Origin of the sequence: Amycolatopsis speibonae (assembly GCF_042647925.1) — a bacterium.
Classification (GTDB): domain Bacteria; phylum Actinomycetota; class Actinomycetes; order Mycobacteriales; family Pseudonocardiaceae; genus Amycolatopsis; species Amycolatopsis speibonae.
In genome coordinates, this window is record NZ_JBHRWK010000014.1 from 449986 (window position 1) to 562845 (window position 112860).

The window sequence follows — 112860 nt, forward strand, 5'->3', positions numbered from 1 at the left end:
TCGTCGACATCGAGGTCGTGAAGGCCGCGTTCCGGATCCCCGGTGACAAGAAGATCGTGAAGCGCCAAGGGAAGATGGCACTGAAGGAAGCGGCGCTGTCGATCCTCCCGGCCGAGATCGTGCACCGGCCGAAGGGCCTGTTCAGCGCGCCGCTGCGGGCCTGGATGAGCCGCGACCTCGCGCCCCTGGTGCGCGAGGTGACGAACGAAGGCGAATTGGTGAAGGCCGGGTTCCTCCGTCGTGAGGCCCTGCAGAAGCTCGTCGACGAAGACGCGTCCGGGCAGCAGGACCGGTCCAAGCACCTCTGGCACATCTTGACCCTCGAGTACTGGTACCGCGGCGCCGTCGCGGCCCGGACCACCTGATCGCTGAGGAGCGACGTGAAGCAGGTAGTGCAGAACTACAAGAGCGGGGAGCTGGCGCTCCTCGACGTCGAAGTCCCCGCGTGCAAACCGGGCGGTGTGCTGGTCCGCACCGCCTATTCGCTGATCTCCACCGGCACCGAGATGATGAAGGTGTCCGAGGCGAGCCTTTCCCTGGTGGGCAAGGCGAAGGCGCGGCCGGACCAGGTCGCGAAGGTGATGCAGAGCGTCGCGACCAACGGGCTCGGCGCCACCTACCGCAAGGCCATGAACAAGCTCGACTCGTACACGCCGCTGGGGTATTCGCTGTGTGGCGTGGTCGAGGAGGTCGGCGCGGGTATCGGCGACGTCGCCGTCGGGGACTACGTGGCGTGCGCCGGGAACGAGCACGCGCTGCACGCGGAACTGAACTGGGTGCCCAAGAACCTGTACTCCAAGGTGCCCGACGGCGTCGACCCGCGGCACGCCGCGTTCGGCACGGTCGGCTCGATCGCGATGCAGGGCGTCCGCCAGGGTGAACCGCAGATCGGCGACATCGCGCTGGTCATCGGGCTCGGCCTGATCGGCCAGCTGGTCGTGCAGCTGCTGGTCGCCTCCGGCGTCCGCGTGGTCGGCGTCGACCCGGACCCGACACGCTGCGCGCTCGCCGAGCGGCTCGGCGCCCTGAAGTGCGGCGACCCGGCGTCCGGCGTCATCGACACCGCGGTCGCGGAGATCAGCTCCGGGCACGGCGTCGACCAGGTGTACCTCGCCGCGGGCGGCAGCACGAACGAGCCGGTGGAGCTGGCCGCGAAGCTGGCCCGCGACCGCGGCCGCGTGATCGACATCGGCAAGTGCTCGCTGAACCTGCCGTGGAACGCCTACTACGAAAAGGAACTCGACGTCCGGTTCTCCCGTTCGTACGGCCCCGGCCGCTACGACCCGGAGTACGAACTCGAAGGCCGCGACTACCCGATCGGCCAGGTCCGCTGGACCGAGCGCCGCAACCTCGAATGCGTCGTCGACCTGATGGGCAGCGGCCGTCTCGACGTCGAGCCGCTGATCTCGCACACGTCGGACTTCTCCGACGCCGTCGAGACGTACCGGAAGCTGAACGAGGGCGAGCTCAAGGCCGTCGCGGTGCTCTTCGAGTACGAGAAGCGCGCCGCCGCCACCACTGTCCCGGTCGCCGAGGTCTCGCTGCCGAAGACGGTGACCACGCGTGCGCTGCCGAAGCCCGGCGGCGTGCGGATCGGGTTCATCGGCGCCGGCAACTACGCGTCCTCGATGCTCCTGCCGCATCTGGCGGAGATGGAGGGCGTCGACCTCACCGAGGTCGTCACCACCTCCGCGCTCTCGGGCGCGAACGCCAAGCGCAAGTTCGGCTTCGCCCGCGCCACCACCGACCTCGACACGATGCTCGACGACTCCTCGATCGACGCCGTGTTCGTCGTGACCCGGCACAGCTCGCACGCCGAGCTGACCCGGCGTGCGCTGCTCGCGGGGAAGGCCGTCTTCGTCGAGAAGCCGCTCGCGCTGTCGGAGAAGGAACTCGAGGTCGTGCTCGGCGCGATCGAGGAGTCCGGCAACGACCGGCTGCAGGTCGGGTTCAACCGCCGGTTCGCGCCGCTGCTGAACGAGTCGGTGCTCCACTTCGGACCGCGGATCGGCCCGGCTTCCGTGCGGTACCTGGTCAACGCCGGTCAGCTCGACTCCGGCAGCTGGTACAACCAGGCCGACAGCGAGGGTTCTCGGTTCGCGGGCGAGGGCGGGCACTTCATCGACACCGTGAGCTGGCTGCTCGGCTCCGACCCGGTCTCGGTGTACGCCACCGCCACCCCCGGGCACCAGGACCTGCAGATCCTGCTGCGCTACCCGGACGGCTCGACCGCGTCGATCGCGTACACCACCAGCGGTTCGTCGGCGTTCCCCAAGGAGACGATCGACGTCACCGCCGACGGCAAGGTGCTGAAGTTCGACGACTTCGCGCGCGCGTCGGTGTTCGGCCGCAAGAAGTGGGCGAGCTCCCGCATCCCCAAGGGTCGGGACAAGGGCCAGGCCGCCGAGTTGGAGGCGTTCGTCAACGCGCTGAAGACCGGGGTCGCGATGCCGGTGTCCGTGGAGTCGCTCGTTTCGACGACGCTGGCCACGCTCGCGGTCAACCGCAGCCTGGAGACCGGTGCCGCGGTGCGGATCAACGCGGCTGAGCTTGATGGCGGAGCTGAGAGGACGGCGGGGAAGTGACCATACGCGTGAACCCGCCTGGCCGTAGGCCCCGCTATCGCGGTGGCAGGGCGCGTTTCGCGCTCAACGTGACGTTGTCGACCGACCAGCGCCCTGCCGACGTCGATCGCGGTCGCGGGTTCACCGAGGACAACACAGAGGGGCTTGCCTGATGGATCCGTCCTGGTACCTGCGAAGACTGTCGCGGATGGGGCCTGCCGAGGTCGCGGGCCGGGTCACCGACGTCGTGCGCAAACGCCAGTGGCGCGGGGTCGCCGGCGACAAGCCGACGTGGCTGCCGGACCGCCGGTTCGCGTCGGTGCCCGGTGAAGACGTCCTCGCCGCCGTCTCGGGTGACGCGGTGAAGGATCTGCTCGTCACCGCGGATCGCCTGATGGAGGGGCGCGCCGAGTACTTCGGCGTAGAGCGGGACGATCTCGTCGACCCGGACTGGTCCTACGACCCGAAGACCGGCCGCCGCGCACCGTCCGATGTGTACTCCTTCGACGTCCCGTACCGCAGCGAGGACCTCGTCGGCGACATCAAGCAGATCTGGGAGCCGTCACGGCATCAGCACCTCACCGTGCTGGCCGCCGCGTACGCCCTGACCGGCGAAGACCGGTACGCCGAGCGCGTCGCCGCGCATCTCGGGTCGTGGTGGGCGGCGAATCCGCCGATGCGCGGGGTGCACTGGGTCAGCGGGATCGAACTCGGCATCCGGCTGCTGTCGTGGGTGTGGGTCCGGCGGCTGCTCGATGGCTGGGCGCAGGCCCCGGCGCTGTTCGAGGACAACCCGGTGGCGCTCACCCAGATCTGGCACCACCAGCGCTGGCTGGCCGCGTTCCCGAGCCGGGGTTCGTCCGCGAACAACCACGTGATCGCCGAGGACGCCGGGCAGCTCGCCGCCGCCTGCGCGTTCGCCTGGTTCCCCGAGTCCGCCCAGTGGCGGGACGCGGCGCTGGCGTCGCTGGACAAGATGCTGTGCCACAACACCTTCGACTCCGGGATCAACCGCGAGCTCGCCACCGAGTACCACGGGCTCGTCCTGGAACTGGGGCTCGCCGGGGCGCTGGAGGCGAAGGCAGCCGGGGTCGCGGTGCCCGAGTCGATCTGGTTCGTGCTGCTCCGGATGACCGACGCGCTGGCGTCCATTGTAGACAATCGGCTGCGGCCGCCGCGGCAGGGTGACGCCGACGACGGCTTCGGGCTCATCGTGGACGGCACTGTCGGTGACGAGACCAGCCGCTGGGCGTCGCTGCTCAACACCGGATCCGTCCTTTTCGGACGGTTGGACTGGTGGCCGGAGACGACCGGCGGCGATGTCCGCACCCCGCTCTTCGCCGCACTGGCCAAGGACATCCAGGTCCGTGAGACGCGTCCGGTGCGGCGGCGGGACGACTTCGCCGACGCGGGGATGACCATCCTGCGCGATGGCGCGATCTGGGCTCGCTGCGACGGCGGGCCGCACGGCTTCCTGTCCATCGCCGCGCACGCGCACGCGGACGCGCTCTCGGTGGAGGTCCGGCACGACGGCGTCGACATCCTCGCCGACCCCGGGACCTACTGCTACCACGGCGAACCGAAGTGGCGGTCGTACTTCCGGTCCACGGCCGCGCACAACACGCTCGAACTCTCCCGGACCGACCAGTCCGTCTCCGGCGGACCGTTCCTGTGGACGAAACACGCCGTCACCACCGTGATCGCGGCGGGAACGCCGTCGCGCTGGAGCGCGGAACACGACGGCTACGGCCCGGCGATCCACCGGCGCTCGGTGGAACTGGAGGACTCGACGTTCCGGATCCTCGACGAGGTCCGCGGCGGCGACGCGCAGCACTGCCGTCTCGCGTTCCACTTCGGCCCGGCCGTCGAGGTCTCGCTCTCCGACGCGACGGCGACGTTGTCCTGGACGGTCGACGGCCGGGTCCGGACGGCTTCGCTGGCGTTGCCGCCGGAGCTGGACTGGTCGGCGCACCGCGGCGAGACCGGTTTGCCGATGGGCTGGTACTCGGCCGGATTCGGCCGCCGCGAGCCCGCTTGGACCTTGTTCGGCGGCGGGATCGCCACCGACGGCGCGGCGTTCACCACCGCGCTCACCTTCGATTCAGGCAACGAGGATCCCCCATTGTGATCGCACGACCGCACCGTCTCCGCCGGGCAGCGCTTCTGGTGCTGCTCGGCCCGCTGACGCTCACCGCCTGCACCACCCCGGCCGACGAAACCGGACCGAACCCGGCGCAGGCGCCGTCCGGTTCGATCGCGCAGGTGTGCGACAAGGTGAAGGCGGGGCCGGCCGAAGCGCCGGCGGGGGCGGTGAAGATCGACCCGGCGGTGTCGGGCGACCTCGCCGCGAAGACGCGGTCGAGCCCGGCAGGGACGACGTTCTGGCTGGCACCGGGGACCCACCGGCTCGGCGACGACCGCTACGACCAGATCAACCCGAAGGCGGGCAACGTCTACCTCGGCGGCCCGAACGCGGTCTTCGACGGCCGGAAGATCAACCAGTACGCCTTCTCCGGCCACGCCGCCGACGTCAAGATCCAGTACCTGACCGTGCAGGGCTTCGCCGCCCCGCACGACGAGGGCGTGGTCAACCACGATTCGGCCGACGGCTGGGTCATCGAGCACAACACCGTCCAGGACAACGACGGCGCGGCGCTGATGGCGGGTGCGCGGCAGCAGGTCCGCGCGAACTGCCTGCGGCGCAACGGGCAGTACGGCATGAACGCCTACGCGCAGGACAACGCGATCAAGGGGCTCGTCGTCGAGGGCAACGAGATCTCCGGGAACAACACCGGTGACTGGGAACGCAAGATCGACGGCTGCGGCTGCTCCGGCGGGATCAAGTTCTGGTCGGTCGACGGCGCCGACATCCGGGGCAACTGGGTGCACGACAACCGCGGTGTCGGGCTGTGGGCCGACACGAACAACAACGACTTCCTCATCGAGGGCAACGTCATCGAGAACAACGACGGTTCCGCCCTGATGTACGAGACGAGCTACAACGCCGTCATCCGCGGCAACACCTTCCGCCGGAACAACTGGGTGGACGGCAAGGGCTACATCGACCGCGGCGACAGCTTCCCGGTGGCCTCGATCTACATTTCCGAATCCGGTGGCGAGCCGAGGGTGAAGGCGCGCACGGACAAACTGGAGATCTCCGGCAACTCGTTCGAGAACAACTGGAACGGCGTCACCCTGTGGGAGAACTCCGACCGGTTCTGCAACAGCCCGGCCAACACCTCGTCCGGCTCCTGCACGCGGCTGGTGCCCGAGCAGGCGAAATGCGCGCAGCCCGCGATCGCGGCGGGCGCGCTGAACGAGGACTGCCGGTGGAAGACCCAGCGCGTCGAGATCCACCACAACCGGTTCATGCTCGACCCGGTCGTCACCAACTGCGAGGAGAGTTGCGCGCGGATGGCGATGCTCGCGAACTTCGGGACCTTCCCGGAGTGGTCGCCGTACAAGGGTGAGGTCGTCCAGCAGGCGATCACCTTCGACCAGGGCAACAAGCTCCACGACAACACCTACTCCGGGCCGTGGAACTTCGTGGCTTTCGAGCCGAGCCGGGTACTCGGCTTCGGTGAGTGGCAGGGCGCGCCCTACCGTCAGGACCAGGGCAGCAAACTCACCCGCGCGGGAGGTGGCTGACGTGCTCGATCCCGCCGTCCGGCCCGCTCCGACGATCCGCGGCTTCCCCAAGGCGGCAGGTATCGCCTGGACGCTGCTGATCATCAACACCCTGGGCTCGACGGGCGCGAAGACGGTCATCCCGCTGCCGAGGTCGGTCAGCCAGCTGATCACCATGGGCGCGCTGGGCACCGCCTTCGTGATCGCGCTCGCGTTGAACCCCAGGCTGCGGATCCGGCCGAGCGCCTACCTCTCCCTGCTCACGCTGCTGCTGGTGCTGAGCGTGGTCGCGAGCCTGGACCTGGAAGGCGGGTTCGGCGCGCTCTTCCGCTGCTTCCGGTTCAGCCTCTTCCTCGGCACCCTGTGGTTGCTGACCCGCTGGTGGGACGGCGGCCTCGACCTCGTCCGCCAGCACATCCGCACCTACGGCGCGATGCTGGTGACGGTGGTGATCGGGCTCGCGCTGAGCCCGGGCAACGCGATGCCGTTCGAGTACGGCGGACGGCTCACCGGCACGGTCTGGCCGCTGACCCCGCCGCAGGTCGGCCAGTACGCGGCCATCGCCATCGGCCTCACGATCCTGTTGTGGCTCGGGGGGAAGCTGGAGCGGCGGCACGCGCTGATCGTCATCATCCCGTCTTTCGGGATACTGCTGCTGACCCACACCCGCACCGCGATGCTCGGCCTGGTGGTCGGGACCATCGTGGCGCTGATGTCGCAGTGGATGTCCAGCGCCCGCGCCCGCAAGGTGTTCACCGGGCTGGTGTTCGGCGGGGTGTTCGTCGTGGTGGCGCTGGGCGGACTGCTGCAGGCGTGGTTCCTGCGGGGGCAGTCCGAGGAGAACTTCTCCAGCCTCACCGGCCGCGCGAAGGTGTGGGACTCGCTCCTGGGCGCGCCGAGGACGACGCTGGAGTACCTGTTCGGCGTCGGCCTGACCGACAAGTCCTACGACGGGCTCCCGATCGACAGCAGCTGGCTCGCGGTCTACCACGAGCAGGGGTACGTCGGGATCGTGATCGTGGGGGCGTTCCTGCTCGTGCTGGTGGTGGTCGCGGTGCTGCGGCCGCCGTCGCCGGCCAGGGCGTGCGCGATCTTCCTGATCACCTATTGTCTTTCCGCCTCTTACACCGAGGCCGGTCTCGGCGACGCGTCGCCGTACCTGCTGCACCTGGCCCTGGCCGCGTCGCTGCTCGTGCGTGTGCCCGCCGAAGAACCCGATTTCGTCAAGGAGCCGACGTGAAGGTCCTCGTGATCCACAACCGGTACAGATCCGAGCAGCCCAGCGGTGAGAACAACGTCGTGGACCAGGAGACCGCGTTACTGGCCGAGGCCGGGCACGAGGTCGGCCTGTTCGAACGGCGCAGCGACGACATCGCGGGGATGTCCCTGCCGCGCAAGGCCGTCGTCCCGCTCCAGGTGCCGTGGAACCGGGCCGTGCGCGCGGACCTGGCCCGGCGCCTCGCCGACGACCGGCCGGACGTCGTCCACGTCCACAACACGTTCCCGCTGCTTTCGCCGTCGGTGCTGGCCGCGTGCGCCGAGGCCGGGGTCCCGACGGTCGCGACCGTGCACAACTACACCCTGATCTGCCCGCCCGGCACGCTGTACCGCGACGGCCAGGTGTGCACCGACTGCGTGGGGCGGACACCGCTGCCCGCCGTGCGGCACGGGTGCTATCGAGGCTCGGGGATCGCGACCGTGCCGATGGCGGCGAGCCTGATGCTGAACCGGAACCGCTGGTGGTCCGGGGTCTCACGGTTCTTCTGCATCTCGAAGGCGCAGCGCGAGGTGCTGATCGCCGCCGGGATGCCCGCCGAGCGGCTCGCGGTGAAGTACAACTACGTCGCCGATCCCGGCAAGACGCGCCAGGGGGCGGGGGAGCATCTGCTGTTCCTCGGCCGGATCACCGAGGAAAAGGGTATCGGCCTGCTGATGAAGGCCTGGGACCTGCTCGTCGCGGCGGGCGGTCCGCTGCCGCCGCTGGTGATCGCCGGCACCGGCCCGATGCAGGACGAGGTCGCGCGCTGGGCCCACGGCCGCGACGACGTCCGCTACCTCGGCCTTCAGTCCAAAGAGGAGTGTCGCGATCTGGTCGCCCGCTCGAACGCCGTCCTCGCCCCCTCGGAATGGCTGGAGACCTTCGGGCTGGTCGTGGTCGAGGCGATGGCCGCCGGTGTCCCGACGGTCGCCGCCGCCCACGGCGCCTTCCGCGAACTCGTCGAAGACGGGGTCACCGGCCTGCTGCACGAACCCGGGAACCCCGAGTCCCTCGCGGCATGCCTGCGGGAGGTCGTCGGCGACGCCGAACGGAACCAGGAGATGGGCTGGGCGGCGCGGCTGGTCTACGAGCAGGAGTTCACCCCGAAGATCGGGCTGGAACGGCTCGTCGGCGGCTACCGGGCCGCGATCGACGCGGTGTCTTTCGCGTGATCACCGGTCCGCCCGCGCTGCCGCCGCGGGCGCGAGTCCCGCTGTGGTCTTTGGCCGCCTTCGGCTTCGTCATCGCCCTCGTGCTCGGTGTTCGCTACGCCGGGACCTCCCACCTCGCCGGACTGGACGCCCTCGTGCTTCCCGTCATCGACCGGGTCGAGGGCCCGCTCTGGTACGTGGCGACCGCCATCGACTTCGCGGGCGAACCGATCGGCGCGGTCGTGGTCATCGCGCTGTTCTGCTGGCTGTGCCTGCGGCACCGGCGGCCGCGGATCGCGATCCTGCTCGTGGCCGCCAGCGGGGTGACGGTGGCGCTGACCACCGGCCTGAAACCCCTGGTCGGCAGGCTGATCCACGACGAGTTCCTCTCCTACCCCAGCGGGCACACGGCCTTCGCGGTGACCGTGGCGACCGTCGTCGCGCTGCTGGTGATCGACGTGCGGGGGCTCGGACCTGCCGGCGGGACCGGGGTGCTGGTGGGGCTGGTCGCTTTCGCGGGGCTCGCGATGGGGTGGGCCGAGGTGGCGCTGGGGGCGCATTACCCGACGGACACCTTCGGGGGTTTCGGGGTCGCTGTCGTGGTGGTGCCGGTGGTGGGCTGGACGGTGGACCGGCTCACGCGGCCCGTTTGACGTTCGGCCTCGGCCGGTCTCGCGCCGTGCGGAACGCAGCTCTGAGCTCGCCGAGTACCAGCTCCGGTTCGGTGCGCAGACGGGACGGCAGCGTCTGGAGCACGACGATCCCCGCGGCCACGTACCTGGCGTTCCGGGCGACGGTGGCGCGGTGGTCTTCGAGGCTCGCGTGATGGCGGTAAGAGTCGATCTCCCAGGCGAAGGCGATCTCGTCGCACCAGAAGTCCGGGGTGGCGATGTAGATCCCGTTCGCGTCGAAGATCGGGACGTTCCAGTGGCCCGGCGGGAGGCCGGATCTTCGCCAGAGGTGCCAGGCGTCGGCCTCGGCGACGGATCTCGCTCCGGCCAGCAGCGGGACCAGGGCTTTCCTCGGTAGAGCGGTTCCGGTTCGGCCTGCTTGGTCGAGTTCGCGGGCGAGCAGGTCGGTGGTGCAGAAGCGGCGTTGGACGGCCTCGGCCATCATCGTCTGGATCTCGTCTTCGTCGGTGCGCCTTCGGGCGGCGTCGATGACTGCTCGGGGGACGGGAGCCACCGGGAGATCCCCACGGAGGTGGGGGCGAGGTAAGTGCCTTGTCCGCTCGACATGCACGAAGCCTGTCGAAGTGACGCGACGCTCGGCGGGCACCAGGATGTGCACGTCCTGCGGTGGCGGTAGCCGCTCCAACCCGTGACGGCGGAGTGCCCAGAGCCCGGTCAGGGTCGCGTTCTCGCGACCATGGAGCAGCGCCGCCCCGAGTCGCTGCTCGTCGGTGGCTTCTCCGCTGTGGAGTAAAACGATTCCGGGCATGAGGCGTTGCCAGGGGCCGCCGGGGGCACAGCGGCGTGAAATGGTCCGGCCCGGCACGCCGGCGGCTATGAGCGCGGCCGCGCGGACGACCATCGGGCCATGGATGAGCTGGGGGTCGGTCGACCAGGTTCCTCGTTGCACCCGATCACCATGACCTCCACTACCGACAAGTTCGCTCGATATGAGCCATGAGCGGACCTGTCACGCCCGAAATCTTTTGAGCGTGGAGGATTTGGGACGTTCAATGTCCCAAATCCTCCACGCTCGACCCCGCGTCCTGCGAGTAAGGAGCCCCCTGCCAAGCCGAAGCCCCCAAAGTCCGCGAAGTGTCATGAGCGACAAACCGCCAAGACCCCGAATAAGCGTTGTCATACCACCGATTCCCCTGCCCAAAGGTCACAGCCTCTGAAACGGAAGAACCCCGATAGGGCGACCACTCCGGATAAGTCCCGAAGTTCGCCAAGAGCGCCATCCGCCCGCACAACCCCGAGCAATCGGACCCGTGAGAGAACTTGTTGCCGTGAATGGAAACCCGCTGCGTCTTCCATCGGCAGTCGTCGTACAAAGGACGAGAAGCGATCCCCGGAGAGGAACACGAAGAGACCGAAGGAACGAGAAGTGTGCACGAGCCGGAAGAGGTATTCGCCGGGCTGTTGCAGAAGCGGTCCGAGTTCTCCCAAGCGGTGATCCCGCCCCAGTTGTCCTCGAAGACGTTGTCCACGATCTCCGCCGAAGAGGTCCGGGCCGGAATACGCGGCTCACCGCCGGATTCGGAAAGGTAGATCGTCCCGACCGGGAAGTCGTCCCCGCGAGCGGCGAACGCGCGGCCCTGCACCAGGGTGTTCCGCCGGAAGGTGTTGTCGCGGACCACGAGGTTGTAGGAGATCTCGTAGAACAACGCCTCCGCCTCGTTGTCCTCGATCAGGTTGTCCTCGATGAGGAAGTCGTTGTTGTTCGTGTCCGCCCACAGGCCCGCGCCGTGGTTGTGGTGGACCCAGTTCCCGCGGATGTCGGCGCCGTTCACGGCCCAGAACTTCGCGCCGCCGCTGCAGCCGCAGCCGGGGACCTGCTTCTCCCAGTCGTCGGTGTTGTTGCCGGTGATCTCGTTGCCCTCGACGAGCAGCCCGGTGATCCCGTCGCCCGCCCGGTAGGCGTTGATGCCGTACTGGCCGTTGTCCCGCAGGCAGTTCCGCAGGATCTCCTGACGCGGCCCCGCCATCATCGCGGCGCCGTGGTTGTGCTCGATGGTGTTGCCTTCGATGGTCCAGTGTGCACCGGAGTCGTGATTCACCACTCCCTGATCCCGCGGGGCCGTGAACCCGCGGATCGTGAGGCCGCGGATGACGACGTCGCGCGCCTGCTGGGTGAACGCGTAGCGGTTGACGCCGCCCCCGTCCAGGATGGCGCCGGGCGCGCCGAGGTAGGCGTTGCCGTCCTTCGGGATGATCTGACCGTACTCGTCCGGGCCCAGGGTGTGCGTGCCCCCGGTCAGCCAGAACGTCGTGCCGGCCGGGAGTTCGCGCGTCTTCTCGGAAAGGTCGGTCCCCGGCGGGACGAGCACGGCGCCGTCCGGTTTCGAAGGGCTCACCGGCCCCGCTTCACAAGCCGTGACAGGAGCCGCCGAAGCCGGAGGGGCTGTGACGACTCCTGTCGCGAGCAGCAGCAGGACGACCAGGAACGCGGGCATACCCGAAACGGTAAGCCACTGTGGACGGTCCCAGATGGACACTTACAGGTGAAACTTCAGCAGGTCACGCTCTCGCCGAACCCGCTGCAGACGTCCTGCCGATAGGGCTCGGCCTGCCACTGCGCGGGCGTCAGCCGTTTCGACGCGTCCTGGGCGACGAACGTCCAGGGCCCGTAGTACTGGTTGTCGTACCACCTGTTCTCCTGCCGGAAGGTGATCGCCTCCGAGATCACCGTGCCCCGGTACGGTGACCAGGCCGGGAAGGTCCCGTAGTTCGAGAGCACCGCCATCCGGCCGCAGCGGTCGAGGCAGCCTTCCAGCGCCGAGTCGACCTCGAACGTGTTCTCGTGCACCAGGACGCGCTGGGTCTTCCACCGGCAGTCGCTGTACAGCGGCTCGGTCGCGATGCCCGGGTCCGAGCAGGTGGACGTCGGTGAGACCAGAGCCGTGCAGCTGAGGGTCGAAGTGTTGGCCGGGCTGTTGCAGAACCGGTCCGCGTTCTCCCACAGGGTGATCCCCGACCAGTTGTCCGAGAACAGGTTCCCCCGGATGTCGATCTGGCTGGTCCGGGCAGGCAGCCTCGGTTCCCCGCCGGATTCGCTGAGATACACCGCGGCGACCGGGAAGGTGTCACCCTTGGCGGCCCGGGTGCGGCCCTGCACCAGCGCGTTGCGCCGGAACGTGTTCCCGATCAGCTCCAGGTTGTAGGAGATCTCGTAGAACAGCCCCTCGGACGCGTTGTCCTCGATCAGGTTGTCCTGGATGAGGAAGTCGTTGTTGTTCGTGTCGGCCCAGAGCCCGACACCGTGGTTGTGGTGGACCCAGTTGCCGACGATGTCGGCGCCGTTCACGGCCCAGAACTTCGCCCCGCCGGTGCAGCCGCAGCCAGGGAGCTTGGTTTCCCAGTCGCCGGTGTTGTTCCCGGTGATCTCGTTGCCTTCGATCACCAGGCCGGTCATCCCGCTGCCGAAACGGTAGGCGTTGATGCCGTACTGGCCGTTGTTCCGCAGGCAGTTGCCGATCACCCGCTGGCCGGTCCCGGTCATCATCGCGGCGCCGTCGTTGTCCTCGATGACGTTGCCTTCGATGGTCCAGCCGTCGCCGGAGTCGTGGTTGACCACGCCCTGATCCCGTTCCGCGACGAAACCGCGGATGGTCAGACCGCGGATGACCACGTCCTTGGCCGACGTGGTGAAGGCCGCGCGGTTGATCCTTCGCCCGTCCAGCACGGCGCCGGGCGCGCCGAGGTAGACGTTGCCGTCCTTGGGCATCACCTGGCCGAACTGGTCGGCTGTCAGCATGTGCGTGCCCGGGGCCAGCCAGAACGTGCTTCCCGGCGGGCTGAACCGGGTCCGGTCGGTCAGATCCGTACCCGGTTGGATCACCTGGGCGCCTTCCGGCGGGGAGGGGACGCCGACGGCTGTGCCACACACCCCTCCGGCCGGCTCTTCGGATGCCACCGCTGGGCTTTCAACGGCGACCTGGAGCAGTAATACCGACAGCGCGACGCAGAGCGTGCGTCTGCCGGCCGAGCGAGATGCGATCCCTGAACTCATACCCTTCTCCGAAAAACCGGCTTCACCGGACGGCCACCCAGCCACGGCGCCGGATCATCCGCGTCGAGCGCTTTGCGGTACACAAGGCAAGCCTGCGAGACCACTTCGACCGTCCGGTCGATGTCTTCTTCGGACAATGCGCTGCTGACCACGAACGACGGTCCGAGGACCCCGCCAGTGACCAGTTGCCGCAGGAACAACGTGCGGTAATCCTGCGACGGTTTCTTGTCGGCGTCGAGTGTGGCGAAGACGAGGTTGCTCGCCCGGCCGCGCACGACGACGTGTTCCCCGACCCCGGCGGAGGCCGCGACTTCGCGGACCCCGGCGGCGAGCCGGTCACCGAGCGCGTGCAGCCGCGCGGCGATGCCTTCTTCGGTGTAGGTCTCCATGACCGCGATGGCGGCCGCCAGCGAATGCGTCTCGGCGCCGTGCGTGGTGGACAGCAGGAAGACGCGGTCGCCGCCGGTCCGCAGGCCGCCGAGTTCCATCAGTTCGCGTTTTCCCGCGAGCGCGGCGACGGCGAACCCGTTGCCGAGGGCCTTGCCGAACGTCGAGAGGTCCGGCGTGACGCCGTAGAGCCCCTGTGCGCCCGCCTCGGACCAGCGGAAACCGGTGATCATCTCGTCGAAGATCAGGACGCAGCCGTACCGGTCGGCGAGTTCCCGCAGGCCGACGAGGTACCCGGCGGGCGGTTCGAGCTGGGTGGACGCCTCCAGGACCAGACAGGCGACCCGGCCCGCGTTCTCCCGCAGCAGCCGTTCCGTCGCCGGGAGGTCGCCGTACGGGAACGAAACGGTGAGTCCGGTGATCTCGTCCGGGATACCCGACGACATCGCCGTGGTGCCGATGAACCAGTCGTCGATGGAGAAGAACGCGTGGTCACCGCAGATCGCCACCAGCGGCCTGCCGGTGGCCGCCCTGGCGAGCTTGACCGCGGCCGTGGTGGCGTCCGAGCCGTTCTTGGCGAACTTGACCATCTCGGCGGTCGGGACGGTTTCGAGGAACTTCGCCGCCGCCCTTTCCTCCACAATGGACGGACGGGCGAAGTTGGCGCCCCGGTCGATCTCCCGGTGGGCGGCCTCGCTGACCCGCGGGTGTACGTGCCCGAGGCTGACCGCGCGCAGCCCCGAACCGTACTCGATGTAGGAGTTCCCGTCGACGTCCCAGACATGCGCGCCGCGCCCGTGGGAGATGACCGGCGCCAGATTCTCCGGGTACTGGTCGTCGCCCTTGGCGTAGGTGTGCGCCCCGCCGGGGATCATCGCGTGGAGGCGCTCGTTGGCCCGCATGGACTTGGGAAGCTGACGGGTCATGCTCTCACCTCGTGTTCTGTAAGACGGCGGAAAGAGGAAGGGCACGGCGGTCCCGTTCCGACAGCAGCGCCGCCGGGAGCGGCCAGGGGATCGCCAGTTCCGGGTCGTCGTGGGCGATCGCGACGTCCTCGCTCGCGTCGTGCACGCGGTCGATCCGGTAGGAGACGTCGGCGTACTCGGTGAGCGCCTGGAATCCGTGCGCGCAGCCCGCCGGGATGTACAGCGAGACCTGGGTCTCCCCGGAGAGGTCGAACGTCTCCTTGCCGAGGTAGGTCGGCGAATCCGGCCTCAGGTCGACGACGACGTCGAAGACGGCGCCCCACGAGCACCGGACCAGTTTCGCCTCGCCCTCGCCGGAGCGGAGGTGCATTCCGCGCACCACTCCCCGGCGGGACCGGGAAACGCTGTCCTGGAGGAACCCGTTCGGGTCGATCCCGGCCGACCGGACGACGTCGGCGTCGAAGGTGCGGCTGAAGAAGCCGCGTTCGTCGGCGTGCGGGGTCGGCTCGAACAGGTACGCGCCCGCGATGGCGGGCACCGGGATCACCTTCATCGGACTCCGATCGGCAGGAAGGCGGCGAGGAGTTCGGCGAACTGTTCGTCCAGTAGTCGCACTTGCTCCGCGCCTCGTTTCGCCACGATCCCGGCCAGTTCGCCCGCCCGGGACTCGAGTTCGGCGAACTGGCGTACCAGCGCGGCGGAATCGATCTCCTTGGCCGACTGGCAGAACTCCCCCAGCCCCAGGGTGGTCATGAGGACCTCGTTCTTGCTCGCGTACCCGAGGGACAACGTCGGTTTCGCCAGCTTCAGCGCGCACAGGACGTTGTGGTACCGGGTGGCGACGACGACCTCGACCGCCGACATCGCCCGCAGCAGTTCGTCCAAAGTGGACGTGTCGGCGGCGGCGATCAAGGGGGAGTCCAGTTCCCGCATGATCTCGTCGACGACCTGCTTGTCGGCCCGGTCGCCGATGAACAACCGCACCGGGCGGCCGTCGGCGACCAGTCCGGCGACGAACCCGGTGATCTTGTCCACATAGGACTCGTAGATCTCGCCGGCGCGGGCCCTGTCCTCGTTCCCGCCGTGGTAGGCCATCACCCCGACCCCGACGGAACGGGGCAGCACCGGTTCCGACGGCGCCGGGAGGGCGAAGGCGAGATCGGGGTAGACGCGGTCGTTCGTGACGTCGACCCCCATCGCGCGCATCGCGTCCCGTGACGGCTCGTCCCGATACGACCGGAACGCCGCCAGCCGCGCGGCCCAGCGGATCACCGACCGGGTGACCCGCTGCGAGCTCACGTTGGCGCCGACGCTCACCAGCGCCACCTTGGTACCGACCAGCCTTCCGGACGCCGAAAGCAGCAGCAAGGCGTACGGGAACCCCCACGGGCGCAGGGGAAGGGTGGATTCCAGGACACCCATCCCCGGCACGATCACCGCGTCCTGGCGCCGCACCCACGCCGCCGTGCGGACGGCGTCGACGAGTTTCCCGAAGGCCTTCAGTACGACTGACAGCGGTCCCGAGACCGTCCGGTATTCGCCCTCGTACCAGTTCAACGCGGTCGTCTCGAGTCCGTAGCGCGACGCGACTATTTCCGGGCCGCCGCACATCACACTGATGGCGGCGTCCGGATGTTCCGTGCGCAAGAACCCGAGTACCGCCTCGAAGGAACCGTCGTTGCCGAGGTTCCCCGATCCGAGGAGGCCGAACAGCCCGATCCTCGCGGGCGGGGTCAAGGGACTCGTCCCTCCTGGCCGGCGACGACCGAGGCGACGGAGACCTCACGCGGGCCGGTTTCGGCCTCGGCCTGCACCGGCATCCGGCCCATGGCAGGGTTCCCCGCCCGGTTCAGTGCCCATTGCCGCAGGTAGCGGAAGCATTCACGCTTCTCCGCGCCGGAGATCGGCGCGTTGCGGATCGCGTTGACGTACCCCAGGACGTACTCGCCGAGCAGCCGGACCATCGGGTGGCGCAGCTTGTCGGCCCGCTTCGGGTCGAGGTTGGTGGCCCGCCGGCGCACGGTCGGGTGCTCGTGTTCGGAGCGGCCGGGGTGGTCGCGCCGGAAGTACAGCCAGTCGGGCACCTGGTGGAACGGGCCGTGCAGGGCCAGTTCCGAGATGATCGTGCGGTCCGCGTGGTGGTAGCTGTCCAGCGGCGCGACGTGGCGCAGGACCTCGGTGCGGATGACAGCGCCGTCGTCGTCCCCGCCGGGCGCGAACAGTGTGCTGCGGAAGCGTTCCGCGGCGTGCGGCGAGACCGTGTTCAGCGGGTACTGCAGCGCCTGTGTGACGACGCCCTTCTCGTCGATCATCGCCGTCCACGAGTGCGAGAGAATGAACTCCGGATGCTCGTCGAGCGCTTCGATACAGCGTTCCAGCAGGTCGCGCGCGTAGAGGTCGTCGTCGGAGGCCCACTTGAACAGTTCGCCGCGGGCGACGTCGACGCAGTAGTTGTGGTTGGGCGCGCAGCCGATGTTCACCGGCTGGCGCACGTACCGGACGCGGGAATCCAGCTTCGCGTACTCACGGCTGATCTCTTCGGTGCGGTCGGTGGACGCGTTGTCCGAGATGATCAGTTCGAAGTTCCCGAAGCTTTGGCCGAGGAGTGCGTCCAGCGATTCGGCGAGGTAGTCCTCGCCGTTGTAGACCGGGAGCCCGATGCTCAGCCGAGGAGCGGTGCTCATGACGTCCTCATTTCTTCCTTCTCCGAAGTCAGGTGTTCCTTGAAGGCGATATGCAGCTGAAGCCACCACACCGCTGACCCGCTGGTGATCGCCAACGCGACCCCCCAAGCGGATCCGGACGCCCCGGCCAAGAAGGCGCCTATGAGCCCGAAGCCGACGTAGCCGGCCGAGTTGATCAGCTGGGCGCGAAGGCTCCGTTTCGCAGCGCCGAGCGCACGCAGTCCGGCGGCCGCCCCGGTGTTGAATCCCGCCGCGGCGATACCGATGGTCACCGGGAGGATCAGTTTCGAAGCGGGATCCCAGACGTCACCGAGCACGAACCGGCCGGCGTCGTGGGGTACCAGAAGCAAGGCGAGGCCCCAGAGCAGGGCCGCCGCCGCCTGGCCCGCGCCGAGGACGGCGCAGAATTTCCGGAAGCGGTGCGGGGCCCGTTGGAGCACCCGCGCGCTTTCGGCGACCGTGACCAGGGAAAGTCCCATCAAAAGAGCGAAGAACGGCCCGAGGAGCAGCTCGGCACCGCGCACCGCGCCGACGCTCGCGATCCCGGCGATCGCGCCGAGACCGTACATCCGCAGTTGCGACGAGCCGCTGTTGCTGACGTTTTCGATCACGTAGCGGGTACCGAGGTCGCGGTGTGCCTTGATCCATTCGAGCGTGCCGCGCGGATCGGGCCGGACCCCGGACTGCAAGCAGCCGAAGGCGGCCGCGACCGCCCCGGAAAGACCCCACGCCAGGATGAACGCGACGACCGTGTCGGACGTGTGGTGCGCGATGAACAGCGCCGGGATCAGCGCGATCCCCCAGACGACGTCGTTGAGGAACGCCTTCTTCCCGTGCCCCGCGGCGAAGAAGGTGAACCGCCAGGCGTCCTGCAGCAGCAGCGTGGGGATGACGAGGCCGAGCGCGATGAACGCCCCACCGGTGGAGTCGCCCACGACGAGGCCGGCGGCCACGCTGATCAGCCCGGAGACGACGCCCACGGTGAGCGCCGTCCCGGTCGCCCGCTTGGTCGCGGCGCGCCAGGATTCGGTGGACACCCCGGAGAACCGCACCATCAGCGGATCCGTCGTCAGCCCGCGCGAAAGGTTGAGCACCACGCCGTAGCTGACCCAGGCGAGGCTGAACATGCCGAACGCGAACGTGCCGAGCGAACGCGCGACGTAGAGGCCGACCACGAAGTTGGTGATACTGGAGACGGCCTGGTCGCCGAGGCCCCAGCTGAGCCGTCCGGCCATCGCCCGGACGGCTTGGGAACGCAGAAGTGATCGCATGGGCCTCTAATCCTTGAGCAATCCGGCGTCGTGGAGCGCCTGAGCGGCGGCGGCGACGGAATCGAACGGCAGCCCGGACCGCTCGGCGACGTCGAGCAGGCTGTGCTCGCCGTCCGAGAGGTTGAGCACCCAGAGCATGGCCATCTGGGCTTGTTTGGCGTCGCTTCGCCCGCCGAGTGAGCCGTACAGCCCGCGCTTGCCCAGTTGCGGCTCGCCGTAGGGGCTGAGGTTGACGTAGCTGCGGTTGCGGTCGAGGACGGCGTGCGTGTCCTTCAGCGTCTGGAGGGTTTCCTCCATGGCCGCCGTGGAGACGAAATCGAGGTTGTCGGCCGAGGTGTGATACTCGGGATAACCCGCGTACGGCGTCCTCGTCAGCGATCCGACACCCAGGTTGAAGCCGGGGGAGCAGAACTGGCGCTCGTCGTAGCCGTACGGCGAGAAGTCCACGATCTGGTGCACGCGATCGGCCAGGACGTACGCGAGCACCCGGTCGATCTCGGCGTCGCCCCGGCGGCTTCGCTTGTACGTCAACGATCCCGGGTCACCGGCACACGCCAGCACGAGCCCCGCCTTGATCCGGCCCGCGCGCTCGGTGTTGCGCGCGAGCCAGGTGATGGCGCCGATCGTGCCCGGCATGAACAGGAACCGGTACGTGTGGTGGGGCTTTTCGAGCGTCCGCGCGAACGCGGCGGCGATCGCGATCCCGGCGACGTTGTCGTTCGCCAGCGACGGATGGCAGGTGTGACAGGAGATGATCACCTCGTCGGTGACCTCTCCCGGCACGACGTGCTCGGCGTAGGTGAGGCTCCCGTCGGCCAGCGTGGAGTCGATGTGCACCTCGTACTCGCCGTCCGGCATCGCGTCGAGGGTTTCCTGCGCCAGGCAGAAACCCCACGTCGGCGAGTAGTAGCTGGTCCGGTACGGCACCCAGGACGGCCGGTCCGGCAGGGTGTGGAGGTGCTCGCGCAGCTCGGTGAGCGGCATCTTCCGCGACACCGGGACGCTGTAGCCGACCACATGCAGGTTCGACTCCTGAAAGTCGACCACGCGGCGGCCGGAGGCGTCCTTGATGTACGCGTCGCGGATGTTCCACTCCTGCGGCACCGTCCAGTCCAGCACTCCGGTGCCGGTGGGGACCTCGTGGATCTCCAGCGGGATGTGCTCGCCGACGATCTCCAGCGTGCGGCGGACGCCGTCGCCGGTGATGCTGCGGCACAGCGGATACAGGCGCTCGACCAGCTCACGCAGGTCGGCGCTCGTCTCCAGGCCCCCGTGTGTCATCAGCGACGTCGCAAGGTGTCGTCGAGTTCGCCGGCGGCGGTGCGGTCCTGCAGCCGCGCCAGCCGGGTGAACAGGCGCTGGAAGCCGTGTTCGGTGAGGCCGTGGGTCTTGTAGGCCTCGATCAGTTCGAGCGCGCCGTCCTTGACCGACCAGTCGCAGTCGAAGGCGGGGATCGCCGCGCGGAACCGGGAGAAGTCGACCCGGTAGGAACGCGGGTCCGCGCCCGCCTCGCCGGTGATCCGCAGCGTGGAGCCGGGAACGGCCTCGACGACCTCTTCGGCGATCTCGGCCACGGTCACGTTGTTGCGTTCGGTGCCGATGTTGAACGCCTTGCCGTGCACCGCTTCCTTGGGCGCCACCAGCGCCGCCGCGAAGGCCCGCGCGATGTCCTTGGCGTGCACCAGCGGCCGCCACGGCGTGCCGTCGGAGAGCACCAGCACCTCGCCGGAGAGGTGGGCGTGCGCGGTCAGGTTGTTGAGCACGATGTCGCCGCGCAGCCGCGGCGAGAAGCCGAACGCGGTCGCGTTGCGCATGTACACCGGGCTGAAGTCGCCGTCGGCGAGCTCCTGGACGTCGTCCTCCACCCGCACCTTCGACTCGGCGTACGGCGTCACCGGGCGCAGCGGCGCGTCCTCGTCGACCAGGCCGTCGCCGCCCGAGGCGCCGTAGACCGAGCACGTCGACGCGTAGAGGTACCGCTTGACCCCGGCGTCCTTCGCCAGCTTGGCGAGCTTGACCGAGGCGTGGTGGTTGATGTCGTAGGTCAGCTCCGGCGCCAGCGAACCGAGCGGGTCGTTGGACAGCGCGCCGAGGTGGATCACGGCGTCCACCCCGGCCACGTGCTCGGCCGTGACGTCACGAAGGTCGACCTCGAAGCCTTCGGGGTCTTCGGGCTTCGGGCCCAGCACGCAGGTGTCGTAGAGACCGGAGTCGAGGCCGATCACCTCGTGGCCTTCGGCGGCCAGCACCGGGGCCATCACCGTGCCCAGGTAGCCCTTGTGCCCGGTCAGCAGCACACGCATGACTTTCAGCCTTTCGCAGTGAGGTCGAGCGTCAGTTTCTTGAGGTCGAAGGCCTCGGCATAGCGCTGCCCGCATTCGATGCCGCGAATGCGGGCGAGGCCGAGGAAGGCTTCCCGGTCGTACCAAGGTCGATGCCGCTGCGAGGCGTAGTGCTCCTGCAGCAGGCGGACCTTCTCCTCGGCGCGCTCGGCCGACAGCGGGACGTAGGCGGCGGGTTTGCCGAGGTCGCCGTCCCATTTGGCGATTTCGTACTCCAGCTGGAGATGGGTGCGGAACACCGTCGGCACCAGCGTCGCCAGGCCGCGGTGGTCCTGATGCGCGTCGGCCGTGCGCGGGGAGAGGACGAGGTCCGGGTCCGTGCGGCGGCGCAGGTCTTCCAGCCCGTTCTTGGCCTCTTCCCAGTGCGACGGGAACCGGCCGTCGGGCAGTTTGAGCACGGTGACCTCGACGTCGGCGCCCGGACAGAAGGCCGCGAGCGCGGCGCGCTCCTCGGCCTCCCGTTCGGTGCCGCCGCCGGACAGGACGAGCGCGTCGACCCGGACACCCGGGTTGCCCGCGCAGAGCGTCAGCAGTGTGCCGCCCGCCCCGATGGCGATGTCGTCACAATGCGCGCCGAGCGCGACGATCCGCTCGATCCGGCCGGTGCCGAGTCCGATCACGCCGTGGCCACCGGCGCGGGTTCGCGTTCCCACCGCGCCCAGGGACGGTCGCCGTGCGCGTACGCGTCGTCCAGCTGGACGCGTTCCTTGACGGTGTCGGTCGGTTTCCAGAACCCGCGGTACGGATACGCGAGCAGCTTGCCGCGCTTGGCGAGTTCACCGCAGCCGTCGGCGACCAGGTCGCCGCCCTCGGGGATGTGGTCGAAGACCTCCTGGCGCAGCACGAAGTACCCGCCGTTCTCCCACAGCGGCATCTCGCTGACCGGGGTCAGCGCGCCGATCCGGCCGTCCTCGTTCATCTCGACGCAGTGGAACGACGACTGCGGCGGCACGACCATCATCGACGCGCCGGCGTCGGAGTTCTTGAAACGCTCGATCATTTCCGGCAACGGGGCGTCGGTGAGGACGTCGGCGTAGTTGGCGAGGAACATCTCGTCGCCGTCCAGATGCGGGCGCACCCGGCGCAGCCGCTCGCCGATGGCCGATTCGAGGCCGGTCTGCACGAAGGAGATCGACCAGTCCGCGATGTCGGTCGACAGCAGTTCCGCCTTGCCGCCGCGCAGCACGAAATCGTTGGAGACGGTCTCCTGGTAGTTGAGGAAGAATTCCTTGATGTGGTGCGCGCCGTAACCGAGGCAGAGCACGAACTCGGTGTGGCCGAAATGCGCGTAGTACCGCATCACGTGCCAGATCAGGGGTCTGGGGCCGACCATGGCCATCGGCTTGGGCACGTCGGACGCGTCACCGTTGCGCATCCGCATGCCGTAGCCGCCGCAGAAGAGGACTACCTTCACGACTTCACCTCGACGATTTCCAGGTGCGGGATGGGGAAGACCAGTTTCCCGCCCCACTCGTCCACAAAGGACAATTGGGCGGTCAGTTCCTTCCGGAGGTTCCACGGAAGGACGAGCACGTAATCCGGCCGGTCCGCTTCGATGCGCTCCGGCGGGAGGATCGGGATCCGGGTGCCGGGGGTGAACCGGCCGTGCTTGTACGGGTTGCGGTCGACGGTGTACCGCAGCACGTCCGGGCGGATGCCGCAGTGGTTCAGCAGCGTGTTGCCCTTGCCCGGGGCGCCGTAGCCGACGACGGTCTTGCCTTCGAGCGCCGCGTCGGTGAGGAACTTGTTCAGGTCGAGCCGGACCTTGGTGACCCGCTCGGAGAATTCGGTGTAGCCGGACATTTCGTGCAGTCCGGCCGCTTTTTCGGCGTCGAGGATCTCCAGCATCCGCTCGCTCGGCTCGCCGGCGACGGCGTCCGGGCGCGCCCACAGCCGGATGGAACCGCCGTGAGTGGGCAGGAGCTCGACGTCCACAACGGACAATCCGCCGCGCGAAAGGGCCCGGCGCGCGGATTCCACCGTGTAGTACTGGAAATGCTCGTGATAGATCGTGTCGTACTGGTTCTCCTGGATCAGCGTCAGCAGGTGCTGGACCTCGATGCTGACCCAGCCGTCATCGGCGACGAGGGCGCGGAGCCCGTGCGTGAAGCCGATGATGTCCGGAATGTGCGCGTAAACGTTGTTCGCCACGACGAGGTCGGCGGGACCGTGTTCCTCGCGGACGTCGCGCCCGCTTTCAGGGCTGAGGAAGGCGGTCTTCGTCGGCACCCCGGCGTCACGCGCGGCTTGGCCCACGTTCACCGAAGGTTCCACGCCGAGACAACGGATCTGCTGCGCCACAACATGTTTGAGCAGATAGCCGTCGTTGCTGGCGACCTCGACGACGAACGAGGACTCATCGAGCCCGAGTCGTCCGACGGCGCCGTCGACGAACGTTTTGGCGTGTTCGACCCAGGAGGCGGAATACGACGAGAAGTACGCGTATTCGGTGAAAGTCTCTTCCGGGGTGATCAGCGGCGGAATCTGGGCGAGCCAGCATTCGGTGCAGACCTGCAGGTGCAGGGGGTAGGTCGGCTCCGGTTCCGCGAGCTGTTCCGCGGTGAGGAATCGTTCGCACGGCGGCGTCGCCCCTAGGTCGACGACGCTGGCGAGATGGGCCGATCCGCAGAGTCGGCAGGTGGTCATCGAGAGGCTCCTTGGCTCGCGTCACGTATCCCAGACGTCGGCACCCCGGGTCGCCTCGTTACATGCCTTTCCGGGGTCTCACGCTTCCGTCTCACAACCGAAACCTGACGTCTCGGCCATCGGCGCAGACATCTCCGCCATCCGGGCGCGGGCAACTCCGGAACCTGATCGCAATCAGTCACCTGAACGCGATCCGTTCGCGCGCATTTACGAAAGGGCCGCCAGTGGCGCCCCTCACAGCGTCAAGAAACCACCAGGGCGTAGTCCGCGTCGGTCGCCGACGTCTCCGGGTGACCGTCGGCGTTCACCTGCGTCGCCACGACCTCCACCGCCCAGGTGCCGGCGGCGGGCTTCTCGAGGATGACGTTCTCCACCGTGTCGACGGTGTTCGGCGAACCGCCCGCGGTCGAGAAGTTGCCCGCCTTCAGCCCGTTGTTGCCGTAGTAGACGGTCCCGTCCGGCGCGGTGACCTTCAGCGTCAGGTCGTTGACCCGGGTGACCGACGCGCTCGGAGAGCCCGCCGGGTCGGTGTAGGCCAGCGTCGCCTTGAACTGCTTCGACCCGTTCACCGCGACCGTGTACTTCTTGGCCTGCCCGGTGCCCAGCAGATCCGTCTCGTTGACCAGCACCGGCAGCTTCCAGCCGTTCGCCTTGGCCTGTTCGTGCAGGTACCGCACATTCGCGGTGCCCCAGCCCTGGTGCGTGCGGGTCATGTCGTGCGAGGTGCCGCTGAACGCGAACTGGTCGGCCCCGTTGATCAGCAGCGCCTTCGCGGTCGCGGCGTGCGGGCGGCTGGTGAAGACGTCGCGGCCCTTGCCGGGGGCGCCGTCGAACACGCCGTCGGCCCACATCTGGAACAGCAGGCCGGCGTTTCCGCAGGTGATCGGGGTCGCGCCGCTCGTGCCGCCGAACGACGTCGTGTACGAGGTGTCACTGCCCGAAGACGTGGTGTCGATCTTGTCGTAGTAGTTCGACAGCTCCGGTTTGATCCGGCCGTCGGCGGCCGGGCCGATGCTGGCGCCGCCGCTCCACTTGTCGTCGGTGCGGCTGAGCGTGTTGTAGTGGTACTGCCCGCCGACCGAGAGCACGTTCTTCGACCAGGCCTGCGGCCGCGACTGCTGGCTCCCCGCGTTGCTCTGCGACTGACAGATCAGCAGGTCGTGGTCGAAGACGATCTTGTCGAGCTCGGCCGAGACAGAGTTGTACGCCGTCGTCAGCCCGCCGCCCCAGCTGTTGCTCTGGAACACCGCGCGGTACTTGCCGGCCGGGTCGACCAGTTCCTTGGTGTGGGCGTAGCGGTCCGGCTTGTTGTAGGTGGCGAAGATGCCCTGGCCCTCGGGCAGCAGGCCGCGCTGCGGCGCGCTCACCCCGGAGGCGAAGATCTGGCCGTACGTCGAGGTGCCGTGGCTCGTGTCGGTCGAATTCGAGCCGTGCAGCACGGTCGGCCGCGCCTTGAACTCCTGGTGGGTGGCGCGCAGGCCGCCGTCCATCACCTCGCCGCGCACACCCTGGCCGCGGTAGCCGCCGGCGCTCTCGAGGTAGTTCGCGCCCCCGCTTTCCCTGGCGTTGGCCATGTCGGTCTCGGGTGCGGTGATCGCGCCGACCGCGAGCACTTCGGCGCCCTGCGCCACGGTCGCGACCTGGTCGGAGCCGAGGGTGGCGACGAGGTGCTGCCCGCTCTGCGAAATCGCCTCTACGCTCCCGCCGAGCCGCAGGATCCGCTCGGCCACCGCCCGCTGGTCCCGCGCGTCCGATTCGACCAGCGTCACCAGATAACCGCCCGTCCCGGCCACCGAGATCTCCGTCTTGTCGGCAGGCCGGTATTCGCCGAGCCAGCGGACGAAACTCAATTTCGCGATCGATTCACGGTTCTCCTGCTTGAGGCGGACCACGTAGGCGAAATCGGGAATGTAGGTCCCGATTCGCACGCCGAGTGCGTGCAATTGCCCGCGCTGCGCGTCGGTCAGCGTGCTCCGGACCTGGAGCAGATATGAGCCCGTCCAGTTCTGGCTCGCGGCGGTCCGCTGGCTGAGCGGATCGAAGGTCCTGCTGGCCAGGCGGATGAACTGGGGGTCTTCACTGCCGCCGGCGGGGGCGGCAGTGGCGGCCACCCCGCCGGTCAAGAGCAGGGCGCCGACCAAGGGCGCGAGAAAGCGGACAGACTTCGGCCGTGGCATGAAATACCTCCGGGGAGCTCAGCAGGGGAAGAGAGCTCTTTCGAAGGTACCGGCCGAAAAGCTTGATGATCAGCCGCTGAATGGCCCAGCCGTTTTCCGGCGCTGCGGGAAATGGAGCATAAACGGTTAAAAACTCATTCAGGCGATCTCGTCGATCACGCCGCTGAACCGCGTCAGCCGCTCGCGTTCCTCTTCGCCGAGGCGCCGCGTGCCGCCTTCGGGCAGGGTGCACGCGACCCAGATGGTGCGGCAGCGCGCGTAGACGGCCTTCTCGTCGCGCAGCCTGCTGTTGACCACGATGTCGCAGGTCCCGATCCGCCCGACCACGGTCTCCACCTCGACGGGATGGTCGCGGAACGTCAGCCGCCGCACGTAGCTGACGTTGTGCTTCGCGATCAGATAGGTCGGTCCCTTCGTCTGGAAGACCCGCTCACGCCGGGGGTCGAGCATCGCGACCTGGGCTTCCTGGAAGTAGTCCAGCAGCCGCACGTTCCCGACGTGACCGAGGTAGTCCAGGTCGGTGACACGCAGGCGATGACGGTAGAGGTGGATCTCGGAAGCGGGACTCGCACCGATCGTCCCCAGCGGATGTGCGTGCACGAAGTGGATCTTCAACGATCGCGCGGTGTTCCGGCCGCACGGCGCAACGGACACCGGCCCGGTTCACTCCATCAGGGTTTCGGAGAGCTCGCGGATCGCGGCGGTCTCGGCGGTGTGGATGTCCCGGATCATCGTGCTCATCGCGGCGAAGAGGTCGCGGGCCTCGACGTCGGTGAACGGCGTCTCGTCGTTGTAGTGCGCGCGCAGCTTCCACATCTCCGTGCCCGCCTCCGCGGCCGCGTCCTGCCCAGCGTCGCCTTCTCGGACACCCGCCGACACCGCGCTGACCAGCCCCCGGACCCAGGCGAACTCCGCCGCCGGCGCCGGGACGGCGGCCTCGGCCAGTTCGGCCCAGCGTTCCCCGATCCCGCGCCAGGTCGACGCCTGTTCGGCCAGCGCCGGGAGTTCGAGCAGGCCGGAAGCCTCGGTGAGCGCGTCGGCGAACAGCCCGCGCAGATGCCCGCCCTCCATCCCGGCCGGGGTGACGCTTTCCCAGACGTTGAACAGCGCTCCGACGAGCCCGCGCCGTTCGCCGAACGCGCGCGGCCAGCCCTTCGGGTCACGTTCGTCGGTCATCGCCTTCGCCCAGCGTTCCCACGCGGGCAGCGAGAACGACTTCGACGGCGCCGAGAGGTTCCGCGCACAGTCCGTCAGCCCGCCGCGCACGGCCGCCCGCCAGTCCGGGACCTCGCCGGGCGCGATCGTCGCGAGCAGGTTCTTGTACGAGCCGACGCGGCCGCGCGCGGCGTCGAACGTCTTCCGGTCGACCGTCAGCGGGGCGAGGTTCCGGTCGTCGACGAGCACCCTGCCGTCCTCTTCGCCGTACGCGACGACGAAATGGCCGCCACCGCCGGACATCTCCGGCGGCAACTGCCAGTACCCGAGCGACTCGCGGTCAGGCAGGACGATCACCGGCCGCCCCGCCGCGAGGTCGGCGGTGAGCCGTTTCGCGGCGGCGCGTTTGCCGCCGGTGTGGATGTCGATGCCGAGCCCGAGACGGTCCACAGTGGACTTAAGCCACTCCTGCGGATACTGCCAGCGCGCGCGGAAACCGAACACGATCGTCGACATCGTCTCGTGCGCGAAGTCCCACAGGATGTAGCCGGCCCCGATCCCGCCGGACACGGCGAAGAGCAGCGCCTCACCGGGAGCCTTCCCGTCCGGCCCCTCGACACCATGGTGCGCCAGGACGGCGGCCACGGCTGAGGTGTCCGGTTGCAGTCCGCCACGCAATGCGTACTCGCTCACCACGCCATCATGCCCGCGGCGGGCGGGGTGGGCGAGCGCCGTCAGAGCTTTTCCGCGACCGGGATGACGTCCGCGCCGATCTTTTCGACGAGGTCGAGGTCGGGGAGCCCGGGAATGGACCCGATCGCGACGTCGACGCCGAGTTCGGCCAGCTTGCCGAGCGCGTCGTTCAGTTCGCCGGTCTTCTCGCCCTTCGGCCCGATGTCGAGGGTGTGATAGACGGTCTTGGTGATCTCGGCGTAGTCGCGGCCCTCGTTTTCGCAGTGCTGCTTGAGCACGCCGAGTTTGCGTTCGAGATCCGGGCCGTTGAAGAGATTGCACATGTCGCCGTATTTCGCGACGAACCGCAGCGTCTTCTTCTCCCCGCCGCCCCCGATCATGATCGGCGGATGCGGCTTCGACAGCGCCTGCGGCACGTTCATCAGCCTGTCGGCCTGATAATGCTTGCCCTGGAAGGGGCCGTCGTCGTCACTCCACATCTGCCGCACGTACCGAAGCGTCTCTTCCAGCCGCTCGAACCGCTCCGCGGTGGACGGGAACGGGAAGCCGAGCCCGCGGGATTCCTCTTCGTTCCAGCCCGCGCCGATCCCGAGAATGGCGCGGCCGCCGGAAAGGACGTCGAGCGTCGTGATCGCCTTCGCCAGCAGGCCGGGCTCGCGATAGTGCACACCGGTGACGACGGTGAGCAGCTTCGCGCGTTCGGTGTGCGCGGCGAGGAAACCGAGCGCGGTGTAGGCCTCGATCATGTCGTTCTCGGGCGGGCCGACCACCGAGATCTGGAAGAAGTGGTCCATCAGGGCGATGGAGTCGAAGCCTGCTTCGTCGGCCTTCCTGGCGACGGCCGCCAGATCGGCGCCCAGCGCGCTCGCACCGTTCGGCCACGTGAGGTCCGGGATCTGCAAACCGAGTTTCATGCTTCCGACGGTATACCCGGAGTTACTCCACGTGAGAACTCAGAAATCCCTGATCAAGGAAACCCTGCCGCGCAAGGGATCCGTCACGTACACCGTCCGGGTGCGCTGGTCGATCGCGACCGCGCCGGGGTTCACGCCGAGTGACAGGTCGCCGGTGAGCAGGCTCGTCACGCCGTCGATCCGGGCGACGCCGTTGGGACCTCCGTTGGCGTAGGCGGTGTTCGATCCTTCGTGGACCGCGACCGCCGACGACTCCGAACGCAGCAGCACGGTCGCCTTCTCCCTGCGTGCACCACCGTCCACAACGGACAGATGATGGATCGCCGAATTCGCGACGAACACCGTCCCGGAACCGCGGTGCACGGCGACCCCGGTCGGTGACTGTCCGACCGGGATCCCGCCGGTGAACTTCCCCGCGCCGATGTCGTAGACCTCCAGCGAGTCCGTGTCCGGGCTGGTGCAGTACGCGAGCTTGCGCCCGCTGTCGACCGCCGTCGACGCCAACGCCCGCGTAGGGCCGGGGACCAGGTTCAGCAGGCGGCAGCCGACGCCGTCGACGACGGCGAGTGTCCCGGTGAGATCGCTGACCGCGTAGACGCGGTTCGCCTGCTCGTCGACGTCGACATCGGACGCACCCGGACCGGCGGGCACCACGCTGACGACCTCGTTGGTCAGCCCGTCGAGCACGAGGACCGTCCCGCCGGGCGGGTTGGCGACGTAGACCCGGTTGGTGACGGTGTCCACGGCCAGCCCGGCGGGCTCGCCGCCGACCGGGATCACCTCGCCGACGGTGCCGCTGCGCGAGTCGAGGACGACGACCGTGCCGGTGGCCGGGTCCGAGACGTAGGCGAAGCCGGTGACGGAATTCACCGCGACCGCCTCCGGGGCGCCCCCGACCTCGATGACGAGCACTTTCTCGGCTCTGGCAGCCGGGGCGAACGCGACCGCGGAAGCACCGGCCGCGGCCAGCGTGAACAGGGCTCGGCGGCTCAGTTCGGGTCCTCGCACGGGCGCCTCCCCATGATCGTTCCGGGGTTCGACGATAACCCGCGATCCGGGCCCGCGAAGGAACTTCGCGTCCCCCGATCGCGTTGTTTCCGATGAGTAACCCCCAAACCCGGAGAAAGAAAGGAGCAGGACGCCGTGCACAAACACCAAAACGGGCTCAAGACCGTCGTCCTGCTCGGCGTGCTGTCCGCGATCATCGTCGGGATCAGCGGCCTCTTCGGGCGGGGCGCGCTGGTCATCGGCCTGATCGTGGCGCTCGGGGTCAACGCGTACGCCTACTTCAACTCCGACAAACTGGCCCTGCGGGCCATGCTCGCCCGGCCGGTTTCGGAGGCCGAGCAGCCCGCGATGTACCGGATCGTGCGCGAACTCGCGACCACCGCGCGGCAGCCGATGCCGAGGCTCTACATCAGCCCCACGCAGGCCCCGAACGCCTTCGCCACCGGCCGCAGCCCCCGGCACGCGGCGGTGTGCTGCACCACCGGCATCCTCGGCCTGCTCGACGAGCGCGAGCTGCGGGCCGTGCTAGGGCACGAACTGTCGCATGTCTACAACCGCGACATCCTCATTTCGTGTGTCGCGGGCGCGCTGGCGAGTGTGATCAGCGTGATCGCCAACATCGCGATGTTCGCGAGCGTCTTCGGCGGCAACGACCGCGAAGACGGCGACAGCCCGCTGGTCGCGCTGCTCCTGGTGCTGATCGGGCCGATCGCGGCCGCCGTCGTGAAGCTCGGCGTGAGCCGGTCGCGGGAGTATCAGGCCGACGCGTCGGGCGCGGAACTCACCGGCGACCCGCTCGGCCTGGCGTCGGCGCTGCGGAAACTCGACAGAGGGACGCGCGCGGCGCCGCTCGTGCCGGAGCCGAAGCTGGTGTCGCAGTCACACCTCATGATCGCGAACCCGTTCCGTCCGAGCGGCGGCCTCACCAAACTCTTCTCGACCCACCCGCCCATGGACGAACGCATCCGGCGCCTGGAAGAAATGGCCCGCCGCCCCTTCTGACCCCACCCCCTCCCGCCCCGCCCCCGCCCCGACCTGCGTTTAGCCCCCTAATCGCGATCCGCCCGCCCCGCTTCCCGCTCCCGCAGATCGCGTTTAGCCCGCTAAACGCAGGTCGCGGCCACCCTGACTCGGAACGTCAGGAAAGGGTCGTTCAGGACGAAAAACGTCATGAACGCCCCTTTCCTGACATCCACGACGCCACCCGCCGGGATCGCGTTTAGCCCGCTAACTGCGCCCCACCCCGCCCTGCTCTCCGCTCCCGCAGATCGCGATTAGCCCGCTAAACGCAGGTCGGGCCCGGCGCGCGTTTAGCGGGCTAATCGCGATGTCTCACCTCGTGGGAGGGGGAATCGAGGGGTGGGCCAGCGGGTTCCCCGGGCATGGGTTCCGCACAGTAGTTGCACCTCGGGGTCGCGCTCGACGGGGCAGGGCAGCATCCGGCCGCCTGGCGGGTGTCCGACGTCCGCCCGGCCGCCTTGTTCACCGCCGCCCACTACCTAGCCCACGCGAAGCTCGCCGAAGCGGCTTCGCTCGACTTCGTCACCCTCGACGACACTCTCGCGCTCCAGCCCGGCGGCGAGGAGGTCGCCCGAGGCCGGCTTGACGCCCTGTTGACCTTCGCCGCGTTAGCCCCCGTGACCAGCGGGATCGGCCTCGTCCCGACGGTCACCACCACCCATACCGAGCCGTTCCACCTCTCGACGGCCGTCGCTTCGCTCGACTTCGCGAGCCGCGGCCGCGCAGGCGTCCTCGCGGTCCCTTCGCGCACCGAAGCCGAGGTCGCGCACTTCGGCAGGCGCACGCTGCCGTCCGAGGTGGACGCCGAAGCGGAGAACGCCGAGGTCGTCGACGTCCTCGCGCGCCTCTGGGACAGCTGGGAGGATGACGCGATCATCCGCGACGAGCCGTCAGGCCGCTACATCGACCGCGAAAAGCTGCATTACGTCGACTTCGAAGGCCGCTTCTTCAGCATCAAGGGACCTTCGATCACGCCGCGCCCGCCGCAGGGCCACCCCGTCGTCGCGGTGTACGGCGACTCGCCGTACGCGCACGGCGCCGACGTCGTCCTGATCGACGAGATCCGGGGCGCCCGCGAGCGCTTCCCGGACGCCAAACTCCTGGCCGGCCTGTCGATCGTGCTCGCCGAGACCGAGCAAGCGGCCATCGATCGGCGTCGCGCGCTGGAGGCCTACGCGCCCTTCCCGCCGGGCCTGAGCTTCACCGGCACCCCCGCCGACCTCGCCACCGAGCTACCCCGCCTCGCCGCGTCGGGTGGCCTCGACGGCTTCCACGTCCGGCCCGCCGTCCTGCCCGACGACCTGGCGCTCTTCACCGCCGAGACCGTCCCCGCGCTCCAGGCCGCGGGCGCGTTCCGGCAGACCTACACCGGCACCACCCTGCGCGACCATCTCGGGCTCGGGATCGCCGCCAACCAGTACGCGGAGGCGTGACAGATGCCCAAACAGGTCAAACTCGCCGCACATTTCCCCGGCGTCAACAACACGACCGTGTGGAGCGACCCCCGTTCGGGTAGTCAAATCGACTTTTCGTCCTTCGAACACCTCGCGCGCACGGCCGAGCGGGGCAAGTTCGACTTCCTCTTCCTCGCCGAGGGCCTGCGCCTGCGCGAGCACGCGGGCAAGATCGTCGATTCCGACGTCGTCGGGCGACCGAACACCACCACCGTGCTGGCCGCGCTGTCCGCGGTCACCACCCGGCTCGGCCTCGCGGGCACGCTGTCGTCGACGTTCAACGAGCCGTACGAGGTCGCGCGGCAGGTCGCGAGCATCGACCACCTCTCCGGAGGTCGTGCCGCGTGGAACGTCGTCACCTCACCGGACGGGTGGACGGGGCAGAACTTCCGGCGGGGCGGCTTCCTGAAACGCGAGGACCGCTACCGCCGCGCCGAGGAGTTCCTCGCCACCGTGCGGGAACTCTGGGACAGCTGGGCGCCCGGCGCGGTGGTGGGGGACAAGGAGAACGGCGTCTTCGCGCGCGGCATCGACAGCTTCGTCCACAGTGGACCGCAATTCGACATCCGCGGCGAATTCACCGTCCCGAGGACACCGCAAGGACAGCCGATCGTCATCCAGGCCGGGGATTCCGACGAGGGCAGGGAATTCGCCGCCAAGACCGCCGACGTCATCTTCAGCCGCCACGGTTCGCTCGAAAGCGGCAAGGAGTTCTACGCCGACGTCAAACGACGGCTGCCCGCCCACGGCCGCGAGCCCGGCGAGCTGCTGATCATGCCCGCCGCGACGTTCGTCCTCGGCGACACCGAGGAGGACGCGCACGAGTACGCACGGGAGATCCGCTACCAGCAGGTCCGCCCGGCCACCGCGATCCAGTTCCTCGAACAGGTCTGGAGCCGCGACCTCTCCGCCTACGACGCCGACGGCCCGCTGCCCGAAATCAACCCGGACCCCGACGCCGAACCGCTGACCTGGGGCCGCGTCCGGCACGAGAAGGATCCCCTCGCCGTGGCCGCGAAATGGCGGGCGATCGCGGAGGAGAAGAAGCTTTCGATCCGCGAACTGGTCATCGAGGTGACCGCGCGCCAGCAGTTCGTCGGCACCGCCCGCCAGGTCGCGGAGTCGATCGACGAGTACGTCCAGAGCGACGCCGCCGACGGGTTCGTGCTGGTCCCGCACCTGACACCGGGAGGCCTGGACGCTTTCGTCGACGACGTCGTCCCGCACCTCCAGGACCGGGGCGTCTTCCGGACGGGCTACACCGGGGACACCCTGCGGGAGCACCTGTTCAGCCGGTAGCACCCTGCGTGCGCGCGACGTTCATCAGATATTCGCCGTAGCCGGACTTCGCCAGCTTCGCGCCGAGCGCGAAGCACTGGTCCGCGTCGATGAAGCCCATCCGCAGCGCGACCTCCTCGAGACAGGCGATCCGGACGCCTGTCCGGTGCTCGAGGACCTGCACGAACTGGCCCGCCTCCAGCAGCGAGTCGTGCGTGCCGGTGTCGAGCCAGGCGAACCCTCGGCCGAGGTCGACCAGGGTCGCGCGGTCCTGCCGCAGGTAGGTGAGGTTGACGTCGGTGATCTCCAGCTCGCCGCGCGGCGAGGGCTTGAGGTCACGGGCGATTTCGACGACCTGGTTGTCGTAGAAGTACAGGCCGGTGATGGCCTTGTTCGACTTCGGCTTCTCGGGCTTTTCCTCGATGGAGAGGAGTTTGCCGTCGGCGTCGATCTCGCCGACGCCGTAGCGCTGCGGATCCTTGACCGGGTAGCCGAACAGCACGCAGCCGTCGAGCGCGGCCGTGGCGGCCTGCAACCGGCTGGAGAACCCCTGGCCGTAGAAGATGTTGTCGCCGAGCACGAGCGCGACGTCGTCATCGCCGACGAAGTCCGCGCCGATGATGAACGCCTCGGCCAGCCCGTTGGGGGCGGCCTGTTCGGCGTAGCTGAAGCTGAGCCCGAACTGGCTGCCGTCGCCGAGCAGCCGCCGGAAGTGCGGCAGGTCGACGGGGGTCGAGATGATCAGGATCTCGCGGATCCCGGCGAACATCAGCACCGAGATCGGGTAGTAGATCATCGGTTTGTCGTAGACCGGCAACAGCTGTTTCGAGATCGCCTGGGTGATGGGATGCAACCGCGTCCCACTGCCCCCCGCCAGCACGATGCCCTTCATCCGCAGCCCCCGCTTCGTAGCCGTTCCCTCGACGACTCACACTACCGGGTGGATCAGAACGCCGGACCCTTCGCGAAGTACGCCTTGCAGCCCAGGTTGTACTCGGTGGAGATCTGCAGCACGTTCTTGCCGCCGTCCACCGGCAGCAGTGTCGAGCTGTAGTTGGGGCAGAAGTTGTTGTGGATGCCGGTGATGTGCACCGGCGCCGGCAGTTCGTACCAGTTCCCGGCGCCGAAGTTGTCGTTGGCGAGCAGGACCTGGCCGTTCCTGTCCTGCGGGACCCCGGCGGCGTCGGTGTAGATCTGCCCGACCATCACCAGCCGGACCCCGTTCGGGCCGCCGGGGAACAGCGCGATCGTCTGGGCGTGCTGGAAGTAGTTGCCGCTGGCGGTGTCGACCCGGGTGCCGGGGTCGAGCGGATCGCCCCAGTTGGCGCCGTCGGAGGAGATCTTGAAGTACGGGTCGCAGTAGCGGTTGCCGTAGTTGCAGATCTCGTAGGCCAGGTAGTACCGGCCGTCGGGGAGGCGGCGGATGATCGGCATCCCCGGCCGCACCCGATGCGGCGGGATGGCCATGGTGCGCTGTTTGGTGCCCCAGTTCACCCCGTCGGTGGAGGCGACCCGGTTCATCACCTGCGCGAACTGCGGCGCCTCGGTCTCGTCGGCGTAGTGCAGCCACAGCGTGCCGCCCGCGTCGACGACGAACTCCGGCTCCCAGATGCCGTCGTGGTTGTGCGAGCGGGCGGCTTCGGACAGGAACGACCAGGTGCGGCCGGCGTCGCGGCTGTACCAGATCTTGATGCCGATCCGCCGCTGCGGACCGGCGTCCTGACGGTAACTCGCGGCCCACAGCAGGGTGCCCGCGCGAAGCCTGCCGACACGCTGAGGCAGCTCGTACAGCGTCCCGCAGCACATGCCGTAGCGGCCGTCGCGGTCGCGGACCTCGCCGATCTTGTGAAAGGTCTGGCCCTCGTCGGTGCTCTCCATGATCGGCGTGAACTTGCCGCCCGCGTCTTCGCTGGTCAGCGACGCGAGGATGCGGCCTTTCCCGATCGCGGAATGCTCCAGGCGGATGAGCCGGGCGTACGAGCCGTAGCCGGGCACGAGCTGTTGTCGCTCCGCGGCCTGAGCGGAGGTGAACAGCGACGCGATCACGGTGAGTGACAGCGTGAGAGCGAGTGCGGAGCGGAAACGGCGCTTCATCGGGACCTTCCTCGAACGCGATCGCCGGATTACAACACGGACATTTGTCCATTTCGGACTCCAGCGAAGGCGTTGCGGCAGAAACCCACGCACGGGTGGCCTGAATCGCTCGGCCGGGTGGTCCGGTAACGCTGGGCTATCGGTCGGCGAAGATCCCATGACTGAACAACTAGGGGGAGTCCGTGATCAGGCGCTTGTGCGCGGCGTCGGCCGCCGTGCTGCTGACCGTCGGCCTGATGGCCTGCTCGCCGGCGAACACGGGCAGGGTCGTCCCGCGGGCCGCCGCCCCGGAAGGGCTGCGCTCACCGTCGGCGACCCCCGAGCCGCCGCCGACGTCCACCACCACCCCGCGCCCCGGCCCGCAGCCGGCGGAGAAGCACTCGGGCAAGGGGAACGCGTCGGTCCCCATGACCTGGCCGACGCGCCTCGGCTTCGTGACCTTCGACTGCCCGAAGTGCTCCGGGCACGTCGCGGTCAACACCGAGAACGAGCTGATCGTCAACGACATCGGCCCGTACAAGGGCACGCAGTGGATCAACGACATGCCCGGCTACCAGGCGAAGACGTTCACCATCAAGGCCAACGCCGCCTGGACGCTGACCATCACCGACGAAAGCGGCCTGCCCGTCCTCGAACCGGGCAAACCCCTCTCAGGCAAGAGCGAAGCGGTCTTCGCGGTGCCTGACGCCGTCTCGTCGGTCGCCGTCACCACCAAGAACAGCGGCCGCACCGCGGTGTGGGTGCACAGCGGCGACTACTCGGATCTCCCCGTGAACCAGCTCGGCGACTACAAGGGCACCGTGCCCGTGTCCGGCCCGGCTTACCTCTCGGTGGAAGGCGACGGGACCTGGACGGTCGCGGGGTCGTAGGTATGACGAAGGCCACCTTCGCGACTTTCCGAAGGTGGCCTTCCCCGCCACTGTTAGCGGTAGTTCGTGAACTGCAGCGCGATCTCGAAGTCCTTGCCCTTGAGCAAGGCGATCACGTCCTGCAGCTGGTCCTTCTTCTTGCCGGACACCCGCAGCTGGTCGCCCTGGATCTGCGCCTGGACACCCTTGGGGCCCTCGTCGCGGATGAACTTGGCGATCTGCTTCGCCTTGTCCGACGCGATCCCCTGCAGGATCTTGCCGCCCACCTTGTAGATCTTGCCGGACAACGCCGGCTCGTCCGCCTCGAACGCCTTCAAGGAGATGTTGCGCTTGATCAGCTTCTCCTTGAACACCTCGACCGCCGCCAGCGCGCGCTCTTCGGTCTCGGACTCGATCGCGATCGCCTCTTCACCGGACCAGTCGATCTTCGTCCCGGTACCCCGGAAGTCGAACCGTGTACCGAGTTCCTTGCTGGCCTGGTTCAGGGCGTTGTCCACCTCCTGGCGATCGACCTTGCTCACCACGTCGAAAGAGGGATCCGCCACGTGTTCTCACACCTCGTACTCGCTTGTCAGGAGCTTCCACCCTAGCCCTGCGGAACCCGGTTGACCGGCCCGCCATGGCATTGGGTATTCTTTCGTCTCGACCGGGCTTGCCCGGCCACGGCGAGTTGCCCGAGCGGCCAAAGGGATCTGACTGTAAATCAGACGGCTACGCCTTCGGGGGTTCGAATCCCTCACTCGCCACACCAGCAAGATCGGCCCCCTGACCTGCGAAAGCAGGACCTGGGGCCGATCTTGTTATGTGCAGTTGTGTGCAGCTCGGCGCGGCTGGTAGCGGGTGGCCGCGCCAAATACGCGCCAAAGTTTTCCGAGCTACTCGCCGCCAAGAGCCCTGGTCACGCGGTCTCGGGCGGCCTGCTCCCCGCCGTCGAGGCACTTGGCGTAGACCCTCAGCAGCACGGAGAGGCTGTGCCCGGCCCACTTGGCTACACGGGTGGGCTCCACGCCGCCGTTGAGCCACGTCGACACCGCAGCGTGGCGTAAGTCGTAGGGACGCTTCCCCAGAGGCCCAGCGGCCACCTCAGCCGTGAAAACCCGCTCACGAGCCGTCGCCCACACCCGGCCGTAGACCGAGCTGCCGACCCGGCCGCCGTCGCGGGCACCGCGGAACAGCCTGCCGTCTGGCGCGGTCCCGAACTGGCGCAGATGCTCGTGGAGCAGAGCGGTGAGCTGAGGTGGGCACGGCACCGTCCGCTCCTCCTCTTCGGCCCGGTGCTTGAGCGGCCCCTCTTCGGATGCCTCGCCGGAATCCGTCCACTCCTGCCCGATCTCCGGACGCGCCCTCCTGAGGAGAAGATCTCCCCACCCTTCCTTAGGCAGCGACAGGTCGGCCTTGTTCAGGTTCGCCACCTCCTCCGGCCGGAGAGCGGCGTAGTACATCAGCCCATAGAACGCGACCAGGGGCGGTCCCTGCTTGCCGATCGTGCCGACCGCTTCGAGCAGCATTCGCCCCTGGATCGGATTCACGACGGATTTCGGGTCCACCTCATGGACGACGAACTTTCGTTTCTTCATCTTCACGTCCTCAACCGGATTCGCCGTCAGAAGCTTCTGTTCGGGTGACATCGCGTACTCAATGGCGTTTCCGAGAGCAACGCGGCGGAGCCGTACGGTGTTGGTCGCTGCCTTCTTTCCGTCCAACTTGAGATCCAGGGCGCGTAGAACAGTGCGCAGCGTGTCCGCATTCGCCAACTCGCCGACATTGCGGCTCGCCTTCGCGGCGAACGAGAGAGCTTGTCGGACTTCGTCGGTTTGGGGAGCGTTCCGTGTGTTCACATTGAAGGCGGTCTTGAGGGCCTTTCGCAGGGTCTTGGGGTCGCACGGCGGTTTCCCCTTGAGCATGGGAACAGTGATGGTCATCAGGGACTCCGCGAGAGATGCGCGATACTTGGGTGATGACTCTGGCCACTTCATATCCGCGTACTCGCACGCGAACGCAAACCATGACTTGACCTCGGTCGCGCGTAGCATTGAGACCGGTAGCCCGCTCTCAGTGTCGAACGCTTCTCCCTCGCGTGCGGCGGTGAGCAGCTTGGAACGGAAACTGTCAGCGAGTGCGAACGTGTCGAAGCTTTCGCCAAACTTTTCACCGCCAACAACCCAGCGGGCTCGGTGCGTCGTCTTCCGCTTGCCTTCGTACTTGTACAGCGTCCAGATTCGGACGTCGTGTGTGGTTGCCATCAGGCAGCAGCCTCCTCGCACAGGTCCAGAAAGCGTTCGTACTCGGAACGGCGGATACGGAGATCACCGTTCGGCAGTTTCAGGCAGCTAGGTCCGCGCCCGGTGGCGCGCCATTGCTGGAAGGTCCGGCGTGAGATCTTCATTTCGGCGCAGAATTCGGCGACTGTGAGCCAGTTCGTGGTGGCCATGGTGGCGGGTTCTCCTCGCGCGGTGGTGCGTGCTGGTGGCGTGCGCGACGTGCATGGCGGGGTCTCCTTGGCGGCTTGAGCGGGTGTTGTCGGTAACTGCGGTAACCTCGGTAACTTCGCTGGTCAGACGGTTACCGAGGGATTTTCGGCTCGGTAACCTCGGTAACCGGGTTACCGGGGTTACCGCAGCGATTTCGGGTCGGTAACCGTCTGACCTGCACGGTTACCGGGGTTACCGCAGTTACCGGGAATCCCCGGTTTCGGGTGGTGGGAGGTAGCGGGTCCAGGCGTCGGCGAGGCCGGTTTCTCCGGTGGTGCGGTAGCCCTTGGTGGTGGTGCCGTTGTGCTTGAACGCGTGGACTTCCACCCCGTACCTGCCGAGTTCCTTGGACAGGTGGCGGGCGTCGAACGGCTTGCCGTAGTAGTCGGCCCAGGGGCCTTCGTCCATCGCGTGGAGCGCTTCGAGGATGACGGTGGTGGGCAGTCGTTCGGCTTGGTGTGCGGTGAAGACGTCGCGCAGGTCGGCGAGCAGGCGGGTGCCGATGCTCCCGGCGCGCGGGTTGTTGTTGGCCACGAAGTGTTTGCAGGCTTCGCGGGCCTTCTCGGGCCAGTCACCCCCGGCGGCGTCGGCGAGCGCGAGCAGGGGTTCCCAGATCTCGGCGGACCGGTCGGTGACACCCTCGGGCATCTCCGGTTCGGCCTCGCCGACCTGTTCGGCGACACTGCGGACCCAGTCGGCGAGCCGGTCCCGCAGCGGTTCGGCCTCGGCTTCGATGCGGCGGGTTTTGAAGGGCTCGACGGTTTCGCCGGGGGCACGACGTCGCATGTGGACGGTGATGGCGCGGGTGGTGATGGTGTCGGGCATGTGCCCGGCGATCCCGGCGAGCGCGGCGGGGGCATAGACCTTGAACCGCTGCACCGCCATCGCCTTCGCGTCGCCGACACAACGCGGGATCGTGGCCGACCGCTTGTATCCGGCGTTGAGCAGGGCGCGCAGGTCCTCGGTGTTGCCGCTGTTCTTCGGGTTGAAGATGGCGTCCACCTCATCGAACAAGATTGTGATCGGCGCGGCGGACACGAGCCGGAACAGCGCAGCAGGGGAAGCGGACAACGTCATCTCCGGCGACGCCACGAGGTACTGCGCGACCTCCAGGACGCGGGTCTTCCCGCTACCAGGTTCGGCGGAGGACAGGATCAGGCGCGGGGTGATGTAGAAGTGCTCGGCGGCGTGGGTGTGGGCGTACCAGAGCGCGAGCATCGGCGCGCAGTGCTCGGACGGGAAGACGTTGAAGCGGGACACGAACTCTCCGATCTGGTCCAGGACTTCGGCGCCGTCGGCGGACGTGGCGGTCGGCTCACGGGGAGGCGACACCACCCGCAGCGCGGGCACGGTCATCAGGCGGCCTTTCCTCGGGTGACAGGGTTTCGGGCACCGGCGGTCAGCCCCGCGTCCACCACGCGGACGACTTCGCGGGCGTTGGGTGGCCAGTGCGCGGAGCCGATGAGGGTTTCCCCGGCGGAGATGAGGTCGGCCCGCGCGGTGGCATGGTCGACCAGTTCGGCCCCGACCTTGCGACCGACGGTGTAGGCCGCGCTCGACAACGTCTCGTTGTAGCTGCCTGGTGCGGCCGCCCGGATGCGGTCGCACTCCCCGGCGAGAGCGGCCGCCCCGTAGCGGGTGGTGTCCGCAGAACGGATCTCAAGCGGCCCTGAGTTGGCCGTAGAGCGCCGTTCCGCGCACACCTGCACTAACCAGCCCGGCAGTTCCACGGGGTCGGTGTCGTCGGCGAGGTTGTAGGCGCCGGTAGGGAGCACCGACCCCGGCCCCACCACGTACCCGCCTCCTGCCCGTGTGTCCACACAGGAGGTGAGCTGTCCCTGACTGTTCCGCAGCGTGGTTCCGGCCGGGGCGAGGTAGTACAGGTGCCGCCCACCCGACGGAGTGACGACGCTGTAGGTGTCCGGCACCGGTGCCCCGCGTTCCGCGGCGAGCGCGGCGAACGCGGCCATACCGTCCGGCCCGGTGCCGTCCTTGGACATGTCCAGGTCCACCACCACGAGCCGGGACGGGCCGGTGGCCACGCCGATGTTGAAGCGATCAGCCGACCAGCACCGGCGGATACGGAGGGGGTCCGTGGTGGCGCGGTTCTCCCAGTCCTTCACAGCGGGCTGCCGCTTCGTTCCCGGTGCGAGCGGGAACACGGCCCACCCCATTCCCGCGAGGTACAGCGCCCAGTCCAAGAGCGGGTTTCCAGCGTGCGCGGTCATCGAACTACCTTCCACAGTGGACAGTCAGGGACAGTGGTTCAGCAGTGCTTGAGGACGGCGGCGACGGCGTCGTGCTCGACCTTGTCGACGCTCATGCGGTAGGTGGTCTTCACCCGAATCCAGTGCGCGACGTAGCCGCACCGGTCTTTCGCGGGCAGCCACTTGGAGGGGTCCTGGTCGCCCTTGGAGCGGTTGGACTTCGCGGTGACGGCGACCAGGACGGCCGGGTCGTTGGCGTAGCGGGTCCGTTGGGCCTCGGTCCAGTCGCGGGTGTGTGAGCGGGCGGCCTCGGCGAGCGGCACCATGTGGTCGATGTCGACGGTCTCGGGGTCGGTGACCTTCACGCCGTCGTAGCGGCTGGTCCACTCTCCACTCAGGACCTTGCAGCCCTTGCCGGTGGTGACGTTGCGGCCTTGGGTCTTGAGGGTGTCTTCGCGGCGGTTGCAGCCCTTGCCGACGCTGTCCCAGTGGGGCCAGTCGTCGCGGTTGTAGTGGGCTCCGGTGTCGGCGGGCTTTACGGCGAGTTTCGCGAGTTGCCGGGTGGCGGTGGTGGCGTCGAGGGTGCCGGGGGTTCCGGTGGCGGCCGGGACCTCGCAGCCGGTGACGAACAGCGTGACGAGGGCGAGTGGGATGGCGGCGATGAGGGCGCGGCCGGTGGTGTGCGTGGTCAAAGCGAGTCCAATCCTCGGTGACTGTGTGTGCCTGTTTTGGGCAGTGCTCGGCCAGGGCTAGGGCCGGTGAGGTGGGCGGCTAGCCGGGGTTTTCGCGGGTTTCCGCTGGTCGGCGCGGGGGTGGTCTAGGTCCCTAGAGTCCTGGTCAGAAAGCCAGGGGGTTCTAGAGTGGGGGTCTAGGTCTAGGGGCGCTCCGGTCTAGGACGCGGCGCGCCCCTAGCCCTAGTCTTCTGTCACGCTCGGTTACTCTTGGCCTTGGTGAGGGCGTCGCGGGTGTAGCCGTTGCGGTTGCTGCCCTTGCCGGTTTCGGGGTCGGTGGCCCACACCTGTCCGGGCTTCACCCCGTCCGGCTTGAGCGCGGTCGCGAGGGCAGCCGGGTTCCACTTCCCGTAGGTCGAGGGGCGCAGCTCGGCGAGCCGGGACACGATCACGTCCGACCAGAGCTTTTCCTCGCCCTTCTCGAACACCGACAGAACGTCGGCGAGGGTGTCCAGGCGGGCGGTGTCCAGGTCGACTTCTTCCCCGGCGGCGTAGCCGGTGATGTTGCCCAGGGCTTCACGCTGCTTGCGGGCACCGGCGGCGATCCGCTTGGCCATCGGCCCGTCCTGGTAGACGGACCTGGTGATCTGTGCGTCGCTGCCCTCACCGCGGAGATAGCCGATTCCCTTGTCGGACCAGGCAAACGTGGTCGCCCGGATGCCGTTCTTGTACTGCGAGGTTCCGAGGACCATGTCGTTTTCGGTCTGTCCCATGACTTTCAAGCAGTACCGGATGGACAGGTTCGCTGAGATGTCGGTCGGGATGGCCTTCGCGTCCGGCCGCTGCGTGGCCAGGAACAGCCCAATCCCCAACGCGGGACCACGTTTCACCAGGTCAGTGCAGATTTCCCGGAGTTCGTCACCGTGCTCGGAGTGCTCGAACCACACCTGGCACTCGTCGACACCGATGATGATCGGAGCCAACCCGAGGTCCTTGCGGGACGCCAGAGCGGGGGTGACCTTGTTGTCTGGGCAGACATCCTCCGGGAGGTTGCGGATCACCTTGGCGCGGCGGCGCAGCTCCTCCCGCAGCGCCCGCAGCTCGACGACGGCGGTTTCGATGTCCTCGGGGTCATCGCCGACCCCGTAGCCGTGACACACCGGGGACAGCGAGGACAGGTCACCAGTGCCCTTGAGGTCGTAGGCATACAGCACCGAACGCGGGTCGAGTGCGGCGATGAGCAGGATTTCGCGCAGGGAAACGGTTTTGCCCATCCGGGGGATGGCGCCGATGGCACCGGACGCGAACATGAGGGTGATGGGCACCCAGCGGCCGCGCTGGTCCGTGCCGAACGGCTGGGGCTTGAACAGGTCGACCGTCGCCCCGGCCTTGGCGAGTGGCCACGGGGCCTGTTTGGTGGTGGACATGTCCTTGTCCCCGACCCAGATGATGAGGCGTCCTTCGTGGATGGTCGGGTCACCCTCAGGCCACACACACCCAAGCTGACGACGCAGCCCCGAGGAGAGCCGTTCCCGGCGGTCGATGACGTCCCCCGCGGTGACGCCCGGCGGCAGGTCGATATCGGCGCGCCATCCGGGACCGTCCCGCACGATCGGCGAGGGGAACCCGATGCCCTTGCCCTTCGCGATGGCCTGATTGATCCCCGCGATCCCGAGAGCGCCCAGGGCGTCTTCGATCATCGACGACGTGAGCTTCGGCGCCTTCGCGGAATCGACGGCGCGCCCGGCCACCGGCTTGTCCTTCGGCGCCCCGAACCAGCCCACCAACGTCATGGCGGTGATGAGGATGGTCCAGTTCCAGAACGGCGTGACGTAGGTGATGGCCATGTACACGATGGCGATCAGGATCAGGACCCCGACCATCACCGGCGCGGACCGTCGGCGAACGGTGTCGTTGCGGGCCTCGCGCAGCCTCATGTACTCGTTCACGTCGGCCCGGTCCCGGGCGTCCATGCGTACCGGCTTCGACTCCGCGTCGTACACCCAGCGGTGTACACGAACGGTCCCCCGGCACAACGCGCCCGGCGCCTTCAGTAGGGCGCTCGGGACGTACACGGGCACCCGCAGCGCGTGGAACGCGGTCTGGTGTCCGGCGAGCTGCACGAGGAACTTCGCGCGGGACTTGAACTCCTCGGCCGAGAGCAGCCAGGACGCGACCAGCGGCCGGGCCTTCGTGTCGGCGACGGTCTCCCACCAGGACTTCTTCACATCCTTGGGGTCCACCTTGACGGTGGACGTGGCGGGCTCGGACTCGTCCACGATCTCCGCGTCGATGACGTCCGACGGGGCCACGGCGGCGGTGTCGCGCGGGGTCGGGATCTCCTCGGCGGTGCGGGCGGTGCCCGGCTTGAACTCCACCACGTTGCCGTTCACGACACGGCCGTCCGGGCGTTCGTCAGAGGTGGTGTCGGGGGTCGGGTTGGGGATGTTCACAGCGGGGTCCTTCGCGGGCTCGGGGGCGGGGGTGTGGTCGGCGGTGGTGGACATCAGGCGGCCTCCTCCGAGTCGATGCGGGCGGTGGTGGTGGTCGGGACGCTCACCGGCAGGACGGTGGGCGCGGTGGCGGTTTCGGCGATCAGGTCGTCGGCGACGTTTTTGGAGGTGCCGCGCGAGACGTCCGGGCAGACCTCGCGGACCCAGGCGGGGGTGATCTCGATTCCGGGCGCCCACGCGGCGCGGGCCTCGGCGAGGTAGTCACCGCGCAGTTTCCGGCCCGGCTTGGCGGGGGCCTTGGCCTTGCGGGTGGTGCGGCGCGGAGCCGGGGCCGGGGAGAGTGCCGGCGTGGGCACCGGCTGCTCCGAGTCCGGGGTCTCGGCGGCTACGGAGGGGGTGACCTCGGCGGCCGGGGTGGTCTCCTGCGTGTCCGTCTCGCCGGTGAAGGCGTGCCCGGCGGCCTTCATGACGGCTTCGGTGAGCTTGTCCCGCAGGACGGGGGCGGTTTCGGCGGCGAGGAACACCAGCACCGGCGGCACGGAGTGCAGCGCGACCCCGGCGACGTCGAGGTGGGTCCAGGACTTCCAGGTGTTCATGACGTAGGTGGCCAGGAACGCGAACCACTTCGTCCGGTGTGCCCACCGGCCGGTTTCGACCTGGTAGCGGGCGGTGATCTGCTCCGCTCGCAGGACGGCGACCAGGACGAGCGACACCATGGGGTCCAGCAGCCACGCGGACACCCAGCCCAGTGACCACACGGGCGCACCGGACGCGGCGAAGGCCTGGACGTTGACCATGGTGAAGGCGAGGCCGAGGAAGATCCCGACCCGCAACAGGACGTCGATTTGGGTGCGGACCTTCTCCACGCGTAGCGCGATGACGTCGGGGTGGTTTGCCAGACGGCGGACCTGCGCGGCGGACTCGGCGTCCTGGTGGAGCTTGTCGGCCTCGGTGAGCGGCTGGTGCCGCGCGTCCTGCGCGGTGGTGATGTCGGTGGTGGTCATCAGCTCTGCCCCCACTTCGTCTCGTGCGTCTGGTTCCACTGCGCGATCCGGCCATCCAGCTCGGATTCCAGGACCTCGCGGCGTTCGGCGGACGAGAGCTCACCCAGCACGGCACTGCGGTCCTTGGCCTTCATGCCGGACAGGATCGTGTGGACCACGCGGTCGCCGATCTGTTCGCCTTCGGTCTTCTTCTGGCGTCCCATCAGTGACGACCTCCCCGCGTGGTGGTGACGATCTCGGTGATGGCCATGAGCCGCACGATGGTGGCGGCGGCGAACAGGGCCGGGACGATGAGCGCGATCCAGGTGGCGGTGGTGTTGCCGATCTTCACGACCACGAGCCACTGCACGAACGCGATGACGGCGGTGGCCAGGATGAGCCGGATGGTGTTGCCGGTCATGCGGGTCACCTCCCGCACGCCCTTCTGTGCCTTGGTGGCGGACTTCCGCCCGGCACGCCACACGCTGAACACACCCACCAGCGCGAGCCCACCCAGGATCATCAGGGTCTGCGTGGACATTCAGGCCACCACCTTCGAGGTCTCGACACGGCCGGGCCGCGCGGAACAAATCGGGATCACCGGCGCCAACCCGGCAGGGACGAAGCCGCGGGAAGCCTCCGCGAGTTCGTGCGGCGCGAGGACAGGGGTTCCGGCGACGTAGTCGTGGAGGTAGGAATCGGGTTCGAGCCCGGCCCGGTACCGGCACGCCTCACAGGTGCGGTCGGCCTTGGGCAGCTCGGCCCAGCCGGTCTCCCCGCACTGGCGGCAGGTGCGGCGGGCGGCCATCGCCTTGTCCAGCGCGGCCTGACGGGCCGGGGTCATCGGCCGGACCGGCTTCGCACCATCGATCAGGAACAGGTCCGCGAAGACCTTCTTCCCGGCACGGGCGCACCGGAAGAACAGCACCGCCACCGGGTCTTGTCCACCCGGACGCAACCCCATCGCCCGCAACTGACGGCGGGTCGCGAGCTTGTCGGTCGGGGCGATGCCCCAGGACAGCAGCGGCAGACCGTCACACGTGCCACGGGTGAACTCCTGCAAGTCCGACCAGGGGACCTCCCGCAGGGTCCATGGGTACTGGCGGGCCATCAGCACACACCCCCACCGGCGACGGTGGTGACGGCGTCGCGGACCAGGTCCAGCGCGAGAGTGCGGGTGGTGTCGGCGTCGTCCTGCTCACCGACGGCGGCGAGGGCGTCGGCCATCTCGAACAGCCATCCGACACGGTCGGACAGCGGCGAGTTGGTCGGGTGCGGCCGGGTCCGCATCAGGTGGGCCACGACCTCATGAGGAATCGGGGCCGACACCGGAATCGCGGGCGAGAAGTCGGGGCCGTTGGTGCCTACCATGAGAGTCCTTCCCGAGTTACTACCTGCGTGGTGGTGGGGAGTCCCGGCCTGCGCGGAGCGTGCTTGGCGGTTCGAGCCGCGCGGGCCGGTGAGAATGCGGCGGGCGGTCATGTCAGCACCGCCAGGACCAGGGCGACGGCGAGGACACAGACGCCGACGAACAGCAGTCCGACCGCGCGGGAGATCCGCTGGTACTTCCGCACCGCGACCCCGCCGATGAGGACCACGTCCGTCGCGAGCACCTGCGCGGCCGCCGAACTCGTCGACTCCAGCAGCGCGGCCGGACCGTGGTAGACCGCGTGCAGCCAGGTCCCCGGAGTCGGGAACTGGGAGAGCCGGGGACGCAGGGCCGACAGCAGCACCAGCACCGCCCCGAACACCGGCACGGCGGCCGCCCAGAGCGCGACCATCGCCACCGGCGACACAGAGCGGGTGGTCAGCGCGACCACACCGGCCAGCACCGCAGCCACGATCGACAGCAGCGCCTGCGCCTTCGTATCCGCCTTCCGCAGGTCGTCCCGCACGTGCTCGTGAGCCCGCTGGACCTGCGGCAACGCCTGCTCGAAGGTGTGCATCACGCGGCCTCACCCTCGGACGCGGCGGCGGTGGTGTCCAGCAGCGACGGAAGCGCCCGCAGCACCGTCCGGCCGCTACGACGCTCCGACCGGGTCGCCCTGCGAACGTCGGTGAACGAGTGCGTCACCCGCACATCCGCCGCGACCGTCGCGGCCGCCAGCTCCGCGTCCACCGACGCAATCAGCGCGTCAACCTCGCGCTCCTCGTCGGTGTAGCCCAGGAAGTCCCACGCCCTCGGCGCGGCGGCCTGAACAGCAGAAACATCGAACTCCAACCCGTCAAACGACGCTTCGGCCTGACGGCGGGAGATGTGTGCCGACCTCATCGGGTCTCCTTCGTGGTGTGTGAACTCGAACACCACGAAACCTAACAACTGGTTTGGAAACCAGTCAACTGGTTGACTCGAATGGAGTAGTCGGTTGGTGATCTACCAGGGGAAATGCGTCCAGTCATCTGGTATGTTCTGGCCTGTAAGCCAGTCATCTGACTGGTCAGCGTCGCCTAGCAGGGAGTCCACATGTCCCGGCCACGTCCGAAGGCTCAACGGTCCGAGTCCCTGCATCGGCAGGTTGCGCGCAACATCAGGAACGACATTGAGGCTGGGCGTCTCAGGGATGGCCAGTCGTTGCCGTCCACAAGGGAGCTCGCCGCAGAGTGGCAGGTCAGTCCATTCACGATCACCGAGGCGATGGACGTGCTGATACGTGAGGGGTTGGTCGTGAGTAAGCCACGGGCGGGTCGCGTCGTGCATGCCCCGCATGTCACAGAGGCGCCGCGCCCCAAGGTGTCCGTAACCCAGGTTGTATTTGTGGGCGGTTTCGCCGGAAGTGGCAAGACTGAGCTTGGGCGAGTTCTGGCACGAGAAACCGGCTGGTCAATCCTGGATAAGGACACTACGACACGTTCTGTCGTAGAGGTAGCTTTGGAACTCCAGGGGCTTTCTCCTAATGACCGCGAGTCGGACGTCTATGTAAATAAGATTCGGCCGCGTGAGTATGAAGCGCTCATCGGAACCATGACGGAAAATGTGCAATGTGGAAACAGTGCGATCGTAACCGCGCCGTTTATTCGCGAGTTTTCAGATGCGGCTTGGGTGAGTAGAATCCAGGCAACTTGCAAGGATCTGGGTGCAACTCCCCATTTTGTCTGGGTGTACTGCGATGCGAGTACGATGCATACATACGTGAGGCATCGTGGTGCGGCTCGCGATGCTACTAAGCTTGCGAACTGGGAAACTTACATTTCGGGAATCGACTTGGAGCTACGTCCGCCGGTTCCGCACATCGTAATCGACAATTCCGCATCGAGTAAGCCACTGCAAGACCAGGCGCGAAACCTGCTCGCAACTATCTTAAATGAGGATGTAGACAAGTGACGGCAGCGAAAACAACGATCCTGGTCAGCACTGAAGCCGATGATCTGGTTGCTCATGAGCTTTTCGGGCAGCTCGATGACGTTGAGGTCTTGGGCTATGATCCCACGAGCAAAGAGCTTGACGACGTGCAGAAGGGGGCGGATATCTTCGTGCCGCCGTATCGAGGCACGAACCGCCCCATGGCGCTCATGGACCAGTTGGCCAACTTGAAGATGGTCCAGATTACAGCCGCAGGAACTGACGAGTGGGTCAATGAGGTTCCGGAAGGCGTTGTCCTGGCAGGTGCGCGTGGTGCTCACGCGGGACCCGTTTCGGAGTGGGTTCTGTCAGCTATTTTGGCTCAACTGCGCCATTGGCCCACGCTCGTCAGATATCAAGACAAGAGCACGTGGGCTCACCGAAAATTCGATGCGGACACGCTTCGGGGCAAGCGGGTACTGATTGTTGGTGCGGGCAGTATTGGGAAAGCGACTGCTCGGCTACTCGACGCCTTCGGTGCGAAGTCAACGTTGGTTGCAAGCACAGCGCGCAGTGGCGTTCACGGCGCGGCCGAACTGCCCGATCTTATCGGCGGACACCAAGTCGTTGTGATCACGGCGCCGCTCAACGACGCGACGCTCAACCTGGTCGATAAGGACTTCCTTGCTGCCATGGACGACGGGGCTCTCCTGGTAAACGCGGGACGCGGGCGGATAGTCGATACAGATGCGTTGGTGGGGGAGCTGCGTACGGGACGAATTCGGGCAGCGCTCGATGTGACCGAGCCTGAGCCGCTCCCCGAGGACCATCCACTTTGGAACTGCACTGGCGTCATCATCAGCCCGCACAGCGCCCGGACCGTGCCAGGCACCAACGCGTTGTGTTACGCCGTCGCGGTCGACCAGGTGCGGACGTTCTTGGCAGGGGAGACCCCCTCAAACGCTGCTGCGCGGCCGGTTTAGGTGGAGCTCCACGCCAAATACGCGCCAAAGCGCAGCGGCGAGAGTGCTAACGCGCAGGTCAGGGCACGTCTGCGCGCTTCTCTGTAAATCAGACGGCTACGCCTTCGGGGGTTCGAATCCCTCACTCGCCACACAGAGCGGCTCCGTGACCTGGTCACGGGGCCGCTCTTGTTCGTGCGGCCCCCGCGCTCACCGGCCTCGATCCCGCCGCTGCGGCCAGGCCGGATGGCTGTTCGGCTCGGCCAGGTCCTCCAGGTAGGTGTGCTCGCTGAAGTCGTCGTCCGTCGTCGGCGCTTTTCGCGCGCGCCGGGGTGCGGCCACCAGTGCGGGGGCCGCACCGGGGGCTGATTCGAGGCTTTCGGCGATCTCGGCGAGCTGTGGCCACAGCTTCTCCTGCGCCTTGGGCGCGAACAGCGCCTGCGCGAGCGGATGTTCGCACTTTCCGCCGGCGACGTCTTCCCAGCTGAACTTGCCGTCCCGGACGCAGCCCGCCGCCCTGGTCAGCCGCGGCGAGGCGCCGGGCCGTTCCGCCGCGAGACGGAACACCTCGGCGGTGAACTTCGACGCGTCGACCATGATCGCCACCTCCGTCGTTCTCCCGCCGCTACGCCGACCCTACCGAGCCCGGTAGCGCAGCAGCACGATCCCCGAAGAGAACGGCTGTTCCTCCACCAGCCGAAGCTTCGGAACGCCGGTGGCGCCCTCGAACAGCCGGCGGCCTTCCCCGGCCACGACGGGGTAGACGAACAGCCGGTACTCGTCGACGAGCCCCTCGGCGACGAGCGTCCGCACCAGCGAGATGCTGCCGGTGGTCACGATGTCCTTTCCCTCGGCGGCCTTCAGCCTCTCGATCTCCGAACGCAGTCCGCCGGAGAGAACCGTCGTGTTCTCCCACTTTGGCTCGGTCAGGGTGCTGGAGACCACGTACTTGCTCACTGAGTTCAGATAAGCCGAGATCCCTGTCGTGTCCTCGGTCTGCTTCGGCCAGTAGCCGCGCATGTCTTCGAAGGTGACGCGCCCCACCAGGAAGGCGTCGGCGTTTTCACGTTGTTCGCGGAGCGCGGCCAGGAGACCCCGATCGTCGCCGCCCGGGCTGAACCAGTCGCCCGTCAGTTCGATCACGCCGTCGATCGTGCTGTTCTCCGTGACGATCAGTTCACGCATGAGCCAGACCGTACCGCCGCCCTCCGACAAGAATGGGCCGATGACCGAGCCGCTGCCCTGGCCCGCGACGCCGCCGGCCCACGGATCCGTTGTCCTGCGGGAATTCGCCGACACCGACGGCCAGCTCGCCCTCGAACTCGGCGAAGACCCCTATGTGCCGCTCATCGGCAGCCTGCCCGCGCATCCGACAGGCAGGGAAGCCGAAGAATGGGTGCGGCGGCAGCAGACCCGGCACGCCGAGGGGCGGGGCTTCCCTTTCGTGATCACCGCCGACGAGACCGTGGTCGGCACGATCGGCCTCTGGCTGCGGAACCTGTCCGAAGGCGCCGGGATCGTGGGCTATTCGGTCTCGCCGCGGCACCGGCGGCGCGGGTTCGCGACCGACGCGCTCAAAGCGATGACCGGCTTCGCCCGGACCGTCCCCGGCGTCGAGCGGATCGAGCTGTACATCGAGCCGTGGAACCGTGGTTCCCTTCGGGCGGCGGAGAAAGCGGGCTACCGGCGCGAAGGACTGCTACCCGCCCATCAGGAGATCGGCGGGACAGCGCGGGACATGCTTCTCTACGTCAAGCCGTGAGAACCCGCGCGCGGTTGAGCACCAGCATGTCGGTCACGAAGCAGGCCAGGGTGCCGTCGGCGGCTCGGCCGATCCAGGTCGGATAGCTCCCGTCTCCCCAGCCGGTGGCGAACGCGATGATGTTGCCGCTCGCGCCGTCCGGGGTGATGTCGACGTGGGGATCCACCTCGGCGAACCGCTCCATGAGGTCGTCGTCCACCTCCTCGGGGAGCGCGGAGACGTCGGCGAAGCAGCCCGTGCCGCTGTCGACGCCGTAGCCGTAGAACTCCCCGTCTCCCAGGAAGAGCGCGTTCTGACCCGGCCAGACCGCGACCTCCCAGGTGGCCACCGGAACGTCGGCGACGACGAGTTTCGCGGCGGCGACCCGCTCGTGGGCGGGCTCGTCGACGAAGCGGATCATGGCGAGCTCGACCCGGTGCTCCCCGGGCGGGACCGTGACCGTGAAGTGGTCGGATTCCGCGTCCAGGAAGGCCGGATCCGAGGCGACGAGCCTGCCGCTGGGCATGCGGAGCTTCCCGGCGTCCCGAAGTTCGACTTCGACGAGGTCGCGGTCGTCGCGCAGCGAAAAGCGCGTGCCCGCGGTGAACATCTCCTTCATGCTGGTGGGCCGCAACGGAACGGACGGCCGCCAAGGACGCTTTTCGACGGGAAGCAGCGGATCGGTTTCGGGAGCAGTCGGGCTTTGAAGGGTCAGCGGCCCCGAGTTCGCGAGAGGCTCCCAGTCACCGAAGGCGGGCTTCGGCGTGGTCAGCTCGGACACCGGCTTGTGCGCGCGGCCGCTGCTGGAGCCGCCCCCGTAGCCATCGGGCGCTTGATGCAGCCAGCCCTCGCCTTCGGGGCCGAAGGACATCTCCACGCGCCCGGCGTTCTGTTTGTCGAATTCTTCCTGGTCGGGGGATTTGTAGGTCCATTGCTCGATCCGCACGAGGAACAAGGTGCCGTCTTCGAGCAAGCGGTACTCGAACGCGGCGCGCCGTCTGGCCTGCTCGTCGACGTGCCAGCAGCGGGCGAAATGGTGCTGCCACGCGATTTCGAGCAGTACCGACGGCGCCTCGGCGCCGGGACGCACCAAGGCGACGGCGTACTGCTCTCCGGCTGCATCGCGCTCCCGGGCGGCGTCGGACGTGAGCTTGCCGACCAGGGCGCGGGCGGCCGGATCCCAGCCCTCACAACAGATGACTTCGAACGAAGTCCCCTCAGACATGAGGCGGACCCTAGCGGTCGCCCCCGACAGAACACTAGGAGTTACACGCGGATCGCGTAGTCGCCGAAGGCCGGTTCCAGTAGCTCGAAAGCTCGCTGTGTCGCCTTCGTCAGCGCTTCGGCGATCTCGTTGTCGCTCTCGCCGGCGTGCGAGCGCCGCAGGACCTCGCGGAAGAGAACGCGGTCGATCGCGTTGAGTTCGGCGGCCGCCATGATCGGGGTGACGTCGTCCGCGGTGGCTCCGGTCTCGGTCGCGAGCAGGACGGCGAGCGCCTCCTCCCGCAGTTCGTGCAGTTCACGCAACCGCGCTGTCAGGGTCGGGCTCTCCAGCACCATTTTCGCGAAGGCCGTCCCGGTGAAGCCGATCACGGGAGAATGCTCCGCCACCGCGTCCAGGAAGGTGCGTCGTAGCGCGGCCAGCGCCGACTCACCCGCCTTCCTGTCCCGGACGGCGTTCGCCAGCCCGTTCGTGAACTCTTCGTGCTGGTCCAGTGCCAGGTCCTCTTTGCGTGCGAAGTAGTTGGTGACGGTCTTCTTCGCGACCCTCGCCGCCGCGGCGATCTCGGCGATCGTCGTCTCCTCGAAGCCCTTCTCGATGAAGAGGAGCGTCGCCTTGTCGGAGATCAGCTGCCGTGTCTCCTGCTTCTTGAGCTCTCGTAAGCCCACATCCGCGCTGGTCATGGGCGAAGTTTACCACTGTCGTAAAAATATCCTTGACTTATGGTAGTCCCGATGTAAACTTACGTCCGTACTACCGACCAGAGAGAAGAGGCTCCTTGACCGCTCGAATCCCCCAAGGCAACGAAGGCACCAACCGCGCCCAGGTCCGCCGGAACGACCGCCGCCATCAGCAGCCGTTCCCCGGCCGCTCGATGCCGGTGCGCCGCTCGACCGGCGTCCCGCGCCGCCGGTCGTACTGACCGATCAGCTCCATCGAAAACTCACCGCCGACCGAAGGGGATAGCCCATGAACGTCCTTGCCTCCACCGTCTCGCTGACCGTCGACGACGTCGCCGCCTCCAGTCGTTTCTTCGCCGAGCACTTCGGCTTCACCGAACAGATGGCCGCGGAGGGATTCGTCTCTCTCGGCCACGAAACCGCGAAGGTGGCCATCGTCCTGCTCCAGGCGGGGATCGAGGTCTTGCCGGAGAACCTGCGGCAGCGGCGCGCGTCCGGGGTGATCGTGGCCTTCACGGTCGAGAACCTCGAAGCCGAGGAGAAGCGCCTGCGCGACGAAGGTGTCGAGATCACGATGCCGCTGCGGGAGGAGCCTTGGGGAGAACGCCTCCTCATGGTCACCGACCCGAACGGCGTGCCCGTGGAACTCGTGGAATGGGTGCAGCAGTAAGGAAAAGCCAAAGCGGGGCTCGGTCCACAGTGGACCGAGCCCGCTTTCGGTTACTTCATCGTCGCGAGCTGGATCAGGTTGCCGCAGGTGTCGTCGAAGACGGCGGTGACCACCGGTCCCATGTCGACGGCGTCCTGGGTGAACTCGACGCCCAGCCCCTTGAGGCGCTCGACCTCGGCGTACACGTCCTCGACGGCGAACTGGGTGAACGGGATACCGTCATCGGCCAGTGCCTTCTTGAACGGCTTCGCCGCCGGGTGGCCGTCCGGTTCCAGCAGCAGCTCGACGCCGTCGAGGTCGGCGGGGGAGACCACGGTGAGCCAGCGGGCGTCGCCGGTGGGCACGTCGTGTTTCTTGGTGAACCCCAGCTTCTCGGTGTAGAAGGCCAGTGCCTTGGCCTGGTCGTCGACGAAGACGCTGGTGATGTTGATGCGGATCACGGGTTCGGTTCCTCTCGGTCGATGGGCCACCGCTCGACGATCGACCGCAGCGGACTCGTGTCGAGGTGGTGGAACTTGTAGCGGCCCTGCCGCCGGGTGTGCACCAAGCCTGCCTGTTCGAGCATCGCGAGATGCTGCGAGATGGCCTGCCGTGAAGAGGCCAGGCCGTGTTTCATGGTCAGCCTGCCGCAGATCTCGAACAGCGTCTGACCGTCCTTTTCGGTCAGCTCGTCCAGGATGGTGCGTCGCGTCGCGTCGCCGATCGCCTTGAACAGGTCGCCGTCCACGACTCAGTTATAGGCAAGCCGTCACTTGCCTGTCAACTCGCGGTCAGGAGCCGAGGTAGCGCAGGATCGCCAGGACGCGACGGCTGTAGCCGACGGTGTTGGTCAGGCCGAGCTTGTCGAAGAGGGCGTTCACGTGCTTCTCGACGGCGCTCTGCGACACGTACAGCGACTCGGCGATCCCGGCGTTCGTGTGGCCCTGAGCCATTTTCTCCAGCACTTCGCGCTCGCGGCCGGTCAGCTTCGCGAGTGGATCGGTGTGCGTGGTCCGCGCGAGCAGCCGCCGGACCACCTCCGGATCGAACGCCGCCCCGCCCGCGGCGACCCGGTCGAGCGCGTCCAGGAATTCGCCCACCTGGGCGACCCGGTCCTTCAGGAGATAGCCGACGCGTTCACCGTCGCCGGTGATCAGCTCGGCGGCGTAGCGCTTCTCGACGTACTGCGAGAGCACCAGGACCCCGATCCCCGGCCAGCGTTTCCGGATCTCAAGCGCCGCGCGAAGGCCCTCGTCGGTGTGGGTGGGCGGCATGCGGACGTCGGTGACGACCACATCCGGCTGATAGGCGGCCGTCGTCGAGAGGAGCGCTTCGCCGTCGCCGACCGACGCCACGACGTCGTGTCCCTCTTCGATCAGCAGCCGGACCAGCCCCTCGCGCAGCAGGGTCGAGTCCTCGGCGAGGATCACTCGCACGGCAGTACCGCCGTCACCACTGTCGGGCCGCCGGGCGGGCTGTCCACGGCGAACTCCCCGTCCGCCGCCGCGACGCGCCGCGCGAGGCCGGAGAGACCGCCGCCGGACTCCCTCGCGCCGCCCGTGCCGTCGTCGGTGATCCGCACCCGCACCCTGTCCCCGTCCCGTTCGGCCTCGATGTCGATCCGCGTCGCCGCGGCGTGCTTGATCGTATTGGTGACCGCCTCGGACGCGACGAAGTAGACGACCGTCTCGATGGCCGCCGGTGGCCGTTCCGGCAGGTCGACACGCAGGTGGACCGGCACGCCGGAGCGTTCCGCGAGCGCCTCCAGCGCGGGGTGCAGTCCGTCCGAGTCCAGCGCGATCGGATACACCCGCCACGAGACCTCGCGCAGGTCTTCGAGGGCGCGCTGGGACTCCTCGTGTGCCTGACGGAGCAGATCCGACGCGTGGTCCGGATCGCCCGCGCGCCGCGCCCGGCCGAGCAGCATCCCGAGCGCGACGAGCCGCTGCTGGACGCCGTCATGCAGGTCCCGTTCGATCCGGCGGCGCTCGTCGTTGACCGCCTCGACCACCTCCGCTCGGCTGGTCGCGAGCTCGGAGACCCGGCGGCGCAACGTTTCCTGTTTGCTGGGCCCGAAAAAGTGTCGGGCCAGCTTCTCGTCCAACGTCGCGGCCCCGAGAAGCCCTTGCAGGGCAAGGAAAACAAGCAACGCGCCGAAGAGTGCAGTGGTGACGGGGTCGTACCAGTCGGCAGGCGCGCCGCCTCCGGGAGACTGACCATTGAACAGCTGATAGGCGATGATCACTCCGGATCCGGCGCCCAGCAGGATCATCACGAAGATCCCGGCACAGACCAGCCCGATGACGCACCGCGGGACTAGATAGGCCATCGCGCGGCTGTCGGTGTAATCCATGGCGTTCCGATTGCCGAAGTACTTCTCCAGCCGTCGCCGTTCCACTTCGGACAGGACGTGGGCGCCGGCGAAGACAGGCTCCCGCAGCGCGGGGATCGCGAGCGCGGCGCCGCCGAAGAGGACATAGAAGAGCTCCGCGAACGCGGTCACGGAGCCGATCGCCAGGCCCAGCGTGCCGCGGAGCATCTTGCGCAGATAGTTGCGCACAGCGGCCGGAACAGGCATAACGCCAGGTTAGCGGGGCACCCGAAGATCGGTACTGCGGTTTTCCTCAGTGATCTGTGCCGCTTCACCGCAGGGTGTGGAACCCGGGCAATTCGTACGTTCGTTGATACCTGCAGACGACCACGAAAGGCCGCCATGAATCTCCTCCTCGCCCAAGCCGCCAGCGAACCGATGGGCGGCCTCGCCGGCTGGGCGGTCTCGCTGATGGACGCACTGGGCGGTCCGGGAGCCGCGATCATCGTCGGGCTGGACAACCTGTTCCCGCCGATCCCCAGCGAACTGGTCCTGCCGCTCGCCGGGTTCTCCGCCAGCCAGGGCACGTTCACCCTGGCGGAGGCACTGGTGTGGACGACCTTCGGATCGGTCGCCGGCGCGATCATCGTCTACTACCTCGGCCTGCTGCTGGGCCGCGACCGCACGCGCCGCTGGATGGCGAAGATCCCGCTGGTCAAGGCCTCCGACTTCGACAAGACCGAAGCCTGGTTCCAGAAGCACGGCACCAAGGCGGTGTTCTTCGGCCGGATGGTGCCGATCTTCCGCAGCCTCATCTCCCTGCCCGCCGGGATCGAGCGGATGCCGTTCTGGCGGTTCCTGGCCCTGACCACGCTGGGCAGCCTGATCTGGAACACCGTGTTCGTCATGGCCGGTTACGCCCTCGGGGAGAGCTGGCACCTGGTGGACGAGTACGCCGGGTTCTTCCAGTACTTCGTGATCGCCGCCGTCGCGATCGCCCTGACGCTCTTCGTGGTCAGCCGCGTTCGCGAGAAGAGCCGCACCGATGTGTGACGGTGGTGGGGCGCCTGGCCAGGCGCCCCACCTGGCTGCCTCAGGACCGGAAGGGGCCGGTGACCTCGTAGGTGATCCCGCCGGAGGACGAGCCGGAGGTGCCGCGCTGCGACGAGAAGTACAGCCGGTTCCCCGCCGGGGTGAACGCGGGACCGCAGATCTCCGACGAGCTCTGGCCGCTGATCCGCAGGAACGGCGCCACGATGTCGTTCGGCGTGATGACGCAGATCTCCATGTTGCCGCCGTCTTCGGCGACGTACAGGTCACCCGAAGAGGTCCCGGTGAGGTTGTCGACGCCGGTCAGTGGCGCCGAGCCCGGGCTGACCAGGGAGTCGTCGTAGGCCAGTTCGTAAGTGCTGTTCGCCAGGTTGAGCTGCCAGACGCGGTTGTCGCCCTTGGTGGTGAACCACGCGGTGTCGTTGGCGTAGTGCAGTCCTTCGCCCCCGGTGAACCGCTTCGCGCCGGACACCTGGTTGCGTGTGGGGGTGGGGGAGCCGTCGGGGTCGGGCACGTTCGCCCAGGTGAAGCTGCCCGACGTCGCCGTGCCCGCCTTCAGCACCTGCAGCGTCCCGGCGGAGAGATCGCCCCAGGTCGTCGGGACGAACCGGTAGAAGCAGCCGTCCGTGGTGTCCTCGGTCAGGTAGACGGCCTTGCGCACCGGGTCCGCCGCCGCGGCCTCGTGCTTGAACTTCCCCATCGCGGGCCGCTGGACCGCGGCCGAGGCCGGCCCGTTCGGCTGGCATTCGTAGACGAAGCCGAGGTCGATCTCCTCACAGGAAAGCCAAGTGTTCCAAGGAGTCTTGCCGCCCGCGCAGTTCTGGCGAGTGTTCGCCAGGACTCGGTGAGCGCCGGTGATGGTCCCGCTCGCGTCGAATTTGACCGCGCTGGCACCGCCACCCGGCGTGATCTCCGAGTTCGACACGTAGATCCAGCCGCTGCCGTCGGCGAACACGGCGCCGCCGTCCGGCGCGCTGTGCCAGGTGTAACCGGTGCTCGCGACCTTCTGGCCGGACCGCGCGATCACGCGGCTGGTGAATCCGGCGGGCAGCCGGATCCCGTTCGCGTCGGCCGCCTGGAGCGCGCCGTACGGGCTGGGTCCGTTCTGCGCGGGCGCCGCGAGGGCCGCCCCCGAGAGCCTGTTTCCGAACGCCGTGACGCCGGCGCCGACCACGGCCGCGCGCAGGAAATTCCGTCGCTTCACTCGTGCCTCCGCTGATGTGGTGGTGCGGGAAGGAGCGGAGGGGAGGTTACGGGCGGAACGGGACTTCCAGGTGAATTCGCGGCGTATTCGCCGGGGGGAGGGAACTTTCGTAGGGAAGCCTCGATCAACACTATTTCTTTCGCTTTGCGAAGGCCTGGGGCTTCGGCGCCGCCGCGTTGTTCGGCGATTTCCAAGGCGACGAGTATTCGGTCGAGCGGCGCGCGTCCGCCATTGCGGTGGTGACGGCGTCCGATCAGGTGACGCCAGTCGGCGAGGTACTCGTCGAGCCCGGGCTCTCCGGGAACGGCCCGGAGCAGGGCGCGTACCAGGACTCGCATCTGGTTTTCGTTGCCGGGCAAGGTGTTCCGGGCCAACGTGTCGGCCAGGGTGCTCCGGGACTGACCGGTCGCGGCGGCCAGCGCGCGGATGCTGAGGCCGCTTCGGTCACGGAGTTCACGCAGCCGCGCCATGAATTCCGATTCCTCGGTGAGGGTGGTGTTCATCGGCGTGCCCGTGCGGGCACGGGGCGGAGGACGGCGCCGAACAGGGTGATCGCGATCCCCGCCGCGATCGGCGCACTCGTACCGGCGAAGGTCAGCGCCGTGGTGAATACGGTGAGAATGCTCAGGCAAACGAGCTGACCGGCCGAAACGCAGCTTCGCCTAGGCCGCAGGGGCGGCAGGATTCCGTGACTCATGACCTTGCCCTCTCAAGGTTCAGGGGCGGCACCCGGCTGGGTGGCACGGAATCTACGTTATCAAACCGTGATATGAAATTTAAGGGCGATTAATGTCCGGGTTCGTCCGGATCCGGAACGCCGAAAGCCCCGGACCCTGGGCAGGATCCGGGGCTTCGGCCTCGCGCCGTTACGCCGCTTGGGCGACCGGAGCCGTCGCCGGGGCCAGCGCGATGTCCAGTACGTCGCGGACGTTCGCCACGGCGTGGACGTCCAGCTGCGCCAGGACTTCGGCCGGGACGTCGTCGAGGTCCGGCTCGTTGCGCTGCGGGATGATCACCGTCTTCATCCCGGCCCGGTGCGCGGCCAGCAGCTTCTGCTTGACCCCGCCGATCGGCAGCACCCGCCCGGTCAGCGACACCTCACCGGTCATCGCGACGTCCGATTTCACGACCCGGCCCGAAAGCAGGGACGCCAGCGCGGTCGTCATCGTGATGCCGGCACTCGGCCCGTCCTTGGGGACAGCGCCCGCGGGGACGTGCACGTGGATGCCGCGGTCCTTCAGGTCGCCGACCGGGAGTTCCAGCTCCGCGCCGTGCGAGCGCAGGTACGACAACGCGATCTGCACCGACTCCTTCATCACGTCGCCCAGCTGACCGGTCAGGGCCAGCCCGGTCGAGCCGGACTCCGGATCCGCCAGCGACGCCTCGATGTAGAGGACGTCGCCGCCGGCGCCGGTCACCGCCAGACCGGTCGCCACACCCGGCGTCGACGTGCGCTGGGTCGACGCGGGCAGCGAGGACTCCGGCAGGTGCCGTGGGCGCCCGAGGTAGGTCTCGAGCCCGTCGGCGTCGATCGTCAGCGGCAGCGCGACCTCGTCCAGCGCGACCTTGGTCGCCACCTTGCGCAGCACCTTCGCGATGGTCCGGTTCGCGTTGCGTACGCCGGCTTCCCGCGTGTACTCGGCCGCGATGCGGCTGAACGCGCCGTCGGTCAGCGTGACGTCTTCTTTGCCGAGTCCGGCGCGGTCCAACTCGCGGGGGAGCAGGTGGTCGCGGGCGATGATGACCTTCTCGTGCTCGGTGTAGCCGTCGAGGGTGACCAGCTCCATGCGGTCCAGCAGCGGGCCGGGGATGGTCTCGAGCGCGTTCGCCGTCGCGAGGAACACGACGTCGGACAGGTCCAGCTCGACCTCGAGGTAGTGGTCGCGGAACGTGTGGTTCTGCTCCGGGTCCAGCACCTCCAGCAGCGCGGCCGTCGGGTCGCCTCGGTAGTCGGCGCCGACCTTGTCGATCTCGTCGAGCAGCACGACCGGGTTCATCGAGCCCGCTTCCTTGATGGCGCGGACGATCCGGCCGGGCAGTGCGCCGACGTAGGTGCGGCGGTGCCCGCGGATCTCCGCCTCGTCGCGGATGCCGCCGAGCGCGACGCGGACGAACTTGCGCCCCATCGCCTTCGCCACGGACTCGCCGAGTGAGGTCTTGCCGACCCCGGGAGGGCCGGCGAGGGCCAGCACGGCGCCCGAACGGCGTCCGCCGACCGGACCCAGACCGGACTCCGCACGACGCTTGCGGACGGCCAGGTACTCGATGATGCGTTCCTTCACGTCGTCGAGACCGGCGTGATCGGCGTCGAGGATGTCGCGTGCGGCGGCGATGTCGTGGACGTCGGTGGTGCGCTCGTTCCACGGCAGTTCGAGGACGGTGTCCAGCCAGGTACGGATCCAGCCACCCTCGGGGGACTGGTCGGAGGTCCGCTCCAGTTTGTCCACTTCGGACAGTGCGGCCTTCTTGACCGCGTCCGGCAGTTCGGCTGCCTCGACGCGGGCGCGGTAGTCGTCGTCATTGGCGGTGCCGTCGAGTTCGCCCAGCTCCTTGCGGATCGCTTCGAGCTGGCGGCGCAGCAGGAACTCCTTTTGCTGCTTCTCCATGCCCTCCTGGACGTCCTTGCGGATCGTGTCGGTGACCTCGAGCTCGGCCAGTTGCTCGCGGCTCCATTCGAGAGCCTTTTCGAGCCGCGCCGAGACGTCGAGCGCGGAGAGCAGTTCGAGCTTCTGCTCGGTGTTCAGGTACGACGAGTTGCCCGCGAGGTCGGCGAGCGCGGACGGGTCCTCGACCTCCTGGACGGCGTCGATCATCTGCCAGCCGCCGCGCTGCTGGAGGATCGCGAGGACGACGCTCTTGTACTCGGACGCGAGCTTCGCGGAGTTGTCGTCGGTGGTCTCGGTGGCGACTTCGGCGTGGACCCAGCGGGCGGCGCCGGGACCGTCGGCGATGCGGCCGACGACGGCGCGGCGGGTGCCGCGCAGCAGGACCGCGGTCTTGCCGCCGGGCACGCGGCCGATGCGCTCGACCGTCGCGATGGTGCCGAGTTCGGCGTACTCGCCGTGGACGCGGGGGACGATCAGCACTTCGGCCTTGGCGCCGGCGCCGGACCGGATCCCCGGGAAGGAAGCCTGGGCAGGCGTGTTGGCCTGGGCGGACTCCACCGCGGCGCGCGTCTCCGTGTCGGCGAGGTCGAGCGGGACGATCATGCCCGGCAGCACGACGTCGTCATCGAGCGGGAGGACGGGCAGGAGGCGGTTGTCGGTCATCTGTGCACTCCTCGGTTAGTTGAGTCTGACTAGCTCAACTCTCCGATCGACCCGTTTGTTTCCTTTCCGCGTTCGCCGTCAGCGATCACCCACCCCTCCGACCTCTGCGCCCCAACGCGTCGCGTTTAGTGGGCTAAACGCGACGCGACGGCGGCAGAGGTCGGACGTCAGGGGTGGGTGGCGACCCCGCACCAGGCGAACGGCCGGGCACCTTCCTCGTCTCGCCGCAGCTCCCGGACTGGGCGCCACTCGGGCAGATGGACGACGCCGGGCTCCAGCAGCGGCCAGTCCCCGAAGAGCGGCTCGATCTCTTCGCGGTCCCGCATCCACACCGGGTTGCTCGTCTTCCGGTACTGCTCGACCATCCAGCGGAGCCCGTCGGCGTCCTCACCGGTCTTGCCGCCGAAGCTCATATGCGAAAGCCCCAGCCAACTGCCCGGCGCCAGCGCGTTCCGATAGGTCGCGACCAGCGCGGGCGGATCGTCGTGCGGTCCGGCGAAATGCAGCACGGCCATCATCATCAGGCAGACGGGCTGCGAGAAATCGATCAGCCGCCGCGTCTCCGGATGCCGCAGGACGTCCTTCGGTCGCCGCATGTCCGCGTGGACGATCCCGGCCCAGTCGGTCGCCTCGTGCCGTTCGAGGATCAACTCCGCGTGCGCCACCGCTACAGGCTCGTAGTCGACGTATACGACCTTCGCCTCATCGCCCGGCTCCAGCTCTTCCTGGACGATCTCGTGCACGTTCCCGGCTGTCGGGACACCGGACCCCAGATCGACGAACTGCCGGATCCCGGCGTTCAGCGCCGCGCGCACGACGCGATTCATGTACTCGCGGTTGTGCTGCGCGCCCGGCTTCACCCACCGCCACTGCCGTTCCAGCGCGCGGGCGAACTCGCGGTCGACAGCCCAGTTGTGGGTCCCGCCGAGAAACCAGTCGTAGATCCTCGCCGCGGACGGCTTTTCGGTGTCGACCCCGGTCGGCGCCACCGGGGCCGCGTCATCGTCCCTGGTCACAGAAAACCCCCTGATCTCCCAGGGAAGAGCCTATCGGGATCAGTACACCGCCGGCCGCCGCTGCCAGTACGTCCAGAGCGGCCGGTAGCCCTGCGCGTACCAGAACGGTGTCGAGCGCGGATTGGCCAGCGCGTGGTGCAGCAGCACGGCTTCGGTCCCGCATTCGTCGAAGACCTGGTGCGCGTGCGCGGCGAGCGCCGACCCCACCCCGCTCGACCGCGCCGGTTCGGCCACCGCCAGCGACGACAGGTAGCCGACCTTCTCGGCCGCGACCCGGCCGCCGATCCACGCCGTCTCGCCGGGGAACTGCACCCGCACCATGCCCAGCGGGCGCCCGTACAGCTCGGCGATCCACAACGTCGGGTTTTCCCGCCCCAGCTGTTTCGACAGGTCCGCGGTGATCGCTTCCTCCGCGCCCTCGCGCAACGTGACCGAACCGAACTGCGCGTCATAGCGCTGCAATTCAAGCTCCAGCCCGACGGCGGTTTCGAGATCATCCGCTTCGGCGGGCCGGATGTGCACTCCGGGAGTGGCGGGCGGTCCCGTCACGGCGAGCCGGTCGGCCGGGCGGACCGCGATCACCAGCACCGGAGCGAATCCGCGGCGCAGCAATTCGGCCGAGCCGGGCGAATCCCGGCTCGGCCGCACCACGGTCGCCGCCGTTTCGACATCCCCAGGTGGGGCGACCGCCTTCAGATGTTCATCCCATCGGGTGAGTAATGCGTCAAGGGCCGCTTCCGGACGAGGTCCGGTGAGCCGAGCTTCGAGGCGATGTTCGACGAGCGCCCGCCACGGAGAGTCAACAGAATCGGGGCCCGCTTCAGTCCGTACCGACAATCCGGCGGCGGCCGAGTCGCCTGCTGTCGCGGAGAGTGACACGGAGCCCTCGGCAGGCTCCAGTGCAGGCATTTCCGGGAGCAGGGCGTCCACGGTGGCGAGCCGCTCGGCATGCCCGGCGGCGATGGCGTGGCTATTCATAGGACTATTCAAGCCCCTGCCGGCCGACACTGACGGGTCCGCCGGGAACTTCACGAGATTGGCTCCGCCGTGGCGCCAGGTGACTTCCGGTAGTCGGAGGGAACGCGAATATCGCTCCCATTTCACCCCTTGGTCCACGCAGGTCAGCGCGACGCGCCCATTGTTAACCCTGGGGTGATCTCATACTGTCTCGAATGGGACTTGGGTACGCCCTCCGGGGTACTGTATTGCCCTCGTCCCCGAGGTCGCGGTAGGACAAGACCGGTTGGGCAGCCGGGAAGGAAGGTCGGATGCCGGACACGAACGGCAGGCCCGGGAGCGCCGCACAGGCGGCGCCGGGCAAGGGAGGCGCCGTTACGGAGGCTCGTACCGACGAGCGGCGGTTCCGCGTCTACACCTTCGCAGTACTCACCATGGGCATCGCCGCCGCGGCCGCGGTCAGCCTGTGGCTGGACTTCGAGGCCTCGGACGATCTGTTGTGGATCGGGCCGATCCTCGCGCTCGCGTTCCTGCTCGCCGAACAGCTCGGCATCAACGTCGACGTCCGCAGCGGCATCTCCTGGACGATCTCGTTCACCGAGATCCCGCTGGTCATCGGATTCTTCGTCGCCCCCTTCGAAGTCGTCCTCGCCGCGCATCTCGTGGCGGGCATCGGGACACTGCTGGCCCGCAAGGTCGCGGGCCGGGTCCTCTACAACGCCGGCGCCTTCCTGCTGGAGATCACCGGCGCGTTCGCCGTGGCAGGACTGGTGAAACAGGCCTCCGGCGCCCACACCATGACCTGGATCGCCGCGCTGGCAGGCACTTTGACCGCGCCGCTGGTCAGCACGCTGCTCGCGCTCGCCGCCGTCCGCGTGCTGCGCCGCCGCATGCGGGTCAGCACCGCGATCCGGCTGACCGGCCGCATCCTCGTCGTCGGATTCGTCAACGCCTCGGTCGGTCTTTCCGGCTATTTGGTCATTTCCGGTACGCCGAAGGCCTGGCCGCTCGTGCTGGCCGTCTTCCTCGGGCTCACCGCGTTGTACTGGGCGTACTCCGACCTGCTCCGCGAACAGCGGGACATGGAAGCGCTGTCCGACGTCAGCCTGATGGTCGCGCGATCCGGCCAGCAGGCCGCCGCGCGTCCCGCCGGGCGCGCCGACGAACTCGTCGGCGGCGTGGACGTCCGCGAGTGGGCGACCATCGCCGAACGCATCAAGGACCAGCTCGCCGCCGGACGGGTCGTGCTCAGGCTGCGGCTGGAACCCAAGGACACCATGCGCATGGTCGTCGCGGGTGACGAACTGCCGCCCGTCGACCCGGCCGCCGACGACCCGCTGCTGCGCCTGCCCGGCGCGCACGTCCGGCATTTCCGGATCACCGAAGCCAATCCCGACGTCCGCTCCGCGTTGCTCGACCGCGGCGCGCAGGAGGCGCTGGTCGTCCCGCTGCGGAGCGCGAACCAGCTCCTCGGCGTCGTCGAAGCGCACGACAGGCTGTCCCGCTGGCGTGGTTTCGGCAAGTACGACGTGCAGCTGCTCGGCACGATGGCCAGCCACCTCGCGACGTCACTGGACAATCGGCGCCTGCTCGCGACCCTGCGCCACGACGCCTACCACGATCCGCTGACCGGCCTGCTGAACCGGCCGGGCTTCCGTCAGGTCGCCAAGGAACCGTTGCGGGAACAGGTCGACGCGGTCGTGCTGCGGGTCGACCTGGACGTCTTCTCCACCGTCAGCGACGCCCTCGGTTACGTCTGGGCCGACAGGATGGTCATCGCCGCGGGCCGCCGGATCCGCGACGCGCTCGGCCCTGACGTCCCGCTCGCCAGGCTCGAAGGCGCGTCCTTCGCGGCGCTCCTCGTCGGCTGCGCGCCGGAACGCGCTCAGGCCGCCGCGGAGCTGCTCCGTGCGGAACTCGTCGCCCCGTACCCGGTGGACCGGCTCTCGGTCGAAGCCAACGCGATGATCGGCTACGCCACGTCGTCGGCGGAGGACGACGAGCAGATCGACGTCGACATGCTCCTGCAGCGCGCCGACGTCGCCGTCCGCGCGACCAAGGGCGGCGAAGAGGTCCGCGGCTACATGGCCAGCATGGGCCAGATCTTCATGCGCCGGTTCCAGATGGTCACGCAGTTCCGGCAGTCGCTCGAAGAAGGCCAGCTCAGCGTCCACTACCAGCCGAAGATCACCCTGCCGAACCGGCAGATCCAGGGCGTCGAGGCGCTCGTGCGCTGGGTGCATCCGGAGTTCGGCAGACTCGGCCCGGACGAGTTCGTGCCGGCGATCGAAGCGGCGGGCCTCATCGGCGTCCTGACGTCGTTCGTTCTCGAAGAGTCGTTGAAGCGCGTTCGGAAGTGGCTCGACGAAGGCCTGCGCATCTCCGCCGCGGTGAACCTCTCGGTGCGCAACCTCGCCGACGAGGACTTCCCGACGAAGGTCGCGCGTGAACTCGACCGCTTCGGCATCCCACCCGAGCTGCTCACCTTCGAGCTGACCGAATCCGGCGTGATGTCCGACCCGCAGAAGGCGCTGCCGATCCTGCGGGAACTGCACTCGCTGGGCATCGTGCTCGCCGTCGACGACTTCGGCACCGGCTACTCGTCGCTGGCGTACCTGCGGCAGCTCCCGGTCGACCAGGTCAAGATCGACAAGAGCTTCGTCCTCGGCATGGGCACCGACCTCGGCGACCTCGCCGTCGTGCGCTCCATCGTCGAACTGGGGCACTCGCTCGGCCTCACGGTCGTGGCGGAGGGAGTCGAAGAGGACGTCGCCCGGGATCAGCTCGAAGCGATGGGCTGTGACGTGGCACAGGGCTACCTGATCTCGCGGCCGCTGCCCGAGGACCGCCTGGAGGCGTGGCTGCAGGCCCGCACGGCGCGCTCGCCGGGACGGCACTCCGAGACCGTCTTGACCCTGCTGACCTGAGGTTTTCCGGTAAAGTGACCCCGCCTGCACGGGGCTCACGAAGGTGTTGCTAGTCTTTCCAAGTCCTCGCGAGAGGCAAGGCCCCTTTAGCTCAGTCGGTAGAGCGTTTCCATGGTAAGGAAAAGGTCTACGGTTCGATTCCGTAAAGGGGCTCGCAACCTCAGCCGCGTCACGCAAGCGTGTCGCGGCCAGGGTTATGTAAGGGCGGTGTAGCTCAGCTGGCAGAGCAAGCGGCTCATAATCGCTGTGTCGCCGGTTCAAGTCCGGCCACCGCTACGCGGTAATCCTGGGTTTCCCAGGCCTAGTAGAGAAGGAAATGCTGTGGCTGCCACTGACGTGCGACCGAAGATCACGCTCGCGTGTGAGGAGTGCAAGCACCGCAACTACATCACCAAGAAGAACCGGCGCAACAACCCGGATCGCCTGGAGATGAAGAAGTTCTGCCCGAACTGCGGTACGCACCGGACTCACAAAGAGACCCGCTGAGCGTTCAGCGTTCTCCAAGCGCGGTTCTACCAGTCTCACCCGAAGCCGCCCTGGTCACACCAGGGCGGCTTCGGGCATTTCCGGGTTCGGTAGCCTGCCGGGGTGGCCTTGGACCAGTCGTTCACCGGGCGGGTGTACCCGCCGACCAGTACCTATGAAGTGAGTCGCGAGAAGATCCGGGAGTTCGCCGACGCGCTCGGCGACACGAACCCGCTCTACCGCGACACCGAAGCGGCGAAGGCGGCCGGTCATCCCGACGTCATCGCACCGCCGACGTTCCTCACGATCATCAACCTCGCGTCGATCAACGCGATCGTTTCCGACCCCGAACTCGGGCTCGACTATTCGCGGATGGTCCACGGCGACCAGCGGTTCACCTACACGCGGCCGGTGCACGCGGGCGACGTCCTGTCGCTCACCACGTACATCGACAACATCATGACCCGCGCCGGGAACGACTTCATCAACCTGCGCGCCGAGATCTCCGGCGCCGACGGCGGCCCGATCGCCACCACGTACGCCCAGCTCGTGGTCCGAGGGGAGGGCGCGTGAGCACGTTCACCGCCGGGGAAGAACTGGCTCCGCTGACGATCGAGGTCACCAGGGAGCAGCTGGTGCGCTACGCCGGCGCTTCGCTGGACTTCAACCCCATCCACTGGAACGAGGCCTTCGCCAAAGAGGTCGGCCTGCCGGACGTCATCGCGCACGGGATGCTGACCATGGCGCTCGGGGCGCGACTCGTCACCGACTGGCTCGGCGACCCCGGCCGCCTCGTCGACTACTTCGCGCGCTTCACGCGCCCCGTGGTCGTGCCGAACGACGGCGCCGCGACGATCGAGTTCACCGGGAAGGTCGCCGTGGTCAACGACGACGGCACCGCGCGCGTCGACATCACCGCCAAGTTCGAGGGCAAAGCGGTCCTGGGCAAGGCTCAAGCGGTCGTCCGCGCCTGATCTCAAGCCTCGTGAGTGGGTAGCAACGGTTCTAACCGTCCTCACCACTCACGAGGCCTGGACCGCCTCGGACCCGGGGCCTGGGGTCAACCACACCCAGAAGCCAGTAGGCACCTTGGCCCTGACCGGTCCGTACCACTCACGAAGCCTGACCTGCTACGCGAGCTTCAGCAGCTTCCCGATGACCTCCGCCATGCCTTCCTCGCCCCGGGCGTTCGGGTGCAGCGGCGCCGCGGGCACCGAAGGCGCGGGGCCTTCCACCCACCGCCGGTTCGCGGCGCTGCACATGTCGTGCCCCTTGCTCGCGGTCGACATGTCGGCGAAGCCCGCTTCGTGCCTCTTGGCCGTCTCCTGCAGCTTGGTGTTCAGCCGCTTCAAGGAGTCGCGGAAGTAGGCCACGTCCCCTTCTCCGACCGGCAGGACCGGCCAGCAGCCCGCGTTGTCGTCCGGAAGCACCGTCGGGTACCCGACGACCACGATGCGCGCTTCGGGCGCCTTCGAACGAATCCGGTCCAGGATTCCGCCGAGCCGGTCCGCCGCCGCGGTGATCCGCTCGGCGAGCTGGTCGCGTCCGCCCGCGGTCAGCTGGGTCTTGCAGGGCGAAGCGGTCTGGAGCTGCGTCGCGCACTGACCCGCGAAGCCGACGAAGCCCACGTCGTTCCCGCCGATCCCGACGGTCACCAGCGTCGTGTCACTCTCGATCGCGTCGAGTTGCGGAGCGTTGATGCCGTCCCGGGTCTTCTGCTCGCCGGTGAGGTGCTCGGTCGTGGCGCCGCCACAGCTGACATCGGCGAACTCCGCCGGACGCAGCTTCGCGGCGAGCAGGCTCGGGTAGTTGTTGTCCGAGCGGTCGCAGCCCGGTGGCGCGCCCGCGGGCCGCCCAGTGCCCGGTGAAGCCGTATATGAATCACCCAGAGCCACATACCGGCCCGCGCCATCCGAAGTGGTGACACCCGCAGGTGTCACCGAAGTCCCTCGCTCCCACAGGTGGTAAGCGATCCCCAGGACGGACAGCACGATCACCAGGAAGAGGCAGCCGCCGCCCGTTCTCCGCTGCGTCACCCGTTCGTTGTACTCGACCAGGGTCGCCTTGTCATCGGTCCGGCCGTCGGTGAATTACGCGTGAACGGGTGATCACCGGTTGCCTGAGACGTGGATCACGTTCAGGGTGGGGCGCGTACCTGGCCCCGAGGAAAGGCGAAGGACGTGAGCCTGAACTTGACCAAGCTGGTCGACAAGGCGTGGGAAGACAAAGGCATCAACGAGCTGCTGGACGCCCCGCCGTCCGCGCTCGAAGGCCTGACCAAGAAGCACGACGAGCTCCTCGCGGAATTCAAGATCAAGACCATCCGGGACCTCGGCAACTGGAAGTACGCCGCGAAGGCCCAAGCGCTCGTCCAGCTCGCCGACGGCGAATCCTGACCTCTGAAGGCCCTTTCCCGCCGGGGGGAGGGCCTTCAGTCGTTCGGGACGAGATCGCGCAGCTCGGCGGCGAGATCGAGGGCATGAGCGACGTCCCGCGCGAGGTAATGCGGGTCGACGAAGGCTTCGGTGATCCCGGTTTCGGCCGCGGCCTCCAGTTGCGCCGCGACGTCCTTGAGGCCCGTGCCGGGCTTCGGGTTGATCCGCAGCACCCGCCGCAGCGTGCCGGGGTCGCGGCCCGCCTGCTCGGCCGCGCTCGCCACGGTGTCCCAGAGCTTCGCGAGGTAGGGCGCGGGCAATCCGGCGGGCAGCCAGCCATCCGCTCGGCGGCCGACGCGCTCCAGGGCTCCTGTCGAGACCCCGCCCAGCAAGACCGGCGGATGCGGGCTCTGCGCCGGTCGCAGTCCCACCTTCGACGCCGGGATCCGCCAGCGTTCGCCCTCGTGCTCGACGGGATCACCGGTCCAGAACTTCCGAAGGACGTCGAGAAGCTCCTCCAGTTGCCTGCCGCGCCCCTTCCAAGGCGTGCCCGTCGCGGTGTACTCGTCGCGAAGCCAGCCGGTGCCCAGCCCGACGTCCAGCCTGCCCCCGCTCACCTGATCCAGTGAAGTGAGCATCCGGGCGAGCACCACGGCCGGATACACCGTCCCGGTGAGCGTGCTGGTGCCGAGCCGGACCTTCTTCGTGACACTCGCGGCCACCGTCAGCAGGATCAGCGGATCGGCGAAGGTGACGAATTCGGGCGGGTACGGCCGTTCCGGTGTCCCGCCGGGATAGAGATCCGACGGCGAAACCGGGGCGAGCACCCGATCCCCGACCCACAAGGACTCGTACCCGAGCTCCTCGGCGGCCGTGGCGAAGCCGGTGACGGCGTCCATCGCCGCCAGTGGGCCGTACTGCGGAAGGGTGATCCCCAGGCGCATCGCGGTCAGCGCGCTTCCGCGAGCAGCCTGCCCATCCTGGTGATCCCTTCGGCGAGATCGTTTTCGTCCAGCGCGTAGGAAATCCGGAAGTACCCGGGCGTCCCGAACGCCTCACCGGGCACCACGGCGACTTCGGCCTCGCGCAGGATCAGATCGGCCAGCGCCACCGAATCGGCCGGTCGCTCGCCGCGGATATCCTTGCCCAGCAGGGCTTTCACCGACGGGTAGAGGTAGAAAGCGCCGAGTGGCACCGGAGTCTCCACTCCCGGGATCTCGGAAAGCAGGGAAAATGCCTTCTTACGGCGGGAATCGAACGCGTCGCGCATCGCGAAAACGGCGTCGAGCGGTCCGCTCACCGCCGCGAGCGCGGCCCGCTGTGCGACGTTCGAAACGTTGCCGCACAAGTGCGACTGGTACGCCGTCGCCGCCTTGACCACGTCCTGCGGGCCGAGCAGCCAGCCCACCCGCCAGCCGGTCATCGAGTACGTCTTCGCGACCCCGTTGAGGACGATCGTCCGGTCGGCGAGTTCCGGGACCAAGACGGGCATCGAAGGCGCTTCGGCGCCGTCGTAGACCAGGTGCTCGTAGATCTCGTCGGTGATGACCCAGAGGCCGTTCTCGTGCGCCCAGTGCCCGATCGCCTCGACCTGTTCGCGCGGGTACACCGCGCCCGTCGGGTTCGACGGCGAGACGAACAGCAGCACCTTCGTGCGCGGCGTCCTGGCGGCTTCGAGTTGCTCGACGGTGACCAGATAGCCCGTCGTCTCGTCCGCCGTGACCTGCACTCCGACTCCGCCGGCGAGGGCGATCGACTCCGGGTACGTCGTCCAGAACGGCGCGGGCAGCAGCACCTCGTCGCCCGGGTCGAGCAGCGTCGCGAACGCCGAATAGACCGCCTGCTTGCCGCCGTTGGTCACCAGGACGCGGCCCGGGTCGACCTCGAACCCGGAGTCGCGGACGGTCTTCGCCGCGATCGCCTCTCGCAGCTCCGGCAGCCCGCCCGCGGCGGTGTAGCCGTGGTTCACCTTGTCCCGGACGGCCGCTTCGGCGGCTTCGAGCACGTTGGCAGGGGTGGGAAAGTCCGGCTGCCCGGCGCCGAACCCGATCACCGGACGGCCCTGCGCCTTGAGCTCCCGGGCCTTCGCGTCGACGGCCAGCGTGGCCGACGGCGTGATGCCGCCGATGCGTGCCGAGACGCGGGAGGCGGCCGAAGACGAGGGTGCGGGAGCGCTCATGGCGACATCGTGGCACGATCATGGGGTCGGCCGTGGGGACTTTCCCCGCGGAAGGCTGCTCCGCGCCGCCTTTGAGGGGCGCGGTTGCGAAGCTGTTCGGGGGTTGCCGTAGACTTCTGGTCTCGGAACGCACTACGGTCATCCCCGCCACGGCGGTGGGGATGATGGAATGCGTCCTCGGGAGCTCCAGAGCATCGGGGCTCCAAAGGGGTGTAGCTCAATTGGCAGAGCAGCGGTCTCCAAAACCGCAGGTTGCAGGTTCAAGTCCTGTCACCCCTGCGTAAGCGAACTGGTGAAGGCGGAGGAGTGGTCGTGAGCGACAGCGACGCCAGCGGTGAGAAGGCGCAGGACGGCGACGGGCAGAAGCCCGACGAACAGTCCCGCCCGGTGACCGCCGCTGCCCGGCGTGAGCGCCGTGCGTCCGCGCGCCCGTCCGGTAAGGCCGACGCCAAGTCGGACGACAAGACCCGCCCCGCCGGCAAGGCGAAGGCCGGGGACAAGACCGAGAAAACCAAGGACGCCAAGGGAACGGCGACCCCGAAGCGCGACCGCAAGCCGAAGCAGGCGTCGATCTTCGCCCGGCTGATGCGCTTCATCCGCGAAGTCTGGGCCGAGCTGCGCAAGGTCATCTGGCCGAACCGCAAGCAGATGGTCACCTACACCGCGGTGGTGCTGGTCTTCGTGGTGTTCATGGTGGCGCTGGTGAGCGGCCTCGACCTGGCCTTCAAAGAGGTCGTCGGTGCCGTCTTCGGCAGCTGAGGCAGCCGGTCGCGGTGCTTGAGCGCACCGCACGGTGGCCTGCGCCACGGCAACCGATCAACTGAGAGGACGGAACGTGACCTCCGACAACGGCACAGCAGCCGGTCATGAGCTGACCGAGCTTTCCGACGAGCAGGTGCACGCGGCACTCGGCGACGAGCAGTCCGAGCACCTGGACTCCGTCGAGGTGCCCGCCGCAGGCGACGAGGTCGACGAAGCCGGAGATGTCGCGGAGGCCGATGAGGCGTCCGTCGAGACCGACGACAACGCAGCCGACGACACCGCCGCCGAGCCCGAAGCCGAAGCCGACGAGGACGTCGACCCGGTCGCGAAGCTGCGCGCGGAACTCAACGCCGCTCCCGGTGAGTGGTACGTCGTGCACTCGTACGCGGGTTACGAGAACAAGGTGAAGACCAACCTCGAGACCCGTACCCAGACGCTGGACGTCGAGGACTACATCTTCCAGATCGAGGTCCCGACCGAAGAGGTCACCGAGATCAAGAACGGCCAGCGCAAGCAGGTGCAGCGCAAGGTGCTGCCCGGCTACATCCTGGTCCGGATGGATCTGAACGACGCTTCGTGGAGCGCGGTGCGCAACACGCCGGGCGTCACAGGGTTCGTCGGTGCCACGTCGCGTCCGTCGCCCCTGACCGTGGAAGAGGTACTCAAGTTCCTCGCGCCCAAGGTCGAAGCAGCGGCACCCGCCAAGTCCGGCAAGGGCGACTCCTCCGTCGAGTCCCAGCTGGGCGGCCCCGCGGTCGAGGTCGACTTCGAGATCGGCGAGTCGGTCACCGTCATGGACGGCCCGTTCGCGACGCTGCCCGCGACGATCTCCGAGGTCAACGTGGACGGGCAGAAGCTGAAGGTCCTGGTGTCGATCTTCGGCCGGGAGACCCCGGTCGAGCTGTCGTTCACCCAGGTCTCCAAGATCTGACGGCCGCCAGACGGCCGGCAGTCCCCGCGTACTGGCAGGTGTGCGGGGGACTCAAGTCAGTAAGAAGGAACAAACGAAATGCCACCCAAGAAGAAGAAGCTTGCAGCGATCATCAAGCTGCAGATCAAGGCCGGTGCGGCCAACCCCGCGCCGCCGGTCGGCCCCGCGCTGGGTCAGCACGGCGTCAACATCATGGAGTTCTGCAAGGCCTACAACGCCGCGACCGAGTCGCAGCGCGGGGACGTCGTCCCGGTCGAGATCTCCGTGTACGAAGACCGTTCGTTCGACTTCAAGCTCAAGACGCCGCCGGCCGCGAAGCTGCTGCTGAAGGCCGCGGGCGTGGAGAAGGGCTCCGGCGAGCCGCACAAGACCAAGGTCGCCAAGGTCACCTGGGACCAGGTCCGCGACATCGCGAAGACCAAGGAATCCGACCTGAACGCGCACGACGTCGACCAGGCCGCGAAGATCATCGCCGGCACCGCCCGCTCGATGGGCATCACGGTCGTCGACTGAGTTCCACCCCGCACCACCGTGGGAGAGCCAGTGCTGGCTCCAACACCACACTGATCCGTTGAAGAGTTAAGGACAGAAGCAATGCCCAAGCACAGCAAGGCCTACCGTCAGGCCCTTGAGCTGGTGGACCGCGAGCGGCTCTACGCCCCGCTCGACGCCGCCAAGCTGGCCAAGGAGACCTCCTCCAAGAAGATGGACGCCACCGTCGAGGTCGCCATGCGCCTCGGTGTCGACCCTCGTAAGGCCGACCAGATGGTCCGCGGCACCGTGAACCTGCCGCACGGCACCGGTAAGACCGCCCGCGTCATCGTCTTCGCCGTTGGTGACAAGGCCGCCGAGGCCGAAGCCGCCGGCGCGGACGTGGTCGGCACCGACGAACTGATCGAGCGCATCCAGGGTGGCTGGCTCGACTTCGACGCCGCGATCGCGACGCCGGACCAGATGGCCAAGGTCGGCCGCATCGCCCGCATCCTCGGCCCGCGTGGCCTGATGCCGAACCCGAAGACCGGCACCGTGACCCCCGCGGTCGCGAAGGCCGTCTCGGACATCAAGGGCGGTAAGATCAACTTCCGCGTGGACAAGCAGGCCAACCTGCACTTCGTCATCGGCAAGGCCTCGTTCGACACCGAGAAGCTGGTGGAGAACTACGCGGCCGCGCTGGACGAGGTCCTCCGCGCCAAGCCGTCGTCGGCGAAGGGTCGCTACCTGAAGAAGGTCACGATCTCCACGACGATGGGCCCGGGTGTCCCGATCGACCCCGCCCGGACCCGCAACCTCCTTTCCGAGGACGCGTGAGTCTGAGTTAGACATCACTGACAAGGGGGCGGTCCCGCTACGGCGGGGCCGCCCCCTTTTCGTGTTTGCTGGAGGGCATGCCTACCTTCGCGACGTTCGACGGGCTTCAGCTGCACTACACCGTTTGGGAAGGTGAAGGGCGTCCCGTGCTGCTGCAGCACGGCTTCGCCGCGGACACGAACGCCAACTGGATCGCGCCCGGCGTCGTCGACACCCTCCAGGACGCGGGGCTGCCCGTGATCAGCCTGGACGCGCGCGGGCATGGACGGTCGGCGAAACCGCATGACGAGGCCAGCTACGGCGATGACGCGATGGTCCGCGACGTGTCGGCGCTGTTCGACACGCTGGACCTCGACGAGGTGTCGATGGTCGGCTACTCGATGGGCGCGATGATCGCGCTCGGCGCGGCGGCCGCCGACCCGCGGATCCGGTGCCTCGCGATCGGCGGGGTCGGCTCGGGGATCGTCGACTTCGGAGGTGTCGACACCCGCGTGGTCACGCCGGAGGCGATCAGCGAGGCTCTGCTCGCTTCGGACCCTTCGACGCTGCCGCCGTCTTCGGCGCCTTTCCGGGTGCTGGCCGACGCGTTGCGGGCGGACCGGATCGCGCTGGCGGCCGCCGCGCGCGGGACGGCGGACCCGAAACTGGACCTGACGGCGATCGCCGTCCCGACCCTGATCCTGGCCGGGGAAACCGACCCGCTGGCCGCGGAACCCGAACGGCTGGCCGCCGCCATCGCCGGCGCGCGCCTCGTCCGCGTCCCCGGGGATCACCTGACCGCCGTCACGCACCCCGCCTTCGGCTCCACGCTGACCGGCTTCCTCGCCTCCCATGACCTCTGACCCGACCTGCGTTTAGCCCCCTAATCGCGATCCGGCGGGCACCTGCGTTTAGCGGGCTAAACGCGATCCGGTGGCAGGAGGGCCAGGTCGGCGGGGGTCAGTTGCCGGTGGGGGGAGCGGGGCAGGGCTCGGGGGAGTTGGCGTGGCCGGTGATCAGCCACTGGCCCATCTCGACTTCCTGCAGGGTGAAGCTGCCCAGCAGGGGCCCGCCGCGGATGCTGTACCAGCACGAGTGGATCGTCAGATCCTGACGCGGGACCACGCTCGACATCGGGCGCACCGCGTAGATGTACGGCGTGATGTCGGTGACCTTGGCGTTCAGCGCCGGGACGGCGGTCGCGCAGTCCGGGTAGCCGAGGTCGCGGGCGAACTGGGCCTGCGCCTGTTCGCTCATCGACAGGCAGACCTTTTCGACCCGAGTGGCAGGCGGGTACGGCTTGCCGATCGTGTCGTAGATGGCCCGCACGGCTTCCCAGGGATTGGTCGAAAGCACCTGGTTGGTGTGGTGCTTGCCGCCGCCGCCCTGGACGAACGTCGCCGTGTCCTGCCCGGCGTCGCTGGGGAAGATCTGGCGGTAGACGATGGTGGCCCCGATGCAGATCAGCACGATCACGATCACCCAGGCGAGGAGTTTTCCGCCGAGACGACGCAGCCAGCGCGGTGTGCGCGGCCGGGCGGCGTGCACGAGTTCGCCGGGCGGCGGTCCCGGAGGCGCCGGCGGCTGTCCTCCGTAGTTCTGGGTCGTGGGCTGCGCGGACTGTGTCGGCACGAGGCCTTGGTTCTGCGCCTCGGTGAACTTCAAATAGTCCTGGAACTGCTGAAACTGCTGGAACTGGCGCAGCTGCTCTTCGTCCAGCGGAGGCGCGGGCTGCCCCCCCGCCTTGGGCTCGATGTCCGTGCCGGGCTCGTTGCCCGGCTTTCCGTCATCACGCTGCTCCGCCACGTCACCATGATGCCTCGCGAGCCCCACGATGCACTCCGCCGGTCGCGTTTAGCCCGCTAAACGCGATCTGGGAGGGGGTGCCGCAGGGGGCGGAAGGGGGTCGCGTATTCTTGTCAAGGTTCTACCGAAGACCGCTGGTCTTCTCCTGGTCATCTGGCCTGGAGAACGAAGGCCCCGCTAGGGCGGGCGACCCGCGCAGGAGGAACGAGGCTCGCACACGACGCACGTCGTCGTTTGCCCTGACGCCCCGCGCCTGTCTGCGCTGGGGCGTTTCGTCGTTTTCAGGGCTCTCAAGGCCAGTGGACCACTAGCCAAGAGAGGAGGCGACCATGGCGAAGCCCGACAAGGAGGCGGCCGTCGCCGAGATCGCGGAGAGCTTCCGCAGCAGCTCGGCCACAGTCGTTACCCAGTACACCGGCCTCTCCGTGTCCCAGCTGTCCCAGCTGCGCCGCGCTCTCGGCACCAGTGCCAAGTACCGGGTCGCGAAGAACACCCTCGTCAAGCGTGCCGCTACGGACGCGGGCATCGAGGGCCTTGAAGACCTGTTCGTCGGCCCGACCGCCATCGCCTTCGTCGAAGGTGAAGCTGTTGACGCCGCGAAGGCGCTTCGCGACTTCGCGAAGGACAACAACGCGCTTGTGATCAAGGGCGGCTTCATGGACGGCAAGACGCTGTCCGTGGACGAGATCAACAAGATCGCCGATCTCGACAGCCGTGAGGTCCTGCTCGCCAAGGCGGCGGGCGCGTTCAAGGCGAAGCTGTCCCAGGCCGCCGCGCTGTTCCAGGCGCCGGCGTCCCAGGTCGCTCGCCTGGCTGCCGCGCTGGAGGAGAAGCAGCGCAACGCCGGTACCGAAGCAGCCGAAGCACCCGCCGAGAGCTGAACACCCCCCACCCCGAACTTTTAGTTCGTTTCAGAGAGGAAAGCCACCATGGCGAAGCTGAGCACCACCGAGCTGATCGACGCCTTCAAGGAGCTCACCCTTCTTGAGCTGTCCGAGTTCGTCAAGGAATTCGAGACCACCTTCGACGTGACCGCGGCCGCCCCGGCTGCCGTCGTCGCCGCCGGCCCGGTCGGCGCCGCCCCGGCCGCCGCCGAGGAGCAGGACGAGTTCGACGTCGTCCTCGAGTCCGCTGGTGAGAAGAAGATCCAGGTCATCAAGGTCGTCCGTGAGGTCGTCTCGGGCCTGGGCCTGAAGGAGGCCAAGGAGCTGGTCGAGGCCGCTCCCAAGGCCCTCCTGGAGAAGGTCGACAAGGAGGCCGCCGAGGCCGCCAAGGAGAAGCTCGAGGCCGCGGGCGCCAAGATCGCCATCAAGTGATCTCGGGCGCGTAAGCGCCTACCGCAGCACCGTCGAAAGGGCGGGCATCCACACGGATGCCCGCCCTTTCGCTTTGATCACGACCGTTGCGTCCAGCGCGAGCCTGCCGACTACAGGGAAACTCATCCCGCTACGGAAGGCGAACAGTGACAACGGCGCGCGATCTTCATGTCCGATACTTCGCTGATGCTCCTCTTTCGCCTCTTGATGTCGAAAAACGGCTAAAGGAGGCGAAAGCGCAGATCGAGGACGGTGACGGCGCAGGCGAGCCCGGTCCGGACTGCACCGATCGGCTGCTCGTAGAGATTCTCGCCCAGCAGGTCGCCGCCAGGCGCCATCTGCTCATTCTCGCGGTCATCGCCGTGCTCGGCGTCGCGGCTTCGGTGATCTGTGCGATCGTCATCGCCGTCCAGGTCACGAAGGCCAACGCCCACTCCGGCAGCGGCTCGTCGTCTTCGTCCTACTGCGGCCTCTATCGCTGCTAGCCCACCGCCCGGACCTGCGTTTAGCCCCCTAATCGCGACGCGGGGCCACGCGGACCTGGGCGGGGGAGGGCTGTTGGTCTGCGGGTGAGGGTGACGTGCACTACGGTGCTGCAAGCGGTGCACGGGCAGGCGGCGGGCTGCGCGAAAAGTTACCCACGGGTCTGGCCAGAAAAGAAAACTGGTGAGTAACCTGTTCGCACTCAGCTCGTTGCACCTGGTTGACGCGGGTATCGCTGCGCGAACGCATGCGTCCTCTCGGGCCAGTGGCACGGGAAGGCAGTGCGCGACGACGCGGAACAGCTCCTGGAGGTGCGATGGGTGCCGAGGTGGTCATCGAAGGTCTTTCCAAGTCCTTCGGTAAGCAGGCCATCTGGCGGGACGTCACGCTGACCCTGCCTCCGGGCGAGGTTTCGGCGATGCTCGGTCCGTCCGGAACCGGTAAGTCCGTCTTTCTGAAGTCGATGATCGGTCTGCTCAAGCCGGACAAGGGCCGGTGCATGATCAACGGCGTCGACATCGTGACGTGCTCCGAACACCAGCTCTACGAGGTCCGCAAGCTCTTCGGCGTCCTTTTCCAGGACGGCGCCCTCTTCGGGTCGATGAACCTCTACGACAACGTGGCGTTCCCCCTGCGAGAGCACACGAAGAAGTCGGAGACCGAGGTCCGCCGGATCGTGCTCGAGAAGCTCGAGATGACCGGTCTCAACGGCGCCGACAAGAAGCTGCCCGGCGAGATCTCCGGCGGTATGCGCAAGCGCGCCGGCCTCGCCCGCGCCCTGGTGCTGGACCCGCAGATCATCCTGGTCGACGAGCCGGACTCCGGTCTCGACCCGGTCCGCACCACCTACATCTCCCAGCTCTTCCTGGACGTCAACGCGCAGATCGACGCGACGTTCCTGATCGTCACGCACAACATCAACCTCGCCCGCACCGTCCCGGACAACCTGGGCATGCTCTTCCGCAAGGAACTGGTCATGTTCGGCCCGCGCGAGGTGCTGCTGACCAGCGAAGAGCCGGTCGTCAAGCAGTTCCTCAACGGCAAGATGGACGGCCCCATCGGCATGAGCGAGGAGAAGGACTCGGCCCAGCTCGCCGCCGAACGCGCGATGTTCGAGGCCGGTCACCACTCGGGTGGTGTCGAGGACGTCAGCGGGGTGCCGCCGCAGATGCAGCCGACGCCCGGCGTGCCGACCCGGATGGGCGCGGTCCGCCGCAAGGACCGCGTCATGCAGATCCTGTCCGGTCTGCCGCACGAGGCCCAGCAGAGCATCATCGAGTCGCTTTCCCCGGAGGAGCAGCAGCACTACGGTGTCCGCCCGCAGCGCCTCGCCGCCGCGGGACACCGTTCGCAGCAGGGCGACGGCCCGATGCCGAACCACCACCAGGGGCAGCTGCCCGACGACCAGGTCGCCCACATCCCGCATCCGGGGAGACCGGGCAACCACCGCATGCGGCCACATGATCCGGGGTCAGGTGGCGCGTGAGCTCTCCCGCTTCATCGGCGAAGATTCCCGGGATCGGCATGTTGCGCGAGACCGGAAACCTGTTCGCCCTTGGCCTCGACATCGTTCGTGGCATTTTCCAGCGCCCGTTCCAGCTGCGGGAGTTCATCCAGCAGGCCTGGTTCATCGCGAGCGTCACGATCCTGCCGACGGCGCTCGTCGCGATCCCGTTCGGCGCGGTCATCTCGTTGCAGTTCGGATCGCTGGCCCGCCAGCTCGGCGCCCAGTCCTACACGGGCGCCGGGTCGGTGCTGGCCACCGTGCAGCAGGCCAGTCCGCTGGTCACGGCGCTGCTGGTCGCGGGCGCCGGCGGTAGCGCCGTCTGCGCCGACATCGGCGCGCGGACGATCCGTGAAGAGATCGACGCCATGGAGGTGCTCGGCGTCTCCGCGGTGCAGCGGCTGATCGTGCCGCGTGTGCTCGCGATGATGCTGGTGGCGCTCCTGCTCAACGGCATGGTCAGCGTCATCGGCGTGCTCGGTGGCTACTTCTTCAACGTCGTCCTCCAGGGCGGGACGCCGGGTGCGTACCTGGCGAGCTTCTCCGCGCTGGCCCAGCTGCCGGACCTCTGGGTCGGCGAGCTGAAGGCGCTGATCTTCGGCTTCATCGCCGCGGTCGTCGCCTCCTACCGGGGACTGAACCCGTCCGGCGGCCCGAAGGGCGTCGGCGACGCGGTCAACCAGTCGGTCGTCATCACGTTCCTCATGCTGTTCGTGGTGAACTTCGTGATCACGCTGATCTACCTGCAGATCGTGCCCGGAAAGCTGGACTGACGCATGACCTTCCTCCAGGGCGCCAAGCGGGTCGCCAACCGTCCATTGCAGACTCTGGACGCGCTGGGCGACCAGATGTCCTTCTACGGCCGCGCGTTGCTGTGGACGCCGCGGACGCTGCGCCGCTACACCAAAGAAGTCCTGCGGCTGCTCGCCGAGGTGAGCTTCGGTTCCGGCTCGCTCGCCGTCATCGGCGGCACGGTCGGCGTGATGGTCGGCCTGACGCTGTTCACCGGTGTCCTCGTCGGCCTGCAGGGCTACTCGGCGCTGAACTCGATCGGCACCTCGGCCTTCACCGGCTTCCTGACCGCGTTCTTCAACACCCGCGAGATCGCCCCGCTGGTCGCCGGCCTCGCGCTTTCGGCCACCGTCGGCGCCGGGTTCACCGCCCAGCTGGGCGCGATGCGGATCTCCGAGGAGATCGACGCGCTCGAGGTCATGGGCGTGCCGAGCCTGCCGTACCTGGTGACGACGCGGATCATCGCCGGTTTCGTCGCGGTCATCCCGCTGTACGTCATCGGCCTGCTCAGTTCGTATCTCGCGTCCCGGTTGGTCGTTATCTACATCTACAACCAGTCAGCGGGTACCTACGACCATTATTTCGACCTGTTCCTACCTCCACAGGATGTGCTCTATTCGTTCATCAAGGTGCTGTTGTTCAGCGTCTTGATCATCCTGTCCCATTGCTATTTCGGATACCGGGCCTCCGGTGGCCCCGCCGGTGTCGGCGTGGCGGTCGGCAAGGCGGTGCGGCTGAGCATCGTCACGGTGTCCATCATGAACTTCTTCATCGGTTTCGCGATCTGGGGAACCGACGTCACGGTGAGGATCGCAGGATGATCGCGACAGTCCGGCGCAGGCTATTGGGCTTGCTCTTGGTCGCCGTGCTCGTCGGCGGGGTGGCGCTGAGCATCGCGCTGTACCAACGGGCTTTCACACCCGTGGTGAGCGTGAAGCTCCAGTCCGGCAGCATCGGGAACCAGTTGCTGAAACAGTCCGACGTGAAGGTCCGCGGCCTCATCGTCGGCTCGGTGAAGGAAATCGCCGCGACCCCGGACGGCGCCGAACTCACGCTCGCGCTGAATCCGGAGTCGGCGAAACTGATCCCCCAGAACGTTTCCGCGCGATTCCTGCCGAAGACGTTGTTCGGCGAACGCTTCGTTTCCCTCGAAATCCCGGACGCCCCTTCGGTGAAGACGATCGCCGAGGGCGACGTGATCACCCAGGACCGCACGTCCGGTGCCGTCGAGCTGGAGCAGGCCTTCGCGCATCTGATGCCGGTGCTGCAGGCCGTCCAGCCGCAGAAGCTGTCGAGCACGCTTTCGGCGATCTCCACCGCGCTCAACGGCCGCGGCGGTCAGCTCGGCGACACCCTCTCGCAGCTCGGCACCTACGTCGGGGACCTGAACCCGCACGTACCCCAGCTCCAGCAGAACCTCAAGGAGCTCGCGGAGTTCTCGGACAACCTCAACGCCGTCGCCCCGGATCTGGTGCAGACCTTGGACAACCTGAGCACGACCACGCGCACCGTGGCGGATCAGAAGATGAACCTGCAGAACCTCTACGGCAGCGTCACCCAGGCGTCGGTCGATCTGCAGACCTTCCTGCAGAACAACGCCGACAACCTGATCCGGCTCGCCGACACCGCCCGCCCGACGGCGGAACTGCTGGCGAAGTACGCGCCGGAGTACCCGTGCGTGGTCGGGCAGATGGCGGCCAACCTGCCGAAGATCGACAAAGCCCTCGGCAAGGGGACCAACCGGCCCGGTCTGCACGCGACCATCGAGATCACGGTCAACCGCGGGCCGTACCTGCCGGGCAAGGACGAGCCGAAGTTCGAAGACAAGCGCGGTCCGCGCTGTTACGACCTGAAGCAGTTCCCGGACCCGTTCCCGCAGTACCCGCCGGACGGCCCGATCAAGGACGGCAGCACGGCCAAACCGCCGGCGCGCTCGGCCAACGACGGCCTTTCGCCCTCGAACGGTTTCGCGAACGTCGGCGGTTACAACGGCGGGGGAGCGCCCGGCGGTAGCCCGTCCTACAGCGCGTCCGAATCGGACTTCCTCGCACAGCTGGTCGCCCCGCAGGTCGGCATGTCCGCCTCGGACGTGCCCGGCTGGGGTTCGCTGCTCGTCGGTCCGCTCTACCGCGGGGCGGAGGTGCACGTCCAGTGAGGGGCCTGCTCGCACCGCTGATCAAGCTCTGCGTCTTCGTCGTGGTCACCGTGCTGTTCACGACGATCCTCGGGATCAGCATCGCCAACATCAACACCACCAGCACCAACGCCTACAAGGCGCGGTTCAGCGACGCGACCCTGCTGCTGCCCAACGACGACGTCCGCATCGCCGGCGTCCGGGTCGGGCAGGTCAAGGACGTCCGCATCGTCGACCGCCGCCAGGCCGAGGTCGAGTTCGAAGTGGACGCCGGCCGCAAGCTGCCCGCCGGGGTCACCGCGCAGATCAAGTTCCGGAACCTGGTCGGCCAGCGCTACGTCTCGCTCGGGCAGGGCACCGATTCCTCCGGGAAGAACCTGGCGCCGGGCGGGAACATCCCGCTGGAGCGGACCACGGCCGCACTCGACCTGACGCAGCTGTTCAACGGCTTCAAGCCCTTGTTCACCGCGCTCAACCCGGACGACATCAACAAGCTGTCCTACGAGGTCATCCAGGTCCTGCAGGGCGAGGGCGGCACGATCGAAAGCCTGCTGAAGCACACCGCGTCGCTGGCCACCACGATCTCCGACAAGGACCAGGTGATCGGTGAGGTCATCGACAACCTGAACTCGGTGCTCGACACGGTCAACGCGCACACGCCGCAGCTGAACGACCTGATCGTCAAGCTGCAGCAGCTGGTCTCCGGGCTGGCCGCGGACCGCGAGCCGATCGGCGACGCCATCGACTCGCTCGGCAACCTCGCCCAGACGACGTCCGGTCTGCTCGGTGAGGCCCGCGAGCCGCTCAAGCAGGACATCGCCGCGCTCGGCACGCTGACGAAGAACCTCAACGACAGCCAGCCGATCGTCGAGCACTTCATCCAGTTCCTGCCGCAGAAGGTGACGGCGCTGACCCGCACCGCCGACTACGGCTCCTGGTTCAACTTCTTCGCCTGTGAACTGACAGGAGCCGTCGCCCTGCCTCCGCTGATCAACGAACCGATCAATCTGCCGCTGCTGCCGGTGAACCGGGCGAGGTGCACGGCATGAAGTCGTTCCAGAAACGCAATCCGATCCCGATCGCGCTGGTCGGTATCTCGGTGCTGCTGCTCGGTTTCCTCGCCGCGCTCAACTCCGAGGACCTGCCGGTGATCGGCGGCGGCACGACCTACAGCGCGGACTTCAGCGAGGCTTCCGGGCTGCAGCAGGACAACGACGTGCGGGTCGCCGGGGTGAAGGTCGGCAAGATCTCCGACATCAAGCTCGACGGCGACAAGGTCCGGATCTCGTTCAAGGTCAAGGACGCCTGGCTGGGCGACAAGACCAGCGCGGCGATCAAGATCAAGACCGTGCTCGGCCAGAAGTACCTGGCGCTCGACCCGCAGGGCCAGCGCACGCTCGACCCGAGCGCGACCATCCCGCGTGAGCGCACGATGTCGCCGTTCGACGTCCTCGACGCCTTCCGCGGGCTTTCGCAGACCGTCGACGACATCGACACGACGCAGCTGGCGAAGAGCTTCGACGTCATAACGGAGACCTTCGCCGACACCCCGGCCGACGTGAAGGGCGCCCTGAGCGGCCTTTCCCGCCTCTCGGACACGATCGCTTCGCGGGACTCGAAGCTGGCGAGCCTGCTCGCGAACACGCGGCAGGTTTCGCAGACGCTGGTCGATCGCGACGCCGAGTTCCAGAAGCTCCTGGCCGACGGCAACAAGCTGCTCGGCGAGGTGTCCCGCCGCAAGGACGCGATCGCCGCCCTGCTGGATGGCTCGCGCAACCTCGCCACCCAGCTCAAGGGCTTGGTCGACGACAACGACGCCCAGCTCGACCCGGTGCTCACCCAGCTCGACCAGCTGACCTCGATGCTGCAGCGCAACCAGGACGCCCTCGGCCAGGGCATCGCGCGGTTCGCCCCGTTCATCCGGGTGTTCACGAACACGATCGGCAACGGCCGCTGGTTCGACAACTACATCTGCGGACTGGTCCTGCCGTCGTTCGGGCCGATCAACGACAAGGGGTGCTACGAGAAATGAGTACCCGTCTCGGAGCCGGCCTCGCCCGTGGCTTCACCATCGCGATCGTGCTCGCGCTGGTCGTTGCCGGCGCGCTGTGGTGGACGCTCAAGGACGCCGGCCGCAACCACGTGACCGCCTACTTCGCCGGTGCCGTCGGCCTCTACGAAGGCAACAGCGTCCGCATGCTCGGCGTCGACATGGGCACGGTCACCAAGATCCAGCCGATGGGCAACCAGGTCCGCGTCGAACTCGAATACGACCGCTCGGTGGCGGTGCCCGCCGACGCGAAGGCGATCATCGTGTCGCCGTCGCTCGTCAGCGACCGCTACGTGCAGCTGGCCCCGGCCTACAAGGGCGGCACGCGGATCGCCGACGGCGCCGTCATCGGCCTCGACCGCACCGAGGTCCCCTTGGAGGTCGACGAACTCGCCGCCAGCCTCTCCCGGGTCAGCAAGTCGCTCGGGCCCAACGGCGCCAACAAGAACGGTTCGCTGTCGAACCTGCTCGACACCGCCGCGAAGAACTTCGACGGCAACGGGCAGGCGCTGCACGACACGATCACGAAACTCGGCCAGGCAGCGGGCACGTTGTCCGGCAACAAGGACGACCTGTTCAAGACCGTCGAGAACCTCGGCTCCTTCTCCCAGACACTGGTGAACAGCGACTCGCAGGTCCGCGACTTCGAGCGGCAGCTCGCCGACGTCAGCGGATTCCTCGCGGGGGAGAAGGACAACCTCGCCGCGACGGTGAAGCAGCTGTCCGACACGCTCACCGCGGTGCAGGGGTTCATCGAGAAGAACCGCGACCGGCTCAAGTCCAATGTGGACAAATTGGCCAGTGTGACCAAGGTGCTCGTGGATCAGCGCGGCGCGCTCGCCGAGATCCTCGACGTCGCCCCGGTCGGCCTCGGGAACCTGGTGAACACCTACAACGCCTCGTCGGGCACGCTCGACGCGCGGGCGAACCTCAACGAGCTCACCCAGCCGCCGCTGGTGATGGTGTGCAACCTGCTCAAGCAGACCCCGGACGCGCTCGACGCGCTGGGCGACGCGTGCAAGGGGATCGCCGGACTGGTCGACGGGCTGGTGCCGCTGCCGTCGATCGCGCAGGTGATCCAGTCCTCGCAGGCGGGCCAGTTGCCGCCGCTGCCGCTGCCCATCGCGGGACAGCTCTACGGAACGGCGGCGAAGTGATGAAACGGTCTCTAGCCCTGGTGGCCGCCGGAACCGTCGCGGCGCTGACGTTGAGCGGCTGCGGGTTCAGCGGGATCTACGACGTCCCGCTGCCCGGTGGCGCCGAACTCGGCGACCACCCGTACACGGTCAAGGTGCAGTTCCGGGACGTCCTCGACCTCACCCCGCAGGCCGGGGTGAAGGTCAACGAGGTCTCCATCGGCCGCGTCGAAGCGATCGGGCTGACCCAGGACGGCTGGAACGCCGAAGTCACCCTCCGGGTGAACGGCGACGTGAAGCTGCCGGCGAACGCGCTGGCCAACGTCAAGCAGTCGAGCCTCCTCGGCGAGAAGTACGTCGAGCTGGCCGCGCCCGCCGAAAGCCAGGGCGAGCTCGCCGACAACGCGGTGATCCCGCTGGCCCGCACGAACCGCAGCGTCGAGGTCGAGGAACTGCTCGGCGCGCTTTCGCTGCTGCTCAACGGTGGCGGCGTCGACCAGCTCAACACCATCACCAAGGAACTCAACAACGCCACGAGCGGCCGCTCGCCGGAGCTCAAGGCGCTGCTGAACAACACCAACGAGCTGGTCTCGAACCTGGACAGGCAGTCCGCGAACATCACGCGGGCGCTCGACGGGCTGAACCGGCTCTCGCTCACGCTGAACGGCCAGAAGGACAAGCTGGTCGGCGCGGTCGACAACCTCGGCCCCGGCCTCGGCGTGCTTGAGCAGCAGCGCGGCCAGCTGGTGACCATGCTGAACGCGCTCAACAACCTTTCCGGTGTCGCCGTCGACACGGTGAACAAGAGCAAGGAAGACCTCGTCGCCGACCTCAAGGCGCTGCAGCCGACGCTGCAGAAGCTCGGCGAGGCGGGCGCGGATCTGCCCAAGGCGCTGGAGATCCTGTTGACCTTCCCGTTCAGTGACGCCGCTTTCGACGGGGTCAAGGGCGACTACTTCAACCTGTTCGCGAAGGTCGACCTGAACCTGAACGAGATCCTCAAGAACCTCGGCCGCAGCCGTGAGAACCCGCTGAAGGACCTCGTCCCGGTGCCGGGGCTGACCGGCGGGACCGAGGGGCCGGGCGTGAACCCGCCGCTGCCGATCCCCGACAGCGTCGGCGGAACCCAGGCAGGCGGCCAGGCGAACACGCCACAGGGCGGCGGACAGCCGCGACAGACCGGACCCGCCGGGATCTTCGGCCTGCTGTCGGGAGGTGCCGGCTGATGCTGGTCCGTAGGACGAAGATCCAGTTGGTCGCGTTCGTGATCATCTCCGTGGTCGCCATCGTGTACGCGCTGATCCGGTTCGCCGGGCTCGGCCAGGTCTTCGGCGACGAGGGCTACACGGTGAAGCTCCAGCTCAAGCAATCGGGCGGGATCTTCCAGAACGCCGAGGTCACCTACCGCGGCTTCAACATCGGCCGCGTCGGCGAGCTGCGCCTGACCAAGACCGGGCTGGAAGCCGACCTCAATATCTCGCCGGACGCCCCGCAGGTGCCCGCCGATCTGGACGCCGTGGTCGCGAACCGGTCGGCGGTCGGCGAGCAGTTCGTCGACCTGCGGCCCAAGAGCGAGAACGGGCCGTTCCTGAACGCGAGCTCGGTCATCCCGGCAGACAAGGTCAAGACACCGGTGCCCACCGAACAGCTCATCGGCGATCTCGACAGCCTCGCGGCGTCGGTGCCGGTCGACTCGCTGCGCAAGGTCGTCGACGAGTCCTACAACGCCTTCAACGGCACCGGCCCGGACCTGCAGCGGCTGCTCGACACCGCGCGGAGCTTCACCACGACCGCGCAGGAGTACCTGCCGCAGACCATCCAGCTGCTGGAAAAGGGCGGGCAGGTACTCGACACACAGAACGACATGGCGAGCTCGATGAAGTCGTTCAGCGCGGACCTCGACAAGCTGTCCGGCACGCTGAAGAACTCCGACGCCGACATCCGGAAGCTGATCGGGGTCACCCCGCAGGTGGCGAACCAGATCAGCTCGGTGCTCGCCGAATCCGGGCCGGGGCTGGGCGCGCTGACGGCGAACCTGCTCACGACGTCCAACCTGCTGGTGACCCGGCTCGACGGGATCGAGCAGGGCCTGGTGACGTACCCGATGCTGGCCGCGGGCGCGAACAGCGTCGCCAACGACGGCACCGCGCACCTGGGCCTCGCGCTCAACCTGTTCAACCCGCCTTCGTGCACCAAGGGCTACATCGGCCTCGACAAGTACCGCGAAGGCACCGATACGGCGCCTCGCCCGCCGAAGGACGACGCGTACTGCGCCGAGCCGAAGGGCAGCCCGATCAACGTGCGCGGTTCGCAGAACGTGCCGTACAACGGGGTCCCGCAGATCCCGTCGGAAGGCGACGTCGCGAAGAACGCCGGCCGGTCCGCGGAGGAACTGGCCAGCCTGCGCGCGGCCCAGGGCATGCCGAGCGTCCTGCAGAGCCCGGGGGTCAGCCTGGCCAGCCTGGGCGCGCTGCTGGGCCTGCCCGGCTGAGCCCGAGACCGTATACCTACCCTGGAGTGTCATGAGTTCTTCTCGATCGCGGACCCTGGTCCTCGGGGCGGCGGCGTTCGCCCTGGCCGCCTTCGTCGCCGCGGCGATCTTCGGCGTCCAGTGGGCCGTGGCCGCGTCGGACGACAACGCCGACCTGGCGCGCTCGCGGGACGAAGTGGTCGACGCGGGCGGCCGCGCGATCAAGGCGTACACCGAGGTCGACTTCGAGAACCTCGACGCGTTCTTCAACCAGCAGAAGGCCGTCTCCGACGACAAGATGAGCCAGCAGCTGGCGCAGCTGGAGCCGACCTACCGCAAGGCGCTCGGCGACGCGAAGACCAAGGTCGCGACCACGATCCAGGACATCGCTGTCGAGGAACTCGACGACCACGAGGGCAAGGCGAGCTTCCTCGCCGCCATCACCACCCAGGTCACCCAGGGCGACAAGGCGAGCTCCAAGGCGTTGCGCCTGGAGGTCTCGATGACCCGGGTCGGCGATGAGTGGAAGCTGTCCGGGATCGACAACGTGCCCCTCGTCGCGGCCGGTCAGTAAGAGCGTCACCTAGAACGGAGCCTCGTAGTGCCCCCCTCCCGTCGCCAGCCCCCTCGCAGCACTCCGCCGGTGCGCCGCCCCCGGGTGGCCGGTCTGCGACGGCCCGCTCCCGAGGCTTCCGCCTCGGAGGTCTCCACTGCGGATGTCTCGGAGGCCACTGAGGTCTCGGAGGCCGCCGAAGCGCCGGTGCGGCGTCCGTCGCCGAGGCCTGCTCCGCGTCCCGTTCCTGAAGCCGGGCCTGAGGTCGTCGAGGCTGCTGAGCCTGTCGAGGCCCCTGAGCCCGTTGAGGCCGTTGAGGACACCGCTGAGGCCGTTGAGACTGTCGAGACTCCTTCGGAGGTCTCAGAGGTCGAGGAGGCCCTGGAAGACGCTTCAGACTCTGAAGAGGCTGTCGTCGCGAAGCCGAGCCCGCGTGCGAAGGCCCGTGCGGCCGCCCAGGCGAAGCCGGACGACATCGAAGAGGCCGAAGCCGAGGTCGCTTCCGAAGCCGACGAGACGTCCGAGGCGTCCGAGAAGAAGCCGGGCTCCGGCAAGCTGATCCTGGCGGGCGCGCTGGTCGTCGTCGGGCTGCTGCTGGCCGCGACCGCGGTGCTGTTCCATCTCAAGGCTTCCGAGGTGTCGAGCTCGACGGACAACACCGCGCTGCTGGACGTCGCGAAGACCGCGCAGGTCAAGGACCAGGTCGCGAAGGCGACCGAGGCGCTGTTCTCGTACGACTTCAAGAACATCGCGAAGACCGAGACCGCGGCCGGCGATCTGCTGGTCAATGACGACGTGCGGGCGAAGTACAACCTGCTGATGGGCGAGGTCAAGCGGCTGGCCCCGCAGCAGAAGATGGTCGTGACCTGCAAGGTCACCCGCAGCGCCGTCATCCGGCTGGAAGGCGACCGGGCCGACGTGATGGTGTTCGTCGACCAGAGCTCGACGCGGGCCGACACGAACAAGACCACCGCCGGGAGCGCGCAGCTGCATTTGAACGCGGAGCTGCAGGGCGACAAGTGGAAGATCACGGCGATGAACACCTACGCCGCTCCGCCGAACCCGACGGCCTCCTCGGCCCCCGCTTCACCCCCCGCCTCCCCGCCCCCCTCCAAGTAGCGCCCGACCTGCGTTTAGCCCCCTAATCGCGATCCGGTGCTCCGCCCACCAGCGGATCCGCGTCCGGTCCGGGATCGCGTTTAGCGGGCTAAACGCGATCCCGGACCTTGACCGGAGGCTCAGCGGCCGCTCGACCGGAGCTTGAAGCTCGCCTTCCGCGCCTTCTTGGCCATCTTCGGGTCCGGATGGTCCGTGCCGACGACCTCCAGGAGTTCGAGCCTGTCCGGGTGACCGGACGACGTCAGCAGGTCGACGACGTCGAAGCCGTTGTCCATGTCGGCGAGTTGATGGACGAACGCCCCGAGCGCGTGCATCGCCGCGAAATGGTCGGTCATCCCGACGGTGACCTCGTCGCGGGTGACCGTTTCCGGCTCGATCGCCCCACGCTCGGACAGCCACATGGCCGCGACCGCGCCGACCAGTCCGCCCTCGGCCCGGACCTCCGCAGCGGTCCGGAGGCCGATCTCGCCGGTTTCCCCGAGCACGATCAAGGCGAACAGCCGTTCTTCGGGACAGGTCGTCGCATGGAGGAACTCGCCGGCTTCGGACGCCGCATCGGACGGTGACCGGTGCCGGACCCAGGCGTTCAGCTCCGCGTCGATGATCTCCGGAGCGGCGTCAACGAGACGGGGGCTCAGCTCGTCGAGACGCATTTCCGCAGCTTCACCGATGACCGGCGCGGACACTCCGGAGTCGCGGAGCGTCCGATTGATCGCCCAGACGGCGATCGGAGTGAGGCTGACGAGGGTGGGGGAAGGATCGGGCCGGCCGGTGATCTCGGAGATCCTCGCGAGTCCGGCCGGGTCCGCGGTACCCCGTTCGACCGCGCCCAGCCGTTCCAGGAGGTCCAGGGTGACGCCCGTCGCGTACCGCGTCGGCTCACTCGGCGCCGACTCGATGTCGAGTACCGAAGCCGAGACCTCCAACAGGAGCTCGACGGGGATCGGGACCGGACCCGACTGGTAGAGCGTGAGGAAGATCGACGAGGCCAGCTCGGGAAACAACATCCCGAAGGCCAGCGGCACGGCGTCGTCTTCGGAGGCGATGCCGAACCCGGCCTCGCCGATCGCCGAGTGCACCCGTTCCCAGAGCGCCAAAGCGTTGTCGAGGAGCTTCGCGTTCTTCTTGACGGGCACGTGCTTGCCCTTGAAGACCCGGACCAGTCCGGAAGCCTCCGCCAAGCGAGGTATCAGCGTGCCGTTCGGCTTGCTGCTCTCGTCCAACCCGGCGACGTATCCACGGAGCTCGGAGAGGAGCGGGCTCCGTTCCGCGGCGACCCGCAGCTCGGTCTCCGCCGGTAACTGGACTGGGGGCATCACCGGCAGCAGACCGCTCTCTGCCTCAAGTTCGCACATCTCACACACGCGGACAGTCTGGCAGCGTCGTGGGCGGAGCGCGATTAGCCCGCTAAACGCGATCTGAGGGGCCTCCCTGTGCGCCGCACCAACCAACCCACCGGCCACAGCCGCCACAGACCCAGCGGGCCCAGCGCGGCCCCGCCCCGACCCGGTGACTCTCCAGGGCGCCCCGCCGTCCGGATCGCGATTAGGGGGCTAAACGCAGGTCGGCGCCCCAGTGCCGCCACCTGCGGGTACCGGGCGGTAACCAGGATGATCGTCCTGGGAAGCGTCCCGCGCGGAACCTATTCCACGCTGCGCCAACCGGCGGGACCACCGCGCGGCATCTTGACTCAGAGCCCCTGTGGGGTCACGCTTACTGGCAACGGCGAGAACCGGCGATGCCCTTGCGGGAGGGACGGCCCGGGAAGCCAGGAGAGGCATACCTGAAGACGTTGCGATGCAGGCTGGGCCCCATCGGGAGCGCCCCCTGGACAGACCGCGACGTTCGGGCTAGACTGCTTCTTTGCGCTGCCCTCTTTCAGGCTGCCCGGAGCCGGTAGTTAGGATAGTGGGCACACGGCACCCTTGACAGTCCGCTTCAGCTGTTGCTGACGCGGCTGCTCACCGCTCATTGTCCCCGGAAGGACGCATCTTGGCAGTCTCTCCCGCGAACCAGGCCACTGCTGCGACCACCTCGGCTGTATCTCGCTCGGAGTCCACGGGAATCCCGGGAGCCCCCAAACGGGTCTCCTTCGCAAAGATTCGCGAGCCGCTCAGCACCCCGAACCTGCTCGACGTGCAGATCAGGTCCTTTGAATGGTTCACCGGCGACGAGGCGTGGTTCGAACGCCGCGTCGAAGAAGGTGAAGAAAACCCGGTCGGTGGCCTGGAAGAGGTCCTCAACGAGATCTCTCCGATCGAAGACTTCTCCGGATCCATGTCGCTGTCCTTCTCCGACCCGCGCTTCGACGAGGTCAAGGCCTCCGTCGAGGAGTGCAAGGACAAGGACATGACGTACGCGGCCCCGCTGTTCGTGACCGCCGAGTTCGTGAACAACAACACCGGCGAGATCAAGAGCCAGACGGTCTTCATGGGCGACTTCCCGGTGATGACCGACAAGGGCACCTTCGTCATCAACGGCACCGAGCGTGTCGTCGTGTCCCAGCTGGTCCGTTCGCCTGGTGTGTACTTCGACACCAGCGTCGACAAGACCACGGACAAGGACGTCTTCAACGTCCGTGTCATCCCGAGCCGGGGTGCCTGGCTCGAGTTCGACGTCGACAAGCGCGACACCGTCGGCGTCCGCATCGACCGCAAGCGCCGCCAGCCGGTCACCGTGCTGCTGAAGGCGCTCGGCTGGACCACCGAGGCGATCCGCGAGCGTTTCTCGTTCTCCGAGACGCTGCTCGCCACCCTCGAGAAGGACCACACCGCCGGCACCGACGAGGCGCTCCTCGACATCTACCGCAAGCTGCGTCCGGGCGAACCCCCCACCAAGGAGAGCGCGCAGACGCTGCTGGAGAACCTGTTCTTCAAGCCGAAGCGCTACGACCTGGCCAAGGTCGGCCGCTACAAGGTCAACAAGAAGCTCGCCCTCACCACGCCGTACGACACCGGGACGCTGACCGAAGAGGACATCGTCTCGACGATCGAGTACCTGGTCCGGCTGCACGCCGGCGAGGACAAGGTGACCGTCGGCGACCAGACCATCCCGGTCGAGACCGACGACATCGACCACTTCGGCAACCGTCGCCTGCGCACCGTCGGCGAGCTCATCCAGAACCAGATCCGCGTGGGTCTGTCCCGGATGGAGCGCGTCGTCCGCGAGCGGATGACCACGCAGGACGTCGAAGCGATCACGCCGCAGACCCTGATCAACATCCGCCCCGTCGTGGCGGCGATCAAGGAGTTCTTCGGTACTTCGCAGCTGTCGCAGTTCATGGACCAGAACAACCCGCTGTCGGGGCTGACGCACAAGCGTCGTCTGTCCGCCCTCGGCCCCGGTGGTCTGTCGCGTGAGCGCGCCGGCATGGAGGTCCGTGACGTCCACCCGTCGCACTACGGCCGCATGTGCCCGATCGAGACGCCGGAAGGCCCGAACATCGGCCTGATCGGTTCGCTCTGCTCGTACGCGCGGGTCAACCCGTTCGGTTTCATCGAGACCCCGTACCGCAAGGTCGTCGAGGGTCGCGTCACCGACCAGGTCGACTACCTCACCGCGGACGAGGAAGACCGTTTCGTGAAGGCGCAGGCCAACGCGCCGATCTCGGACGACGGCACCTTCGTCGAAGACCGCGTCCTGGTCCGTAAGAAGGGCGGCGAGGTCGAGCTGATCGACCCGCTCGACGTGGACTACATGGACGTCTCGCCGCGACAGATGGTCTCGGTCGCGACGGCGATGATCCCGTTCCTCGAGCACGACGACGCGAACCGCGCGCTGATGGGCGCGAACATGCAGCGTCAGGCCGTTCCGCTGCTGCGCAACCAGGCGCCGTACGTCGGCACCGGTGTGGAGCTGCGCGCCGCGGTCGACGCCGGTGACGTGCTCGTCGCCGAGCAGTCCGGTGTCGTCGAGGAGCTCTCGGCCGACCTGATCACGATCATGCACGACGACGGCACGCGGAAGAGCTACGGACTGTACAAGTTCCGTCGCTCCAACCACGGCACCTGCTTCAACCACCGCCCGATCGTCAACGAGGGCGACCGGGTCGAGCAGGGTCAGGTCATCGCCGACGGCCCGTCCACCGAGAACGGTGAGATGGCGCTCGGCAAGAACCTGCTCGTCGCGGTCATGCCGTGGGAAGGCCACAACTACGAGGACGCGATCATCCTCTCGGAGCGCCTGGTGCAGGACGACGTGCTCACGTCGATCCACATCGAGGAGCACGAGATCGACGCCCGCGACACCAAGCTGGGCGCCGAGGAGATCACCCGGGACATCCCGAACGTCTCCGAGGAGGTCCTGGCCGACCTCGACGAGCGCGGCATCATCCGCATCGGTGCCGAGGTCCGCGACGGCGACATCCTGGTCGGCAAGGTCACGCCCAAGGGCGAGACCGAGCTGACCCCGGAAGAGCGTCTGCTCCGCGCGATCTTCGGCGAGAAGGCCCGCGAAGTCCGCGACACCTCGCTGAAGGTGCCGCACGGCGAGACCGGCAAGGTCATCGGCATCCGCGTGTTCTCGCGCGAGGACGACGACGAGCTGCCCCCGGGCGTCAACGAACTGGTCCGCGTCTACGTGGCCCAGAAGCGGAAGATCCAGCCGGGCGACAAGCTCGCCGGCCGCCACGGGAACAAGGGTGTCATCGGCAAGATCCTCCCCGCCGAGGACATGCCGTTCATGGAGGACGGCACGCCCGTCGACATCATCCTGAACACCCACGGTGTCCCGCGTCGTATGAACATCGGCCAGGTCCTGGAGCTTCATCTGGGCTGGCTGGCGTCGCAGGGCTGGAAGATCGAGGGCAACCCCGACTGGGCGAAGAACCTCAACGAGGAGCTCTACGACGTCGACCCCGGCACGAACACCGCCACCCCGGTGTTCGACGGTGCCAAGGAAGACGAGCTGACCGGCCTGCTCGGTGCCACCAAGCCGAACCGCGACGGTGAGCGCATGGTGAAGCAGAACGGCAAGGCCACGCTGCTGGACGGCCGCTCCGGCGAGCCGTACCCGTACCCGGTCGCGGTCGGCTACATGTACATCCTGAAGCTGCACCACTTGGTCGACGACAAGATCCACGCCCGTTCCACCGGTCCGTACTCGATGATCACGCAGCAGCCGCTGGGTGGTAAGGCGCAGTTCGGTGGCCAGCGGTTCGGCGAGATGGAGTGCTGGGCGATGCAGGCGTACGGCGCCGCATACACCCTGCAGGAGCTCCTGACGATCAAGTCGGACGACGTGGTCGGCCGCGTGAAGGTGTACGAGGCCATCGTCAAGGGGGAGAACATCCCCGAGCCGGGCATCCCGGAGTCGTTCAAGGTGCTCCTGAAGGAGCTCCAGTCGCTCTGCCTCAACGTCGAGGTGCTGTCCAGCGACGGCGCCGCGATCGAGATGCGCGACTCCGACGACGAGGACCTCGAGCGTGCCGCGGCCAACCTCGGCATCAACCTGTCCCGCAACGAGTCGCCCTCGGTGGACGACGTCGTGCACTGACCGCGATGAGGTTGGGCCCGGGCGTGGGTGTCCCACAGGACACTGCGCCCAGGCTCCCGCCTCCACTCGCCAACTCCTCTAGTCGCATCAACCCCAAGGGGATGTAAAGACGTGCTGGACGTCAACTTCTTCGATGAGCTCCGCATCGGCCTCGCTACCGCCGACGACATTCGTCAGTGGTCCTTCGGCGAGGTCAAGAAGCCGGAGACCATCAACTACCGGACGCTCAAGCCCGAGAAGGACGGCCTCTTCTGCGAGAAGATCTTCGGCCCGACCCGGGACTGGGAGTGCTACTGCGGTAAGTACAAGCGGGTCCGCTTCAAGGGCATCATCTGCGAGCGCTGTGGCGTCGAGGTCACCCGCGCCAAGGTGCGCCGTGAGCGGATGGGCCACATCGAGCTGGCCGCCCCCGTCACCCACATCTGGTACTTCAAGGGTGTTCCTTCCCGCCTCGGCTACCTGCTCGACCTGGCGCCGAAGGACCTCGAAAAGATCATCTACTTCGCGGCCTACGTGATCACCGGTGTGAACACCGAGCTGCGGCACAACGACCTCCCGACCCTCGAGAACGAGATCGGCGTCGAGCGCAAGAACCTCGAGACCAAGCGTGACGCGGACATCGAGGCACGGGCGCAGAAGCTGGAAGCTGACCTCGCCGAGCTGGAGGCGGAGGGCGCCAAGTCCGACGTCCGCCGCAAGGTCAAGGAAGGCGGCGAGCGCGAGATGCGTCAGCTGCGTGACCGCGCCGGTCGCGAGCTGGACCGTCTCGAGGAGGTCTGGACGACCTTCACCAAGCTCGACGTGCGTCAGCTGATCGCCGACGAGCTGCTCTACCGCGAGCTCATCGACCGGTACGGCGAGTACTTCACCGGCGGCATGGGCGCGGAGGCCATCCAGAAGCTGGCCACCGAGTTCGACGTCGCGGCCGAGGCCGACCACCTGCGCGACACCATCCGCAACGGCAAGGGGCAGAAGAAGCTCCGCGCGCTGAAGCGGCTCAAGGTCGTCGCGGCCTTCCAGGCCACCGGCAACGACCCGCGCGGCATGGTGCTCGACGCCGTCCCGGTGATCCCGCCGGACCTGCGCCCGATGGTCCAGCTCGACGGTGGCCGGTTCGCCACCTCCGACCTGAACGACCTCTACCGCCGGGTCATCAACCGGAACAACCGGTTGAAGCGGCTGATCGACCTCGGCGCGCCCGAGATCATCGTCAACAACGAGAAGCGGATGCTGCAGGAGGCCGTCGACGCGCTGTTCGACAACGGCCGCCGCGGCCGCCCGGTCACCGGTCCCGGTAACCGTCCGCTGAAGTCGCTGTCCGACCTGCTCAAGGGCAAGCAGGGCCGGTTCCGTCAGAACCTGCTCGGCAAGCGTGTCGACTACTCCGGCCGTTCGGTCATCATCGTCGGACCGCAGCTGAAGCTGCACCAGTGCGGTCTGCCGAAGGACATGGCGCTCGAGCTGTTCAAGCCGTTCGTCATGAAGCGGCTGGTCGACCTGAACCACGCGCAGAACATCAAGTCCGCCAAGCGGATGGTGGAGCGCTCGCGGCCGCAGGTGTGGGACGTGCTCGAAGAGGTCATCACCGGTCACCCGGTGATGCTGAACCGTGCGCCGACCCTGCACCGCCTCGGCATCCAGGCCTTCGAGCCGCAGCTGGTCGAAGGCAAGGCCATCCAGCTGCACCCGCTGGTCTGTGAAGCGTTCAACGCGGACTTCGACGGTGACCAGATGGCCGTGCACCTCCCGCTGTCCGCGGAGGCGCAGGCCGAGGCCCGCATCCTGATGCTGTCGGCGAACAACATCCTTTCGCCGGCGTCGGGCCGCCCGCTCGCCATGCCGCGTCTGGACATGGTGACCGGTCTGTTCCACCTGACCCGTCTCGCCGAGAAGGCCGAGGGTGCCGGCAACGCGTACTCCTCGCCCGCCGAAGCGATCATGGCCTACGACCGCAAGGCGCTGAGCCTGCACGCCCCGATCAAGATCCGCATCACCGACCGTCAGCCCGCGAAGGCCGACGAGGCGACGCTCGCGGAAAAGGGTTGGGAGCCGGGCAAGGCATGGCTGGCCGAGACCACCCTGGGCCGCGTGCTGTTCAACGAGCTGCTGCCGGCGGACTACCCGTTCATCAACGAGCCGATGCCGAAGAAGCGTCAGGCCCTGATCGTGAACGACCTCGCCGAGCGGTACTCGATGACGCAGGTCGCGCAGACCCTGGACCGCCTGAAGGACGCCGGTTTCTACTGGGCGACCCGTTCGGGTGTCACGGTCGCGATCTCCGACGTGCTGGTCCCGAAGGGCAAGAAGGCCATTCTGGACGAGTACGAAGGCAAGGCCGACCAGGTCGAGAAGCGGTACCAGCGTGGTCAGCTGTCGCACACCGAGCGCAACAACGAGCTCGTCAAGGTGTGGACGCAGGCCACCGAAGAGGTCCACAAGATCATGGAGACGGCGCTGCCGGACGACAACCCGATCGCGATGATCGTGAAGTCGGGCGCGGCGGGCAACATGACGCAGGTCCGGTCGCTGGCCGGTATGCGTGGTCTGGTGTCGAACCCGAAGGGTGAGTACATCCCGCGTCCGATCAAGGCCAACTTCCGTGAAGGCCTGTCGGTGGCGGAGTACTTCATCGCGACGCACGGTGCCCGTAAGGGTCTGGCGGACACGGCGCTCCGTACCGCCGACTCGGGTTACCTGACCCGTCGTCTGGTGGACGTGTCGCAGGACGTCATCGTCCGCGAGGTCGACTGTGGCACCACCCGCGGCATCAACATGCCGATCGGCGAGGACATCGGCGACGGCAAGGTCCTGCGCGACCAGCACGTCGAGACCAGCGTGTACGCGCGGAACCTGGCGACCGACGCGGTCGACGCCAAGGGCAACGTCGTGCTCAACGCCGGTGACGACATCGGTGACCCGGCGATCGACAAGCTCATCGGCAGCGGGATCTCCAAGGTCAAGGTGCGTTCGGTCCTCACCTGTGAGTCGGCCGTCGGTATCTGCGCCACCTGCTACGGCCGCTCCATGGCGACCGGTCAGCTCGTCGACGTCGGCGAGGCCGTGGGTATCGTCGCGGCCCAGTCGATCGGTGAGCCGGGTACGCAGCTGACGATGCGTACGTTCCACCAGGGTGGTGTGGCCGGTGACGACATCACGACCGGTCTGCCCCGTGTCCAGGAGCTGTTCGAGGCCCGTGTCCCGAAGGGCAAGGCGCCGATCGCCGACGTCGATGGCCGTGTGCGCATCGAGGAGAGCGAGCGGTTCTGGAAGATCACGCTGATCCCGGACGACGGCAGCGAAGAGATCGTCTTCGACAAGCTGTCCAAGCGTCAGCGGCTCGCGAACACCCCGAACGGCCCGCTGGGCGACGGTGACCGCGTCAACGTCGGTCAGCAGCTGCTCGAGGGCACGCCGGACCCGCACGAGGTCCTGCGGGTCATGGGGCCGCGCGAGGCGCAGATGCACCTGGTGGACGAGGTCCAGAAGGTGTACCGGGCGCAGGGTGTGTCGATCCACGACAAGCACATCGAGGTCATCGTGCGGCAGATGCTGCGCCGCGTGACGATCATCGACTCCGGTGCCACGGACTTCCTCCCGGGCGAGCTGCCCGAGCGGACCAAGTTCGAGGCGAAGAACCGGGCGTCGGTCGCCGAGGGCGGCGAGCCCGCTTCGGGCCGCCCGGTGCTGATGGGGATCACGAAGGCCTCGCTGACCACGGACTCGTGGCTGTCGGCGGCCTCGTTCCAGGAGACCACGCGTGTCCTGACCGACGCGGCCATCAACGGCCGTTCGGACAGGCTCGTGGGCCTCAAGGAGAACGTGATCATCGGTAAGCTGATCCCGGCCGGTACCGGGATCAACAAGTACCGCAACATCCAGGTGCAGCCGACCGAGGAGGCGCGGGTCGCCGCTTACGCGATCCCGTCCTACGACGACGGCTACTACACCCCGGATGTCTTCGGCTCCACCCCGGGTGCTGCGGTTCCGCTGGACGACTACGACTTCGGCCGCGACTTCCGCTGATCCACCCCGCTCCACCCGAAGCGCCCCTGGCCCCAGGCCAGGGGCGCTTCGCTTTCCCCACCCCACCCCGCGCCCAGATCGCGATTAGGGGGCTAAACGCAGGTGGCGCTTCCCACCGCCGGGATCGCGATTAGGGGGCTAAACGCAGGTGGCGCTTCTGGCTGCCGGGATCGCGTTTCGCCCCCTAATCGCGATCCGGGGGCAGGGGGCGCAGGTCAGGGAGTGGCGGGTGACGGGGAAGTCGAAGTAGGTGTCCGGGAACGGCTCCCCGTTGAACGTGTAGTGCCACCACTCCTCGGCGAGGTTCCGGAATCCGGCGGCCGCGAGAGTGACCTTGAGCAGTTGCCGGTTCGCCCGTGCCTCGCCGGTGATCCGCGGGTCGTCGGTGTGCGAGAGCGTGTCGAAGCAGTCGTACCCGGTCCCCATGTCGACAGTGTTGTCCGGGAACCGGTCCGGCGCGAAGCAGGGCTTCAGCGCTTCGCCCGGCCGATAGGGGCGCTGCGGCCGGGGCGGCAGCTTCACGATCGTCAGGTCCACCGTGCTCCCGCGGCTGTGCCCGGACTTCTCCGCGATGTACCCGTCGTCGAACAGACGGTTCTTCGCCACGTTCGGATAGAACTCCGCCTTCATCTTCTCGTCGCTGAGGTCCTTGGCCCACCGGACGAAGTGGTCGACGGCGCGCTGCGGCCGATAGCAGTCGTACACCTTGATCGTGTAGCCATGCCGCAGCAGCCGACGCTGGGCCGTGCGCAGCCCCTCCGCGGCCTGCCGGGTCAGGAGGCACAGCGGCTGGACGTACCCGTCGACCTTCCGGCCGACGAAGTTGTGCTGCCCCCGGTACCGGATCTCGTGCAGGATCGTCGGCGCCACCTCGGCGAGCGCGACGAACTCCGGTGGCGCCTTCGGCTCCGAAGCCTCGGCCGGCGCGGGAATCGCGGTGAGTACGGCGAGCGCGGCGACGGCCAGCGCCCTTCTGAACGTCTTCGGCATGGCCCTGTCTTACCGCCTCCGAAGGCCCTGCGGACCCAGGTCAGGACCAGAGTTCCCGGCCCTTCATAACGAATCCGTAACGCCTCCGCGCGGGCCGGGTGCGGGTTACTGGTCCGTTGTGACCTGCAGTAGTGCCGCCAAGTGGTCTAATTCCCAGTACTCGGAAATCCGCCACCCGTTCGGCCCAATGGCGTATCCGCATCGTGGGAAATCCACCCTGTCGTGGCATGTCCCATTCTTTGATCACGAGATTGACACTCAGGCGGCTTCGCACGAGTATTTCGCCCATGCAATCCCCAGTCGCCTTGGTGTGGCGCCGGCACGTTGACTTGCGGCAGCAAGCAAGCGCGCTGTGTATGGATTCCTGAACTATTCCGGGCTTGTCGCGTTCCGCTGAATTCGCGTATCAGAAACGGATGCGCCAGTTCGTCGTGCGCTGACACTTTCCGCTGTGCCGCAACGGTTCCCTGCGCGAACCGGCGGTTGATTGCTTTCCCTTGATCCGTGCCGGTGACGCCTGCGCGAAATGGGGGAGAGGTGTGTCGATTGTCTGGCGCTTCGGTAGCGAAAACAGGGAGAAAGAATGCTATCCAACTCGTCTAAGCGGAGAAAAGAGTGGCGAAAAGTGGTGATAGGCGCCATGGCGGCGGCGCTCGCCGTGGGCACGGTGACCTTCACCGGTTCCGCGACGAATGCCTACGCCGACGTCCAGGTCGTCAAGGATGCGAAGAAGGCGGCCGACGGCAAAGAGTACTGGGTCCAGAACCACCTGGTGTCCAAGGACGTCGCGGCGTCCCGCGGCGCGGACGGCAAGCGCGGGAAGTGGCTGCTGGTCTGGGCCGGTGACGAGAACATCGCTGACACCCTGGTCAAGGACATCAAGAACCTGCCGGGTTCGCTCGGCGGCGGCCTGAACAAGATCAAGAACGCGTTGCCCGGTCCGGACTTCCTCGCCGTGATCGACGCGACGCAGGGATCGCCGACCTACGGCAAGGTCGTCAACACCGCCACCGTCGGACCGCTCGTCGAGAACGAGCCGCACCACATGCAGTACGTGTGGCACAAGGGCGACACGATCTACGCCGGCGCGCTGTTCGCCGCCGCGACGTACGCGTTCGATGTTTCCGCGTTGCCGCAACTGAAACTCAAGGGCGTCAGCCTGCCGACCCAGACCCTCGGCGGTTCCGTGCCGGACGCGTACTGGGTTCTCAAGGACGGCACCGCGTACGGCACGTACATGGGCGGCCCGGTCGTGCCCGGCCCGCACACCTACGCCAACGGTTCCACCGTGGTGGGCAACGGTTTCGCCGGCAGCCCCGGCGAGGTCGTCCGTTTCGACCAGAACGCGCAGGTGCTTTCCGAGTCCCCGGCGGCCACACCGCAGGGCGACAACAAGAAGCTGTGCGACAACCTCCCGCAACTGGACAAGCCGACTTGCGCCAACCCGCACGGCATCCAGGCACGCGAGGACCTCAACACCCTGGTCACCAGTGACTACGCCGAGCCGCGCAACATCATCCTCGACCCGGTGAAGCAGCCGTCGCCGTATCTGCGACGGCCGACCGTCCGTACCTGGGACATCTCCGACCGCAACAAGCCGAAGCTCAAGACGGTCTCGTACCTGCCGGACGGTCCACGAGCCGATCCGGCGGACCCGCTGCACGCCGAAAGCCGCGCGGTCATGGAGACCACGGTGACCAACCAGCCCGGCCACAAGGGCGCGTTCGCCCAGACCATGCAGGGCGGCGCGGTGTTCTACACGCCGGACATCACCGCCAAGGAGCCGCACTGGATCCAGGTGTTCGACGACGGCGCGGCGAACAAGGCGATCCACCCGAACAACGACTCCAACGGCGGCGGGTCGAACGGCGGCTGGATCCAGACCAGCCCCGACGACAAGTACCTGTACCGCGCGATCACCGGACGGTCCAAGGGCGCGCTCGGCCCGGACGACCCCGGCACCACCGGTGGCGTGTACATCCTCGACATCCAGAAGCTGCTCGCCGCGGGCGACAAGGTCGAGAACATCAACGGCCGGATCGACACGAAGGAGAAGTCCCAGCAGGGCGGTGGCGGCGACCTGCCGACCGTCGTCGGCGCGGCGCCGATCAACCCCGGCACCTCGGGCGGTGGCCCGCACTGGGGCGCGTACGACAACTTCGTGCTCGGTGGCGACGGCTACTACCGCGAAACCGACAAGCCGCAGCACCTCGCGGTGTCGAACTACTTCGTCGCTCGGTCCGGTTTGGACGGTGACCACAAGGTCAACCTGCTGAACCTGGGCGAGGACGGGAAGATCGCGGTCGACCAGAACTTCCGGGACGAGTTCACCGGACAGGTCGGGATCAACTTCAACCGGAAGACCTGGCCGCACGGGTCCTTCGGCAACGCCAAGCCGCACTCCGAACTGTTCGTCGTGGCTGACGCGGATCTCAAGTAACCCTGCTCGGCGCGGAAGGCCGTGGGCGGCGGGCACACTCCGCCGCCCACGGCCCCGCCGACCTACCCGGAGAAGGTCCCCATGGATCACCACGTCCTACCGGCGAGCTCGGGTTCGGCCGGCGTCGATATCGCTCTGGTCCTGCTTCGGCTGGGACTCCTGCTGGCGACGGCTTTCCTCGCCGGCACGGGAATCCTTCGCCCGCTGGTGGGCGAACTGCCGCGACGCCTGCACCTCACCATCGCCGCCCTCGGCGGGGTTTCCGCCGCTCTCGCCGCGGTTTCCGCCTTCGCGACCGACGTCAACGCCTTCGCGCTGATCGTGCATCTCGTGCTCGCACTGGCTATTCCCGTGCTGATCCGCCGGCCTTCCGCAGGCCGTTGGGCGTCCCTCGCGCTAGCCGCTCTCGTGGTGCTCGAAACCTCGCTGGGGCGGACAGGCGTCGAGTTCGCCATCGACACCGTCTACGTCGCCGCGGCGGCCTTGTGGTTCGGTGTCACCGTTCTTTCCTTCTGGGTGCCCGCCGAGCAGTGGCGCCAGACGAACTTCCGGCTCGCCCCGCTTTCCTTGACCCTGGGCGGACTTCTCGTCGTCGCGGGCGCTGTCCAGCTGTTCTCCTCGGGCCTCGGCCTGGACCGCCGGATCTACGGAACGCTCTTCGGTGTCACGCTGCTGGTGATCGCCGTTCTGCCGGTATTCGCCACCGTTGTCGCCGGGTTCTCCTTATCGGACAGGGATTCCACGCGTGCTTACCGGTTCGGCGCGGCCGCCGTGGCCGTCGGATTCGTCGCCTGGAGCGCCCTCGCCGCCATTCCCCGACCGCCCGAACCGCCGACTCCCGGTGTCGCGCTGCTCTCCGACGCTTCCTTCGGCGACCAGCGATTCCCAGTACTGGTGAGCCCGCAGCGGCCCGGCAAGAACCTCGTCCATTTTCCCGCGAGTGCGGGAGAAGAGCTGTCCGCGGGTATCGATGGCGGCCTGATCGGCAAGGCCATCGTGCGCCCCGGCGCCGAAGGAACCTGGGCCGAGGTCGACCTGCCGGCGGGCCGCAGCGACCTGATCATCAGCCGCGGCGGGGAGAAGACGACGATCGAGGTCGACGCGGGTGACGAGCAGGGACTCGCCATCGTGGACACGGACGCGCCCGAATGCGCTTCGGCCGCGCTGGGCGGCCTGATCGCCGACCGCCGCGAGGTCCTCACCTCATGCCCTGCGGACGCGCTTTCGGGTGAGGACAGCGGTTCTCTCGTCAAACTCGTCGAGTTCCTCGCCGGGCGAAAGCCTTCAGCGCTCATCCTCGCCGAAGACACCTCGCCGCGCAGTGTGGCGGCCGCGAAGCTGGTCCGCGAGACCGCGGCACGCTCCGGGCTCCCCGTGCAGGCCGAGGCGGGCCCGAACACCGCGCTGGTCGTGGTGTCCGGCTGGGCGGGCGGCTACACGGCGATGACCCGCGCGGCCGAGTCCCAGCGGCTCAAGCCGACCCACCAGTACGGCCTGTACCTGGCGCCCTGGCTGCTCAACGGGCCGATCGTCAACTCCGTCGCCAGTTCCTCGGTACCGCTGAGGTTCGACCCGCGCGAGCAGGTCGCGGTGAGTTTCGCCGTCGCCGCGGGCAACGCCTTCGGCGGCGAAAGCCCCACGCTCGGCGGCTTCCGGACCTGGCTGGGCGACCAGTGGCGAGCGATGAACGGCGACGTCCAGATCTTCGCCGCGGCGCAGGTCAACGCCATGCCGATGTATCCGGGCGAACCGCACGCCGTCGGGATGATCGCCGACCGGGACTACGCGGGGCAATGGATCCCCGACGGCACGATCGTGCCTGTCAGCTCGGTACTGCGGTGAAGGATTCCGCTCGATTCCAGCAGCGGTAAAGAAAAGGGAGAAGAGATGAAGCGAATCGCGGCCCGTGTGCTGCTGCCGCTCGCCGTCGCGGGCGCGCTGTCCGGACTCGCCGGAGGGGTCGCCTCGGCCGACCCGCTGCCGGGTCTGCCCACCGGTGGCGGCAACCCCGCGGTCTGGCTGATCCCCGGCCTCGACCTCGGTGGACTGCTCGGCTCGGCCGTCCCCGTGCCCACCGGCCTCCTCGCCCCGATCTACGGGATCATCACGCCGATTTCGTAAGAACCGTTACCAGTAAAGGAGAATCCCATGAAGAAGACGTTCGTCCGCGCGGTCACCGGCGCGGCGCTCGCCGGCCTCGTCGTACTCGGCTCGGCCGCCCCGGCGCTCGCCGCCGAGGCAGCCCCGAACGATGTCGTGGTCGTCGACGAACCCGACACGAGCGACCTGAACAACATCTGGACGTTCGCGCCGCTCGGCGTCCCGGTGCTCGGTCTCATCCAGTCCCTCAACGGCGTTCCCGGCAAGCTGCTGCCGTCCTGATTCCCGTGGCGGCGCGGCTCTCGGGCCGCGCCGCCGCCTTTCGGTGAGGAGAACCGATGGCCGACAGACAACTGATCGGGCGTATCGCCATCGCGGGGATCGTGGTGGCCGCGCTCGCGACCTGCGTGGTGCTGCTCAACGGCGGTGAGGAACCGCAGCCCGAGACCGTGGCCGTCGTCGGCGAGCCGACCGGGGCCGCGCCGTCGCGGGAGCCGGACCGCACGATCACGCGGACGCTGAGCCAGGCGCGGCCGCGGCCGGTGTCGAATGACTGGCAGATCGCCTACGAGCTCGCCGGGACGGGGACCGCGACCGTGGTCTACGACTCGAACGGGCTGGGGCTCGTGCACCAGGAGCTGCAGGTGACGCTGCCGTGGCGCAAGGAGCTCACGTGGAAGAACACCGGCACCCCGCCGACCGTCCAGGTGATGGGGCAGGGCGAGGGTGCCGTCGAATGCCGGGTGGCCGTGGGCGGTGCCGTCGTCACGTCGCAGAAGTCCACCCCCGGCGAGGTCGCGACCTGCGCCGGCCGCCTCGCCCCCTCCTGACCAGCCCGCCCCGCGTCGCGTTTAGCCCCCTAATCGCGATCTGGGCGGTCGGGGAAAACGGGTGGCACGGGTCGGCAGAATGAAGTCATGACCTGGAGCTTCGAAGTCACCCCCGTCGATCACCCGGACGCCGCCCGGCTGCTGCGCGAGTACCTGGACGAGATCGCGTCCCGCTTCTACGGACGCCAGATCAGCGACGAGGAGCTCGACGCCGCCCTTGAGGAGCACCACAGCCGGGATTTGACCCCGCCGACCGGCGCCTTCCTGCTCGCGTGGCGCGATGGGGAACTCGCCGGCTGCGCCGGGCTCCGGGTCGCCGCCCCTGACATCACCGAACTCACTCGCGTCTTCCTTCGGCGGGAAGAGCGCGGCAAGGGCGGCGCGGCGCTGCTCGTGGCGGCCGCCGAAGACGTCGCCCGCGGCCTCGGGGCCACGTTGATCCGCCTCGACACCCGTGACGACCTCGTCGAGGCCAGGGCCCTGTACACGCGCCTCGGCTACGAAACGGTCGAGCCCTTCAACGACGAGCCCTTCGCGCATCACTACTTCGCGAAGCCCCTGGCCCCGGCCCTGTCGGATCGCGTTTAGCCCGCTAAACGCGACGCGGGCGCGGGCGGTAGGTCGCCTTGGCGAGGAGGGCACCGGCGAGGACGGGGGCCAGGCCGATCAGCAGCAGGAAGACGCCCGTGTCCTTGCCCTCGATCAGCGGATGCCACCACAGCGGTGTCACGGCGATGTCGACGACGTCGCCTCGCGCCGGGAACGTCCCGAACGACATCCACCGCAGGTCCTTGACCTCGTGCGTCTCACCGTCGAGTTCGTAGATGCCGTCCACCAGGTTGCCGTTGCCGCAACCGGTGCAGTTCGACGTGCCCGCCTCCGCCAGCAGGGTCGCGGTCACGGTGAGCCGTGCCACGGGAGCGAGCCCGGTCAACGCGGTCAGCGAGTTCACCGCGAGCGCCAGCCCGGGCAGCACCAGCGCGAGCGCGACGACGGTCCGCGCCACCAGGGACAGCGAAGACAGCGGCTGACGGCCCGCCGCTTCCCGGCGCCGGTTGAGCGGGCCGCGGAGCCCGGCGAGCGGGCCCCGTCGTCCGCCGAGCCAGCCGGCGTCGCTGGTGTCGGAAGCCGCTGCGACAGCCCGGAAATCCGTGTCCTCCCAGTCCACTGTGGACGCCAGGACGGCCAGGCGGCGGGAGTCGGCGAACATCATCTCTTCGGTCAACGTCCCGGATTCGGCGGCCCACAGCGAGCCGCCGTGGAAAGCCACCTCACGGACCCGGAACCACGGGTCTCCCTCCAGCAGCCCGCGCACGCCGGGGGAGAGCAGCGCCGCGGCGAACTCCGGATCCGACGTCGTCACGGTGAACCGGCGGTCGAACTCCGTGCCGGTCTCGAACCGCTGGAGCAACGCGTCCGGCTTCGGCGCCCCGACGGTGTTCCGAGTGATGCGGGCGTCCTCCAGCGGCGTGAACCGCTCCGGTTCGAAAGCCCCGGTCGCGGGCGTGATGACGACCGACGGCACGACGGGCGTCCGCAGCTGGATCAGGGCGTACGTCCCATCCGTCAGGTCAGCTGTCCTGGCGAGCTCGGGGAAGCCCTCCGAACCGCCGCCGAGCCGATACTCGACCCCGAGCAGCCGATGCCCGTTGTGGTCGAACTCGACCGCCGTCTCGACGGAATCGGGAGACGCCTGGGTGACGGCGATCCCCCGCGCGGGGAGTACGCCGAAGGAAGGCTCACCAGACGCGTCGAGCCTGCCGATCCACGTCTTCTGCCGATACCCCCGCCACGCCGCCAAAGCCACGATGACCAGCGGGAACGCGAACCACAGCCAGCCGGGAACCGCGGACCCCGTCGAGAGCCAGTACAGCGACGTCTCCGAGACGAGAACCCCGCAGAGCGCGTAGCTGACCGCCGCCGCAGTGGGCCGCCGTCCGTCGAACCGCCCCCCGAGCAGCAACAGCGCCAGGGCCACGGTGTACCCACCGGCGATGAGCCACGGCCCGGCCAGCTGATCGTCCATCGGGCGACCCTACTGGTCCATGTCGAGGTTCTCGCGGGTCTCCTTCTCGCTGTGGTGCCCGCCGGTGTCGCCGTACTCCTGCCCGGTGATGGTGGTCTTCGAGTTGTCGATCGTCTTGTTCACGAAGTCGAAGCCCGCCTTGCCCTGATACGCCGAACCCTTCGACAGATCGCCGGGATTGACCCCGACCACCTGCTTGATCGCCTGGTTCGGCACACCCTTGAGGACGTCCTTCGCGGCGTCGCCGAACGTGCCCAGCTGCGTCCCGGAGCCCTTCGCGAACGCGCCGACGATCGACTTCTCCTGGCCGGGCGTCATCCCGATCTTGCCGGCCTTCGTCAGCTTCGAACCCTGTTTGACCAGGTCATCGGTCCACTTGAGCATGAAGCCCATGAACTTGTCGAGCAGCTTCCCGAGCTTCCCGAGGTGCTTGGTGATCTTGCTCATCGCGCTCGCGGCCTTGGCGATCGTCGCGGTCATCGCGCCTGCCACCGACGAGCCGAGGCTCACGACGGACGCGGCCAGCGCGGGAAGCCAGATGTAGATCGCCCAGGTGACCAGCTCGGAGATGATCGATTTGACGACCTCTTCGATGACGGTCATCACCATCGACCACATCTGCAGCGTCTCGGCCACCGTGCCGGCGCTGTTGCCGATGCCCTTGATGCCGACGGCGAAGTCGCCGAGCGCGTTCCGGGCGGCGTCGCCCGCGTCGCCAACCCAGTCCTTCAGCGACTCGTCGCCGGTCTTGACGAAGTCGTCGGCCAGCGTGACGAAGCCCTTGGCGATGTTGCCGAAGTTGCCCGCCGCGGTCTTGAGCGCCGGACCGTCACCCGTGACGAAATGCAGCGCGTCCTGCAGCGGCTGGATCAGCTCGATCAGGATGTTCAGGCCGTTGCTGACCAGCCAGCCGACCGGGTCGAGCACGAAGCTCGCGAGGTCGGCGCCCGCCCCCGCGATGAAGCCCGCCCCGTCCTGCACCAGCTGCCCGCCGGCGGCCACGAGGTCGCCGGGGCCCTGCGCGGTGCTGAACTTCTGGTAGGCGGTGGTGACGGTGGTGACGCCCTTGCCCGCGATCGGCACCTTCTTCGCCGCGTCGACCGCGTTCTTGCCGAAGCTGTCGTCACCCGTGATCGTGACGCCACCGGCGATACTCGCCTTCTCGTCGGTCATGCCGTCCCCCAGCTCACTTCGGTCCGTCGATCTTGGCTTCGTACTTCCCCAGGGTGATCGTCGCGTCGTTTTCGAAGCCGTCGTAGATCGACGCCGCCTGGGTCATCTTCCCGGAGAACGCGTCGACCCCGGTCTTCATCAGTTCGAGCAGTTCACGCAGGTCGGAGAGCTTGCCGGTGTAGGTCTGCTTCACCGCGAGCCCGATCAGGCCCCACGACTTGTCCGTGACGTCGGCCTGGTCGACGAGGCCGCCGAACTTGCCAGCCTCGTCCTTGTAGTAACCCAGTTTGTTCGCGTAGTCGGTCAGGTCCTGCGTCTTGACCGCGTGCCCTCCGGCGCCTGGTCCGGTCATCAGTGGTCCTCCTCGTCGAACAGGTTCTTGAGGAACTGGTCACCGGCCGAATCCCCACCCGCCGCCGGACGGCCGGTAGTCGGTTCGTCCGACCGCCGGAGCACCGTTTCCTCGCTGAAGTCGTCCTCGTTCCGAGGGCGGCGAGGGGTGCTCTGTGGTGGCTCCTCCGACATCTGAGACCGCAGATCGTCCGCCGTGGTTCCCAGCGCTTCGGCTTGGGCTTCGAGAACCTGTTCTTCGACGTTCAGATGGAACGTCCCGCCGAACTGCGCGTCGACGATCCCCGCCTGTTTCCGCGCCGCGTCGGCCACTGCGGTGTGCAAAGTGGACAGAATGGCGGCGGCGAGCTGTTGTGGTTGCTGCCTAAGGGCTTCCGGGGACAGGCGGATGTCTTTCACGGACCCTCCCGGCCCCGCGACGACGGTCACCGAGCGGTCCGGTGACGCCGCCACCGACTCCAGTTCCGCCAGTTCGCCCTGCATCTCGCCGACCTTCGCGAACTGCGTCTCGGCCTGTTTGATCTTGGATTGGAATTTCTCGAATTCCGCGACGAGCTGTTCGAACTCGGCCGACATGGAGCCTCCCCGTGCTTGCGGTGCGTCATCCGGCCAACACTGTGACCGGTGTCATCGTGACCCATTCACCGGTTTGACGCGATGGTGTGCTTTCCGGATCCATCCGGCTCACCCGTCGGGGGAATAGGTAGCGTAGTTCGCCGAGCAGGGCGGTATCAGTACGAACGAGGGGAGGGCGTCGTGGACGCCGAGCAGCAGGAAAGCACCGAAGAACCCAGGCGGGGGAGTCACGCGGCGCCGGAGGGGGCACCCGTTCACCCGTTGATCGACCTCAACCGGGACCCGCATCCCGGCCGGGCGGACCACGCCAAGCCCGACGAGGAATGAGCCCTCTGCCGGAGGGGCCATGCCAGGGCCGACGGGGAATGGAACGGCCCGAAACGCCGTTCCATCAGGGTGGCCGCGGCGTGACGCCCGGCACGATATAGTTATCGACCCCCCGATTTGGCCGGTCCGGAAGTGGCCGGGTATCTTTGGAGACCGTGCCCGGCAGGCGTCGGGCCGTCCCGTGTGCCGTGCGGCATGGACGGGGTGCTCAGGCATCCGGTCCGAAGGCTTCGCCCACACGGGATCCGACGGAAAATCCCTACGGGAAGTTACCGGTCGTAAGACCGTGACGCGGGCCGACACGCCCGACCGCGGGGGCCGGAGACAGACACGTAGTAGCAAGATCGCGAACAGAAAGCTGGTCCATTGCCCACGATCCAGCAGCTGGTCCGTAAGGGCCGCCAGGACAAGGCTGCCAAGCAGAAGACCGCGGCCCTCAAGGGGAGCCCGCAGCGGCGTGGCGTGTGCACTCGCGTGTACACCACAACCCCCAAGAAGCCGAACTCGGCGCTTCGCAAGGTCGCTCGTGTGAAGTTGACCAGCGGCATCGAGGTCACCGCCTACATTCCCGGTGAAGGCCACAACCTGCAGGAGCACTCGATGGTGCTCGTGCGTGGTGGTCGTGTGAAGGACCTTCCGGGTGTCCGTTACAAGATCATCCGCGGTTCGCTCGACACCCAGGGTGTCAAGAACCGTAAGCAGGCGCGCAGCCGGTACGGCGCGAAGAAGGAGAAGAGCTAATGCCCCGCAAGGGTCCGGCCCCTAAGCGGCCGCTGATCTCTGACCCCGTCTACGCATCCCCGCTGGTCACCCAGCTGGTGAACAAGGTGCTGAAGGACGGCAAGCGGTCCCTGGCCGAGCGCATCGTCTACGGCGCCCTCGAAGGCGCTCGCGAGAAGACCGGTACCGACCCGGTCGTCACGCTGAAGCGCGCCCTTGACAACGTGAAGCCCACCATCGAGGTGAAGAGCCGCCGCGTCGGTGGTGCCACCTACCAGGTGCCGATCGAGGTCAAGCCGGGCCGCTCCACCACTCTCGCGCTCCGCTGGCTGGTCTCCTTCTCCGCGGCTCGCCGCGAGAAGACCATGATCGAGCGCCTGCAGAACGAGCTCCTCGACGCGAGCAACGGCCTCGGCGCCAGCGTGAAGCGGCGCGAGGACACGCACAAGATGGCCGAGTCCAACAAGGCCTTCGCGCACTACCGCTGGTGATGACTGCCCGGCTGCCGATCAAAGCCTTGCCGGGCCCCAATTTTGAGACAGGGGAACACTCTCGTGGCACGTGAAGTGCTGACCGACCTGAACCAGGTCCGCAACATCGGCATCATGGCCCACATCGACGCCGGTAAGACCACCACCACCGAGCGGATCCTGTTCTACACCGGGGTCAACTACAAGATCGGTGAAGTGCACGACGGCGCCGCCACCATGGACTGGATGGAGGAGGAGCAGAAGCGGGGTATCACCATCACCTCGGCTGCCACCACCACCTTCTGGGCCGATCACCAGATCAACATCATCGACACCCCGGGCCACGTCGACTTCACCGTCGAGGTGGAGCGTTCGCTCCGCGTGCTCGACGGTGCCGTCGCCGTCTTCGACGGCAAGGAAGGCGTAGAGCCGCAGTCCGAGCAGGTCTGGCGTCAGGCGGACAAGTACGAGGTTCCTCGTGTCTGCTTCGTCAACAAGATGGACAAGCTCGGCGCGGACTTCTACTTCACCGTCCGCACCATCGAGGAGCGCCTCGGCGCCCGCCCGCTGGTCATCCAGCTGCCGATCGGCGCCGAGAACGAGTTCGAAGGCGTCATCGACCTGGTCCGCATGAAGGCGCTGACCTGGCGCGGCGAGGTCCAGAAGGGCGAGGACTACGCCGTCGAGGAGATCCCGGCCGAGCTCGCCGACAAGGCGGCCGAGTACCGGGAGAAGCTGGTCGAGGCCATCGCCGAGACCGAAGACTCCCTGATGGAGAAGTTCCTCGAGGGTGAAGAGCTGACCGAGGCCGAGCTGAAGGCCGGTATCCGCAAGCTCACCATCGCCCGCGAGGCGTACCCGGTGCTCACCGGTTCCGCGTTCAAGAACAAGGGCGTCCAGCCCATGCTCGACGCGGTCATCGACTACCTTCCGTCGCCGCTGGACGTCCCGGCCGTCGAGGGCACGCTGCCCGACGGTGAGACCCCGGTCACCCGGAAGCCGTCCGTCGACGAACCGTTCGCCGCTCTGGCGTTCAAGATCGCCGCGCACCCGTTCTTCGGCAAGCTGACCTACATCCGGGTGTACTCGGGCAAGGTCTCCTCCGGCGCGCAGCTGATCAACGCCACCAAGGAGCGCAAGGAGCGCATCGGGAAGCTCTTCCAGATGCACTCCAACAAGGAGAACCCGGTCGACGAGGCCCAGGCCGGCCACATCTACGCGGTCATCGGCCTGAAGGACACCACCACCGGTGACACCCTCGCCGACCCGCAGAACCCGGTCGTCCTCGAGTCGATGACGTTCCCGGCGCCGGTCATCCGCGTCGCGATCGAGCCGAAGACGAAGGCCGACCAGGAGAAGCTCTCCCTGGCGATCCAGAAGCTGGCCGAAGAGGACCCGACGTTCCAGGTCAACCTGGACGAGGACACCGGCCAGACGATCATCGCGGGTATGGGCGAGCTGCACCTCGAGGTGCTGGTCAACCGGATGAAGTCCGACTACAAGGTCGAGGCGAACATCGGTAAGCCGCAGGTCGCCTACCGCGAGACGGTGCGCAAGACGGTCGAGAAGCTCGACTACGTGCACAAGAAGCAGACCGGTGGTTCCGGTCAGTTCGCGAAGGTCATCGTCAAGCTCGAGCCGCTCGAGTCCACCGATGGTGCCCTTTACGAGTTCTCCAACAAGGTCACCGGTGGCCGCGTGCCGCGGGAGTACATCCCGTCGGTC

111 protein-coding genes and 4 tRNA genes (2 of these 115 cut by a window edge) are annotated in these 112860 nt (G+C 67.8%); 57 read left to right on the forward strand and 58 right to left on the reverse strand.

The features are described from left to right. The 7 genes from asnB to ACFOSH_RS10220 all read left to right on the forward strand — a co-directional run. Nucleotides 1-365 carry the 3' portion of an asparagine synthase (glutamine-hydrolyzing) gene (asnB, locus tag ACFOSH_RS10190; RefSeq protein ID WP_378238485.1) on the forward strand. Its footprint begins 1543 nt before the window's first position, so 365 of the gene's 1908 nt are visible here — the last part of the coding sequence; its start codon lies off the left edge, out of view; it ends in the stop codon at nt 363-365. Between the two features lie 15 nt (nt 366-380). Then, entirely contained in the window at nt 381-2585 is a 2205-nt protein-coding gene (locus ACFOSH_RS10195; protein ID WP_378238487.1) for a bi-domain-containing oxidoreductase, read from the forward strand. A gap of 151 nt (nt 2586-2736) precedes the next feature. Then, nucleotides 2737-4692 carry a heparinase II/III family protein gene (locus ACFOSH_RS10200; protein ID WP_378238488.1) on the forward strand — a complete coding sequence of 652 codons (1956 nt, stop codon included), beginning with the start codon at nt 2737-2739 and terminating at the stop codon, nt 4690-4692. Next, nucleotides 4689-6212, forward strand: coding sequence for a right-handed parallel beta-helix repeat-containing protein (locus tag ACFOSH_RS10205; protein WP_378238490.1), 1524 nt, complete (start codon nt 4689-4691; stop codon nt 6210-6212). Before ACFOSH_RS10200 ends, ACFOSH_RS10205 begins: the two co-directional genes overlap by 4 nt. 1 nt (nt 6213) lies before the next feature. Further along, nucleotides 6214-7431, forward strand: a complete 1218-nt coding sequence (locus ACFOSH_RS10210; RefSeq protein WP_378238491.1) for an O-antigen ligase domain-containing protein — start codon at nt 6214-6216, stop codon at nt 7429-7431. Continuing rightward, nucleotides 7428-8621 carry a glycosyltransferase family 4 protein gene (locus ACFOSH_RS10215; protein ID WP_378238492.1) on the forward strand — a complete coding sequence of 398 codons (1194 nt, stop codon included), beginning with the start codon at nt 7428-7430 and terminating at the stop codon, nt 8619-8621. Before ACFOSH_RS10210 ends, ACFOSH_RS10215 begins: the two co-directional genes overlap by 4 nt. Continuing rightward, the gene (locus tag ACFOSH_RS10220) at nt 8618-9253 is read left to right on the forward strand and encodes a phosphatase PAP2 family protein (RefSeq protein ID WP_378238493.1); all 636 of its coding nucleotides are present in this window, start codon (nt 8618-8620) and stop codon (nt 9251-9253) included. The genes ACFOSH_RS10215 and ACFOSH_RS10220 overlap by 4 nt, the downstream gene beginning before the upstream one ends. Here the strand turns inward: ACFOSH_RS10220 and ACFOSH_RS10225 are convergent. From ACFOSH_RS10225 to ACFOSH_RS10310, 18 genes are all read right to left on the reverse strand, one after another. After that, the gene (locus ACFOSH_RS10225; protein WP_378238494.1) at nt 9237-10181 is read right to left on the reverse strand and encodes a hypothetical protein; all 945 of its coding nucleotides are present in this window, start codon (nt 10179-10181) and stop codon (nt 9237-9239) included. The genes ACFOSH_RS10220 and ACFOSH_RS10225 overlap by 17 nt on opposite strands. A gap of 100 nt (nt 10182-10281) precedes the next feature. After that, entirely contained in the window at nt 10282-11727 is a 1446-nt protein-coding gene (locus ACFOSH_RS10230) for a right-handed parallel beta-helix repeat-containing protein (RefSeq protein WP_378238495.1), read from the reverse strand. 56 nt (nt 11728-11783) lie between these two features. Continuing rightward, nucleotides 11784-13283, reverse strand: a complete 1500-nt coding sequence (locus tag ACFOSH_RS10235) for a right-handed parallel beta-helix repeat-containing protein (protein ID WP_378238496.1) — start codon at nt 13281-13283, stop codon at nt 11784-11786. Continuing rightward, nucleotides 13280-14596: a glutamate-1-semialdehyde 2,1-aminomutase gene (locus tag ACFOSH_RS10240; protein ID WP_378238497.1), complete on the reverse strand. Its 1317-nt coding sequence runs from the start codon at nt 14594-14596 to the stop codon at nt 13280-13282. The genes ACFOSH_RS10235 and ACFOSH_RS10240 overlap by 4 nt, the downstream gene beginning before the upstream one ends. 4 nt (nt 14597-14600) lie before the next feature. Beyond that, on the reverse strand, nt 14601-15149 hold the full coding sequence (locus tag ACFOSH_RS10245) for a dTDP-4-dehydrorhamnose 3,5-epimerase family protein (RefSeq protein WP_378238498.1): 549 nt from the start codon (nt 15147-15149) through the stop codon (nt 14601-14603). After that, the gene (locus ACFOSH_RS10250; RefSeq protein ID WP_378238499.1) at nt 15146-16333 is read right to left on the reverse strand and encodes a polysaccharide pyruvyl transferase family protein; all 1188 of its coding nucleotides are present in this window, start codon (nt 16331-16333) and stop codon (nt 15146-15148) included. The genes ACFOSH_RS10245 and ACFOSH_RS10250 overlap by 4 nt, the downstream gene beginning before the upstream one ends. Next, nucleotides 16330-17280, reverse strand: coding sequence for a glycosyltransferase family 2 protein (locus ACFOSH_RS10255; protein WP_378238500.1), 951 nt, complete (start codon nt 17278-17280; stop codon nt 16330-16332). Before ACFOSH_RS10255 ends, ACFOSH_RS10250 begins: the two co-directional genes overlap by 4 nt. Then, nucleotides 17277-18551, reverse strand: coding sequence for a hypothetical protein (locus tag ACFOSH_RS10260; protein WP_378238501.1), 1275 nt, complete (start codon nt 18549-18551; stop codon nt 17277-17279). The genes ACFOSH_RS10255 and ACFOSH_RS10260 overlap by 4 nt, the downstream gene beginning before the upstream one ends. A gap of 6 nt (nt 18552-18557) precedes the next feature. Then, on the reverse strand, nt 18558-19832 hold the full coding sequence (locus tag ACFOSH_RS10265) for a DUF4910 domain-containing protein (protein WP_378238502.1): 1275 nt from the start codon (nt 19830-19832) through the stop codon (nt 18558-18560). After that, nucleotides 19832-20854, reverse strand: coding sequence for an NAD-dependent epimerase/dehydratase family protein (locus ACFOSH_RS10270; RefSeq protein ID WP_378238503.1), 1023 nt, complete (start codon nt 20852-20854; stop codon nt 19832-19834). Before ACFOSH_RS10270 ends, ACFOSH_RS10265 begins: the two co-directional genes overlap by 1 nt. Before the next feature lie 5 nt (nt 20855-20859). Then, nucleotides 20860-21513, reverse strand: coding sequence for a PIG-L deacetylase family protein (locus ACFOSH_RS10275; protein WP_378238822.1), 654 nt, complete (start codon nt 21511-21513; stop codon nt 20860-20862). After that, nucleotides 21510-22307, reverse strand: a complete 798-nt coding sequence (locus tag ACFOSH_RS10280; protein WP_378238504.1) for a sugar phosphate nucleotidyltransferase — start codon at nt 22305-22307, stop codon at nt 21510-21512. The genes ACFOSH_RS10275 and ACFOSH_RS10280 overlap by 4 nt, the downstream gene beginning before the upstream one ends. Next, nucleotides 22304-23539 (reverse strand): class I SAM-dependent methyltransferase, encoded by a 1236-nt coding sequence (locus tag ACFOSH_RS10285; protein ID WP_378238505.1) that lies wholly within the window; start codon nt 23537-23539, stop codon nt 22304-22306. Before ACFOSH_RS10285 ends, ACFOSH_RS10280 begins: the two co-directional genes overlap by 4 nt. 242 nt (nt 23540-23781) lie before the next feature. Then, entirely contained in the window at nt 23782-25716 is a 1935-nt protein-coding gene (locus ACFOSH_RS10290) for a S8 family serine peptidase (protein ID WP_378238506.1), read from the reverse strand. Between the two features lie 138 nt (nt 25717-25854). Beyond that, nucleotides 25855-26370 carry an acyl-CoA thioesterase gene (locus tag ACFOSH_RS10295; RefSeq protein WP_378238508.1) on the reverse strand — a complete coding sequence of 172 codons (516 nt, stop codon included), beginning with the start codon at nt 26368-26370 and terminating at the stop codon, nt 25855-25857. A gap of 9 nt (nt 26371-26379) precedes the next feature. Then, nucleotides 26380-27564 (reverse strand): BtrH N-terminal domain-containing protein, encoded by a 1185-nt coding sequence (locus ACFOSH_RS10300; RefSeq protein ID WP_378238509.1) that lies wholly within the window; start codon nt 27562-27564, stop codon nt 26380-26382. Between the two features lie 41 nt (nt 27565-27605). After that, nucleotides 27606-28478, reverse strand: coding sequence for an LLM class F420-dependent oxidoreductase (locus tag ACFOSH_RS10305; protein ID WP_378238510.1), 873 nt, complete (start codon nt 28476-28478; stop codon nt 27606-27608). Between the two features lie 39 nt (nt 28479-28517). Further along, complete coding sequence (locus ACFOSH_RS10310) at nt 28518-29486, reverse strand: YncE family protein (protein ID WP_378238511.1); 969 nt, start codon at nt 29484-29486, stop codon at nt 28518-28520. Between the two features lie 135 nt (nt 29487-29621). Between ACFOSH_RS10310 and htpX the strand changes: the two genes are divergently transcribed. The 3 genes from htpX to ACFOSH_RS10325 all read left to right on the forward strand — a co-directional run bounded on the left by htpX (nt 29622) and on the right by ACFOSH_RS10325 (nt 33259). Further along, a complete protein-coding gene (gene htpX, locus ACFOSH_RS10315; RefSeq protein WP_378238513.1) occupies nt 29622-30488 on the forward strand; it encodes a zinc metalloprotease HtpX in 867 nt (288 codons plus the stop codon). A gap of 398 nt (nt 30489-30886) precedes the next feature. After that, nucleotides 30887-31939, forward strand: coding sequence for an LLM class flavin-dependent oxidoreductase (locus tag ACFOSH_RS10320; RefSeq protein ID WP_378238514.1), 1053 nt, complete (start codon nt 30887-30889; stop codon nt 31937-31939). A gap of 3 nt (nt 31940-31942) precedes the next feature. Next, complete coding sequence (locus ACFOSH_RS10325) at nt 31943-33259, forward strand: NtaA/DmoA family FMN-dependent monooxygenase (protein WP_378238515.1); 1317 nt, start codon at nt 31943-31945, stop codon at nt 33257-33259. Here the strand turns inward: ACFOSH_RS10325 and rfbA are convergent. Beyond that, a complete protein-coding gene (gene rfbA / locus ACFOSH_RS10330) occupies nt 33249-34130 on the reverse strand; it encodes a glucose-1-phosphate thymidylyltransferase RfbA (RefSeq protein WP_378238517.1) in 882 nt (293 codons plus the stop codon). The two genes, ACFOSH_RS10325 and rfbA, sit on opposite strands and share 11 nt — an antisense overlap. Before the next feature lie 53 nt (nt 34131-34183). Beyond that, complete coding sequence (locus tag ACFOSH_RS10335) at nt 34184-35332, reverse strand: sialidase family protein (RefSeq protein WP_378238518.1); 1149 nt, start codon at nt 35330-35332, stop codon at nt 34184-34186. A gap of 182 nt (nt 35333-35514) precedes the next feature. Between ACFOSH_RS10335 and ACFOSH_RS10340 the strand changes: the two genes are divergently transcribed. Beyond that, complete coding sequence (locus ACFOSH_RS10340; RefSeq protein ID WP_378238519.1) at nt 35515-36201, forward strand: hypothetical protein; 687 nt, start codon at nt 35515-35517, stop codon at nt 36199-36201. 53 nt (nt 36202-36254) lie between these two features. Here the strand turns inward: ACFOSH_RS10340 and ACFOSH_RS10345 are convergent, their stop codons facing one another. After that, nucleotides 36255-36746, reverse strand: coding sequence for a YajQ family cyclic di-GMP-binding protein (locus ACFOSH_RS10345; RefSeq protein WP_020633257.1), 492 nt, complete (start codon nt 36744-36746; stop codon nt 36255-36257). A gap of 119 nt (nt 36747-36865) precedes the next feature. Here ACFOSH_RS10345 and ACFOSH_RS10350 point away from each other — a divergent pair. Then, nucleotides 36866-36947, forward strand: a tRNA-Tyr gene (locus tag ACFOSH_RS10350). Between the two features lie 129 nt (nt 36948-37076). On the opposite strand, the gene ACFOSH_RS10355 is transcribed toward ACFOSH_RS10350, so the two are convergent. From ACFOSH_RS10355 to ACFOSH_RS10415, 13 genes are all read right to left on the reverse strand, one after another. Then, nucleotides 37077-38444: a tyrosine-type recombinase/integrase gene (locus ACFOSH_RS10355; protein WP_378238520.1), complete on the reverse strand. Its 1368-nt coding sequence runs from the start codon at nt 38442-38444 to the stop codon at nt 37077-37079. Then, on the reverse strand, nt 38444-38632 hold the full coding sequence (locus ACFOSH_RS10360; RefSeq protein WP_044855770.1) for a helix-turn-helix transcriptional regulator: 189 nt from the start codon (nt 38630-38632) through the stop codon (nt 38444-38446). The genes ACFOSH_RS10355 and ACFOSH_RS10360 overlap by 1 nt, the downstream gene beginning before the upstream one ends. A 241-nt stretch (nt 38633-38873) precedes the next feature. Then, complete coding sequence (locus tag ACFOSH_RS10365; RefSeq protein ID WP_378238521.1) at nt 38874-40028, reverse strand: DUF3631 domain-containing protein; 1155 nt, start codon at nt 40026-40028, stop codon at nt 38874-38876. Further along, a complete protein-coding gene (locus tag ACFOSH_RS10370) occupies nt 40028-40900 on the reverse strand; it encodes a bifunctional DNA primase/polymerase (protein WP_378238522.1) in 873 nt (290 codons plus the stop codon). The genes ACFOSH_RS10365 and ACFOSH_RS10370 overlap by 1 nt, the downstream gene beginning before the upstream one ends. 38 nt (nt 40901-40938) lie before the next feature. Next, nucleotides 40939-41571, reverse strand: coding sequence for an HNH endonuclease family protein (locus ACFOSH_RS10375; RefSeq protein ID WP_378238523.1), 633 nt, complete (start codon nt 41569-41571; stop codon nt 40939-40941). A gap of 233 nt (nt 41572-41804) precedes the next feature. Further along, the gene (locus ACFOSH_RS10380) at nt 41805-44057 is read right to left on the reverse strand and encodes a cell division protein FtsK (protein ID WP_378238524.1); all 2253 of its coding nucleotides are present in this window, start codon (nt 44055-44057) and stop codon (nt 41805-41807) included. Then, the gene (locus tag ACFOSH_RS10385) at nt 44057-45007 is read right to left on the reverse strand and encodes a hypothetical protein (protein WP_378238525.1); all 951 of its coding nucleotides are present in this window, start codon (nt 45005-45007) and stop codon (nt 44057-44059) included. The genes ACFOSH_RS10380 and ACFOSH_RS10385 overlap by 1 nt, the downstream gene beginning before the upstream one ends. Then, nucleotides 45007-45210 carry a hypothetical protein gene (locus tag ACFOSH_RS10390; protein WP_378238526.1) on the reverse strand — a complete coding sequence of 68 codons (204 nt, stop codon included), beginning with the start codon at nt 45208-45210 and terminating at the stop codon, nt 45007-45009. Before ACFOSH_RS10390 ends, ACFOSH_RS10385 begins: the two co-directional genes overlap by 1 nt. Then, on the reverse strand, nt 45210-45527 hold the full coding sequence (locus tag ACFOSH_RS10395; RefSeq protein WP_378238527.1) for a hypothetical protein: 318 nt from the start codon (nt 45525-45527) through the stop codon (nt 45210-45212). The genes ACFOSH_RS10390 and ACFOSH_RS10395 overlap by 1 nt, the downstream gene beginning before the upstream one ends. Next, nucleotides 45528-46097 carry an RRQRL motif-containing zinc-binding protein gene (locus tag ACFOSH_RS10400; protein WP_378238528.1) on the reverse strand — a complete coding sequence of 190 codons (570 nt, stop codon included), beginning with the start codon at nt 46095-46097 and terminating at the stop codon, nt 45528-45530. Continuing rightward, nucleotides 46097-46357: a hypothetical protein gene (locus ACFOSH_RS10405; RefSeq protein ID WP_378238529.1), complete on the reverse strand. Its 261-nt coding sequence runs from the start codon at nt 46355-46357 to the stop codon at nt 46097-46099. Before ACFOSH_RS10405 ends, ACFOSH_RS10400 begins: the two co-directional genes overlap by 1 nt. 107 nt (nt 46358-46464) lie before the next feature. Then, complete coding sequence (locus ACFOSH_RS10410; RefSeq protein ID WP_378238824.1) at nt 46465-46932, reverse strand: Pycsar system effector family protein; 468 nt, start codon at nt 46930-46932, stop codon at nt 46465-46467. Next, a complete protein-coding gene (locus ACFOSH_RS10415) occupies nt 46932-47258 on the reverse strand; it encodes a hypothetical protein (protein ID WP_378238530.1) in 327 nt (108 codons plus the stop codon). Before ACFOSH_RS10415 ends, ACFOSH_RS10410 begins: the two co-directional genes overlap by 1 nt. 192 nt (nt 47259-47450) lie before the next feature. Between ACFOSH_RS10415 and ACFOSH_RS10420 the strand changes: the two genes are divergently transcribed. Together ACFOSH_RS10420 and ACFOSH_RS10425 are read left to right on the forward strand one after the other, a co-directional pair. Continuing rightward, nucleotides 47451-48308: an AAA family ATPase gene (locus ACFOSH_RS10420; RefSeq protein WP_378238531.1), complete on the forward strand. Its 858-nt coding sequence runs from the start codon at nt 47451-47453 to the stop codon at nt 48306-48308. Then, the gene (locus ACFOSH_RS10425) at nt 48305-49249 is read left to right on the forward strand and encodes an NAD(P)-dependent oxidoreductase (protein ID WP_378238532.1); all 945 of its coding nucleotides are present in this window, start codon (nt 48305-48307) and stop codon (nt 49247-49249) included. The genes ACFOSH_RS10420 and ACFOSH_RS10425 overlap by 4 nt, the downstream gene beginning before the upstream one ends. A gap of 189 nt (nt 49250-49438) precedes the next feature. On the opposite strand, the gene ACFOSH_RS10430 is transcribed toward ACFOSH_RS10425, so the two are convergent. Both ACFOSH_RS10430 and ACFOSH_RS10435 read right to left on the reverse strand, forming a co-directional pair. Continuing rightward, complete coding sequence (locus tag ACFOSH_RS10430) at nt 49439-49825, reverse strand: hypothetical protein (protein WP_378238533.1); 387 nt, start codon at nt 49823-49825, stop codon at nt 49439-49441. Nucleotides 49826-49864: 39 nt separating this feature from the next. Further along, nucleotides 49865-50413, reverse strand: coding sequence for a dihydrofolate reductase family protein (locus ACFOSH_RS10435; protein WP_378238534.1), 549 nt, complete (start codon nt 50411-50413; stop codon nt 49865-49867). A gap of 40 nt (nt 50414-50453) precedes the next feature. On the opposite strand from ACFOSH_RS10435, the gene ACFOSH_RS10440 reads away from it, so the two are divergent. Next, on the forward strand, nt 50454-50990 hold the full coding sequence (locus tag ACFOSH_RS10440) for a GNAT family N-acetyltransferase (protein ID WP_378238535.1): 537 nt from the start codon (nt 50454-50456) through the stop codon (nt 50988-50990). On the opposite strand, the gene ACFOSH_RS10445 is transcribed toward ACFOSH_RS10440, so the two are convergent. Further along, nucleotides 50980-52194 carry a DUF4241 domain-containing protein gene (locus ACFOSH_RS10445; protein WP_378238537.1) on the reverse strand — a complete coding sequence of 405 codons (1215 nt, stop codon included), beginning with the start codon at nt 52192-52194 and terminating at the stop codon, nt 50980-50982. The genes ACFOSH_RS10440 and ACFOSH_RS10445 overlap by 11 nt on opposite strands. Nucleotides 52195-52235: 41 nt before the next feature. Further along, nucleotides 52236-52874: a TetR/AcrR family transcriptional regulator gene (locus ACFOSH_RS10450; RefSeq protein ID WP_378238538.1), complete on the reverse strand. Its 639-nt coding sequence runs from the start codon at nt 52872-52874 to the stop codon at nt 52236-52238. A gap of 95 nt (nt 52875-52969) precedes the next feature. On the opposite strand from ACFOSH_RS10450, the gene ACFOSH_RS10455 reads away from it, so the two are divergent. Beyond that, nucleotides 52970-53113 carry a hypothetical protein gene (locus tag ACFOSH_RS10455; protein ID WP_240595860.1) on the forward strand — a complete coding sequence of 48 codons (144 nt, stop codon included), beginning with the start codon at nt 52970-52972 and terminating at the stop codon, nt 53111-53113. A 47-nt stretch (nt 53114-53160) separates the two neighbouring features. Then, nucleotides 53161-53541, forward strand: coding sequence for a VOC family protein (locus ACFOSH_RS10460; RefSeq protein WP_378238540.1), 381 nt, complete (start codon nt 53161-53163; stop codon nt 53539-53541). Nucleotides 53542-53591: 50 nt separating this feature from the next. On the opposite strand, the gene ACFOSH_RS10465 is transcribed toward ACFOSH_RS10460, so the two are convergent. From ACFOSH_RS10465 to ACFOSH_RS10480, 4 genes are read right to left on the reverse strand one after another with little or no spacing between them, the layout of a single operon-like run. After that, complete coding sequence (locus tag ACFOSH_RS10465) at nt 53592-53981, reverse strand: VOC family protein (RefSeq protein ID WP_378238541.1); 390 nt, start codon at nt 53979-53981, stop codon at nt 53592-53594. After that, entirely contained in the window at nt 53978-54268 is a 291-nt protein-coding gene (locus tag ACFOSH_RS10470; protein WP_378238542.1) for an ArsR/SmtB family transcription factor, read from the reverse strand. The genes ACFOSH_RS10465 and ACFOSH_RS10470 overlap by 4 nt, the downstream gene beginning before the upstream one ends. Nucleotides 54269-54311: 43 nt before the next feature. Further along, nucleotides 54312-54956: a response regulator gene (locus ACFOSH_RS10475; protein ID WP_378238543.1), complete on the reverse strand. Its 645-nt coding sequence runs from the start codon at nt 54954-54956 to the stop codon at nt 54312-54314. Further along, on the reverse strand, nt 54947-56098 hold the full coding sequence (locus ACFOSH_RS10480; protein WP_378238544.1) for a sensor histidine kinase: 1152 nt from the start codon (nt 56096-56098) through the stop codon (nt 54947-54949). Before ACFOSH_RS10480 ends, ACFOSH_RS10475 begins: the two co-directional genes overlap by 10 nt. A 135-nt stretch (nt 56099-56233) precedes the next feature. Here ACFOSH_RS10480 and ACFOSH_RS10485 point away from each other — a divergent pair, with 135 nt between their 5' ends. After that, a complete protein-coding gene (locus ACFOSH_RS10485) occupies nt 56234-56884 on the forward strand; it encodes a DedA family protein (protein ID WP_378238545.1) in 651 nt (216 codons plus the stop codon). A gap of 40 nt (nt 56885-56924) precedes the next feature. On the opposite strand, the gene ACFOSH_RS10490 is transcribed toward ACFOSH_RS10485, so the two are convergent. From ACFOSH_RS10490 to ACFOSH_RS10515, 6 genes are all read right to left on the reverse strand, one after another. Next, nucleotides 56925-58085 (reverse strand): alkaline phosphatase PhoX, encoded by a 1161-nt coding sequence (locus ACFOSH_RS10490; protein WP_378238547.1) that lies wholly within the window; start codon nt 58083-58085, stop codon nt 56925-56927. Next, nucleotides 58082-58588: a helix-turn-helix domain-containing protein gene (locus ACFOSH_RS10495; RefSeq protein ID WP_378238548.1), complete on the reverse strand. Its 507-nt coding sequence runs from the start codon at nt 58586-58588 to the stop codon at nt 58082-58084. The genes ACFOSH_RS10490 and ACFOSH_RS10495 overlap by 4 nt, the downstream gene beginning before the upstream one ends. Further along, nucleotides 58585-58782, reverse strand: a complete 198-nt coding sequence (locus ACFOSH_RS10500; protein ID WP_378238550.1) for a hypothetical protein — start codon at nt 58780-58782, stop codon at nt 58585-58587. The genes ACFOSH_RS10495 and ACFOSH_RS10500 overlap by 4 nt, the downstream gene beginning before the upstream one ends. A 169-nt stretch (nt 58783-58951) precedes the next feature. Further along, a complete protein-coding gene (gene lon, locus ACFOSH_RS10505; protein ID WP_378238551.1) occupies nt 58952-61354 on the reverse strand; it encodes an endopeptidase La in 2403 nt (800 codons plus the stop codon). Between the two features lie 167 nt (nt 61355-61521). Then, nucleotides 61522-62370: an SAM-dependent methyltransferase gene (locus tag ACFOSH_RS10510; RefSeq protein WP_378238552.1), complete on the reverse strand. Its 849-nt coding sequence runs from the start codon at nt 62368-62370 to the stop codon at nt 61522-61524. 39 nt (nt 62371-62409) lie between these two features. Further along, nucleotides 62410-63348, reverse strand: a complete 939-nt coding sequence (locus tag ACFOSH_RS10515) for a GNAT family N-acetyltransferase (protein ID WP_378238554.1) — start codon at nt 63346-63348, stop codon at nt 62410-62412. A 290-nt stretch (nt 63349-63638) separates the two neighbouring features. Between ACFOSH_RS10515 and ACFOSH_RS10520 the strand changes: the two genes are divergently transcribed. The 6 genes from ACFOSH_RS10520 to ACFOSH_RS10545 all read left to right on the forward strand — a co-directional run bounded on the left by ACFOSH_RS10520 (nt 63639) and on the right by ACFOSH_RS10545 (nt 67693). Further along, on the forward strand, nt 63639-66254 hold the full coding sequence (locus tag ACFOSH_RS10520) for a putative bifunctional diguanylate cyclase/phosphodiesterase (RefSeq protein ID WP_378238555.1): 2616 nt from the start codon (nt 63639-63641) through the stop codon (nt 66252-66254). Nucleotides 66255-66334: 80 nt separating this feature from the next. Further along, nucleotides 66335-66407, forward strand: a tRNA-Thr gene (locus ACFOSH_RS10525). Nucleotides 66408-66457: 50 nt separating this feature from the next. Beyond that, nucleotides 66458-66530, forward strand: a tRNA-Met gene (locus ACFOSH_RS10530). A gap of 45 nt (nt 66531-66575) precedes the next feature. Further along, nucleotides 66576-66740, forward strand: a complete 165-nt coding sequence (gene rpmG, locus ACFOSH_RS10535) for a 50S ribosomal protein L33 (RefSeq protein ID WP_005152047.1) — start codon at nt 66576-66578, stop codon at nt 66738-66740. Between the two features lie 102 nt (nt 66741-66842). Then, a complete protein-coding gene (locus ACFOSH_RS10540; protein ID WP_125788785.1) occupies nt 66843-67292 on the forward strand; it encodes a MaoC family dehydratase N-terminal domain-containing protein in 450 nt (149 codons plus the stop codon). Further along, nucleotides 67289-67693 (forward strand): MaoC family dehydratase, encoded by a 405-nt coding sequence (locus ACFOSH_RS10545; RefSeq protein ID WP_378238556.1) that lies wholly within the window; start codon nt 67289-67291, stop codon nt 67691-67693. Before ACFOSH_RS10540 ends, ACFOSH_RS10545 begins: the two co-directional genes overlap by 4 nt. Nucleotides 67694-67849: 156 nt before the next feature. Here the strand turns inward: ACFOSH_RS10545 and ACFOSH_RS10550 are convergent, their stop codons facing one another. Beyond that, entirely contained in the window at nt 67850-68755 is a 906-nt protein-coding gene (locus ACFOSH_RS10550) for an SGNH/GDSL hydrolase family protein (protein WP_378238557.1), read from the reverse strand. Between the two features lie 144 nt (nt 68756-68899). Here ACFOSH_RS10550 and ACFOSH_RS10555 point away from each other — a divergent pair, with 144 nt between their 5' ends. Beyond that, complete coding sequence (locus ACFOSH_RS10555; RefSeq protein ID WP_378238558.1) at nt 68900-69115, forward strand: hypothetical protein; 216 nt, start codon at nt 68900-68902, stop codon at nt 69113-69115. Nucleotides 69116-69150: 35 nt separating this feature from the next. On the opposite strand, the gene ACFOSH_RS10560 is transcribed toward ACFOSH_RS10555, so the two are convergent. Together ACFOSH_RS10560 and ACFOSH_RS10565 are read right to left on the reverse strand one after the other, a co-directional pair. Continuing rightward, nucleotides 69151-70047: a TIGR03619 family F420-dependent LLM class oxidoreductase gene (locus ACFOSH_RS10560; protein ID WP_378238825.1), complete on the reverse strand. Its 897-nt coding sequence runs from the start codon at nt 70045-70047 to the stop codon at nt 69151-69153. Then, entirely contained in the window at nt 70044-71273 is a 1230-nt protein-coding gene (locus ACFOSH_RS10565) for a pyridoxal phosphate-dependent aminotransferase (RefSeq protein WP_378238559.1), read from the reverse strand. The genes ACFOSH_RS10560 and ACFOSH_RS10565 overlap by 4 nt, the downstream gene beginning before the upstream one ends. 206 nt (nt 71274-71479) lie before the next feature. Between ACFOSH_RS10565 and ACFOSH_RS10570 the strand changes: the two genes are divergently transcribed. The 6 genes from ACFOSH_RS10570 (at nt 71480) to ACFOSH_RS10595 (ending at nt 75116) form a co-directional block, all read left to right on the forward strand. Continuing rightward, nucleotides 71480-71552: transfer RNA gene (locus tag ACFOSH_RS10570), tRNA-Trp, on the forward strand. A 27-nt stretch (nt 71553-71579) separates the two neighbouring features. Continuing rightward, a complete protein-coding gene (gene secE / locus ACFOSH_RS10575; protein ID WP_378238561.1) occupies nt 71580-72032 on the forward strand; it encodes a preprotein translocase subunit SecE in 453 nt (150 codons plus the stop codon). 76 nt (nt 72033-72108) lie between these two features. Then, on the forward strand, nt 72109-72966 hold the full coding sequence (nusG, locus tag ACFOSH_RS10580) for a transcription termination/antitermination protein NusG (RefSeq protein WP_378238562.1): 858 nt from the start codon (nt 72109-72111) through the stop codon (nt 72964-72966). 78 nt (nt 72967-73044) lie between these two features. Beyond that, nucleotides 73045-73479 (forward strand): 50S ribosomal protein L11, encoded by a 435-nt coding sequence (rplK, locus tag ACFOSH_RS10585; RefSeq protein WP_076164368.1) that lies wholly within the window; start codon nt 73045-73047, stop codon nt 73477-73479. Nucleotides 73480-73560: 81 nt separating this feature from the next. Continuing rightward, nucleotides 73561-74274 carry a 50S ribosomal protein L1 gene (gene rplA / locus ACFOSH_RS10590; RefSeq protein WP_378238563.1) on the forward strand — a complete coding sequence of 238 codons (714 nt, stop codon included), beginning with the start codon at nt 73561-73563 and terminating at the stop codon, nt 74272-74274. Nucleotides 74275-74351: 77 nt separating this feature from the next. Continuing rightward, on the forward strand, nt 74352-75116 hold the full coding sequence (locus ACFOSH_RS10595; RefSeq protein ID WP_378238565.1) for an alpha/beta fold hydrolase: 765 nt from the start codon (nt 74352-74354) through the stop codon (nt 75114-75116). 97 nt (nt 75117-75213) lie between these two features. On the opposite strand, the gene ACFOSH_RS10600 is transcribed toward ACFOSH_RS10595, so the two are convergent. Then, the gene (locus ACFOSH_RS10600; protein ID WP_378238566.1) at nt 75214-76059 is read right to left on the reverse strand and encodes a hypothetical protein; all 846 of its coding nucleotides are present in this window, start codon (nt 76057-76059) and stop codon (nt 75214-75216) included. Between the two features lie 329 nt (nt 76060-76388). Between ACFOSH_RS10600 and rplJ the strand changes: the two genes are divergently transcribed. From rplJ to ACFOSH_RS10670, 14 genes are all read left to right on the forward strand, one after another. Then, nucleotides 76389-76940 (forward strand): 50S ribosomal protein L10, encoded by a 552-nt coding sequence (rplJ, locus tag ACFOSH_RS10605; RefSeq protein WP_020633288.1) that lies wholly within the window; start codon nt 76389-76391, stop codon nt 76938-76940. 48 nt (nt 76941-76988) lie between these two features. Further along, nucleotides 76989-77375 carry a 50S ribosomal protein L7/L12 gene (gene rplL / locus ACFOSH_RS10610; protein WP_020633289.1) on the forward strand — a complete coding sequence of 129 codons (387 nt, stop codon included), beginning with the start codon at nt 76989-76991 and terminating at the stop codon, nt 77373-77375. Nucleotides 77376-77521: 146 nt separating this feature from the next. Then, the gene (locus ACFOSH_RS10615) at nt 77522-77860 is read left to right on the forward strand and encodes a hypothetical protein (RefSeq protein ID WP_378238567.1); all 339 of its coding nucleotides are present in this window, start codon (nt 77522-77524) and stop codon (nt 77858-77860) included. Between the two features lie 314 nt (nt 77861-78174). Further along, nucleotides 78175-79344: an ABC transporter ATP-binding protein gene (locus tag ACFOSH_RS10620; protein ID WP_378238568.1), complete on the forward strand. Its 1170-nt coding sequence runs from the start codon at nt 78175-78177 to the stop codon at nt 79342-79344. Between the two features lie 38 nt (nt 79345-79382). After that, nucleotides 79383-80135 carry an MlaE family ABC transporter permease gene (locus ACFOSH_RS10625; protein ID WP_020633292.1) on the forward strand — a complete coding sequence of 251 codons (753 nt, stop codon included), beginning with the start codon at nt 79383-79385 and terminating at the stop codon, nt 80133-80135. A gap of 3 nt (nt 80136-80138) precedes the next feature. Beyond that, nucleotides 80139-80975 (forward strand): MlaE family ABC transporter permease, encoded by an 837-nt coding sequence (locus tag ACFOSH_RS10630; RefSeq protein WP_378238569.1) that lies wholly within the window; start codon nt 80139-80141, stop codon nt 80973-80975. Beyond that, on the forward strand, nt 80972-82309 hold the full coding sequence (locus tag ACFOSH_RS10635; RefSeq protein ID WP_378238570.1) for an MCE family protein: 1338 nt from the start codon (nt 80972-80974) through the stop codon (nt 82307-82309). Before ACFOSH_RS10630 ends, ACFOSH_RS10635 begins: the two co-directional genes overlap by 4 nt. Next, on the forward strand, nt 82306-83337 hold the full coding sequence (locus tag ACFOSH_RS10640; protein ID WP_378238571.1) for an MCE family protein: 1032 nt from the start codon (nt 82306-82308) through the stop codon (nt 83335-83337). The genes ACFOSH_RS10635 and ACFOSH_RS10640 overlap by 4 nt, the downstream gene beginning before the upstream one ends. Then, nucleotides 83334-84320 (forward strand): MCE family protein, encoded by a 987-nt coding sequence (locus ACFOSH_RS10645; protein WP_378238572.1) that lies wholly within the window; start codon nt 83334-83336, stop codon nt 84318-84320. Before ACFOSH_RS10640 ends, ACFOSH_RS10645 begins: the two co-directional genes overlap by 4 nt. Beyond that, nucleotides 84317-85495, forward strand: coding sequence for an MCE family protein (locus tag ACFOSH_RS10650; RefSeq protein WP_378238573.1), 1179 nt, complete (start codon nt 84317-84319; stop codon nt 85493-85495). The genes ACFOSH_RS10645 and ACFOSH_RS10650 overlap by 4 nt, the downstream gene beginning before the upstream one ends. Then, the gene (locus ACFOSH_RS10655; protein WP_378238574.1) at nt 85495-86700 is read left to right on the forward strand and encodes an MCE family protein; all 1206 of its coding nucleotides are present in this window, start codon (nt 85495-85497) and stop codon (nt 86698-86700) included. The genes ACFOSH_RS10650 and ACFOSH_RS10655 overlap by 1 nt, the downstream gene beginning before the upstream one ends. After that, the gene (locus tag ACFOSH_RS10660; RefSeq protein WP_378238576.1) at nt 86700-87965 is read left to right on the forward strand and encodes an MlaD family protein; all 1266 of its coding nucleotides are present in this window, start codon (nt 86700-86702) and stop codon (nt 87963-87965) included. The genes ACFOSH_RS10655 and ACFOSH_RS10660 overlap by 1 nt, the downstream gene beginning before the upstream one ends. A 31-nt stretch (nt 87966-87996) precedes the next feature. Beyond that, nucleotides 87997-88518: a hypothetical protein gene (locus ACFOSH_RS10665; RefSeq protein ID WP_378238577.1), complete on the forward strand. Its 522-nt coding sequence runs from the start codon at nt 87997-87999 to the stop codon at nt 88516-88518. Between the two features lie 84 nt (nt 88519-88602). Continuing rightward, the gene (locus ACFOSH_RS10670; protein WP_378238826.1) at nt 88603-89616 is read left to right on the forward strand and encodes a hypothetical protein; all 1014 of its coding nucleotides are present in this window, start codon (nt 88603-88605) and stop codon (nt 89614-89616) included. 119 nt (nt 89617-89735) lie between these two features. Here the strand turns inward: ACFOSH_RS10670 and ACFOSH_RS10675 are convergent, their stop codons facing one another. Further along, on the reverse strand, nt 89736-90932 hold the full coding sequence (locus ACFOSH_RS10675; RefSeq protein ID WP_378238578.1) for a hypothetical protein: 1197 nt from the start codon (nt 90930-90932) through the stop codon (nt 89736-89738). Nucleotides 90933-91608: 676 nt separating this feature from the next. On the opposite strand from ACFOSH_RS10675, the gene rpoB reads away from it, so the two are divergent. Continuing rightward, a complete protein-coding gene (gene rpoB, locus ACFOSH_RS10680) occupies nt 91609-95109 on the forward strand; it encodes a DNA-directed RNA polymerase subunit beta (RefSeq protein WP_378238579.1) in 3501 nt (1166 codons plus the stop codon). 111 nt (nt 95110-95220) lie between these two features. Further along, entirely contained in the window at nt 95221-99132 is a 3912-nt protein-coding gene (locus ACFOSH_RS10685; RefSeq protein WP_378238580.1) for a DNA-directed RNA polymerase subunit beta', read from the forward strand. A gap of 138 nt (nt 99133-99270) precedes the next feature. Here the strand turns inward: ACFOSH_RS10685 and ACFOSH_RS10690 are convergent, their stop codons facing one another. Beyond that, nucleotides 99271-100122, reverse strand: a complete 852-nt coding sequence (locus ACFOSH_RS10690; RefSeq protein WP_378238581.1) for a M15 family metallopeptidase — start codon at nt 100120-100122, stop codon at nt 99271-99273. A 640-nt stretch (nt 100123-100762) separates the two neighbouring features. Here ACFOSH_RS10690 and ACFOSH_RS10695 point away from each other — a divergent pair. The 6 genes from ACFOSH_RS10695 to ACFOSH_RS10720 all read left to right on the forward strand — a co-directional run bounded on the left by ACFOSH_RS10695 (nt 100763) and on the right by ACFOSH_RS10720 (nt 106080). Further along, on the forward strand, nt 100763-102562 hold the full coding sequence (locus tag ACFOSH_RS10695) for a hypothetical protein (protein WP_378238828.1): 1800 nt from the start codon (nt 100763-100765) through the stop codon (nt 102560-102562). An 81-nt stretch (nt 102563-102643) separates the two neighbouring features. Continuing rightward, complete coding sequence (locus tag ACFOSH_RS10700; RefSeq protein ID WP_378238583.1) at nt 102644-104404, forward strand: hypothetical protein; 1761 nt, start codon at nt 102644-102646, stop codon at nt 104402-104404. Nucleotides 104405-104449: 45 nt separating this feature from the next. Beyond that, nucleotides 104450-104683, forward strand: a complete 234-nt coding sequence (locus ACFOSH_RS10705; RefSeq protein WP_378238584.1) for a hypothetical protein — start codon at nt 104450-104452, stop codon at nt 104681-104683. A 27-nt stretch (nt 104684-104710) separates the two neighbouring features. Next, nucleotides 104711-104944 carry a hypothetical protein gene (locus ACFOSH_RS10710; protein WP_005166755.1) on the forward strand — a complete coding sequence of 78 codons (234 nt, stop codon included), beginning with the start codon at nt 104711-104713 and terminating at the stop codon, nt 104942-104944. Between the two features lie 56 nt (nt 104945-105000). Beyond that, on the forward strand, nt 105001-105492 hold the full coding sequence (locus tag ACFOSH_RS10715) for a hypothetical protein (RefSeq protein ID WP_378238585.1): 492 nt from the start codon (nt 105001-105003) through the stop codon (nt 105490-105492). 87 nt (nt 105493-105579) lie between these two features. Further along, nucleotides 105580-106080, forward strand: a complete 501-nt coding sequence (locus ACFOSH_RS10720) for a GNAT family N-acetyltransferase (protein WP_378238586.1) — start codon at nt 105580-105582, stop codon at nt 106078-106080. 4 nt (nt 106081-106084) lie between these two features. On the opposite strand, the gene ACFOSH_RS10725 is transcribed toward ACFOSH_RS10720, so the two are convergent. From ACFOSH_RS10725 to ACFOSH_RS10740, 4 genes are read right to left on the reverse strand one after another with little or no spacing between them, the layout of a single operon-like run. Further along, a complete protein-coding gene (locus tag ACFOSH_RS10725) occupies nt 106085-107518 on the reverse strand; it encodes a hypothetical protein (protein ID WP_378238587.1) in 1434 nt (477 codons plus the stop codon). Nucleotides 107519-107527: 9 nt separating this feature from the next. Next, nucleotides 107528-108691 carry a hypothetical protein gene (locus ACFOSH_RS10730; protein WP_378238588.1) on the reverse strand — a complete coding sequence of 388 codons (1164 nt, stop codon included), beginning with the start codon at nt 108689-108691 and terminating at the stop codon, nt 107528-107530. A 13-nt stretch (nt 108692-108704) separates the two neighbouring features. Further along, entirely contained in the window at nt 108705-109043 is a 339-nt protein-coding gene (locus ACFOSH_RS10735) for a hypothetical protein (RefSeq protein ID WP_378238589.1), read from the reverse strand. Further along, nucleotides 109043-109618 (reverse strand): YbaB/EbfC family nucleoid-associated protein, encoded by a 576-nt coding sequence (locus ACFOSH_RS10740; protein ID WP_378238590.1) that lies wholly within the window; start codon nt 109616-109618, stop codon nt 109043-109045. The genes ACFOSH_RS10735 and ACFOSH_RS10740 overlap by 1 nt, the downstream gene beginning before the upstream one ends. Nucleotides 109619-109798: 180 nt before the next feature. Between ACFOSH_RS10740 and ACFOSH_RS10745 the strand changes: the two genes are divergently transcribed. From ACFOSH_RS10745 to fusA, 4 genes are all read left to right on the forward strand, one after another. Continuing rightward, the gene (locus ACFOSH_RS10745; protein WP_020633314.1) at nt 109799-109945 is read left to right on the forward strand and encodes a hypothetical protein; all 147 of its coding nucleotides are present in this window, start codon (nt 109799-109801) and stop codon (nt 109943-109945) included. 366 nt (nt 109946-110311) lie between these two features. Next, a complete protein-coding gene (gene rpsL, locus ACFOSH_RS10750; RefSeq protein WP_003102113.1) occupies nt 110312-110686 on the forward strand; it encodes a 30S ribosomal protein S12 in 375 nt (124 codons plus the stop codon). Next, nucleotides 110686-111156: a 30S ribosomal protein S7 gene (gene rpsG / locus ACFOSH_RS10755; protein WP_005166770.1), complete on the forward strand. Its 471-nt coding sequence runs from the start codon at nt 110686-110688 to the stop codon at nt 111154-111156. Before rpsL ends, rpsG begins: the two co-directional genes overlap by 1 nt. A gap of 63 nt (nt 111157-111219) precedes the next feature. Next, on the forward strand, nt 111220-112860 hold the 5' portion of the coding sequence (gene fusA / locus ACFOSH_RS10760) for an elongation factor G (protein ID WP_378238593.1). The gene runs 459 nt beyond the window's last position; the window shows 1641 of its 2100 coding nt (coding positions 1-1641); it begins with the start codon at nt 111220-111222; its stop codon lies beyond the right edge, outside the window.

Coding starts and splice junctions, on each gene's coding strand:
- ACFOSH_RS10725 (WP_378238587.1), bottom strand. CDS start 107,518: ATGGACGATCAGCTGGCCGGGCCGTGGCTCATCGCCGGTGGGTACACC.
- ACFOSH_RS10520 (WP_378238555.1), top strand. CDS start 63,639: ATGCCGGACACGAACGGCAGGCCCGGGAGCGCCGCACAGGCGGCGCCG.
- ACFOSH_RS10385 (WP_378238525.1), bottom strand. CDS start 45,007: ATGACCACCACCGACATCACCACCGCGCAGGACGCGCGGCACCAGCCG.
- ACFOSH_RS10690 (WP_378238581.1), bottom strand. CDS start 100,122: ATGCCGAAGACGTTCAGAAGGGCGCTGGCCGTCGCCGCGCTCGCCGTA.
- ACFOSH_RS10695 (WP_378238828.1), top strand. CDS start 100,763: ATGGCGGCGGCGCTCGCCGTGGGCACGGTGACCTTCACCGGTTCCGCG.
- ACFOSH_RS10240 (WP_378238497.1), bottom strand. CDS start 14,596: ATGACCCGTCAGCTTCCCAAGTCCATGCGGGCCAACGAGCGCCTCCAC.
- rplJ (WP_020633288.1), top strand. CDS start 76,389: ATGGCGAAGCCCGACAAGGAGGCGGCCGTCGCCGAGATCGCGGAGAGC.
- ACFOSH_RS10720 (WP_378238586.1), top strand. CDS start 105,580: ATGACCTGGAGCTTCGAAGTCACCCCCGTCGATCACCCGGACGCCGCC.
- ACFOSH_RS10485 (WP_378238545.1), top strand. CDS start 56,234: ATGAATCTCCTCCTCGCCCAAGCCGCCAGCGAACCGATGGGCGGCCTC.
- ACFOSH_RS10420 (WP_378238531.1), top strand. CDS start 47,451: ATGTCCCGGCCACGTCCGAAGGCTCAACGGTCCGAGTCCCTGCATCGG.
- ACFOSH_RS10620 (WP_378238568.1), top strand. CDS start 78,175: ATGGGTGCCGAGGTGGTCATCGAAGGTCTTTCCAAGTCCTTCGGTAAG.
- ACFOSH_RS10440 (WP_378238535.1), top strand. CDS start 50,454: ATGACCGAGCCGCTGCCCTGGCCCGCGACGCCGCCGGCCCACGGATCC.
- ACFOSH_RS10390 (WP_378238526.1), bottom strand. CDS start 45,210: ATGGGACGCCAGAAGAAGACCGAAGGCGAACAGATCGGCGACCGCGTG.
- ACFOSH_RS10700 (WP_378238583.1), top strand. CDS start 102,644: ATGGATCACCACGTCCTACCGGCGAGCTCGGGTTCGGCCGGCGTCGAT.
- ACFOSH_RS10360 (WP_044855770.1), bottom strand. CDS start 38,632: ATGGCCACCACGAACTGGCTCACAGTCGCCGAATTCTGCGCCGAAATG.
- ACFOSH_RS10665 (WP_378238577.1), top strand. CDS start 87,997: ATGAGTTCTTCTCGATCGCGGACCCTGGTCCTCGGGGCGGCGGCGTTC.
- ACFOSH_RS10740 (WP_378238590.1), bottom strand. CDS start 109,618: ATGTCGGCCGAGTTCGAACAGCTCGTCGCGGAATTCGAGAAATTCCAA.
- ACFOSH_RS10235 (WP_378238496.1), bottom strand. CDS start 13,283: ATGAGTTCAGGGATCGCATCTCGCTCGGCCGGCAGACGCACGCTCTGC.
- ACFOSH_RS10650 (WP_378238573.1), top strand. CDS start 84,317: ATGAGTACCCGTCTCGGAGCCGGCCTCGCCCGTGGCTTCACCATCGCG.
- ACFOSH_RS10260 (WP_378238501.1), bottom strand. CDS start 18,551: ATGCGATCACTTCTGCGTTCCCAAGCCGTCCGGGCGATGGCCGGACGG.
- ACFOSH_RS10395 (WP_378238527.1), bottom strand. CDS start 45,527: ATGTCCACGCAGACCCTGATGATCCTGGGTGGGCTCGCGCTGGTGGGT.
- ACFOSH_RS10565 (WP_378238559.1), bottom strand. CDS start 71,273: ATGAGCGCTCCCGCACCCTCGTCTTCGGCCGCCTCCCGCGTCTCGGCA.
- ACFOSH_RS10445 (WP_378238537.1), bottom strand. CDS start 52,194: ATGTCTGAGGGGACTTCGTTCGAAGTCATCTGTTGTGAGGGCTGGGAT.
- ACFOSH_RS10515 (WP_378238554.1), bottom strand. CDS start 63,348: ATGAATAGCCACGCCATCGCCGCCGGGCATGCCGAGCGGCTCGCCACC.
- ACFOSH_RS10675 (WP_378238578.1), bottom strand. CDS start 90,932: ATGCCCCCAGTCCAGTTACCGGCGGAGACCGAGCTGCGGGTCGCCGCG.
- ACFOSH_RS10410 (WP_378238824.1), bottom strand. CDS start 46,932: ATGCACACCTTCGAGCAGGCGTTGCCGCAGGTCCAGCGGGCTCACGAG.
- rplK (WP_076164368.1), top strand. CDS start 73,045: ATGCCACCCAAGAAGAAGAAGCTTGCAGCGATCATCAAGCTGCAGATC.
- ACFOSH_RS10450 (WP_378238538.1), bottom strand. CDS start 52,874: ATGACCAGCGCGGATGTGGGCTTACGAGAGCTCAAGAAGCAGGAGACA.
- ACFOSH_RS10655 (WP_378238574.1), top strand. CDS start 85,495: ATGAAACGGTCTCTAGCCCTGGTGGCCGCCGGAACCGTCGCGGCGCTG.
- ACFOSH_RS10380 (WP_378238524.1), bottom strand. CDS start 44,057: ATGTCCACCACCGCCGACCACACCCCCGCCCCCGAGCCCGCGAAGGAC.
- ACFOSH_RS10635 (WP_378238570.1), top strand. CDS start 80,972: ATGATCGCGACAGTCCGGCGCAGGCTATTGGGCTTGCTCTTGGTCGCC.
- ACFOSH_RS10500 (WP_378238550.1), bottom strand. CDS start 58,782: ATGAGTCACGGAATCCTGCCGCCCCTGCGGCCTAGGCGAAGCTGCGTT.
- ACFOSH_RS10495 (WP_378238548.1), bottom strand. CDS start 58,588: ATGAACACCACCCTCACCGAGGAATCGGAATTCATGGCGCGGCTGCGT.
- ACFOSH_RS10365 (WP_378238521.1), bottom strand. CDS start 40,028: ATGACCGTGCCCGCGCTGCGGGTGGTGTCGCCTCCCCGTGAGCCGACC.
- ACFOSH_RS10630 (WP_378238569.1), top strand. CDS start 80,139: ATGACCTTCCTCCAGGGCGCCAAGCGGGTCGCCAACCGTCCATTGCAG.
- ACFOSH_RS10200 (WP_378238488.1), top strand. CDS start 2,737: ATGGATCCGTCCTGGTACCTGCGAAGACTGTCGCGGATGGGGCCTGCC.
- ACFOSH_RS10480 (WP_378238544.1), bottom strand. CDS start 56,098: ATGCCTGTTCCGGCCGCTGTGCGCAACTATCTGCGCAAGATGCTCCGC.
- ACFOSH_RS10285 (WP_378238505.1), bottom strand. CDS start 23,539: ATGACCACCTGCCGACTCTGCGGATCGGCCCATCTCGCCAGCGTCGTC.
- ACFOSH_RS10355 (WP_378238520.1), bottom strand. CDS start 38,444: ATGGCAACCACACACGACGTCCGAATCTGGACGCTGTACAAGTACGAA.
- ACFOSH_RS10325 (WP_378238515.1), top strand. CDS start 31,943: ATGCCCAAACAGGTCAAACTCGCCGCACATTTCCCCGGCGTCAACAAC.
- rplL (WP_020633289.1), top strand. CDS start 76,989: ATGGCGAAGCTGAGCACCACCGAGCTGATCGACGCCTTCAAGGAGCTC.
- ACFOSH_RS10335 (WP_378238518.1), bottom strand. CDS start 35,332: ATGAAGCGCCGTTTCCGCTCCGCACTCGCTCTCACGCTGTCACTCACC.
- ACFOSH_RS10735 (WP_378238589.1), bottom strand. CDS start 109,043: ATGACCGGACCAGGCGCCGGAGGGCACGCGGTCAAGACGCAGGACCTG.
- ACFOSH_RS10710 (WP_005166755.1), top strand. CDS start 104,711: ATGAAGAAGACGTTCGTCCGCGCGGTCACCGGCGCGGCGCTCGCCGGC.
- ACFOSH_RS10255 (WP_378238500.1), bottom strand. CDS start 17,280: ATGAGCACCGCTCCTCGGCTGAGCATCGGGCTCCCGGTCTACAACGGC.
- ACFOSH_RS10715 (WP_378238585.1), top strand. CDS start 105,001: ATGGCCGACAGACAACTGATCGGGCGTATCGCCATCGCGGGGATCGTG.
- ACFOSH_RS10460 (WP_378238540.1), top strand. CDS start 53,161: ATGAACGTCCTTGCCTCCACCGTCTCGCTGACCGTCGACGACGTCGCC.
- ACFOSH_RS10595 (WP_378238565.1), top strand. CDS start 74,352: ATGCCTACCTTCGCGACGTTCGACGGGCTTCAGCTGCACTACACCGTT.
- rplA (WP_378238563.1), top strand. CDS start 73,561: ATGCCCAAGCACAGCAAGGCCTACCGTCAGGCCCTTGAGCTGGTGGAC.
- ACFOSH_RS10305 (WP_378238510.1), bottom strand. CDS start 28,478: ATGAAACTCGGTTTGCAGATCCCGGACCTCACGTGGCCGAACGGTGCG.
- rfbA (WP_378238517.1), bottom strand. CDS start 34,130: ATGAAGGGCATCGTGCTGGCGGGGGGCAGTGGGACGCGGTTGCATCCC.
- ACFOSH_RS10625 (WP_020633292.1), top strand. CDS start 79,383: ATGTTGCGCGAGACCGGAAACCTGTTCGCCCTTGGCCTCGACATCGTT.
- ACFOSH_RS10400 (WP_378238528.1), bottom strand. CDS start 46,097: ATGGCCCGCCAGTACCCATGGACCCTGCGGGAGGTCCCCTGGTCGGAC.
- ACFOSH_RS10245 (WP_378238498.1), bottom strand. CDS start 15,149: ATGAAGGTGATCCCGGTGCCCGCCATCGCGGGCGCGTACCTGTTCGAG.
- ACFOSH_RS10705 (WP_378238584.1), top strand. CDS start 104,450: ATGAAGCGAATCGCGGCCCGTGTGCTGCTGCCGCTCGCCGTCGCGGGC.
- ACFOSH_RS10405 (WP_378238529.1), bottom strand. CDS start 46,357: ATGGTAGGCACCAACGGCCCCGACTTCTCGCCCGCGATTCCGGTGTCG.
- rpsG (WP_005166770.1), top strand. CDS start 110,686: ATGCCCCGCAAGGGTCCGGCCCCTAAGCGGCCGCTGATCTCTGACCCC.
- lon (WP_378238551.1), bottom strand. CDS start 61,354: ATGACCGACAACCGCCTCCTGCCCGTCCTCCCGCTCGATGACGACGTC.
- ACFOSH_RS10730 (WP_378238588.1), bottom strand. CDS start 108,691: ATGACCGACGAGAAGGCGAGTATCGCCGGTGGCGTCACGATCACGGGT.
- ACFOSH_RS10230 (WP_378238495.1), bottom strand. CDS start 11,727: ATGCCCGCGTTCCTGGTCGTCCTGCTGCTGCTCGCGACAGGAGTCGTC.
- ACFOSH_RS10265 (WP_378238502.1), bottom strand. CDS start 19,832: ATGACACACGGGGGCCTGGAGACGAGCGCCGACCTGCGTGAGCTGGTC.
- ACFOSH_RS10430 (WP_378238533.1), bottom strand. CDS start 49,825: ATGGTCGACGCGTCGAAGTTCACCGCCGAGGTGTTCCGTCTCGCGGCG.
- ACFOSH_RS10660 (WP_378238576.1), top strand. CDS start 86,700: ATGCTGGTCCGTAGGACGAAGATCCAGTTGGTCGCGTTCGTGATCATC.
- ACFOSH_RS10645 (WP_378238572.1), top strand. CDS start 83,334: ATGAAGTCGTTCCAGAAACGCAATCCGATCCCGATCGCGCTGGTCGGT.
- ACFOSH_RS10435 (WP_378238534.1), bottom strand. CDS start 50,413: ATGCGTGAACTGATCGTCACGGAGAACAGCACGATCGACGGCGTGATC.
- ACFOSH_RS10370 (WP_378238522.1), bottom strand. CDS start 40,900: ATGACCGCGCACGCTGGAAACCCGCTCTTGGACTGGGCGCTGTACCTC.
- ACFOSH_RS10290 (WP_378238506.1), bottom strand. CDS start 25,716: ATGCCACGGCCGAAGTCTGTCCGCTTTCTCGCGCCCTTGGTCGGCGCC.
- ACFOSH_RS10415 (WP_378238530.1), bottom strand. CDS start 47,258: ATGAGGTCGGCACACATCTCCCGCCGTCAGGCCGAAGCGTCGTTTGAC.
- ACFOSH_RS10270 (WP_378238503.1), bottom strand. CDS start 20,854: ATGCGTGTGCTGCTGACCGGGCACAAGGGCTACCTGGGCACGGTGATG.